105 protein-coding genes, 1 tRNA gene and 4 pseudogenes (1 of these 110 cut by a window edge) are annotated in these 110,974 nt (G+C 66.8%); 56 read left to right on the top strand and 54 right to left on the bottom strand.

Annotated features, from left to right (window positions below; translation table 11 throughout):
• Positions 1–993, top strand: the 3' end of a protein-coding gene (locus LCF40_RS08750; protein ID WP_224828168.1) for a DEAD/DEAH box helicase. 1,062 nt of this gene lie to the left of the window's left edge; only the last 993 of its 2,055 coding nucleotides appear in the window; the start codon falls outside the window, past its left edge; it ends in the stop codon at positions 991–993.
• 6 nt (positions 994–999) lie between these two features.
• On the opposite strand, the gene LCF40_RS08745 is transcribed toward LCF40_RS08750, so the two are convergent.
• Positions 1,000–1,257, bottom strand: a complete 258-nt coding sequence (locus LCF40_RS08745) for a pro-sigmaK processing inhibitor BofA family protein (RefSeq protein WP_114576565.1) — start codon at positions 1,255–1,257, stop codon at positions 1,000–1,002.
• A gap of 89 nt (positions 1,258–1,346) precedes the next feature.
• Here LCF40_RS08745 and LCF40_RS08740 point away from each other — a divergent pair.
• Positions 1,347–1,419: transfer RNA gene (locus LCF40_RS08740), tRNA-Pro, on the top strand.
• 262 nt (positions 1,420–1,681) lie between these two features.
• Here LCF40_RS08740 and LCF40_RS08735 read toward each other — a convergent pair.
• From LCF40_RS08735 to LCF40_RS08720, 4 genes are all read right to left on the bottom strand, one after another.
• Entirely contained in the window at positions 1,682–2,494 is an 813-nt protein-coding gene (locus LCF40_RS08735) for a manganese catalase family protein (protein WP_114576566.1), read from the bottom strand.
• A gap of 181 nt (positions 2,495–2,675) precedes the next feature.
• Positions 2,676–3,341, bottom strand: a complete 666-nt coding sequence (locus LCF40_RS08730; RefSeq protein ID WP_114576567.1) for a helix-turn-helix domain-containing protein — start codon at positions 3,339–3,341, stop codon at positions 2,676–2,678.
• Positions 3,342–3,476: 135 nt separating this feature from the next.
• Positions 3,477–4,091 (bottom strand): VOC family protein, encoded by a 615-nt coding sequence (locus LCF40_RS08725; RefSeq protein WP_224828167.1) that lies wholly within the window; start codon positions 4,089–4,091, stop codon positions 3,477–3,479.
• Positions 4,092–4,136: 45 nt separating this feature from the next.
• Positions 4,137–4,583, bottom strand: coding sequence for a DUF2391 family protein (locus LCF40_RS08720; RefSeq protein WP_114576569.1), 447 nt, complete (start codon positions 4,581–4,583; stop codon positions 4,137–4,139).
• 195 nt (positions 4,584–4,778) lie between these two features.
• Here LCF40_RS08720 and LCF40_RS08715 point away from each other — a divergent pair, with 195 nt between their 5' ends.
• Positions 4,779–5,522: an ABC transporter ATP-binding protein gene (locus tag LCF40_RS08715; RefSeq protein ID WP_224828166.1), complete on the top strand. Its 744-nt coding sequence runs from the start codon at positions 4,779–4,781 to the stop codon at positions 5,520–5,522.
• Positions 5,519–6,778 (top strand): ABC transporter permease, encoded by a 1,260-nt coding sequence (locus LCF40_RS08710; protein ID WP_224828165.1) that lies wholly within the window; start codon positions 5,519–5,521, stop codon positions 6,776–6,778. Before LCF40_RS08715 ends, LCF40_RS08710 begins: the two co-directional genes overlap by 4 nt.
• Positions 6,779–6,853: 75 nt before the next feature.
• Here the strand turns inward: LCF40_RS08710 and LCF40_RS08705 are convergent, their stop codons facing one another.
• The 3 genes from LCF40_RS08705 to LCF40_RS08695 form a co-directional block, all read right to left on the bottom strand.
• On the bottom strand, positions 6,854–7,402 hold the full coding sequence (locus LCF40_RS08705; protein WP_224828164.1) for an NUDIX domain-containing protein: 549 nt from the start codon (positions 7,400–7,402) through the stop codon (positions 6,854–6,856).
• A 104-nt stretch (positions 7,403–7,506) separates the two neighbouring features.
• A complete protein-coding gene (locus LCF40_RS08700) occupies positions 7,507–8,958 on the bottom strand; it encodes a right-handed parallel beta-helix repeat-containing protein (RefSeq protein WP_224828163.1) in 1,452 nt (483 codons plus the stop codon).
• A 404-nt stretch (positions 8,959–9,362) separates the two neighbouring features.
• The gene (locus LCF40_RS08695; RefSeq protein ID WP_224828162.1) at positions 9,363–10,715 is read right to left on the bottom strand and encodes a hypothetical protein; all 1,353 of its coding nucleotides are present in this window, start codon (positions 10,713–10,715) and stop codon (positions 9,363–9,365) included.
• Positions 10,716–11,015: 300 nt separating this feature from the next.
• Here LCF40_RS08695 and LCF40_RS08690 point away from each other — a divergent pair, with 300 nt between their 5' ends.
• The 4 genes from LCF40_RS08690 to LCF40_RS08675 all read left to right on the top strand — a co-directional run bounded on the left by LCF40_RS08690 (position 11,016) and on the right by LCF40_RS08675 (position 17,354).
• Positions 11,016–12,803 carry a DUF6541 family protein gene (locus LCF40_RS08690; protein ID WP_224828161.1) on the top strand — a complete coding sequence of 596 codons (1,788 nt, stop codon included), beginning with the start codon at positions 11,016–11,018 and terminating at the stop codon, positions 12,801–12,803.
• Positions 12,804–13,081: 278 nt separating this feature from the next.
• A complete protein-coding gene (locus LCF40_RS08685) occupies positions 13,082–14,005 on the top strand; it encodes a hypothetical protein (RefSeq protein ID WP_224828160.1) in 924 nt (307 codons plus the stop codon).
• A gap of 213 nt (positions 14,006–14,218) precedes the next feature.
• Positions 14,219–16,081, top strand: a complete 1,863-nt coding sequence (locus tag LCF40_RS08680; protein ID WP_224828159.1) for a hypothetical protein — start codon at positions 14,219–14,221, stop codon at positions 16,079–16,081.
• 148 nt (positions 16,082–16,229) lie between these two features.
• Positions 16,230–17,354, top strand: coding sequence for a Gfo/Idh/MocA family protein (locus LCF40_RS08675; protein WP_224828158.1), 1,125 nt, complete (start codon positions 16,230–16,232; stop codon positions 17,352–17,354).
• 382 nt (positions 17,355–17,736) lie between these two features.
• Here LCF40_RS08675 and LCF40_RS08670 read toward each other — a convergent pair whose 3' ends face one another.
• Positions 17,737–18,333 (bottom strand): DUF7344 domain-containing protein, encoded by a 597-nt coding sequence (locus LCF40_RS08670; RefSeq protein ID WP_224828157.1) that lies wholly within the window; start codon positions 18,331–18,333, stop codon positions 17,737–17,739.
• A 374-nt stretch (positions 18,334–18,707) separates the two neighbouring features.
• Between LCF40_RS08670 and LCF40_RS08665 the strand changes: the two genes are divergently transcribed.
• Positions 18,708–19,664: a transcription initiation factor IIB gene (locus LCF40_RS08665; protein ID WP_224828156.1), complete on the top strand. Its 957-nt coding sequence runs from the start codon at positions 18,708–18,710 to the stop codon at positions 19,662–19,664.
• Here the strand turns inward: LCF40_RS08665 and LCF40_RS08660 are convergent.
• Both LCF40_RS08660 and LCF40_RS08655 read right to left on the bottom strand, forming a co-directional pair.
• Entirely contained in the window at positions 19,657–19,833 is a 177-nt protein-coding gene (locus tag LCF40_RS08660) for a hypothetical protein (RefSeq protein ID WP_224828155.1), read from the bottom strand. The two genes, LCF40_RS08665 and LCF40_RS08660, sit on opposite strands and share 8 nt — an antisense overlap.
• 66 nt (positions 19,834–19,899) lie before the next feature.
• Positions 19,900–21,240 carry a metallophosphoesterase gene (locus LCF40_RS08655; RefSeq protein WP_114576581.1) on the bottom strand — a complete coding sequence of 447 codons (1,341 nt, stop codon included), beginning with the start codon at positions 21,238–21,240 and terminating at the stop codon, positions 19,900–19,902.
• A gap of 179 nt (positions 21,241–21,419) precedes the next feature.
• Between LCF40_RS08655 and LCF40_RS08650 the strand changes: the two genes are divergently transcribed.
• Both LCF40_RS08650 and LCF40_RS08645 read left to right on the top strand, forming a co-directional pair.
• Positions 21,420–22,502 (top strand): LLM class flavin-dependent oxidoreductase, encoded by a 1,083-nt coding sequence (locus tag LCF40_RS08650; protein ID WP_224828154.1) that lies wholly within the window; start codon positions 21,420–21,422, stop codon positions 22,500–22,502.
• A gap of 196 nt (positions 22,503–22,698) precedes the next feature.
• On the top strand, positions 22,699–22,842 hold the full coding sequence (locus LCF40_RS08645) for a rubrerythrin-like domain-containing protein (RefSeq protein ID WP_114576583.1): 144 nt from the start codon (positions 22,699–22,701) through the stop codon (positions 22,840–22,842).
• On the opposite strand, the gene LCF40_RS08640 is transcribed toward LCF40_RS08645, so the two are convergent.
• Entirely contained in the window at positions 22,843–23,322 is a 480-nt protein-coding gene (locus tag LCF40_RS08640) for a DUF7992 family protein (protein ID WP_114576584.1), read from the bottom strand. It abuts the gene before it with no gap.
• Positions 23,323–23,403: 81 nt separating this feature from the next.
• Between LCF40_RS08640 and LCF40_RS08635 the strand changes: the two genes are divergently transcribed.
• Positions 23,404–24,186: an HAD-IIA family hydrolase gene (locus LCF40_RS08635; RefSeq protein ID WP_224828153.1), complete on the top strand. Its 783-nt coding sequence runs from the start codon at positions 23,404–23,406 to the stop codon at positions 24,184–24,186.
• 55 nt (positions 24,187–24,241) lie between these two features.
• A complete protein-coding gene (locus tag LCF40_RS08630; protein ID WP_114576586.1) occupies positions 24,242–25,300 on the top strand; it encodes a S66 family peptidase in 1,059 nt (352 codons plus the stop codon).
• On the opposite strand, the gene LCF40_RS08625 is transcribed toward LCF40_RS08630, so the two are convergent.
• Positions 25,297–25,740, bottom strand: coding sequence for an acyl-CoA thioesterase (locus LCF40_RS08625; protein ID WP_224828152.1), 444 nt, complete (start codon positions 25,738–25,740; stop codon positions 25,297–25,299). The two genes, LCF40_RS08630 and LCF40_RS08625, sit on opposite strands and share 4 nt — an antisense overlap.
• Before the next feature lie 91 nt (positions 25,741–25,831).
• Between LCF40_RS08625 and LCF40_RS08620 the strand changes: the two genes are divergently transcribed.
• Complete coding sequence (locus LCF40_RS08620; RefSeq protein ID WP_224828151.1) at positions 25,832–27,586, top strand: TraB/GumN family protein; 1,755 nt, start codon at positions 25,832–25,834, stop codon at positions 27,584–27,586.
• A complete protein-coding gene (locus LCF40_RS08615) occupies positions 27,583–28,209 on the top strand; it encodes a zinc metalloprotease (protein ID WP_114576589.1) in 627 nt (208 codons plus the stop codon). Before LCF40_RS08620 ends, LCF40_RS08615 begins: the two co-directional genes overlap by 4 nt.
• A 1-nt stretch (position 28,210) precedes the next feature.
• Here LCF40_RS08615 and LCF40_RS08610 read toward each other — a convergent pair whose 3' ends face one another.
• Complete coding sequence (locus LCF40_RS08610; RefSeq protein ID WP_224828150.1) at positions 28,211–28,849, bottom strand: NAD(P)-dependent oxidoreductase; 639 nt, start codon at positions 28,847–28,849, stop codon at positions 28,211–28,213.
• A gap of 217 nt (positions 28,850–29,066) precedes the next feature.
• Between LCF40_RS08610 and LCF40_RS08605 the strand changes: the two genes are divergently transcribed.
• Positions 29,067–29,354, top strand: coding sequence for an amphi-Trp domain-containing protein (locus tag LCF40_RS08605; protein WP_224828149.1), 288 nt, complete (start codon positions 29,067–29,069; stop codon positions 29,352–29,354).
• Positions 29,355–29,483: 129 nt separating this feature from the next.
• On the opposite strand, the gene LCF40_RS08600 is transcribed toward LCF40_RS08605, so the two are convergent.
• The 6 genes from LCF40_RS08600 to LCF40_RS08575 form a co-directional block, all read right to left on the bottom strand.
• Positions 29,484–30,002, bottom strand: a complete 519-nt coding sequence (locus LCF40_RS08600; protein ID WP_224828148.1) for a DUF21 domain-containing protein — start codon at positions 30,000–30,002, stop codon at positions 29,484–29,486.
• A gap of 283 nt (positions 30,003–30,285) precedes the next feature.
• Positions 30,286–31,338 (bottom strand): ABC transporter permease, encoded by a 1,053-nt coding sequence (locus LCF40_RS08595; protein ID WP_224828147.1) that lies wholly within the window; start codon positions 31,336–31,338, stop codon positions 30,286–30,288.
• Positions 31,335–32,465, bottom strand: a complete 1,131-nt coding sequence (locus LCF40_RS08590; protein WP_224828146.1) for an ABC transporter permease — start codon at positions 32,463–32,465, stop codon at positions 31,335–31,337. The genes LCF40_RS08595 and LCF40_RS08590 overlap by 4 nt, the downstream gene beginning before the upstream one ends.
• Positions 32,462–34,042, bottom strand: coding sequence for an ABC transporter ATP-binding protein (locus tag LCF40_RS08585; protein WP_224828145.1), 1,581 nt, complete (start codon positions 34,040–34,042; stop codon positions 32,462–32,464). The genes LCF40_RS08590 and LCF40_RS08585 overlap by 4 nt, the downstream gene beginning before the upstream one ends.
• 4 nt (positions 34,043–34,046) lie before the next feature.
• A complete protein-coding gene (locus tag LCF40_RS08580; protein WP_224828144.1) occupies positions 34,047–35,201 on the bottom strand; it encodes a BMP family lipoprotein in 1,155 nt (384 codons plus the stop codon).
• Between the two features lie 646 nt (positions 35,202–35,847).
• Positions 35,848–36,153, bottom strand: coding sequence for a DUF6735 family protein (locus LCF40_RS08575; protein WP_318247896.1), 306 nt, complete (start codon positions 36,151–36,153; stop codon positions 35,848–35,850).
• Positions 36,154–36,231: 78 nt separating this feature from the next.
• On the opposite strand from LCF40_RS08575, the pseudogene LCF40_RS08570 reads away from it, so the two are divergent.
• Positions 36,232–36,883: pseudogene (locus LCF40_RS08570) on the top strand (HAD family hydrolase).
• Between the two features lie 24 nt (positions 36,884–36,907).
• Here LCF40_RS08570 and LCF40_RS08565 read toward each other — a convergent pair.
• Entirely contained in the window at positions 36,908–37,363 is a 456-nt protein-coding gene (locus LCF40_RS08565) for an SRPBCC domain-containing protein (RefSeq protein ID WP_224828142.1), read from the bottom strand.
• 85 nt (positions 37,364–37,448) lie between these two features.
• Between LCF40_RS08565 and LCF40_RS08560 the strand changes: the two genes are divergently transcribed.
• Both LCF40_RS08560 and LCF40_RS08555 read left to right on the top strand, forming a co-directional pair.
• On the top strand, positions 37,449–38,708 hold the full coding sequence (locus tag LCF40_RS08560) for a DUF7405 family protein (RefSeq protein WP_224828141.1): 1,260 nt from the start codon (positions 37,449–37,451) through the stop codon (positions 38,706–38,708).
• A gap of 54 nt (positions 38,709–38,762) precedes the next feature.
• A complete protein-coding gene (locus LCF40_RS08555; protein ID WP_224828140.1) occupies positions 38,763–39,530 on the top strand; it encodes an NAD-dependent epimerase/dehydratase family protein in 768 nt (255 codons plus the stop codon).
• Positions 39,531–39,551: 21 nt separating this feature from the next.
• On the opposite strand, the gene LCF40_RS08550 is transcribed toward LCF40_RS08555, so the two are convergent.
• Both LCF40_RS08550 and LCF40_RS08545 read right to left on the bottom strand, forming a co-directional pair.
• Positions 39,552–40,553, bottom strand: a complete 1,002-nt coding sequence (locus tag LCF40_RS08550) for a glutathione S-transferase family protein (RefSeq protein WP_224828139.1) — start codon at positions 40,551–40,553, stop codon at positions 39,552–39,554.
• Between the two features lie 61 nt (positions 40,554–40,614).
• On the bottom strand, positions 40,615–41,379 hold the full coding sequence (locus LCF40_RS08545; RefSeq protein WP_224828138.1) for a sodium:calcium antiporter: 765 nt from the start codon (positions 41,377–41,379) through the stop codon (positions 40,615–40,617).
• A 104-nt stretch (positions 41,380–41,483) separates the two neighbouring features.
• Between LCF40_RS08545 and LCF40_RS08540 the strand changes: the two genes are divergently transcribed.
• Complete coding sequence (locus LCF40_RS08540) at positions 41,484–43,157, top strand: thermonuclease family protein (protein WP_224828137.1); 1,674 nt, start codon at positions 41,484–41,486, stop codon at positions 43,155–43,157.
• Between the two features lie 265 nt (positions 43,158–43,422).
• On the opposite strand, the gene LCF40_RS08535 is transcribed toward LCF40_RS08540, so the two are convergent.
• Positions 43,423–43,821 carry a hypothetical protein gene (locus LCF40_RS08535; protein ID WP_224828136.1) on the bottom strand — a complete coding sequence of 133 codons (399 nt, stop codon included), beginning with the start codon at positions 43,819–43,821 and terminating at the stop codon, positions 43,423–43,425.
• Between the two features lie 176 nt (positions 43,822–43,997).
• On the opposite strand from LCF40_RS08535, the gene LCF40_RS08530 reads away from it, so the two are divergent.
• Positions 43,998–44,264, top strand: coding sequence for a HalOD1 output domain-containing protein (locus LCF40_RS08530; protein ID WP_224828135.1), 267 nt, complete (start codon positions 43,998–44,000; stop codon positions 44,262–44,264).
• 201 nt (positions 44,265–44,465) lie between these two features.
• On the opposite strand, the gene LCF40_RS08525 is transcribed toward LCF40_RS08530, so the two are convergent.
• On the bottom strand, positions 44,466–45,158 hold the full coding sequence (locus LCF40_RS08525; protein WP_224828134.1) for a hypothetical protein: 693 nt from the start codon (positions 45,156–45,158) through the stop codon (positions 44,466–44,468).
• A 1,167-nt stretch (positions 45,159–46,325) separates the two neighbouring features.
• Here LCF40_RS08525 and LCF40_RS08520 point away from each other — a divergent pair.
• The 3 genes from LCF40_RS08520 to LCF40_RS08510 all read left to right on the top strand — a co-directional run bounded on the left by LCF40_RS08520 (position 46,326) and on the right by LCF40_RS08510 (position 49,301).
• Positions 46,326–46,661, top strand: coding sequence for a DUF7344 domain-containing protein (locus tag LCF40_RS08520; protein ID WP_224828133.1), 336 nt, complete (start codon positions 46,326–46,328; stop codon positions 46,659–46,661).
• A 135-nt stretch (positions 46,662–46,796) separates the two neighbouring features.
• The gene (locus LCF40_RS08515) at positions 46,797–47,690 is read left to right on the top strand and encodes a S1 family peptidase (protein ID WP_224828132.1); all 894 of its coding nucleotides are present in this window, start codon (positions 46,797–46,799) and stop codon (positions 47,688–47,690) included.
• A 552-nt stretch (positions 47,691–48,242) separates the two neighbouring features.
• Positions 48,243–49,301: a DNA methyltransferase gene (locus LCF40_RS08510; RefSeq protein WP_224828131.1), complete on the top strand. Its 1,059-nt coding sequence runs from the start codon at positions 48,243–48,245 to the stop codon at positions 49,299–49,301.
• Between the two features lie 152 nt (positions 49,302–49,453).
• Here LCF40_RS08510 and LCF40_RS08505 read toward each other — a convergent pair whose 3' ends face one another.
• Together LCF40_RS08505 and LCF40_RS08500 are read right to left on the bottom strand one after the other, a co-directional pair.
• Entirely contained in the window at positions 49,454–50,110 is a 657-nt protein-coding gene (locus tag LCF40_RS08505; protein ID WP_114576605.1) for a potassium channel family protein, read from the bottom strand.
• A gap of 50 nt (positions 50,111–50,160) precedes the next feature.
• Positions 50,161–50,361 (bottom strand): hypothetical protein, encoded by a 201-nt coding sequence (locus tag LCF40_RS08500; RefSeq protein ID WP_114576606.1) that lies wholly within the window; start codon positions 50,359–50,361, stop codon positions 50,161–50,163.
• 82 nt (positions 50,362–50,443) lie between these two features.
• Between LCF40_RS08500 and LCF40_RS08495 the strand changes: the two genes are divergently transcribed.
• Positions 50,444–50,692 carry a hypothetical protein gene (locus LCF40_RS08495; protein ID WP_224828130.1) on the top strand — a complete coding sequence of 83 codons (249 nt, stop codon included), beginning with the start codon at positions 50,444–50,446 and terminating at the stop codon, positions 50,690–50,692.
• A 4-nt stretch (positions 50,693–50,696) separates the two neighbouring features.
• Here LCF40_RS08495 and LCF40_RS08490 read toward each other — a convergent pair whose 3' ends face one another.
• Positions 50,697–51,386, bottom strand: a complete 690-nt coding sequence (locus tag LCF40_RS08490) for a cupredoxin domain-containing protein (protein WP_224828129.1) — start codon at positions 51,384–51,386, stop codon at positions 50,697–50,699.
• 86 nt (positions 51,387–51,472) lie between these two features.
• Positions 51,473–53,695 carry a PQQ-dependent sugar dehydrogenase gene (locus LCF40_RS08485; RefSeq protein ID WP_224828128.1) on the bottom strand — a complete coding sequence of 741 codons (2,223 nt, stop codon included), beginning with the start codon at positions 53,693–53,695 and terminating at the stop codon, positions 51,473–51,475.
• Positions 53,696–54,368: 673 nt separating this feature from the next.
• Here LCF40_RS08485 and LCF40_RS08480 point away from each other — a divergent pair.
• A complete protein-coding gene (locus LCF40_RS08480) occupies positions 54,369–55,145 on the top strand; it encodes an SDR family NAD(P)-dependent oxidoreductase (RefSeq protein WP_224828127.1) in 777 nt (258 codons plus the stop codon).
• A 315-nt stretch (positions 55,146–55,460) separates the two neighbouring features.
• Here LCF40_RS08480 and LCF40_RS08475 read toward each other — a convergent pair whose 3' ends face one another.
• Positions 55,461–57,527: an IclR family transcriptional regulator domain-containing protein gene (locus tag LCF40_RS08475; protein ID WP_224828126.1), complete on the bottom strand. Its 2,067-nt coding sequence runs from the start codon at positions 57,525–57,527 to the stop codon at positions 55,461–55,463.
• A gap of 170 nt (positions 57,528–57,697) precedes the next feature.
• Here LCF40_RS08475 and LCF40_RS08470 point away from each other — a divergent pair, with 170 nt between their 5' ends.
• Entirely contained in the window at positions 57,698–59,191 is a 1,494-nt protein-coding gene (locus LCF40_RS08470; protein WP_224828125.1) for an alpha-N-arabinofuranosidase, read from the top strand.
• A 95-nt stretch (positions 59,192–59,286) separates the two neighbouring features.
• Here the strand turns inward: LCF40_RS08470 and LCF40_RS08465 are convergent, their stop codons facing one another.
• A complete protein-coding gene (locus LCF40_RS08465; protein ID WP_224828124.1) occupies positions 59,287–60,330 on the bottom strand; it encodes a zinc-dependent alcohol dehydrogenase in 1,044 nt (347 codons plus the stop codon).
• A gap of 103 nt (positions 60,331–60,433) precedes the next feature.
• Between LCF40_RS08465 and LCF40_RS08460 the strand changes: the two genes are divergently transcribed.
• From LCF40_RS08460 to LCF40_RS08420, 10 genes are all read left to right on the top strand, one after another.
• Positions 60,434–61,204 carry an SDR family NAD(P)-dependent oxidoreductase gene (locus tag LCF40_RS08460; protein ID WP_224828123.1) on the top strand — a complete coding sequence of 257 codons (771 nt, stop codon included), beginning with the start codon at positions 60,434–60,436 and terminating at the stop codon, positions 61,202–61,204.
• An 83-nt stretch (positions 61,205–61,287) separates the two neighbouring features.
• On the top strand, positions 61,288–62,595 hold the full coding sequence (locus LCF40_RS08455) for an extracellular solute-binding protein (RefSeq protein ID WP_224828122.1): 1,308 nt from the start codon (positions 61,288–61,290) through the stop codon (positions 62,593–62,595).
• Between the two features lie 2 nt (positions 62,596–62,597).
• Positions 62,598–63,503 carry a carbohydrate ABC transporter permease gene (locus tag LCF40_RS08450; RefSeq protein WP_114576617.1) on the top strand — a complete coding sequence of 302 codons (906 nt, stop codon included), beginning with the start codon at positions 62,598–62,600 and terminating at the stop codon, positions 63,501–63,503.
• The gene (locus LCF40_RS08445; RefSeq protein ID WP_224828121.1) at positions 63,500–64,369 is read left to right on the top strand and encodes a carbohydrate ABC transporter permease; all 870 of its coding nucleotides are present in this window, start codon (positions 63,500–63,502) and stop codon (positions 64,367–64,369) included. The genes LCF40_RS08450 and LCF40_RS08445 overlap by 4 nt, the downstream gene beginning before the upstream one ends.
• Positions 64,366–64,998, top strand: coding sequence for a hypothetical protein (locus LCF40_RS08440; protein ID WP_224828120.1), 633 nt, complete (start codon positions 64,366–64,368; stop codon positions 64,996–64,998). Before LCF40_RS08445 ends, LCF40_RS08440 begins: the two co-directional genes overlap by 4 nt.
• A gap of 88 nt (positions 64,999–65,086) precedes the next feature.
• Positions 65,087–66,229, top strand: a complete 1,143-nt coding sequence (locus tag LCF40_RS08435; protein ID WP_224828119.1) for an ABC transporter ATP-binding protein — start codon at positions 65,087–65,089, stop codon at positions 66,227–66,229.
• Between the two features lie 65 nt (positions 66,230–66,294).
• Positions 66,295–66,420: a hypothetical protein gene (locus tag LCF40_RS23150; protein WP_263623635.1), complete on the top strand. Its 126-nt coding sequence runs from the start codon at positions 66,295–66,297 to the stop codon at positions 66,418–66,420.
• Positions 66,421–66,481: 61 nt separating this feature from the next.
• Complete coding sequence (locus LCF40_RS08430) at positions 66,482–68,215, top strand: glycoside hydrolase family 127 protein (RefSeq protein WP_224828118.1); 1,734 nt, start codon at positions 66,482–66,484, stop codon at positions 68,213–68,215.
• A 32-nt stretch (positions 68,216–68,247) separates the two neighbouring features.
• Positions 68,248–70,914 carry a sugar-binding domain-containing protein gene (locus LCF40_RS08425; protein ID WP_224828117.1) on the top strand — a complete coding sequence of 889 codons (2,667 nt, stop codon included), beginning with the start codon at positions 68,248–68,250 and terminating at the stop codon, positions 70,912–70,914.
• Positions 70,915–70,956: 42 nt separating this feature from the next.
• Positions 70,957–73,599, top strand: a complete 2,643-nt coding sequence (locus LCF40_RS08420; RefSeq protein ID WP_224828116.1) for a glycoside hydrolase family 2 protein — start codon at positions 70,957–70,959, stop codon at positions 73,597–73,599.
• Between the two features lie 27 nt (positions 73,600–73,626).
• Here the strand turns inward: LCF40_RS08420 and melA are convergent, their stop codons facing one another.
• Together melA and LCF40_RS08410 are read right to left on the bottom strand one after the other, a co-directional pair.
• Positions 73,627–74,934, bottom strand: a complete 1,308-nt coding sequence (gene melA, locus LCF40_RS08415) for an alpha-glucosidase/alpha-galactosidase (protein WP_224828115.1) — start codon at positions 74,932–74,934, stop codon at positions 73,627–73,629.
• Between the two features lie 359 nt (positions 74,935–75,293).
• The gene (locus LCF40_RS08410) at positions 75,294–76,112 is read right to left on the bottom strand and encodes a nucleoside phosphorylase (protein WP_224828114.1); all 819 of its coding nucleotides are present in this window, start codon (positions 76,110–76,112) and stop codon (positions 75,294–75,296) included.
• Positions 76,113–76,218: 106 nt separating this feature from the next.
• On the opposite strand from LCF40_RS08410, the gene gcvT reads away from it, so the two are divergent.
• Complete coding sequence (gene gcvT, locus LCF40_RS08405) at positions 76,219–77,316, top strand: glycine cleavage system aminomethyltransferase GcvT (protein ID WP_224828113.1); 1,098 nt, start codon at positions 76,219–76,221, stop codon at positions 77,314–77,316.
• A complete protein-coding gene (gene gcvH, locus LCF40_RS08400; protein ID WP_114576626.1) occupies positions 77,313–77,696 on the top strand; it encodes a glycine cleavage system protein GcvH in 384 nt (127 codons plus the stop codon). Before gcvT ends, gcvH begins: the two co-directional genes overlap by 4 nt.
• Before the next feature lie 23 nt (positions 77,697–77,719).
• Here gcvH and LCF40_RS08395 read toward each other — a convergent pair whose 3' ends face one another.
• Positions 77,720–78,940, bottom strand: a complete 1,221-nt coding sequence (locus LCF40_RS08395) for an iron-containing alcohol dehydrogenase family protein (protein ID WP_224828112.1) — start codon at positions 78,938–78,940, stop codon at positions 77,720–77,722.
• A 158-nt stretch (positions 78,941–79,098) separates the two neighbouring features.
• On the opposite strand from LCF40_RS08395, the gene LCF40_RS08390 reads away from it, so the two are divergent.
• The 3 genes from LCF40_RS08390 to LCF40_RS08380 all read left to right on the top strand — a co-directional run bounded on the left by LCF40_RS08390 (position 79,099) and on the right by LCF40_RS08380 (position 81,313).
• On the top strand, positions 79,099–80,034 hold the full coding sequence (locus tag LCF40_RS08390) for a ring-cleaving dioxygenase (RefSeq protein WP_224828111.1): 936 nt from the start codon (positions 79,099–79,101) through the stop codon (positions 80,032–80,034).
• Positions 80,035–80,694, top strand: a complete 660-nt coding sequence (locus LCF40_RS08385; protein WP_224828110.1) for an alpha/beta hydrolase — start codon at positions 80,035–80,037, stop codon at positions 80,692–80,694.
• Between the two features lie 307 nt (positions 80,695–81,001).
• Positions 81,002–81,313 (top strand): hypothetical protein, encoded by a 312-nt coding sequence (locus tag LCF40_RS08380; RefSeq protein ID WP_224828109.1) that lies wholly within the window; start codon positions 81,002–81,004, stop codon positions 81,311–81,313.
• Between the two features lie 31 nt (positions 81,314–81,344).
• On the opposite strand, the gene LCF40_RS08375 is transcribed toward LCF40_RS08380, so the two are convergent.
• The 3 genes from LCF40_RS08375 to LCF40_RS08365 are packed head-to-tail and all read right to left on the bottom strand — an operon-like array spanning position 81,345 to position 84,153.
• Positions 81,345–82,364, bottom strand: coding sequence for an NADP-dependent oxidoreductase (locus LCF40_RS08375; protein WP_224828108.1), 1,020 nt, complete (start codon positions 82,362–82,364; stop codon positions 81,345–81,347).
• 37 nt (positions 82,365–82,401) lie between these two features.
• Positions 82,402–83,397: a hydroxyacid dehydrogenase gene (locus tag LCF40_RS08370; protein WP_224828107.1), complete on the bottom strand. Its 996-nt coding sequence runs from the start codon at positions 83,395–83,397 to the stop codon at positions 82,402–82,404.
• 45 nt (positions 83,398–83,442) lie between these two features.
• Positions 83,443–84,153, bottom strand: a complete 711-nt coding sequence (locus LCF40_RS08365; protein WP_114576633.1) for a helix-turn-helix domain-containing protein — start codon at positions 84,151–84,153, stop codon at positions 83,443–83,445.
• A gap of 81 nt (positions 84,154–84,234) precedes the next feature.
• Between LCF40_RS08365 and LCF40_RS08360 the strand changes: the two genes are divergently transcribed.
• From LCF40_RS08360 to LCF40_RS08340, 5 genes and pseudogenes are all read left to right on the top strand, one after another.
• Positions 84,235–84,753 carry a GNAT family N-acetyltransferase gene (locus tag LCF40_RS08360; RefSeq protein ID WP_224828106.1) on the top strand — a complete coding sequence of 173 codons (519 nt, stop codon included), beginning with the start codon at positions 84,235–84,237 and terminating at the stop codon, positions 84,751–84,753.
• Positions 84,754–84,814: 61 nt separating this feature from the next.
• On the top strand, positions 84,815–85,045 hold the full coding sequence (locus LCF40_RS08355) for an AbrB/MazE/SpoVT family DNA-binding domain-containing protein (RefSeq protein ID WP_224828105.1): 231 nt from the start codon (positions 84,815–84,817) through the stop codon (positions 85,043–85,045).
• Positions 85,046–85,419: pseudogene (locus LCF40_RS08350) on the top strand (PIN domain-containing protein). It begins immediately after the preceding gene.
• A gap of 43 nt (positions 85,420–85,462) precedes the next feature.
• Complete coding sequence (locus tag LCF40_RS08345; protein WP_224828104.1) at positions 85,463–86,941, top strand: replication factor C large subunit; 1,479 nt, start codon at positions 85,463–85,465, stop codon at positions 86,939–86,941.
• Between the two features lie 75 nt (positions 86,942–87,016).
• A complete protein-coding gene (locus LCF40_RS08340) occupies positions 87,017–87,190 on the top strand; it encodes a hypothetical protein (protein WP_224828103.1) in 174 nt (57 codons plus the stop codon).
• Positions 87,191–87,269: 79 nt separating this feature from the next.
• On the opposite strand, the gene LCF40_RS08335 is transcribed toward LCF40_RS08340, so the two are convergent.
• The 5 genes from LCF40_RS08335 to LCF40_RS08315 all read right to left on the bottom strand — a co-directional run bounded on the left by LCF40_RS08335 (position 87,270) and on the right by LCF40_RS08315 (position 92,044).
• Entirely contained in the window at positions 87,270–88,439 is a 1,170-nt protein-coding gene (locus tag LCF40_RS08335; RefSeq protein ID WP_224828102.1) for an aminotransferase class I/II-fold pyridoxal phosphate-dependent enzyme, read from the bottom strand.
• Between the two features lie 54 nt (positions 88,440–88,493).
• On the bottom strand, positions 88,494–89,414 hold the full coding sequence (locus tag LCF40_RS08330; RefSeq protein WP_224828101.1) for a TackOD1 domain-containing metal-binding protein: 921 nt from the start codon (positions 89,412–89,414) through the stop codon (positions 88,494–88,496).
• Positions 89,415–89,604: 190 nt separating this feature from the next.
• The gene (sucD, locus tag LCF40_RS08325; protein WP_114576640.1) at positions 89,605–90,474 is read right to left on the bottom strand and encodes a succinate--CoA ligase subunit alpha; all 870 of its coding nucleotides are present in this window, start codon (positions 90,472–90,474) and stop codon (positions 89,605–89,607) included.
• A complete protein-coding gene (gene sucC, locus LCF40_RS08320) occupies positions 90,471–91,619 on the bottom strand; it encodes an ADP-forming succinate--CoA ligase subunit beta (RefSeq protein WP_114576641.1) in 1,149 nt (382 codons plus the stop codon). The genes sucD and sucC overlap by 4 nt, the downstream gene beginning before the upstream one ends.
• 164 nt (positions 91,620–91,783) lie before the next feature.
• Positions 91,784–92,044 carry a hypothetical protein gene (locus tag LCF40_RS08315; RefSeq protein WP_114576642.1) on the bottom strand — a complete coding sequence of 87 codons (261 nt, stop codon included), beginning with the start codon at positions 92,042–92,044 and terminating at the stop codon, positions 91,784–91,786.
• Between LCF40_RS08315 and LCF40_RS08310 the strand changes: the two genes are divergently transcribed.
• A complete protein-coding gene (locus LCF40_RS08310; RefSeq protein WP_224828100.1) occupies positions 92,043–92,885 on the top strand; it encodes an aldo/keto reductase in 843 nt (280 codons plus the stop codon). The genes LCF40_RS08315 and LCF40_RS08310 overlap by 2 nt on opposite strands.
• A 109-nt stretch (positions 92,886–92,994) precedes the next feature.
• On the opposite strand, the gene LCF40_RS08305 is transcribed toward LCF40_RS08310, so the two are convergent.
• Positions 92,995–93,966: a phosphoadenosine phosphosulfate reductase family protein gene (locus LCF40_RS08305; RefSeq protein ID WP_114576644.1), complete on the bottom strand. Its 972-nt coding sequence runs from the start codon at positions 93,964–93,966 to the stop codon at positions 92,995–92,997.
• 162 nt (positions 93,967–94,128) lie between these two features.
• On the opposite strand from LCF40_RS08305, the gene LCF40_RS08300 reads away from it, so the two are divergent.
• The gene (locus LCF40_RS08300) at positions 94,129–95,487 is read left to right on the top strand and encodes a glycoside hydrolase family 68 protein (RefSeq protein ID WP_224828099.1); all 1,359 of its coding nucleotides are present in this window, start codon (positions 94,129–94,131) and stop codon (positions 95,485–95,487) included.
• Positions 95,488–95,506: 19 nt separating this feature from the next.
• On the opposite strand, the gene LCF40_RS08295 is transcribed toward LCF40_RS08300, so the two are convergent.
• A complete protein-coding gene (locus LCF40_RS08295) occupies positions 95,507–97,639 on the bottom strand; it encodes a GH32 C-terminal domain-containing protein (RefSeq protein WP_224828098.1) in 2,133 nt (710 codons plus the stop codon).
• A 61-nt stretch (positions 97,640–97,700) separates the two neighbouring features.
• Positions 97,701–97,895, bottom strand: a complete 195-nt coding sequence (locus tag LCF40_RS08290) for a DUF7550 family protein (protein ID WP_114576647.1) — start codon at positions 97,893–97,895, stop codon at positions 97,701–97,703.
• Positions 97,896–98,011: 116 nt separating this feature from the next.
• On the opposite strand from LCF40_RS08290, the gene hisF reads away from it, so the two are divergent.
• Together hisF and LCF40_RS08280 are read left to right on the top strand one after the other, a co-directional pair.
• The gene (gene hisF / locus LCF40_RS08285) at positions 98,012–98,827 is read left to right on the top strand and encodes an imidazole glycerol phosphate synthase subunit HisF (protein ID WP_114576648.1); all 816 of its coding nucleotides are present in this window, start codon (positions 98,012–98,014) and stop codon (positions 98,825–98,827) included.
• Between the two features lie 71 nt (positions 98,828–98,898).
• The gene (locus LCF40_RS08280; RefSeq protein ID WP_224828097.1) at positions 98,899–99,717 is read left to right on the top strand and encodes a hypothetical protein; all 819 of its coding nucleotides are present in this window, start codon (positions 98,899–98,901) and stop codon (positions 99,715–99,717) included.
• Positions 99,718–99,777: 60 nt separating this feature from the next.
• On the opposite strand, the gene LCF40_RS08275 is transcribed toward LCF40_RS08280, so the two are convergent.
• The gene (locus LCF40_RS08275) at positions 99,778–100,062 is read right to left on the bottom strand and encodes a DNA-directed RNA polymerase subunit L (protein WP_114576650.1); all 285 of its coding nucleotides are present in this window, start codon (positions 100,060–100,062) and stop codon (positions 99,778–99,780) included.
• 90 nt (positions 100,063–100,152) lie between these two features.
• On the opposite strand from LCF40_RS08275, the gene LCF40_RS08270 reads away from it, so the two are divergent.
• Positions 100,153–101,943: a rhomboid family intramembrane serine protease gene (locus LCF40_RS08270; protein WP_224828096.1), complete on the top strand. Its 1,791-nt coding sequence runs from the start codon at positions 100,153–100,155 to the stop codon at positions 101,941–101,943.
• Positions 101,944–102,018: 75 nt separating this feature from the next.
• Here the strand turns inward: LCF40_RS08270 and LCF40_RS08265 are convergent, their stop codons facing one another.
• Positions 102,019–102,663, bottom strand: coding sequence for an METTL5 family protein (locus tag LCF40_RS08265; protein ID WP_224828095.1), 645 nt, complete (start codon positions 102,661–102,663; stop codon positions 102,019–102,021).
• 2 nt (positions 102,664–102,665) lie between these two features.
• Positions 102,666–103,061 (bottom strand): DUF7961 family protein, encoded by a 396-nt coding sequence (locus tag LCF40_RS08260; RefSeq protein ID WP_114576653.1) that lies wholly within the window; start codon positions 103,059–103,061, stop codon positions 102,666–102,668.
• Between the two features lie 285 nt (positions 103,062–103,346).
• On the opposite strand from LCF40_RS08260, the gene LCF40_RS08255 reads away from it, so the two are divergent.
• On the top strand, positions 103,347–103,655 hold the full coding sequence (locus LCF40_RS08255; protein WP_114576654.1) for an amphi-Trp domain-containing protein: 309 nt from the start codon (positions 103,347–103,349) through the stop codon (positions 103,653–103,655).
• Positions 103,656–103,873: 218 nt separating this feature from the next.
• Here LCF40_RS08255 and LCF40_RS08250 read toward each other — a convergent pair whose 3' ends face one another.
• Positions 103,874–104,947 carry a DUF7972 family membrane protein gene (locus LCF40_RS08250; RefSeq protein WP_224828094.1) on the bottom strand — a complete coding sequence of 358 codons (1,074 nt, stop codon included), beginning with the start codon at positions 104,945–104,947 and terminating at the stop codon, positions 103,874–103,876.
• Positions 104,948–105,158: 211 nt separating this feature from the next.
• Here LCF40_RS08250 and LCF40_RS08245 point away from each other — a divergent pair, with 211 nt between their 5' ends.
• The 3 genes from LCF40_RS08245 (at position 105,159) to LCF40_RS23505 (ending at position 106,526) form a co-directional block, all read left to right on the top strand.
• Positions 105,159–105,548, top strand: a complete 390-nt coding sequence (locus LCF40_RS08245) for a hypothetical protein (RefSeq protein ID WP_224828093.1) — start codon at positions 105,159–105,161, stop codon at positions 105,546–105,548.
• Between the two features lie 92 nt (positions 105,549–105,640).
• The gene (locus tag LCF40_RS08240) at positions 105,641–105,838 is read left to right on the top strand and encodes a DUF4177 domain-containing protein (protein ID WP_114576657.1); all 198 of its coding nucleotides are present in this window, start codon (positions 105,641–105,643) and stop codon (positions 105,836–105,838) included.
• Positions 105,839–106,097: 259 nt separating this feature from the next.
• A complete protein-coding gene (locus LCF40_RS23505) occupies positions 106,098–106,526 on the top strand; it encodes a helix-turn-helix domain-containing protein (protein ID WP_224828092.1) in 429 nt (142 codons plus the stop codon).
• Here LCF40_RS23505 and LCF40_RS08230 read toward each other — a convergent pair.
• The 5 genes and pseudogenes from LCF40_RS08230 to LCF40_RS08205 all read right to left on the bottom strand — a co-directional run bounded on the left by LCF40_RS08230 (position 106,480) and on the right by LCF40_RS08205 (position 110,132).
• Positions 106,480–107,472 carry a transposase gene (locus LCF40_RS08230; protein ID WP_224828220.1) on the bottom strand — a complete coding sequence of 331 codons (993 nt, stop codon included), beginning with the start codon at positions 107,470–107,472 and terminating at the stop codon, positions 106,480–106,482. The two genes, LCF40_RS23505 and LCF40_RS08230, sit on opposite strands and share 47 nt — an antisense overlap.
• 499 nt (positions 107,473–107,971) lie before the next feature.
• Positions 107,972–108,527: pseudogene (locus tag LCF40_RS23500) on the bottom strand (DUF7983 family protein); the annotation flags it as partial.
• 126 nt (positions 108,528–108,653) lie between these two features.
• On the bottom strand, positions 108,654–109,442 hold the full coding sequence (locus tag LCF40_RS08215; RefSeq protein WP_224828091.1) for an HpcH/HpaI aldolase family protein: 789 nt from the start codon (positions 109,440–109,442) through the stop codon (positions 108,654–108,656).
• 36 nt (positions 109,443–109,478) lie between these two features.
• Positions 109,479–109,617: pseudogene (locus LCF40_RS08210) on the bottom strand (IS5/IS1182 family transposase); the annotation flags it as partial.
• A gap of 77 nt (positions 109,618–109,694) precedes the next feature.
• A complete protein-coding gene (locus tag LCF40_RS08205) occupies positions 109,695–110,132 on the bottom strand; it encodes a hypothetical protein (protein ID WP_224828090.1) in 438 nt (145 codons plus the stop codon).
• Between the last annotated feature and the right edge of the window lie 842 nt (positions 110,133–110,974).

Genomic DNA, 110,974 nt, shown 5'->3' with positions numbered 1-110,974 from the left:
CGGGGCCATCGCCTCGACGGACTCATCTCGCGGCTGAAGTACTACTGCGAGCAGCGGGCGGCGCGCGCCGAGGGCTACGGCGGTGCCCAGTGGATCTCCCTCTCGGCGACCGTCGGCAACCCGAAGCAACTCGCTGGAGCTCTGGAGGCCACCCTCATCGAGTTCGAGGAACGCCCGGTCCCCATCGAGCGCCACGTCACCTTCGCCGACGGCCAGGAGAAGGTGCGCGTCGAGAACAAACTCGTCAGACGCGAGTTCGACACCGAGTCCTCGAAGGGGTATCGCGGACAGACGATTATCTTTACCAACTCGCGGCGGCGCTGTCACGAGATCAGCCGGAAGCTCGAGTATGACGCGGCGCCGTACCACGCCGGGCTGGACTACAAGCGCCGCAAGACCGTCGAGCGGAAGTTCGGCGACCAGGAACTCGCGGCGGTCGTCACGACCGCGGCGCTGGCGGCGGGAGTCGACTTCCCGGCCTCGCAGGTGGTCTTCGACTCGCTGGCGATGGGCATCGAGTGGCTCTCGGTCCAGGAGTTCCACCAGATGCTCGGGCGAGCCGGTCGCCCGGACTATCACGACGAGGGCAAGGTGTACGTCCTCGTCGAACCCGACTGCTCGTATCACAACTCGATGGAGATGACCGAGGACGAGGTCGCCTTCAAACTCCTCAAGGGGGAGATGGAGTCGGTGATGACCCACTACGACGAGGCCGCCGCCATCGAGGAGACCCTGGCGAACGTCACGGTCGGGGGGAAGGCCACGAAACGGCTCAACGACCGGATGCTCGGCTCCGTGCCGACCAAACACGCCCTCGGAAAGCTCATCGAATACGGGTTCATCGAGGGGCTCGAGCCGACGCCGTTGGGCCGGGTCGTGACCGAACACTTCCTCTCGCCCTCGGAGAGCTTCGTCCTGCTCGACGGCATCCGGAAGGGATCCCACCCCTACGACCTCGTCGCCGACATCGAACTCCGCGAGGAGTACGAGTAGGTCGGCTCAGGGAACGAACGCGACCCCGAACGCCGAGAGCAGGAGTACGAGGACGGCGCCGGGGAACCCGCCGAGGGCGACGACGACGAGCGCGACCGGCGTCACCGCGACCGAGACGCCGAACACGGCCTGGGCGACGAGGATCGTCAGGAGTCCGACGACCGCGTTGACGATGAACGGTTTGACCGCCCGGATGATCGTTGCCGCACCGAGAAAGAAGGCGAGAACGAGCACCAACAGGCCGATCTCGAGGCCGGTAACCATATCCGAGATAGCGACGAGGCGGGCAAATGCGTTCGGGTTTCCCGGCCGGAGCGAAACGCTTTACCTACCGACGCGCGAACCCCGTGTACGGGACCGTGGGTTAGTCTGGTATACTTCGGGCCTTGGGTGCCCGTGACCGCGGTTCAAATCCGCGCGGTCCCACTGATTCTGCGACGAACGAACGTGAGGAGCGAATCAGTCACGACCCGCGGATTTGAATCAGGGACCAGTCTGCTGCGACCGTGGTTCAATATCCGCGCGGTCCCACGTACTCGCCGCAAGCAACTCCGCGAACGGCAAGTACGTGTCGAGCGCGGATTTGAGGGACCGAGGTTCCGCGAGCAAAGCGAACGGTTGTCGGACGTAGTTCAAGATCCGCGCGGTCTCCTCTCGCCGCGAGCACGTCCGCGACGAGTGGACGAGTCTAGTTCACCTCGTTGTGCATCTCCTCGATGACCGCCTCGAGGTCGGCCGTACCGCCGCCGGGCTGGTCGGTAAAGGAGAACTCGCCCTTACCGTCGGGGGACTCGCCCTGGGTCCAGGGCATCTCGGGGTCCTCGCGGTCGTCGCGGTGGGTGGACATGAACGCGTAGTTGAACTCCTGGTTTTCCTCCTCCTGGGGGAAGCTTCCGGGGATCGGCATGTGGTCCTCGAAGGCCTCCTCGAGGACGACCCGCCACTGGTTCTGGTGCATGGTGTCGCGGGCGATCAGGTAGGAAAGCATGTCCTTCATCCCGGGGTCGTCGGTCATCTCCCAGAGCCGCGAGGCGAGCAGCCGTCCGGTGGATTCGGCCATCACGTTCGCCTGCATGTCGGCCGCCAGGTTCCCGCTCGCGACGACGCAGTTGCCGTCGAAGGGGACGCCGTTGCTGTCGACGGGCATCGCGTGGAGTCCCGCCGAGAGGGCCTGTCTGGGCTGGCCGCTGTCCATCATCGCCGCGATGACGGGGTCCTCGCGTGCGCGCTCGCGGTCCGCCTCGGGGGCACCCTGGAGGTTCTTCGAGACGGCGGTCGCGAGCATCTCGATGTGGCCCAGCTCCTCGGCCGCGGTCTCCATCAACATCGTCCGGTACTCCCCTTTGTCCGCGGGGACGGCGAACGCCTGGAACATGTACTGGAGGGCGACGCGCATCTCGCCTTCGGCGCCGCCGATGGCCTGCTGGAGCAGCTTCGCGAACTCGGGGTCCGGTTCCTCGACGGTGACGTCGTACTGCAGTTCGTCGCTGTGATGGAACATCGTTGGTCTCTCCACTCCTATTCACCGGAGTGACACGAGTAGCCACCGTGCTTGCCAGCGAAGAGCCTATATTCGACCCCCCTCGAAAACGCCGATAAGGGGGTTCTACCCACCGTCTCACGGTTCCAAGGAGTGAGGAACGCGGAACGGGTGCCGTCGGTGAAACACCTCCGGCGACGGTTCAGGGCCCGTGGGCCTCCTCGCCGATGATGACGGTGTTCTCGACGAGGCTCCGGTGGGCCCGCCGGAGGCGTTCGGACAGCGCCTGGTGGGAGATGTCGAACTCGGCGGCGAGGTCCTCGAGATCGGCGTCCCGCGGGATCTCGTAGTACCCCCGCTCGTAGGCCGCCACCAGCACGTCCTGCTGGCCGTCGGTGAGGTCGAACCGGCCCTGGCGGCCGTCGTCGAGGCTGTAGATCGTCCGAATCTCGAGTCCGATCTCCTTCTCCCGGCAGTAGCTGTGGGTCCGCGAGACGGCCTCCCGCGTCGGAAAGAGCAGCCTGAGGCTCCACCCCTCGGCGTCGGCGCGTGCCGAGAGGACGGTCCCGTTCTCCTCGACCAGAATCCGGACGAGGGCGTCGATCCGGGCGACCCACTCCATCCGGTAGAGGCGCTCGGTGCCGAGGTCGGTGACGAGGGAGACCTCGTCTACGGTATCGTCCTCCTCGAAGACCTCGTCGAGCCCCTCCAGATCCGGCGCCTCGACCCAGAGAAACGGCATCACGCGGGCCTCGTCGTCGGCGACCAGCCGTTCGACCTCGCACTCGAGCCCCTCGATCGCCGTCAACGTGTGTTCGAGAGAGAGGTCCTCGAGTGCGAGCCCCACCTCGACGATCGTTCCGCTCATACGGGCGAGTGGAGACGGGGGAACTTCATCCTGCCGGCAAGTGCCGGGCGCGTCCCACACTACCGACTATACGTTCGTGAAGGTTCTGGGCGATACGGGATGCCGAGAACCTTCACGTAGTTACAGCCAGCAGTATCAGTCGACGCCGCCGACCCCGCTTGCGGCGTCGGGAAGGTCCGCGGGTTCGGCCTCGATCCCGAGCTCCTCGAGGGCGGCTTCCAGGTGCTCGTCCTTCGCGTAGTCGGCGCCGGCGTCCTCGCGGATGCGCTGGGTGGTCGCGAGCACCTCCCCGCGGCGGTCGTCGGGGATGGCGAACTTGTCGGTCGAGAGTTCGATCACGAGGCCGTTGTTGTCCTGGGTGTACAGCGACTGGAAGATCCCGCGGTCGAAGACGTTGTAGCCGTGGCCGGCCTCCTCTAAGGCCTCCATTACCGTGCGAAAGTCCTCGGGGGCAAACGAGAAGGCGAGGTGGTGGACCGCGCCGACGCCGCCGCGCTGGGGCCCCTGGTTCGACGGCCGATCGTCGCTCACGAAGAAGGTGATGATCCGGCCGTCGCCGGTGTCGAAGAAGAGGTGGGTCTGGGAGGGGTCGTCCAGGTTGGGCTGGCGGAGCACCAGGGGCATCCCCAGGAGGTCCCGATAGAACGCGATCGTGTCCTCGGCGTTCGATCCCCAGATGGTGACGTGGTCGGTGCCGGTCGTCCGGAACGGGCTGTCGGGCGCATCGCTCGTGACGGGTTCGTCTGCCATACCCGACGTAGGTCCGCGGGGCGGATATAGCTACCCCGTCGGAGTTCACTTCGAGAAGACGCTGTCGGCGGTCGCCGCGCCGACGACGCTGAAGACGGAGCCCACGCTCACCGCCTTGGCCGACGTCGCCAGTACGCTCTCGCCGGTCTCCGCCGGATCGAGGAACGTCCAGGGGGCGTCGAACAGCAGCGCGAGGATGATCACCGAGCCAAAGGAGACGCCCATGAGCGAGACGAACCTGAGCGGCACGCCGCTGACCTCCCGTTCGACGGTCGGGTCACGGCGCGAATCAGCGGTGTACAGCGTGGCGTAGCCGATGGCGAACACGATACCGACCGTCGCGGCCCCCTGCAACGAACTCATGCTCGCCGCGAGCACCCAGACCTCCTCGGTGACGACGAACGGCCCGGCGAGCAGGAACCCGCCAACGACCTGCTGGGCCGTGTCGGCGAGTCGAAAGCTCGGGGGGCGGCGGGGATGGGGAACCCTCATGCCTGTCGATATCGGCTCCGGGCAAAGAAGCAACCGATAGCTGATTCCCGCGGGCTCCCGATCCACGGGCTACCGAGAGACCGGTCCCGCGGGCTAACCGCCCTCACCACACCACGCTCGCTCCGATGGGGTGGGTCTCATCGGTCCCGAAAGCCCGCAACGAAGGCTTTTCGTCCGTGGTGTGGTAGGAACGCCATGCCGGGAACGCAGTCGGCGGTTTCCCTGACCGACGTCTCCAAGACCTACTACCGGGGCGAACCGGTCTACGCCCTGGACGGGGTCAGCCTCGAGATTCCCCGTGGTTCGTACACCGCCATCATGGGGCCCAGCGGCACCGGGAAGTCGACGCTGATGAACCTCGTCGGCTGTCTCGACACCCCGACGTCGGGACGGGTGAGCATCGACGGACGGGACGCCGGCGGGCTCTCGGACCGGGAACGCACCCGTCTCCGGGGGAGCGAGATCGGGTTCGTCTTCCAGACGTTCAACCTCATGCCCCGGCTGACCGCCCTGGAGAACGTTCGCCTGCCCCAGCTGTTTCAGGACGTACCACGGGGAGAACGCACGGACCGGGCGCGAACCCTGCTCGAGCGGGTCGGGCTCGCAGACCGGACGGAACACTTCCCGAACGAGCTCTCGGGCGGGCAACGCCAGCGGGTCGCGCTGGCTCGAGCGCTGGTGAACGACCCCGCCATCGTGCTCGCCGACGAACCGTCGGGCAACCTCGATACCGAGACCGAAGCCGAGGTACTCGATCTCTTCTCCGAGTTCCACGAGGCCGGCACGACCCTCGTCGTGGTCACCCACGAGCGCCACGTCGCGGAACGAGCCGACCGGATCGTCCACCTCCTCGACGGCGCCATCGAGCGCATCGAACGGCTCGACGCATCCGATTCGACCGACGGGGACCGGGATCGAAGTTCGGGGGCGGCGCCATGATGGTCCGCGAGAGCCTGCGGCTGTCCTGGCGTGCGATCACCGGACACAAGCTCCGCTCGGCCCTGACCATCGTGGGCATCGTCATCGGCATCGCAGCAGTGATCACATTCGTCACGCTCGGGGCGAGCCTCCAGGCGGGGATCATCGGGGACATCAGCCCGGACGACCAGCGCAGCCTCTACGGCTGGGCCGCGGACCCCGACGTCGAGGGCGGACCGGGAGCCGGCGCCCAGCCGATCTTCAGCGATAGCGATCTGGCGGCCGTCGCCGACCTCGAGGAGGTCGACGCCGCCTACGGCTACGCCCCGGTGGGGACCCGCTCGATCGCGTCCGGCGACCAGCGGCTCCCCCAGGGCGACGGCGTCATCGCGACCGGGCCGTCGTACGTTCGCGAGAGCACGCTCGCCGACGGACGCCAGTTCGAGACGGGGGCGCGCGAGGCGGTGCTCAACCCGGCCGCCGCGGGCCAGTTCGAGGAGAACGTCAGCGTCGGCGACGAACTCACGATAACGCTCCTCGGGGGAGGCCAAACCGACGTCGAGGTGGTCGGCATCACCGACAGCTCCGAGGGACTGAGCCCCTTCGAGGGGTTCGAGAACTCGCCGCGGGTGTACGTTCCCACGGACCCCTTCTACGCCGAACAGGTCGGAACGGAGGGCCAGGACACCGGTGACGGCGGGCTTCGGTTCGCCGCGATCGTGATCGAAGCACCCTCCGCCGACGACGGCGCCGTCGACGACGCTCGATCCGCGGCCGAAGCCTACTTCGAAAGCGACGACTCCGACGCCGGCGAGTTCCTGGGCGAGGATCTCGCGGTTTCCCTGGAGACGAGCACGGAACTGCTCCAGCAGCTCCAGGACGTCCTCGAGATCTTCCAGAGCTTCATCGTCGGGATCGCCGCCATCTCGCTGGTCGTCGCCTCGATCGGCATCGCGAACATCATGCTCGTCTCGGTGACAGAACGAACCCGCGAGATCGGCATCATGAAGGCCGTCGGGGCACAGAAACGGGACGTCCTTGGCTTGTTCCTGCTCGAGGCGGTCGTCCTGGGCCTCATCGGGGCCGTTCTGGGGACGGTTCTCGGACTCGTCGTCGGCTATCTCGGGGCCCAGTACATCGATCTCCCCGTCGTCTATCCCCTCGAGTACGTCGTTCTCGCCGTCGCCGTCGGGATCGTCGTCGGGATCGGGTCCGGGTTGTATCCGGCGTGGCGGGCCGCTCGAACGGACCCGATCGAGGCGCTTCGGTACGAGTAACTCGTCGAATCCGCTCTCGTCTTCCCCTTCTCGAAGCTATCGGGACCGCTCGAACACCTGGGGGACGAGCGACGGTCACGACCGGTCGTCCAGCAGATCGAGAAGGGTCTCCATCCCGATCGCACGGAGGTTGTTCTTCTCCGCGGGAAGATCGGCCCGGAGCGCGTCGCGCGTCCACCAGCGGGCGTCTGCCGCGTCGCTTCCCGCCTCGACGGTTCCGGCGGTCTCCGAGCGGAGAACCGCGTAGTTGACCGCGACGTCGCTCTCGCCGCCGTCGAACTCGAGGAAGCCGACGTTCACCGGCGTCAACGCTTCGGGGGCGGCTTCGAGCCCGGTTTCCTCCTCGAGTTCGCGGACGGCGGCCTCGCGCGGGGGTTCGCCGGCGTCGATGTAGCCGCCGGGAGTCGCCCATGCGCCGACGTCCCCCGCGGCGCCGCGCTCGATGAGGAGGACCCGGTCGGTGTCGACGACGGCCGTTCGGGCCATCACCCCCGAGTTGTGATAGGCCGTCGTCCGACAGTTCGCACAGTGGGGTCGTGGCCCGTCCTCGGTCGATTGCGTCTCGAGGGAGTCGCCACACTGCGGACAGAACTCGGGTTCGTCGGTGTGAAACGCCCAGACCATGGTCGGATCTTTCCGGGTTTCCGGAAAAGGATACCGACGGGACGAGTGCCTCGAAGATGGTCGGCGAGGGGTATCGAAGCGAGTGCGGGTCGGACCGGACGTGCTCAGAGGTCGGTCGGACAGACATCGTCGTCCGTGTCACTGGGCTGCCCGCTCTCGTCGCTCGAATACGGTTCGGTCGGTTCCTCCTCGCTCGAATCCGACTCCGGGGGATCGGACGGGATCGATTCGCCGTCCTCGACGCAGTAGACGCCGTCGTTCGAGCCGTCGATGACGGTCTCCTCGGTGACCCGGACGTGCGAGCAGGTGAGCGGGGCGCCCCCGGAGCCGCGAGCCCACAGCGGATATCCTCGGGGAACGTCGTGGAGGATCTCGGTGTCGGCGATCGTCGTCCGGCCGGCATCCGGCGAGATGACGATCCCGCTGTTGGGCCGGTCGCCGCTGATCTCGACGCGCGTTCCCTCGATCCGCGTGCCCGTAGAGCTGTTGAGGACCGCGATCGCGTGGCTGTTGGGCATCGGGGAGGTGATACGAACCGTCGCGTCCCGGATCGTGACGTTCCCGTTGCCGACCTGGATCCCCCGCTGGGAGACGTCCTGGGGACGGGTCTCGTCGACCTCGACGGTCACGGACCGGACTTCGCTGTCGGTCCCGCCGATCCGGAGCGAGACCGGGTTGCTGTTGCTGTAGTGGCCGCCCTCGACGACGATCCGACCCGGGCTGGTGGACGCGTACAGCCCGTGGTTCGGGAAGCCGCCGATCACGCAATCCTTGAATCGGAGAGTTCCTTCCGTCTGGTTCGCGAGCATTCCGTCCGGTCCGCGGGTCTCGCGTAGCCCGCCGGGTTCGGTGTGTGGCGTCTCGTCGATCCAGGCGCCGCCGTCGGGAGCGCGGACGTTCTCGACGAGGCCGGTCCCGTCGGAACCGAGTACGTTCGCCAGGAACGGCCCGAACGTGCCGCTGTCGTGGACGCCACGGACGCGGACGTCGGCGATGTCGAGGCGGTCGACGGCGTAGGCCTCGACGACCCGGATCCCCGTCTCGGGGGCGGTCTGGTCGACCTCGAACCCCTCGAACCTGATCCGACGGCCCGGGGTACTTGAGGTGCCGAGCCGGAAGAGCCGGTACTGGGGACCGTCGAACTCGTAGTAGGTCGCCGGGACGAGCGTTGCGTCCTCGCCGACGACGCCGACGTTCTCGAACCCGGTATACCGGAACTGGCTGTCCATGTAGTAGCGCCCGGGCGGGAAGTAAAGCAGCGTGTCGTCGCCCCGGACCGACTCGAGGACGGGCGTGATCGACTCGGTGCCCGTATCGTCGGCTCCCTCCTCGACCATGTCGATGACCGTTCCGTACTCGTCGGCTCGAGGAACCGCCGCCGCGGTCCTCGACACCACCGCGGGGAGTCCGGCCGCCGCGAGGCCGCCGATGGCCGCACGTCCGAGGAAGGTTCGCCGCGAGACGGGGGTTCGTTCCGGTCCGGTACTCGTAGACCGGTCGGATCCGCTCTCGGGGTCGTCGGTGCTGCTCTCCGAAGGGTCAGGTGTGGATCGCATAACGCGACTCCGACACCGGTCCGGCCGTATATTGCTAATCAGGCCCTGGAACGTGAGGAAATCAACACTACTCGGGAGGGGAGACATACGCGAATGACTAACGGTAATACGATGTTTCCGGAGCCCCCGATCCGCCTAAGGAAGAACGTCACTACCCGGGGGACCGTCACCCGCCACCGACCCTCGTATCCGGTGACGAAAGCCGATCGAGATCGAGTCCCGCGTCGCGTTCGCCCGGCAGAAACGGACCAGGCGAGTTCGGGAACGGGGCCGTACCGGTCGCGTTAGACGGGCCCTAAGATCCGCGCCGTAGCCGCCGACGCTCCCGACCGGACCGACGTCTCGCCCTCGCGTGCCAGCACCGCGGCGGGGTCCTCGAGTGCTCCGAGAGCCCGGAACGCGACCTACGCGAACCGCCGGTAAACCCCCTTCGCGGCGTCCCAGACGGGGTAGATCCGGGTGTAGACGCCCGTCGGGGTGTTTCGCGCGCCCGCACGGAGCGCGCGGTGGGAGAGCGGGGATCCCGACTCGTCGACGAGGCCGTCGAGGTCCGCCTCGAGGAGCCACTCGAAGAAGGCCCGTTCCGCGGGCGACTGCGGATCGGTCTCGTGGACCCGATCGCGGATGTCGGCCCACATGTAGCGTTCGTCCTCGCCCAGGATCCAGTCGCCGTTCTCGAGACCGCGCTGGATCGCGTCGTAGTCGAGGGCCTCCCGCGGGTAGCCGTGGTCGGTCGGGTCGAGTCCCGACAGCCGGAGGCCGACGGCAGTTCGGTAACACTTCTCGCAGCGGCCGCAGTTGTCCTCGATCCGGACGTTGCAGGTCTGGAGCGGGAGCTCCGGGGCTTCGGTCCGGACGTAGTCGGCGATGCGGTCGATGCGCTCCTGACGGGTGAGTTCGTAGGCGTCGTGGTGCGAGCGGGTGCCGGTCCACCGGACCCGGTCGTCGATGTCGGGCCGGGAGCCCCACTCGAGGTCGACTCCCTCCCAGTGGGTGGCCGCGACGTAGAGCTCGGAGAGCTCGCGGGCGGCCGCCAGCGGGGCACAGAGCCCGAGCAGGCCGAGGCCGTGGCCGACGGAGCTGTACCAGCCGCCGTCGACGTAGCGTTTGAAGTGTGCGAGCAACATCGGATGGTCGAGCATCGAGAGCGCGTTCGACTCGACGAAGGCGGTCTCGAGGCCCCGCTCGTCGGCGAAGGCCGACACCCGCGAACGCAGGCGGTCCCAGGTCTCGTCGTCGCTGGAATCCGTCGTCACCGTCCAACCCCGGATGCTGATCAGGGTCGGCTCTTCCTCGCGGTGGCGGACGTACGAACAGGTCGAGTCGACGCCGCCGGTAAAAAGGAGGCCAGTGTCCGTCGATCCCCTCCCGACCTCGAGAGTCGGTTCGGCGAACGCCCTGGCGTAGAGGTCGCCGCCCTCGATGAAGGGGTAGAGCGAGGCAAGGGTGGCCTCGACCTCGCCCAGCGCCGTCGCGAACGTCCGGTCGACCGTCGCGACGTAGACGTCGGCGCCCGCGGCCCACGCCACCGGACAGACCTGGGCGAGGACGGGGATCGCGAGGATCGCGTCGGGGACCGATTCGATGGGGACGTCGTACTCGGCGCGGAACGGCTCGCCGGTGAAAAACCGCCGGAGCGAAGCGGAGGGGGTCACCGAGCACTCGAGGGTCGTCCCCTCGGCCGCGATCCGGCCGATCCGGACCGCGGGGTCGGGCGGGGGCGTCTCCGGGGCTGGCTCGGTCCGCTGACCGGACATCTGCGGGGCGGATGGGGGCATCGGTGAGAGGTCGCCAGCGCCTGCCACAAAAGCACGGCCGACCGTTCACCCGGGGGCCATCGGGTAGGGGAATCGAAACCGATTCCCGACCGGCGGTACGGGTCCGCTACCCGCTCCGGTTCTCGAGGGGAGTTCGGTCGGCCGGAGGACGGAGAACCCCGTGGAGTTGCGTGATGGAGCGACCCGGAGTCGGAACCGGGGGGTAGGTTCCGGATAACAAACCGCAGTGTTGGGGTCCGAACGTTCGATGGACGGCATTCGCCCGCGGAGGGAGATCGGATGAGACGGTCGGTCGTCAACTGCGTCCTGGGGATCGGCTTTTTCGCCGTCGCGGCGGCGTTCCTCGTCGCGAGGGGGTCCCCGCCGACGGGGTACGAGGCCTCGATCTACGCCGGGACGCCGACGGCGACCTGGCTTGGACTGGGGGTCGCGATGGCCGTCGCGGTCGCCATCGCCCTCCTCGCGCGCGGGCTCGACCAGGCCGCCGGGATCGGGCTGGGAGGGCTCTCGGTGACCGCGATCGTCGCCCTTCCCGCCGTCAGGAACTACCACTTTTCGGGGATGGGCGACGCGCTCACCCACCTCGGCTGGACGCGGGACTTCCTCGAGGGCGCGATGTACCCCCACGAGCTGTTCTATCCCGGCGTTCACGGCATCGCCTCGGCGCTGCACCTCGCCGGCGGAATCCCCGTAGAGCGCGCGCTCTTGCTCGTCGTCGTCGCCCTCTTCGTCCCGTTCGTCGTCTTCGTTCCCCTTGTCGTCCGGGACATGACTGGCGACGGGGCGGCGGTCGGGTTCGCCGCGATCGCCGCCTGGCTCGTCCTCCCGATCAACAACGTCGCGACCCACATGGGCATCCACACCAACTCGAACGCCCTCTTTCTCGTGCCCGCCGTCTTCTTCGCGTTCGTCGCCTACAGCCGCCGCCGAGCCGACCTCGAGGCCCTCCCGTTCGGGATCTCGCCGTTCGGCCTGTTGCTTCTGGCCTCGAGCGTCGCGCTCCTCCTAGTCCACCCCCAGCAGATGGTCAACGTCGTCGTCGTTCTCGCGGCGATCTGTCTCGTCCAGTTCGTCTCCCGCCGGCGCTCGGGAAACCCCGCGATCGCGGGACATAGAACCGCCTACGCCCACACGCTCGCACTGGGCGGGCTGTTCGTCGCCTGGTCGCTCTCGAACGAGCGATTCCGGGACGCCCTCTCGGGGCTGTTCTACGGGCTTGCGACCGCCGGCGTCGGGGCGGGCTCGGAGGTCGGCCAGCGGGGCTCCTCGCTTTCGGAGGTCGGCGGGAGCCTGGGCGAGCTGTTCGTCAAGCTGTTCCTCGTGAGCGCCCTGATCGGCGGCGTCGTGGGTCTGTTCGTTCTCCTGACCTGGCTCGGCCGGACCCGGGTCGATAGCGAGAGCCGGGCGTTCGTCACCTACTTCGGGGCCGCCCTCGTCCCCCTGGGGGCGATCTTCCTGGTCTACTTCGTGGGGACGCCGACGATGGCGTTTCGCCAGGTCGGCTTCATCTTCGTCGTGATCACGGTGCTGGCGGGCGTCGCGCTCGCACGCGGCGTCGGCTGGCTCTCCGGGCTGGTCACCACGCCGGGCGCGACCGCCGTCGCCGCGGCCGCGCTGGGCGCCTGTCTCGTCCTCGCTCTGGCGACGCTGTTCGCGAGCCCGTTCATCTACACGCCGACCCAACACGTCACGGACGCACAGGTGAGCGGCTACGACTCGGCGTTCGAACACGGAAGCGAGGAGATCGCCTACGCGGGCTACGGCTTCGGCGTCACCCGCTACGGCCAGGGGCTGTACGGCGTCGAGCGCGACCAGGACCGGCGCTACCGGGCGACGATCGCGGGCACCGTCGAACCCGACCCGTTCGAGGCCGGCGCCTACGGCGAGGCCTACCCGCCCGACCGCTACTACCTCGTCGTCACGGAGTACGACCGCGTCCGCGAACACGAGGTCTACGACGAACTCCACCACAGCGAGGAGGGGCTGGCGGAGCTCGCGACCGACCCCGCGGCGAACGAACTCCTCTCGAACGGGGAGGTCACGCTGTACGCGGTCGAGGATCGCTGACCCCGCTTCGTCGTGACCCGAGCCTCGTGTACTCCCCGTTCACACGGCCGTTGGCCCGTCGCGCCCGCTCTCGACCCGCGATAATTGCCGATTGACGCCGGTAATCGGCTCGTTCCGTTCTTCGTCGGACGACTCTCCGGGATCGCTGTCGGTCTTTCCTTCGGTCGCGTCCGGAGAAACGATACCCGGCCCACAGTTCCTAACGAACCAAAGTCAGTAAAACTTAGAGTCCGTAATAAGGAAAAATTTATGCGGGTAACCCGGTGTTTCCCGGATGCATGCCACGAAAGCAGACGATTACCGAGAGCCGAAACGACGGATTAACGCGGCGTTCGTACGTGCGTTCGCTGGCCGCGGTCGCGGCGGCGACCACCGGCGCCGTCGGGACGGCCGCGGCCGCCGACGGCGCGGACGCCGAACGGATCGTCATCGACCCCGGCGAGGACCGGACTATCAAGGTCGGCGACGGCGAGACCTTCGAGAACCGGGTGATCGACTGCACCGCCGAGGGCGCACGCGTCACGGTAAGCGCGATGGGCACCGACTGGACGATCCGCAACGTCGCGGTCGAGGGCGAACTCGATGTCGGCGCGCCCGGCGCCGTCTTCGGGATCGCCGACACCGGCGGCGGCAGCTCCCGGCTCGAGAACGTCTATCTGGGCGACGGGAGCACCAACGCCGGCGGAGACACGGCCGAAACCGCGATCTGGGTCGCGCCCGATCACTCCGGCAAGCTCGACATCCAGGGGGTCAACGTCCAGCGGTTCCCGGACAACGCGATCTACGCCTCCGCGCCCGGCGGGAAAGGCGGCGGGACGGTCCACATCGACCGCTGTTTCGCGGCAAACTGCCGGGTCGCCCACTACCGGATCGGCTCGGCGGGAAGTACGGTGACGAACTCGAGCGTCCGCCTCGACGACGAGGGGTATGACGGCCGCGGTGTCTGGGTCTGGGCGCCGGGTCCCTGCGAGGTCAAGAACTGCCAGCTCGAGACCGGCGACAACCACTACGCGATCCGCGCGGGCGCGAACGGCAGCGCCTCGTCGGTCTCGGTCACCGACACCGCCTACGACGAGGGCTACCACGGCGGGATCAACGGGGAGGGAAGCGTCGACCTCGGCTCCGGCGTCGAGACCGGCGCCGAGGCGGTCGTTCCCGACGCCGTCCCCACCAGCCCCGGCGAGGCCGTCGGCGACGACTAGAGCAGTAATTCCCTTTTTCTCGCGGCGCTCCGGCTCGAAGTCCGGTCAACGACCGCTTTCGGAACGAAATCGGCCCGCTCGATCGTATAAACGTTCGTGATGGAACGTATAAGATCCTGTGTGAAGTCGATCAGATATTAGTTACTGTCTATAAATTTTAATCGTCGGACTAAGGAAAGATTTATGCGGGTAACGTGGCGTTACCCGGACGCAATGGCACGCGAACCTGCGGACGAGGAAGAGAGCGATAGCGATGGAACCACCCCCGAGGGCGTCCTCGGACGACGCTCGTACCTGAAGCTCACCGGCGCCGCGACGGCCGGCCTCGCCGGGAGCGCGCTGGCGACGACGGCGGCCGCGGCCGACTACGAGACGATCACCTTGGACCAGGGCGAGCGTCGGGTCATCCGGCTCGAGGACGGCGAGACGTTCGAGAACGTCCTCTTCGACCAGACCGCGCCCGGATCGGCGGCGACGATCGCGGCGACGAGCAGTGACTGGACGATCCGCAACGTCGCCTGGAAGGGCGAGTTCTCCCACCGGGACCGCGCGCTGGGCGTCGCCGACACCGGCAACGGCACCTCCCGGATCGAGAACGTCTATCTGGGCGACGGCGTCGACGGGAGCGTCGGCGGTCAGCGCCACCCCAAGTTCGGTCTCTGGGTCGATCCCGCACACAACGGCCACCTCCACGTCGAGAACGTCTACGTCGAGGGCGCCCACGACAACGCCTTCTACGGCTCGGCGCCGGGCTCGAACTCCAACGGCGGACGTGGGACGATCCACTACAAGGACTCCTACGCGAAGGACTCGTGGGTCTCGGGCTTCCGGATCGCCCGGGGCACCGTCGAGAACTGCACCGCCGTCAACACCGAGTCCGGCCGGAACGGCCGGCCGCTGTGGGTCTGGCCGACCGAGGCCCACGGCGACGCGGTCGAGGTCGTCGACTGTGACTTCGTTGCCGGCCCCTACCCCTACGCGCTCGACATCGGTCGTGACGGCAAGACGACGTCCGTCTCCATGGAGGGGACGAACTACAGCGGCGGCCTCCAGGAACGCGGGACGGTAAACCTTCAGGAGTCGAACAACGGAACCGACCCCGATCCCTCCGTCCCCGAGGGGACGCCGACCAGCCCCGAGGAGGTCTTTGCGGGCGCCACGACGGAGACCACGGAGGTCGCCTCGACGGTCGAGAGCGACGAGGGCGACCCGGCCGACAGCTCCGGGAGCGAGGGCTCCGGGAGCGAGGACGCCGAGTCCACGGAGGCCGAGAACGGGGAATCGGCGGACGCAGCCGGCGGCCTCGAGCACGTGATCCTTTTCGAGGGAAGCGAGGAGAGTGTCACCCGATACGAGTTCGCCGCCAGCGGCGAGGTCGAGGCGGCCAACTACGAGGGAGCGACGATCGACGACGAGGACGCCGTCGAGGACGGGGCCGTCCAGGGCGTCGTCGCGAACTGGCGCGACGCCTTCCGTTTCGAAGGAGAGATCGAACAGCTCACGGCCGACGGGCCGGCGACCGTCTCGATCGACGGCGAGGAGGTCGATCCCGCCGACTTCGGCACGGAGCTCCCGAAGACTCTGGAGATCGAGGGCCAGGGGACGCCCGCGAGCTTCGAGGCGACGATCGACGGCACGGTCGAGCAGGAAGGGGAGAAGGAGGACGTGACCATCGTCTCGGGGTCGACCATTCAGGGCTCGGTGACCGACGAGAGCCTCGGTTTCCGGTTCTCGGGCGCGCTCACCGACGTCACCTTCGTCGACGGCGAGGCCACGGTCTCGGTCGACGGCGAGGAAGTCGAGGACCCCGGCGGGGACCTGCTTCCCCACGCGCTCGTCGTCGACGGCACCGACGCCGACGCCCCCTCCGCGTACTCCTTCCGGGTGGACGGGACGGTCGAGCGCTCCGACCACCGCGGCGCCTCCATCGACGACGAGGACAGCGTCGACGGCGGGGCCGTACGCGGCATCGTCGCCAACTGGCTCGACGCCTACTGGTTCGAGGGCGACCTCACTGCCTGTCGCGTCCGCGGCGACGCCGACGTCTCGATCGAGTACAACGCCAGAGACCAGTAGCCGGCCCGGCCCCGGGCCGCCCGTTCGGCGACCCACGCCATGTCACCGATGCCGGCCGGTCGAACGCACCGCCTACCGTTTTTTCACGACCGACCGTTCTATGGGGTAAGAGGATCACAACTAAACGGACGTTCGGGGTGGCCGACCCATGGTCGTCCGAACCGCAGTCGTCGGCGCCGGAACGATCGCCCGAACCCATCTGGCGGGCGTAAGCGAGAACCCGCGAACCGGCCTCGTCGCGGTCTGTGACCTCGACCGCGAGCGCGCGGAGGCGATGGGGAGCGAGTTCGACACCGACGCGGAGACCGACCTGTCGGTCGTCCTCGCGGACGTCGACGCGATCCACGTCTGCACCCCCGTCCAGACCCACTTCGAGATCGCCTCGCGGGCGATCAAGGCGGGGGTCGCGGTCCTGATCGAGAAGCCCGCGACGCTCGACTCGGGGGAGATAGAGGAGCTCCAGCGCCAGGCCGAGTCCGCGGGGGTCCCGGCGACGGTGGTCCACAACCACCTGTTCGATCCCGCGCTCCGGCGGCTTCGAGAGCGGATCGACGACGGCGAGCTGGGCCGGATTCGGGGCGTCGACGTGATCTACGGCGGGCTCACGCCGCCGGACACGGAAAACCGCGGCTCGTGGGTGTTCGAGCTCCCCGGCGGCGAGTTCGAGGAGGGACTCCCCCATCCGATCTATGCCGCCCTCGGGCTCGGGGGCTATCCCGAGGACGAGTCGTCGATCGACGCCCGGACTGCGCTCTCCCGGGAGTACGACGGCGGCTTCAGCTACGACCGGGCGCGGATCCAGTACGTCTCCGAGGCGGGCGCGCTCTGTAGCGTTACCATGCTCTCGGGGGGACTCCCGCTCCGGCTCCACGTCGTCTCGGGCACCGAGCGGGCGGTCGTCGTCGACGAGTTGAACCAGTCGGTCTCGACGGTCGAAGAGGACTACACCCGGTCGACGCTCGCCCGCTCGAAGCGCGGCCTCGACGTCTCGATGGCCCAGCTCTCGAGTTCGGTCTCGAACGCGCGGCTGGTTGCGGCCGAACGCGCCGGCGGCTGGGAGGCCGCCGCCAGAGCGACCTCCCACTTCGCGCTGTTCGATCGGTTCGCCCGCGCGGTCACGGGCGACGGCGAGGTCCCGATCCCCCTGGAGCAATCCAAATGGACGATCAGAGCCCTCGAGGCGATCCGGGAGAGCGCCGCGCCCGACGGGCGGATCGTCACGAACTCCCCCGGAGCCGACGAGGTGACTGGGGAGCGGACGGAGCCGAGCTGATTCCGCGGGCGCTCACTCCCGATCCGGCCGAGGTCGGCGGGTGGACTATCAGGGTTTCGTGACACTGAATCCGGGTCAACGACCCTTTATCGGGGTTTATGCGACCGTTTTCGCATCCTCCCGGCGCCAACGGACCCATAAGTATAACCGTCGCTTCCCATCGGTCGGACGCGCTGGCACGCACCGGACGAGATCGGACCCGTGTCGGTAAGAGTCGATTACCGCGGTGAACCGTACCGCGGAGGACGGCGCCGTCGCTCGCGGGTTGGTATGGCTCCCGGCCAGGAACGGGTTGCTGGCACGCGAACCGTTCCGGACGAGGTACGGGCGTCGGGAGCCAGTGATAGCTACGGAGCCGATCGATAAAAGTCCTTCCCGCGGCTCACTCGACTCGAGAGAGCTTGTCGTCTACGGTCCGGCGCCGACGCCGGTTGACCACGCAGTGGGCCGCCGAGACGAACAGGAACGCGGCGACGACCAGCCCGGAGACGGCCGCGACCGGGGCGAGCGCGAGCGGCCCAACGCCGACGACGACCCCCGCGACGAGGACGGCGCCGACGACCGAAAGCGAGGCGTACCACCGGTCCCACCGGTCCCGGTAGTGGTTCTCGGTGTCGAGGTACATCACAAGGAGGTCGGCGTTGTCGGCGAGGGTGATCAGCCCGCGGTCCTGGTCGTAATCGACGATCCCCGCGTCGTCCATCTTCGGGAGGTGGGTCTGGTAGAGCGCGACGTAGACCCGCTTTCGCTGGTCGGAGCTCAGGGCGGCGACCTCGGTGTCGTTCTCCCAGGCGGCGATCCGTTCGGCGAGCTCGCCGAGCGTGACCGTCGCCTCGTTCTCGAGGAGATAGGCGAGTACCTGCCGCCGCCGTCGGTTCTTCAGCAGTTCGAAGATCACGTCCTTGGAGAGTCGGTCGGTGTCTCCCTCCTCGGTCACCGACCGGATCTCGTCGGGAATCGAGGTGTCGACCGAGGACATCAGGTTCCCCCCTCGGATCCACCCCGGAACGCGACGGGAGTCGATCGGCAAGGAGTATTCCATCGTTGGTCGAGTTGGATAGAGGTTGGCATCACAGCGGATTCACCACCTCCTACGCCAACGCTTTCGGTGATAAACGCGGGTACGTTTTGCAGGGGTTGCAAACCCACACGGACCGACGGCGACGAGCCGGCAGCGTCGGGGCCCCTCCCTGCGAAAGCCGAGCTTACGTCGCTGCCCGTCGGGAGCCAGATCCGGGTTCCGCGCTCGGAGATTACGGCGCTCGAACGGCCCGATGTCGGCCCGCAGAAAGGATCCCTTTCCCGCGAAACTATGTCGCCCGCTTACGGGGGGAGACGGCCTCTCCACCATCGATGACGCGGTCCATCACCACCCACGTCGACGACGAACGGGCCGAGACGACTACCGGCCGGTGTCCGGACTGTGAGACCGACACCGTCGTCAGCGATCCGGACCGCGGCGAACGGGTCTGTGCGGACTGCGGGCTCGTCGTCGACGACGAACCGATCGACTACGGCCCCGAGTGGCGGGCGTTCACCGCCAGAGAACACGAGGATCGCGCCCGCGTCGGCGCGCCCCTGACCGAGGCGATGCACGACCGGGGGCTGACCACCACGATCGACTGGCGCAATCGCGACGCCAACGGTCACTCGATGTCCGCCGAAAAGCAGGGACAGCTCCACCGCCTGCGGGTCTGGCAGGAGCGCATCCGGACGAAGAACGCCGGCGAGCGAAACCTGAAGTACGCCCTGAGCGAGATCGACCGGATGAGCAGCGCCTTGGGCCTCCCGCGCTCGGTCAAGGAGACCGCGAGCGTCATCTACCGGCGGGCCTTAGACCGGGATCTCATCCGCGGCCGGTCGATCGAGGGCGTCGCGACCTCGGCGCTGTATACGGCCTGCCGCGAGGAGGGCATTCCCCGAAGCTTGGAGGAGGTAACGGCCGTCGCGCGGGTCGACCAGCGCGAGATCGGACGCACCTACCGCTATATCGCCGACGAACTCGACATCAATCTGGAGCCGACGAACCCCCGCCAGTTCGTCCCGCGCTTTTGCTCGGAACTCGAGGTGAGCACCGAGGTCGAAACCCGAGCCGTCGAGATCATCGAGGAGACGACCGCGCTCGGACTCCACTCGGGGAAGTCGCCGACGGGGTACGCCGCCGCGGCGATCTACGCCGCGGGGCTGCTCTGTGAGGAGACGATCCCTCAGCGTGCGGTCGCCAAAACCGCGAACACGACCGTCGTCACCGTCAGGAACCGCTACCGGGAACAGCTCGAGGCGATCGACGCCGCGCCGCCGGCTACATGATCGAGCGCTCGTCGCTCTCGTAGGTCTCCTCGTCCAGGAGCGCGTGGAGGCTCGCGTAGGGGACGAACGCGACGAACCGGTCGTCGTCGTCGTACAGCTCGACGCCGTTCTCGTCGCGCTCGTAGCGCTCGCAGACGACCTGTCCCTCGGGGAGGATCGCGCGGTACATGGACGGGGATACGACGGCCGGAAAGATAGCCTTTCTCCCGAGGACGGGTCCCTCGACCGGGTTCGCTCACGTGGACTGTTCGGGAAGGCGTTCTCGAGGGATTTCCCGGCCAGATTGGACGACGTGGCGGTCGGGGAGGTCGGGTTCGGGCTCCCGGCCGACAGTGAAGAAGCGCTCCGTCCGGGTGAGTTCCTCGCTGGCGGGACTGGGTTTTGTGATCCGCTCGTACTCGACGGCAACCCCCTCCTCGACGGGCTCGATCCGGACGGCGGCGAGCTGGTAGGAGGGGTAGAAGACCGGGGGGAGGATCCCGATGACGCCGTCCCGGCGGTGGAGCCGTTTGAGCCAGGTGCCGGTGTTGACCAGTAGCCCGCCGGCGACCTCCCGGGTCCCCGGGCGGTGGGTGTGGCCGTAACAGAAGATCGTCGTCTCCCCGTCGGCGAAGGTCTCGCGGGCGGCCGCCTCGTAGGGCCGTTCGGGATCGACGGTGAGGTCGGTCTCGAAGACGCCGAAGCGGTCGATCGTCTTGCGGACGTCCCGCCGGATGAAGTACAGCGGGATCCCGACGAGCAGGATGAGGCCGGCGAGGGTCGCGTTGACCGCAAGGAAGAACCAGGCCGCGGTCCCGGCGCGGCCGAACTGCCCGAGGAAGGCGGTCGCGCCCTCGACGGGTGCAGACCAGATCCCGAGGAGGTCCAGTCCCGCCAGCACCGCCATGAGCGCGCTGACGTTGAACAGGAGGAGGAAGGGGACCAGCGAGTACCGGATGAGGGGGTTCATCTCCCGGTAGAAGTACTTCGAGAGCAGCCAGATCGGCATCCGCTCGGTCGGCGTCACGGCTTGGACGTCCTTCATCCAGTTGTACCGCCCGCGATCCGAGAGCTGGCCCGCCCGGCTCGTCACGAGGGTGTTGTAGTAGTAGCCAAGCGGCGTCGCGGAGGGGTTGCCCCAGTCCTCGATCCGGTTGTTCGGGTCCTGGCGGTGGCCGTGTTCGAAGTGGACGGTCTGGTCGCCGACCCGGCGGTCGATCGACTGCTCGCGGACGACGTCGACGTTGTACTCGGCGAAGCGCTCGACGTACTCGTCGTAGGCCGCGAGCTCGTGGTCGTGGTTGCCCGGCACCAGCGTGATCGGCACCGACTCGCCGGTCGCACGGAACTGGGAGAACAGTTCGGGGTAGGTCTCCTCGAGCAGATCGAACTTCTCGACTCCCTCGACGGTCGTGAACTCCCAGAGCCCGAAGGCGTCGCCGTTGATTATCAACTCGGCCTCCTCGTCGCTCGTCTCGAGGCGTTCCAGAAAGGAGAGCAACTCGTCTATGAACTCCACCTCCTCGAGCTGCTCGTCGCCGCCGATGTGGAGGTCGCTGATCACGTAGTAGACCCGGTCGTCGGCGTCGGCGGTCATCGACTCCTACCACCGGGCCCGTCTCAAAAGGCGTTGTCATCGCCGTCGGAACCTCGAGGCGATGGCCCTCGAACCCCGTCGACTCGACGCGTGGGCCGTGGTGGTCGTCTCGACGATTCGGGCCACCGGCGGCGGGTTCGGAGGGAAACGTTTAGTCGCCGGCCCCGAGACCACCCGCCATGAGCCGATCCAGTCACGACTCGATCGCCTTCGGCTGCCAAGTCGTCCGTTACGACGACGTCGAGGGCTCGATCGCCGACGCCGTCCGGGCCGAGGAGGCGGGGTTCGACGCCGTCACCGTTCCCGATCACCTCTTTCACCCGACGGGCTCCGAGGAGTTCCTGGTCGATCCGCCCTGGGAGGCGTTTACGGTTCTGGGCGCGATCGCCCAGCGCACCGACAGCGTCCGGCTGCTGCCCGGCGTCGCCGACTCCGTGCGCCGCCATCCCACCGAGATCGCCCACGCCACCGCCACGATAGACCGGATGAGCGGCGGGCGCGCGGGGCTGGGAATCGGCGCCGGCGAGGCCTTTACGTTCGCGCCGATCGAGGACGTCGACTGGTCGGACCCCTTCGGCCGGTTCGTCGAGACCGTCGAGATCGTCGAGGAGCTCTGGGACTCGACCGCCGAGGAGCCCCTCTCCTACGACGGGGAGTTCTTCGAACTGGCCGACGCCCACATGGGACTGAAGCCGACCCGGGAGTCGGGGCCGCCAATCTGGGTCGGCGGCTACGGCGACTCGATGCGCGGCTTCGCCGGCGCGGTCGCCGACGGCTGGTTCCCCTGGATCCACGCGCCCGAACAGTACGAGGCGGATCTCCAGCGGGTGCTCGACTCCGCTGAGGAGCGCGGGCGCGACCCCACAGAGATCGACCGGGCGGTGATGGTCCCGACGACCGTCTCCGCGGACGGCGACGCCGCCCGCGAGGCCGCCGTCGAGCGAAACCGGACGAGCCTCGCCCTGCGCCCGCCGCTGCTCGCGAAGATGGGCTACGAGGAGGTCGCCGAGGAGACGCCGATCATGTACGAGATGGCCTTCGAAGAGGAACAGGAGGAGCGCCTGCTCGCGGCCGCCGAGCGGATCCCCGACGAGGCCGTAGACCGGGTGACGGTCTCGGGGACGCCCGAGGAGGCGATCGCCGACGTCGAGCGGTTCGCGGAGGCAGGGGTCGATCACCTCGTCCTCATCCCCGTCGGCGACTTCGAGGAGACGATGGACCACTACGAGGAGACCATCATCCCCTACTTCCGGGAGCAGTAGCAGCCGGGAACGGGGGTCGTCCGCGTCGACCGCGAGCGATGCCTGCCGTACCCGCACAGAGACCAACCGACTGGCGTCGAACCGCCGATCATCACGCACCACGCCGGAGCGAGTGATAATACTCCACTAGTTCTGCGGCATCGTTTTAAGATCGTTAAGGAAAACGCCTATTCCCGTTCGATCCCCGGATCGTGGTATGGTACACCAAGACCCATACACGTCCGATCGGAGCTACTACGAGTGCCGGGACTGCGGGAGCCGGGCGACCGCCGAGCGTACCCCCGCCGCCTGTCCCGACTGCGGCGGCCGGGTCCGAAATATCGGCGTTCCCCGCGAGTAATCAGAAGTCGGGAAGGTCCTCGGGAGGTTCGTAGTCGGCCTCCCAGTCGACGTACTCCTCTTTGAGTACCACGGAAACGATCTGGCCGAACTCCGTGAGTTCGGCGTTGATCGCCGACACCGTCCCCCAGGAGTCGATGTCGGGATGGTACTCGCGCTCGCGCCAGTCCTCGGGAATCCCCGGCGCGTGATAGCCCACGCGGTCGGCGAAGTCGTCCCAGAAGAAGTCGAACTCGCCGAACATCCCCAGGTCGCGGGCGATCTCGTACTCCCGTTTCTCCAGGTCGGCATCGTCGGCCCACTCCGAGAAGGCCTCCTCCCAGGCGCCCTCCTCGAGAAAGGCCTGGAGGTCCTCCCTGTGGTAGTCGGCGTCGGTGGCGTCGACGCCGCTTCCCTCGCCGCCGATGGTCGCGTCCTCGTACTCGTTGGGATCGACGACCGACAGCTCGGGAGGGTCGGGCGTCTCGACGGAGAGTGCCATGGGCGGAGTTCGAGGGGTTCACCGATAAGGATTGCCCAGCGGACCCGAACACTCAACCCGCCGGCGACCCACCGTCCAGCGATGACGACACGGGCGGCCATCGTCGACGTCGACGGCACGATCGTCCGATCCGAGGAACTGATCCCCGGCGCGGTCGAGGGGCTTCGAGCGATCGAGGAACGCGGCCTCTCCCGGCTGTTGTTCTCGAACAACCCGACGCGTGCCGGGGACCACTACGTCGAACGGCTCGCGGCCCACGGCCTCGAGATCGACCCCGCCGACGTACTCACCTCGGGGACGGTGACCGCGGCCCATCTCGCCGAACACCACCCGGGAACGGCGGTCTACCTCGTCGGCGAGGATCGGTTGGAGAGGCTGCTCGAGGAAGCGGGCCTCCGGGTGACCGACGACCCCGAGCGGGCGGGGATCGTGGTCGGCTCGATCGACCGGGACCTCTCGTACGACACCCTGGCGGGGGCGATTCCGGCGCTCGAACGGGACCTGCCGTTCTACGGTACCGATCCCGACACCACGATCCCCGGCTCCGGGGGCCCGGTTCCCGGCTCGGGCGCGATCCTCGCCGCGATAGCGGCCGTCGCGGGCCGGGAACCCGACGCGGTCCTGGGAAAGCCCTCCGCGGTCGCCGCCGAGGCCGCCCTCGAGACCCTCGGCACTGACCCCGCCGAGACGGTCGTCGTCGGCGACCGCCTCGACACCGACGTCGCGCTGGGCGAGGCGGCGGGGATGCAAACGGCGCTCGTCCTGACGGGGATCACCGACCGGGACGACCTCGCCGAAAGCGACGTCGAGCCGGACTACGTCCTCGAGAGTCTGGGGGAGATCGAGCGGGTCCTCGAGGAGTGAGAGGCGTTCCCGGGGCGGGAGAACCTACTTGGGTGCGCTCGAAGACTTCACCCACATGGACGAGTTCGTCACCCCGCCACCCCTCGAACGGGGCGACCGGATCGCGATCGTCGCGCCCGCGTCGAACCCGAGGGAGGACGCGCCACACGTCTACGACCTCGGCATAGAGCGACTGCGAGAGGTTTTCGACCTCGAGCCGGTCGAGTTCCCGACGGCTGAGAAGAGCGCGGATTATCTCTACGACCACCCCGCGGAGCGCGCCCGCGATATCGAGGAGGCGTTCGCCGACCCCGAGATCCGCGGCGTGATCGCCGTCATCGGCGGCAACGATCAGGTCCGGATCCTCGACCATCTCGATCGGAAGGTCCTGCGGGAGAACCCGACGCGGTTCTACGGCTACAGCGACAACACCCACCTCGAACTGGCGCTGTGGAACCTTGGGATCGTCTCCTTCTACGGCCCGGCGGTGATGGTCGAACTCGCGATGGACCGCGAACTGTTCGACCATACCCGCGAGTACGTCGAGCGCGCGCTCTTTGCCGACTCGCTGGGCGAGGTCGAGCCCGCCGAGCGGTTCACCGACGAGCCCGGCGACTGGACCGATCCCGACTCCCTCGCGGAGCCCCGAGACACCGAGTCGAGCCCGGGGTGGACGTGGGCCGGCGGCGACCGCGCGGTCTCCGGGCGCGTCTGGGGTGGCTGCCTCGAAATCATCGACCAGCGCCTGCTCTCGGGGCTCGACCTCCCCGACGAGGAGCGCCTCGACGGTGCGGTGCTCGCCATTGAGACCTCCGAGGAGCTTCCCGATCCGGCGTGGGTCGCGGGCGTCCTGCGGGCGCTCGGCGAGCGCGGTCTCCTCGCGCGCTTTGCGGGCGTCCTCGTGGGGCGCCCACCCGCGCGCACCCACCTCGAGTCGAACCCCCCCGAGGCTCGGGAAGAGTATCGCAGGCGCCAGCGGGAGGCCGTGATCGAGGTGTTCGAGGAGTACAATCCCGATGCGCCCGTGGTCACCGGCCTCGAATTCGGCCACGCCTGGCCGACCGTCCCGATCCCGATCGGCGGTCGGGTTGAGATCGACCCCGAACAGGAACGGGTCGCGTTCCCCGGCGGTTAGTCGTCGTTCTCGCCCGCGATGGCCTCCTCGCGCAGGCGGCGTTCACGTTCGGTGGACGCGGTGAGTTCGGGGACGGGGGCCGGCTCGCGGTCGTCGTCGATGGCGACGAACGTGAAGTAGGCCTCGGTCGTCGGCTCCCGCTCGCCCGTTTGTAGCTCCTCGCTGTCGGCCCGCACCCGGACCCGAACGCTCGTCTCGCCGGCCGCGTAGACGTAGGCGGTGAGAAAGGCGGTCCGGCCGACCGGGATCGGCCGCTCGAACTCCATCCGGGAGACGCCGACGGTGACGCAGGTCTCGCCGGCGAAGCGCATCGCCGACAGCGAGGCGACCTCGTCCATCCATGCCATGAGGGGCCCGCCGCTGACCGTGCCGATCGTGTTCGCGTGATCAGGAAGGACCATTTCGCGGTTCTCGATGTAGGTGTCCGAGAGGGCAACCATCGACTGCGTTTGTCGGAGCGAGAAGAAGGGTCTTTCCAGTCCGTGACCCGCTTCGACACTGGTAAAAGCCATCGCCGACTTGTTCGCACCAATGACCGACGGCGGCGATCCGACCGTGCCCGAAGCCCCCGACACCGCGCCGCCGGAGGCCGAACAGGGCGAGGTCACCGTCCTCGGGACCGCCCACGTCTCCCACGCGAGCGTCGAGGACGTCCACGAGACCGTCGATCGGGAACGGCCGGACGTCGTCGCCGTCGAACTCGACGAGGGCCGCTATCGCCAGCTCCAGGGTGGCGCACCCGAGGACATCGAGGCGAGAGACCTCCTCTCGGGAAACACGGTCTTCCAGTTTCTGGCCTACTGGATGCTCTCCTACGTCCAGTCCAGGCTGGGCGAACGCTTCGACATCGAGCCCGGCGCGGACATGCGCGCAGCGATCGAGGCCGCCGGCCGAACCGGCGCCGGGGTCGCGCTCGTCGATCGGGACATCCAGGTGACGATGCAACGGTTCTGGACCCGTCTCTCGATGGCCGAGAAAGTGCGGATGGTCGGCGGGCTCGCAATGGGTGCGACCGACCCCCGGACGGTCGCTCCGGCGCTCGGCGCCGGGTTCGGCCTCGTCGCCGGGCTCGTCGCCGCGACCGTCCTCGCGCCGATGGTCGGCCTCGGGGACGCGCTGGCCCTGGGGGTCACCGATCCCGGCGTCCTCCAGTATGCCGGCGCCGTCGGCGTCGGCGTCCTCGGGGGCGTCTTCCTGGGCCTGCTCGTCGTCCCACCCCTCGGGCGGGGGCTGCTCGTCCAGGCGGCAAGCGGCGTCGCCGTCGGGATCGCGGCCTGTCTCGCCGTCGTCGCCACCGGGACCTTCGTCGGTCCGCTCTCGGCCGCGGCCTTAGAGAGCGCCGGCGCGCTCGCGGTCCGCGGGCTCGTCGGCGTCCTCGCGGGCGTCGGGCTCGGCGGCCTCGCGGGGGCCGTCCTCGGGGTCGTCCTCGCGGACTCGGCGAGCGACGTCGAGGAGCTAGACGAGATCGCTATCGAGGAGATGACCGACGGCGACGTCGTCGCCGCGATGATGGAGGAGTTCCGCCAGTTCAGCCCGCGGGGTGCCCAGGCCCTGATCGACGAGCGCGACGCCTACATCGCCCACAAGCTCCACGCGCTTCGCCAGCAGGGCGTCGACGTCGTCGCCGTCGTCGGCGTGGGCCACAAGGCGGGGATAGAAGCCCACCTCGCGAACCCCGAGGGGCTTCCTCCCCTCGAGTCGATCACGGGAACGGCCTCGGGCCGGCGCTTCTCGGTCCTGAAGGTGTTCGGCTACCTGATGGCGGTCGGTTTCGTCGCCTTCTTCGGCCTCCTGATCATGGCCGGGGTGCGCGACACCTTCCTCCTGCAGCTGTTCGCCGCGTGGTTCCTGTTCAACGGGATCTTCGCCTTTACCCTCGCGCGGCTCGCGGGTGCCCGGTGGGCGAGCGCGACCGTCGGGGGCGCCGTCGCCTGGCTCACGAGCATCAATCCGTTACTGGCGCCGGGCTGGTTCGCCGGCTACGTCGAACTCCGCTACCGGCCGATCAACGTCGGCGACATCGGCCGGTTGAACGAGATCATGGACGACACCGAACTCGCCCTGGAGGAGGCGTTCGCGGAGATGCTCGAGGTCCCCCTCTTCCGGCTGATCGTGATCGTCGCGCTGACGAACATCGGGAGCATGATCGCGTCCCTGCTGTTCGTGGTCGTCGTCCTCCCCTGGCTCGCGGGTCCGGAGTTCGGCGGGATCGACGCGCTCATGGGCGAACTCGTCGAGGGCGCCAGAAACAGCGCCGAGTTGATCGGCGGGGCGATCGGCGGATGAGCCAGAGCCACCGACGGCCCGCGGGCCTCTCCTTTTCGAACCGGGAGCTGTTCGACCTCGGGCTCGCCTGGCTCACGCTGAGCGTCGCCTTCGCGCTCCTGCTCCAGCCCCCCACCGTGGGCGCCTTCGAGCCCGGGGCGTTCGCCGCGATGATCGCGCTTTCGCTGCCGACGGTCGGCGTCGGCTTCCTGCTGCACGAACTCGCCCACAAGGTCGTCGCGATCCGGTTCGGCCAGATCGCGGAGTTCCGGGCGGACTACCAGATGCTCGCCCTCGCCGTCCTCTCGGCGCTCGTCGGCTTCCTGTTTGCCGCACCCGGCGCAGTCTACCACCGCGGCCGGATCACGGTCCGGGAGAACGGCCTGATCGCGCTCGCGGGGCCGCTGACCAACCACGCCCTCGCCGCCCTCTTCGCCCCCCTCCTCTTCGCGCCCGGCTTCCTCGGGACGATCGGCCACCTGGGCGTGCTCATCAACCTCTTTCTGGCCGCGTTCAACATGATTCCCTTCGGCCCCCTCGACGGCGCCTCCGTCAGGGAGTGGAGCACCCCGATCTTCCTCGTCGTCTTCGTCCCGAGCCTCCTGCTGGTCGTCGGCTTCCTGCTGACGTTCGGGCTCTGGTGAGCTAGTAGCCGACCCCGAGATAGGTGTAGAGGGCGTCGGCGTTCTCGAGTTCGTCGGCGAAGGCGACGGCGAAGTCCTCCATCGAGATATGGCTCTCGCCGTCGTCGTCGGCGACCAGCTCGCCGTCGGCAGTCCGGTACTCTCCGGTGCGCTCGCCGGGCTCGATCATCGCCGCGGGGGCGAGGTAGGTCCACTCGAGGTCGTCGGCCTCCCGGAGGACCTCGTAGGCGTCGATCGCGGCCCGCGCGAGGTCCTCCCAGTCGTCGGGGAACCCCTCGGTCTCGACGAGTTTCGTGCCGGGCGCGACCTCGAGGCCGCCCGCGCCGCCCGTCCAGACAAGCCGATCGACCGACGCGCGCCGCAGGCCTTCGATAGTGGCTCGCATCGTCTCCTCGAGCACGGCGGGCGAGTCGTCCTCGCCCGGCCCCAGCGCCGACCCGACGGCGTCGTGGCCGGCGGCGAGGCGGGCGATCTGGTCGGGGTCGGTCGCGTCGCCCGCGATCGCAGTGAACTGGGCGTGGTCGATCCCCTCGACGGTCCCGCTCCGGGAGACGCCCGTGACCGCGTGTCCCCGGTCGAGCAGTTCGGCCGCGATTCGCCGTCCGATCCGTCCGCTGGCGCCGAGCAGGAGGACGTCCATACCCAAGGATCGTCGAGCGATCACAAGAGGTTTTCCCGACGGGCGACGGCGGTCGCCGAACGCGCTCGTGAGCGGTCCGCGCCTGCGGAGCGGTACTAACGAGAGATCACTGGATGGTGGTGAGCGAACTGCTACGCTGGTGCGACATACAGGGGATGCAACAAAGAGATCTCAACAGAGGAGTGTAGTTATCAACATGGGCGGTGTATATCTCGATATGCCCGAAGAAGTGCTGTTCAAATCGGAAAGCGATCAGAGTCGAGAGGAGATCGCATCGTACCTTCACCGTGTAGCCGAGAAATTAGAAGATGGGGGCGATATCACGCTGAATTCGGGAGCCGATTCCGTAACGATGGAGCCTCCAGCTCGCCCGACGTTCGAGGTCAAAGCCGAACGTGAGGGACCAACGGACGGCCCCGGTGAAGTGAGTCTCGAGTTCGAACTCGAATGGGACGAGAACGATAGTAAAGAAGAGAGTGGGAGCGACCAGCTAGAAATCGAGTGATCGATTAGCGCTGTGGATTCGGCACGGCACGCGCACCCTCTGAATTTTCCAAGCTGGATACATCTGCGTTAGAGCTAGAAATATATCGGTTAGTATAGGAGGGCGAGAACCTGCGGAAAGTACGGCTGATCAGTCATCGAGATATGGGTTCTCGATGTGTTGATCGCCCCCGATGCGTGCCGTCAACCACCGAGTGACGATATCGAACATCGCAACGAGTGGACCCAATGCGCGTTCGATGTACGAGATCGGGCGGGCGACACGTAGACTCCACGACTCTGCATGGCCGAGACCGTAGGATTTCGGTACGATTTCTCCGAAGACGAGGATGAGAACGCTCACGCTGAGTGTTGCTATCACGACGGTGAACCCAGGGGGAACGACCCGGGCGACGAGAAGTGTGATGATGCTAGTAAGGGCGATGTTGACGAGGTTGTTTCCGACCAGCAGCGTGACGAGGAGCCGATGCGGGTTCGCACGGAGTTGTTGGAGTGTTCGGCTTTCGCTTGTCCCGTCTTCGGTAGCGCTCTGCATCCATTCATCCTGGAGCGAAAAGATTGCTGACTCACTGCTGGAAAAGAACGCACTTAATAACAATAGAACTACAACTGCGAGAAGCGACGAGACCAAGGTCAAGTATGTACTCATACGTGACTCGTACGCCGATAGGTGTATGAATACGGGTGGTTGATTTGCAGGCGCGATGTAACGCGAGAATCAGATCGGTCTCCATTGAAATCATCCGGTGTGGAGCGTCGAGAACTGATCTATAGAGGATACTCCCCGGAGCTCCAAAACACACGAGTCCGCGACAGATCCCTACTCGAGGACAGTACACGGCTTGCTGACGGAGAGGGATCGTATAGTCCGCTCGTTCACCGACGAAATCACGAGCGAGATGGGATCTCGCCGAAATCGGCGTGTCGTACCCCTAGTCCTCGCTCTCGTACGGTTCGCCGACCGAGGAGGGCATCCGGGTCTTCCCCCACGCCGAGAGGACGACGAGGACGGCGACGTACGGCAGGAGGTTGACCAGCCGCGAGGAGACCTCGATGCCGACGGTCTGGAACTGGACGTTCAGCATGTCGAGGGCGCCAAAGAGCAACGCGGCGGCGGCGGCCCCGACCGGGTTGTAGTTGCCAAAGAGGTAGGCGACGATGGCGATCCACCCGCGGCCGTCGGTCATCGTGTCGCCGGTGCCGACGAAGTTGCCGGCGTGAGCGAGCAGGACGGCGCCGCCCAGTCCCGCCATCGCCCCCGAGAAGATCACCGTCGCGTACCGTACGCGGTCGACGTCGATCCCCGCGGTGTCGAGGGCCTCGGGGTTCTCGCCGGCCGCCTGGATCCAGTAGCCGTAGCGGGTCCGATAGAGGACGACCCAGGCGACGGCGACGACGACGACGGTCAACAGGACGAGCGGCGACTGGTCGAAGACGATCGAGCCGACCACTGGAAGCTCTCTGAGGCCAGGGACCGCGACGTCGTCGACGCTCGCGAGCCCTGGACTGCTTCTGCTGTCCCAGATCATCGCCGCCACGAAGGGGGCGAAGCCGAGGCCGATGAACCACACCGCGAGACCGGCGACGATCTGGTCGGCCTTGTACCGGATCAACAGGGCCGCGAAGGCCACGGTCAGACAGGCGGTGATCGCCATCGAGCCGGCGATCGCGAGCCAGACGTGGGCCTGAGTCGGCGAGGTCCCGCCGAGCCCGTAGAGCAGCCCCGCTGCGGCGATCGCTCCGACGATCATGAACCCCTCGAGCCCGATGTTGAAGACGCCGCTCTTCTCGGCGTACAGCCCCCCGATCGCCGCCAGCGCGATCGGGGTCGCCATCTCCAGCGACCGGTTGACGAACCCGACCGTGATGAGCCGCTCGAGGGCGATATCGAACTGTGTGCTCGCCACCGCCCCGAGACCGATCACGACGACGGCGGCGACCGCGACCAGTCCGCCGAGGCGGAGGCGTCGGTCGGCGACGCTCATCGCCGGTCACCCCCGAGGCCGGTCCGGGCGGCGGCCATCCGGAACAGCTCCGGGGCCGCGACGAAGAGGACGACGAGCCCGACGACGCCGTCGATCAACTGGACGGGGACGTCGCTGTTGATCTGGATGTTTGACCCCCCCGACTCGAGCCCGCCGAAAAGCAGGCCCGCGGGGACGACTCCAAGGGGGTTGTTCGCCGCGAGCAGGCTGACGGCGATCGCGTCGAAGCCGTAGTTGCCGACCCCGGTCGGGTCGGTGTAGTAGCCCTGGATCATGATCGCGAACACCGCGCCCGCGAGCCCGGCGACCATCCCCGAGACGGTCATCGTCGAGACGATCATCCGTTTGGCGTCGACGCCCGAGTAGGTCGCGGCGGCCCCCTGGTGGCCGCTCGTCACCATGTCGTAGCCGAAACTCGTCCGGCTCATGAGAAGTGCGACGGCCGCGACGACCGCGAGCGTGGCGACCAGGCCGACGATCGAGAGGTTCGGGTCCGAAAAGATCACCGACGGAAGCTCGACGTTGTCGGGAAGCCGCCGGGTCCGCATCGCCGTCACCTCGGGGTCGCTGAAGCGTCCGGCGACGAGCCAGCCGACGAACCCCGTCGCGATGAAGTTCAGCATGATCGTGGTGATGATCTCGTTGGCTCCCCGGTAGGCCTTCAGTGCCCCCGGAAGCGCGGCGTACAGCCCGCCCGCGACGACCCCGGCGAGCGTGCCGACGACGATCAACAGCCAGCCGGCGGCCGTCCCCGCCGGCAGGTACGGCGCGAGCCCGACGATCGAGACGACGGTCGCGAACCCGCCGACGACGAACTGGCCCTGGACGCCGATGTTGAAGACGCCGGCACGGAAGGCGACCGCGACCGCGACCCCCGTGAGGACGAACAGCGTCGAGTACCGGAGCGTCCGCGAGATCGCCCGCTCGCCGCCGAACGAGCCGACGAGGAGCTGGTTCGCGAAGCGCACCGGGTCGTAGCCCGCCGCGGCGACGATGACCAGCCCGATACAGAGCGCGAGCAGCGTCGAGACAAGGGCGATGGCGATCCGCTCGACCATCGTCGCCTCGAGGGCCCGATCCGCGAGCCGATCGATCGCCGGCCGGAGCCCCGAGCGCGCGTCGCTCACTCGACGACACCCCCCTCGTCTTCGAGCTCACTTTCGTGGGGCCGGTCGTCCGCCCCCTCGAGTGTCCGGCCGGCCATCAACAGCCCGAGGTCCTCGTCGGTGACCTCGTCGGGGTCGACGACGCCGATGAACTCGCCTTCGTACATCACCGCGATCCGGTCCGCGAGCTTCCGGATCTCCTCGAGTTTCGAGGAGACGACGAGCACCGCGAGCCCGGCGTCCCGGAGCTCGATCAGCCGGTTGTGGATGAACTCGATCGAGCCGATGTCGACCCCTCTGGTCGGGTGGGAGGCGACCATCAACTCGGGGTCGTGGCCGATCTCCCGGCCGACGATGAACTTCTGTTGGTTCCCCCCCGACAGCGAGGCCGCCTCGGCGTCCGTCGCGGCCGGCTGGACGTCGAACTCCTCGACGACCGACTCGGCGTGGCCCTCGACGGCCCGCCAGTCGATGACGCCGCGGCTGGCGTAGGGCTCGACCGTCTGGTTGCCCAGCAACGCGTTCCGGACGAGGTCGTAGTCCTGGACGAGCCCCTCAGTCTGGCGGTTCTCGGGGATGTAGGCGATCCCGCGTTCGATCCGCTGGCGGCGGCTCTCGCCGGTGATCTCCTCGCCGTCGAGCCCGATCGTCCCCGACTCGACGCTCCGGAGCCCGACGATCGCCTCGGCGAGTTCGCGCTGGCCGTTGCCCTGGACGCCCGCGATCCCCAGGATCTCGCTCTCGCGGACGGTCAGATCGACGCCCGCGACCTGCTCGCGACCCCGATCTCCCCGAACGGAGAGGTCCTCGACGCCGAGGACCGTCTCGCCGGGGGACGTCTCCCGGTCGAGCCGGTCGAAGAGGACGTCCCGGCCGACCATCATGCGCGCCAGCTCTCCCTCGGTCGTCCCCGCCGCTGGGACGGTCCCGATCGCCTCGCCGTCCCGCAGGACCGTTATCCGGTCGGCGACGTCGAGGGCCTCGTCTAACTTGTGCGTGATGAAGATCAGCGACCGGCCGTCCGCCCGGAGGTCCCGCATGACGTCGATCAGGGCGTCGACCTCCTGGGGGGTGAGCACGGCCGTCGGCTCGTCTAAGATCAGGATCTCGGCGCCGCGATAGAGGCTCTTGACGATTTCGACGCGCTGTTGGGCGCCCAGATCGAGATCCTCGATCGGGGTATCGAGCGGGAGCTCGAAGCCGTAGCGCCCGCAGATCTCCCGGATCTTGCGTCTCGCGCTCTCGTCGTCGACCAGCCCCCCCTCGGTCGGCTCGTGGCCCAGGATGACGTTCTGGAGGACCGTCATCGGCTCGACGAGCTGGAAGTGCTGGTGGATCATCCCGACGCCGGCGTCCATCGCCGCCCGCGGCGAGTCGAACGTCCGGCGCTCGCCGTCGACGTAGATCTCGCCGTCGTCCTCGTCGTAGAGCCCGTAGAGGACGCTCATCAGCGTCGTCTTCCCCGACCCGTTCTCGCCCAGCAGCGCGTGGATCGATCCGGCCTCGAGCCGGAAGTCTACGTCGTCGTTCGCGACCACGTCGCCGAACCGCTTGGTGATCCCCTCGAGTCTGACCGCCGCGGTGTCGCGTTCGCCCATTCGCTCAGCAACTCGTCGGGCCACAGCTCAGCTCGATCTCGCCGTCGGCAAAGCCCTGTTTGGCGTTGTCGATCTCCTCTTGGACCCGGTCGGGGAGTTCGTCCTCGAACTCCTGGCCGATGACGAAGTCGATCCCCTCGTTTTCGAGGCTCAGGTTCTGCTCGCCGACCATCTCGTCGAACGTCCCCTCGACGACCGACTGGGCGACCTGATAGGTCGCCTCGTCTAAGGCCTTGACCGCCGACCCGATGATGATGTCGGCGTACTGCTCTTCGGTCACCGACTGGTCGACGTCGACGCCGATCCCGAACCGGCCGTTGTTCTGGGCGGCCGAGAACGCGCCCGCGCCCGCCGCCGAAGCGGCGTGCCAGACGATATCGGCCCCGTCGTCGATCTGGGAGGAAGCGACGTCCTCGACGCCGCTCGGGTCGTTGAAGCTGCCGCCGTAGCCGGTCAGCACCTCGACGTCCTCGTTGACCCACTCGGCGCCCTCGACGTAGGACTGCTCGAACGCCTGGATCAGGTCGTTTTCCTCGCCGCCGACGAAACCGACGGTCGCGCTCTCGGGATCGGTCGCGGCCGCGTCGGTCTCGAACTCCTCGCCGGTCATCACGCCGGCGACGACCCCCGCGAGAAACGACATCTCGTTGTTCATCTCGATCCATCCCGAGACGTTCCCGGTGTCGACGACGTTATTGATCAGCATCCAGTTCTGATCGGGGTAGTCCTCGGCGTTCGTCGTCAGCGCGTCCGTGTGGTTGTCGCTCACACAGACGATGAGGTCGTAGCCCTGGTCGGCGGCGTCGGCCTGGACTGACTCGTACTGGGCCTCCTCGGTCTCCTCGATCGTGTTGACCGCGAAGTCGAACTCGTCGGCGGCCTGCTCGAGTCCGTCAAGGGCGTTGTCGTTGAACGCGTTGTCGTCGAACCCAGCGGGACTCGAGATGATCGCCATCTCGTCGGCGCCACCGCCGCCGTTCCCGTTTCCGTTGCCGTTCCCGCTGTCGTTTCCGTTGCCGTTGCCGCCGTCGCCGCCGAGACAGCCCGCGAGCATCCCGCCCGCGATGACCGTCCCGCCCGTGGCGAGCACCGTTCGCCGGTCGATCGAATCCACGTTCCCCCCGTCGGACCCACCGTCTGCATGCGTCTGTCGTCGCATTACTCGGATGTGAGTGACCGATCACATTAAGTGTATCTTCTGACGCGTCGTCTCCGGTCGGGACAGACGGCCGGTCGTATCTGTGGCGACGCCCGGCAAGCGAGTCTCGCCGGAAGCGACCGAGACTGTATCGGCGCCCCTCGGTGGACGAATCGGGCGCCTGTAACTACACGGCATGTACGCGACATGGCTCTCACAACTACGACCTTTGGTCAAAAGCCAGGATAACTACGGACGAGAGGATCGCGAAGACCATCGTGACCACCCCGAAGAGATAGTATTGGTTTTCGAAATCGGGACTGGTGAGGAAGAGAAACAGTACGAACGACGACCCCATCAAACTGATTGCCGCTGCCCGGCTACTCGGGTCGTACGTAAAGTAGTCCCGAAAACCATTCAACATACAATCGTGTTACAGCCGTCATTTCATAATAATTGGGGTTTGCGAATCCAACCGGAACTGCGGATCCCGACCCATCGGACCACGATGGACATACACCGTAACGGTTGAACGACCCTACCCGAACGTATAGCCCCTAGCGGGGTACGCCACACGGAGCCGTCCTTCGAGGTACGACTGGGCCACGCGTTCGTCGAGCAAACCTGCATCGACACAATCGCCGAGGACCGATTTCGTCGCCCGGAATCAGGTCCGGAACTCGCAGTCGGCCGCAGGGTCTACGGCGACGACCGCGCCCCGAATCGGGGGCCGAACGCACCAGCCGAGCAGACGGACGCGATAGCCCGTGACTGCCGAGCGGACGACGAACAGCGCCTCGTAGCGCCAGGGATCCGCGTGGTCGGGGAGGACCCGCTCGCCGGGAACGTCCGCCGCGAGGGAATCGGTCGTCCCGGGATCGGGAAGCGCGAGGTCCTCGCCGCCCCACCGGCTCTCCCGGAGGTCGTACCGGTCGTCCCCGCGCGCGACGGCGACCAGTGCCCTGTGGCCCATCGGGAACGCTGGCCCCCTCATCGCATTTGAACCCCGGGTCGAAACGGTCAACTCCGTGGGGCGAGTATCCGAACTCCGATGCGATACGACGCAGTCGTCTTCGACAACGACGGCGTACTGACGACGCCGACCGACCACGGGGCGATCCGGCGGGCGATTGAGGACGCCTTCGCGGAGGTCGGTGTCGCGGACGCGACCGCCGAGGACGTCGAGACCCTGCTCGCACCGAAGGTCGAGGGCCTGGAGGGAGTCGCCGACGCCCGCGGCGTCGATCCGACCGCCCTCTGGGCGGCCCGCGAGCGGGCCGCGATCGACGTCCAGGCCGAGGCGATCCGGGCCGGTCGGAAGACCCTCTACGACGACGTTGCCGCCCTGGAGGGGCTGTCGGTCCCCCGCGCGATCGTGAGCAACAACCAACACGAGACGATCGGGACGATCGTCGATCACTTCGGCCTCGAGGAGTTTTCGCCCTGGTACGGCCGCGAGTCGACCATCGAGGGGATCGAGCGAAAGAAGCCCGGCCCCACTACGTCGAGCGGGCGATCGGGGACCTGGGGGCGGAGAACCCGCTGTACGTCGGCGACAGCCGGGTGGATATCGAGGCCGCGGCGGCCTGCGGAATCGACTCGGCGTTCGTCCGCCGGCCCCACCGCGAGGGGTATGCCCTCTCCCGGCACCGACCCACGAGATCGACTCGCTCGAGGCGATCCCGTCGCTTCTCTCCCGGTAGCCCGGGCGTCGGACGGGAGCCCCTTCAGACGGTGGCGGCGCGGGCCTCGGCGCGCTCGGCGAGCGCACGATTCATCGCCTCGAAGCCGGCGCCGACGCTGTCCTTGTCGAGGACGAAGGGGACCAGTACCCCGCGAAACGTCTCGCGCTGGAGAAAGCGCGTCCGGTCGGCCTCGCCGTCTCCGCCCTCGATCGGCTCGATGTGAAATTCGTGAAAACCGTCGAACACGAAGGGGACGAGAAGCCGGCCCCGCCACGCGAAGCGCTCGCCGGGATCGACCGCGACCACCGTCGGGGAGAACGTCATCGACCGCGAGTCCGGCGGCTCGATCCGCACCCGGAGCTCCTCGCCCTCGACCGGCCGACCCTCGATCTCGGTGACGAACGGGTTCCACTCCGGGTAGGCCTCGAACTCGAGGAGCATCTCCCAGACGGTTTCTGGCGGGGCTGCGATCTCCCGGAAGCGCTCGATCCGTTTCATGTGTATCTCTCCCACCCCTGGCCCCTTCGCCCTGCCGGTCGCCCCGACCACAACCCCCTTTAGCGCTCGGGCCCGACCACCGTCCATGCCCGCACGGTCCCCCGGGATCTCCCGGCGTGCGTTCGTGCGAAGCGCCGTCGCCATCGGCGGCGCGAGCGCGCTCGCGGCGTGTCTCGACCGCGCCAGCGAGGACCTCCCCCAGGCCTCGACCGACCCCGACGCCCTCCCCGAGCGCCAGCATGCCTGGAACGAGTACCTCCCGACCGACGAACACGGCAACGACGTCGGCCTCGAACACAACGTCCTGCTGGACCTCGAGTACGTCGGCGACGACATAGAGGGCGACCGCGAGGTCGTCGAGAGCGCCCTCCGAACGGTCGAACGGGCCTACGAGCGCGGCGAGGGCGGGATCGGCTTCACGCTCGGTTACTCCCCGTCGTACTTCGGGCGGTTCGACGACGCGCTCCCCGAGTCGGTCGACCTCCCCGCCCCCGAGCGGCTGGCCCCCTTCGAGGACCCCGCGCTCGACGACAGCGACGCCCTCCTCCACCTCGCGAGCAACCACGGCCACGCCCTGATGGGAGTCGAGGAGGCCCTGACGGGCGAACTCGACGACCTGAACGGCATCGCAGTCGAGGAGGACCTCTCGGGGGTCCTCGAGGTCGTCGGGCGCCGGTCGGGGTTCAACGGCGAGGGCCTCCCCGCCGACCACCAGGACGAGATCGCCGAAATCGCCAACCAGGAGCCGATCGACGACGACGCGCCGCTGTGGATGGGGTTCAAGTCCGGCTTCACGCACAACCAGGCGAGCGAGGATCGGGTGACGATCGAGGACGGACCGTTCGCCGGCGGGACGACCGAGCACCTCTCGAAGATCGACCTCAATCTCAGGCAGTGGTACCTCCAGGATAGCCGCGACCAGCGGGTGAGCAAGATGTTCTGTCCGGCCCACGCCGAGGAGGGCCGCGTCGAGGGCGCCGGCCAGAACCTGGGGGACTCGACGGGGATCGAGGACTGTCCGTCGGCCGAGGAGTCCGCCAGCGAGGGCGTCGTCGGCCACGCCCAGAAGGTCCACCGGGTCCGCGAGGGCGACGAACCACTCCTTCTCCGGCGGGACTTCTCCTCGAGCGACGGCGGGGAGGCCGCGACCCACTTCCTCTCGCTCCAGCGGTCGATCGCCGACTTCGTCGACACCCGCGCGGCGATGAACGGGACCGACCTCGACTCGGCGACGGGCATCCGGAACAACAACGGCATCCTCCAGTACGTCGACGTTCAGCGGCGGGCGAACTACCTCGTTCCCCCGCGGAGCCACCGTTCTCTCCCGCGACCGAACCCCGAGTAGCGAGCCGTCGCTCGCGCGCACGATTCCTTTCCGCGCGGCCGTCCCAGTTCGGCCGTGACCCGAATCGCGATCACTGGCGCGGCCGGCTCCGTCGGCCGGGAGGCGATCGAGGCGTTTCCCGACCACGACCTCGCCCTCTTCACCCACAGCGAGACCGACGACCTGGAGAGCGCCCTGTTGGAGATCGAAGACCGGGAGGCGTTCGCCGATGCGCTCTCGGACGCCGACGTCCTCGTCCATCTCGCGGCCAACCCCTCGCCCGACGCTGAGTGGGACGAGCTCGCGGGCCCGAACGTCGAGGGAGTTTACAACGCCTTCGAGGCCGCCCGCGAGAACGGTCTCGACCGGGTCGTCTTCGCCTCCTCGAACCACGCGGTCAACATGGAAAACGTCGCCTCGCCCGACCGGTCGGAGTCCACCGAGCAGCGCCCGAAAGCGGTCCGGCCCGACGACCCGACCGCTCCCGACACCTACTACGGCGTCACGAAGGTCGCGGGGGAGGCGATGGGCAGCTACTACGCCGCCCACCACGGCCTCGAGGTCGTCTCCCTGCGGATCGGCTGGCTGCTCACTCCCGAGGAGTTGGCCGACAGAGTCGAGGAGAGCGACGATCCCGGCGGACGCTACGCCCGCGCGATGTGGCTCAGTCCCGCCGACTGCCGGGCCGCGATCAACGCCGCGGCGACCGCGACCCTCGAGTCGAACCCCGTCACCGCCCACGCCGTCTCGGCCAACGAGGGGCGATTCCTCTCGCTGACGGAGACGACCCTCGAACTCGGCTACCACCCCGAGGACGACGCGGCGGCGGTACTCGACGGCTGAGACGCAGTCGGGAAAGGGAGTTCAGTCGTCCGCCGGAGCCAGCGCCGACGGCGGCCCGCCCGCGAGTTCGTCGCGGCCGTGGGGCGCCTCGAACTCGAGGTCCGGACCCCGCGCGACGATCCGGTTGGGAGTGATGTCGGGGTGGGTCGTGTAGTAGTGTTCCTTGATGTGGTCCATGTTCACGGTTTCGGCGATACCCGGGGTCTGGTACAGATCCCGGAGGTACGGCCAGAGGGTGTCGTAGTCCCGAATCTGGTTGACGTTACACATGAAGTGCGTGTGATACACCTGGTCGAACCGCACCAGGGTCGTGAACATGCAGACGTCCGCCTCGGTGAGGCGGTCGCCCGCGAGGTAACGCTGATTCTCGAGGACCGAATCCCAGCGATCCAGGGCCGAAAAGAGGTCGTCGATCGCCTCGTCGTACGGTTCCTGTTCGGTTGCAAAGCCCGCGCGGTAGACGCCGTTGTTGATCGGGTCGTAGATCGCCTCGATGATCTCGTCTACGTCCTCGCGGTTGCCCTCGGGGTAGAGATCGACGTCCTGCTCGGCGACGTCGCCGAACTCGGTGTCGAGCATCCGGAGCACCTCCTCGGATTCGTTGTTGACGATGGTGTCCTCCTTCCGGTCCCACAGCACGGGTACCGTCACCCGGCAGGTCGCGTCGGGGTCGGCCCGGACGTAGAGTTCCCGAAGGTAGTCGGCGCCGTGGATCGGGTCCTCGGTACAGCCCTCCTTCTCGGGGGAAAACTGCCAGCCGTCGTCGGCCCGGAAGGGATCGACGACGGAGACCGAGATCGCGTCCTCGAGACCGAGCAGCCGGCGGGCGATCAGGGTCCGGTGGGCCCACGGGCAGGCGTAGGAGACGTAGAGGTGGTAGCGCCCAGCCTCGGCCTGGAATCGTGCGTCGGGCTCGTCCCGGATCTTGTCGCGGAAGGTGGTCTCCCCGCGCTGGAACGAGCCGTCGTCGTCGGTCGTCTCGTGGGCGTCGGTCCGCCACTCGCCATCGACGAGCATGTTCATAGCTTCCCTCGGGGCTTGAGCCATAAGACCTCCCGGTAACGACGGCGTCACCCGGTGGCGCTTACCCGTAGAGAGCGTCGAAGAGCCAGTAGGCGACGGCGACGAGGACGAGCGCCCCGCCCTCGGGACGGGTGAGCCGCCGCCCGGTCGCGAGCAGGGCGGTCGCGACGGCGGTCAGGACGACGAGTGCTGCCAGCCCGGGACGGAGGTCGGCCGCCACGGAGAGGGGATGGATCGCGGCAGCGACCCCCAGGACCCCGGGGAGGTTGAAGACGTTCGAGCCGACGACGTTGCCCGCGGCGATCGCGACCTCGCCCCGACGGGCGGCGACGACCGAGGTCGCGAGTTCGGGGACCGACGTGCCCGCAGCGACGACGGTGACGCCGATGGCCCACTCCGAGAGCCCGGCCGCACGCGCGAGGCCGACGGCGGTCCCGACCAGGAGGTGCCCGCCGGCGACGACGAGGGCGATCCCGGCGATCAGCCGGGCGAGATCGAGCGGGTCGGTCCCGGCGTCACCGCCTGCGGGGAGCTCCGGGAGTTCCGCCGGCGTCCGGCCGGCGGCGACCAACCAGCCGAGGTACGCGAGAAGCCCCGCGAGGAGGACGATGCCGTCCCGACGGCCAACGGACCCGTCGGCGACGACGGCGACCCGCGAGAGCACGGTCTTCCCGACACCAGAGGGACCCGTGAGAAGGACGTCCTCGGTGCGGGCACCGTCGACGGCGGGTTGAAGCGTCCGGGAGAGATGATCGGCCTCGGCATCCCGGTGGCGAAGTTGCCGGGGAAGATGATCCTCGTCGAAGACGATGGGACCGGTTATCATACGTCGCAATAGGATGAACGGCATATATAAAGAGTGGTGAGAGTTCCGGCAGGCATCATCTGAGCAGATCGTGTCAAAATATTCTTCCAACGCATAGGATATTCATGTTTTCCGGAACAGTAATATACAGGAAAGTGTACTACCAGGTTATGTCTTTCGCAGAGAAGGTGCCGGGGATGAAACCGGGGGCAACAGCGCGGAACGGGATTCTGGTGGTGGCGTATCTCTTCGCGGCGATGTTTGTTATCGCTCTCCTCCCGATTGTCGTGGGAGCGGTCGTCGGGACGAACTACCGAGGGTCTGCTGATCGGCTCGCGGCGATCCCTGGCATCGAGCAGGGAGGAGGGCTCAAAACAGGTGCTGTGGCTGGTGTAATCGGGCTTGTCATCTGGGGAGTAATGCTCGGGGCTGGTGGCAGTACGGATGACACGGGCAACGAATCGGAGCCGACCCAAGCCAGCGGCGAGCTCGAGGATGCTGGCAACGACACAGCAGCCGACAACGAAACAGGCAACAACAGTAACGGGGAATCCGCGGCTAACGGTGGAGAGAGTGACTCCGACGACGGATCCTATAATTTGACTGTGACCGTCCTCAATCAGTCAGACGAGCCAATACAGGATGCAGACGTCGAACTTACACACGACGACGCAATTATCTTCCGCACGGTTGAGGACCTCCCAACCGATGCAGATGGGCAGGTGACGTTCTCTGTTGAGGAAGGGACACACGATATCGAGGTGAGTGCCGACGGCTACGAATCCGAAGACGCGAGCATCAGTATTGATAGCGACGATGAGCTCACGCTTCGACTCCCTCAAATCGAAGAGGAGGAGACTGCGACCGAATCTGAATCCCAGGCGGGAGCAGACGACGGAACCGAGTCTGGGGACGATACTGATCCCGAAACCGAGTCTGAAACTGAGGAAGACGAAACCGAGACTGCAACGGAAGAATCCACGGCGACTGAAACGGAGACACAAACTGAAGAGGAGACGGAAACGGAGACTCCCACTGAAACGGAGACCGAAACGGCAACACCATCCGAACCATCCGTCGCAGTCCCGGCGGAGGTGTCGGGCGGGGAAGCCCGAGAAGCCACCGTCACCCGGGTGATCGATGGCGACACCGTCGAGGTCCAGTTCGCTGACGGTGAAACGGATACGGTTCGACTGATCGGCGTCGACACACCCGAGACGACACTCAGTGACGTCAGCCCTGGAGAGTACGAGGGGTTCCCGGATACGCAGGGATCCCGCGATCACCTCTATAACTGGGGCCAAGAAGCAAGCCAGTATGCGACCAACGAGCTCGAAGGACAGGAGGTGCGGGTTGTCACTGACGGCGACAGTGATCGCCGAGGGAGTTTCGGACGCCTGCTCGCGTACATCTACACTGGCGAGACGAACTTCAACCTCGCACTGCTCGAGGGCGGCTATGCCCGTGTGTATGATTCGACGTTCAGTCTTCGGAGTGATTTTGACAACGCCGAGGAGAACGCACGTCAGAACGGCGTCGGGCTCTGGGACTTCGAAGCTGAAGCAACGCCGACTGCAACACCAACGCCGACACCGACGCCAACGCCGACGGAAACACCCGAATCCGGCAATGGTGGTAGTGGGGAGGTGGAACTACCCCCGCTGCCAGATGATGGTGATTACAACTGTGGCGACTTCGACACGTACGAACAGGCGAAATACGTTCTCGAGCGCGAGGATGGCGACCCGCATGGGCTTGATGCAGATGGTGATGGCATCCCGTGCGAATCTCTACAGTAAATAAAATCTGCGACAACTCTCAGGGCCTGATTGGTCGCGGGCACCAACACCCGCAGTCAAGCACGCGATCGACGCCATCGCCGACCCACAAAATGAATCCTAGTCCCGAAACCGTAGAACAGCGTGAATAGGCATGGATTCGGGCCTCTCCTTCCCCAAATCAGCGAGCGACAGCGCTGCTGAAACCTTGTGCAACACGCGCCTTTCGAGACGACGACGATGTTGCACAAGGCGAGAGGAAAAAGGGAGCCCGCTCAGGCCCATGCTACTCGTCGTCCAACTCCCGCTCTTCTTCGAGGTGGTGACACCCAACCACGATACTGTCTGGAAAGTCGTTCGTGGATGAAAATAGCGCATCAAACACCGCTTCGACCTCTTCGAACCTGGGGCCGCGCGACGCCCGAAGTGGACCCTCGTCCCAGACGGCAAACTCCCGATCAGCTAATTTGGGGAGATGGACGTGCTTGAGCTCCATCCGAAGGTGCTCAGCGTCTGGAGGTGCGCTTGGATTAGCAGCACTTTCGGGAAGCGGGACCGATTCACCGGGGTCAACGTCCATTAACGAGTGGAGCAGTTGGCGACGGGGGTCGGCCGATAACGCCTCATAAATACGGTCCCAGGTTTCAATCACGCGAACTGCATTGTCATATCTTCTGTTCACCATGTTAACACCCACCTGGTAAGTCTATATTTGTGTTAAAACGTGATAAATCCCGACCCGTCTTGTCCACTGTCGACACCAGAAAATCGGAATGGGTAGTACAAATCTGACAGTTATTGGTAATATTTTATAACTTATGGAGTGAAAGATACTTGAGGTTTGGGAACTATAGGCAGACTGTGAAGGACACCAGGACACAGCTTTACCGAGCCCACTTGTCCCGATCCGACCCTATCCCAGGGATTGTTGACTCGCTTGCCGAGGTAGAGCACACGTCCCCGTCCGAGTTGCCGACCGAACTTGGCGGCCCGTTATACGATTATATCGATCCAACAGCGCTCGAGAACATCATGGCCCGCACCGAGAACCTCACTATTTCGTTCGCCGTCGAGTCCTATCAGCTCGAAATCGATGGGGACGAGCTAGCCATCTACGAGCATTCCTGATTTCGCGCCGGTTCAGGTGCTGATGGAGAACGCAGGCGTTGAGGGCCCGGTCAGCGGCGGACTCCGTTTCCTACGGTCGAGAACGCGATCGGGATTGGATGCTGATCCAGCCCCGTCACTGGATTCTATGGATGGGGATCGTCTTCGGGGATGACCTCGATGAACATCTCCCCATCACAGACGCGACATTCATCCGGTTTCTCAAGCCCTGCGTACACGAGGTCGCAGAACTCGCACGCGAAGAACGTCCGTCGGTCGTACTCTGGCTGACTCATGGAACGGAATACACTGCCCCAGATCGTTTAGTCCTGTGCTTGGATATTCGCCTTGATATCGGACTCGATCCAAAGAAGAGGTGTGACGCCGCTCAGGGCCCGGTCGGCGGCGGGCCCCCGCGATCGAGAGGTTCGTGTTCTCGACGCGCTCGTCGATCCAGAAGCGCCCCCAGCCCGCGTCGTAGCCCTGGTCGGGATCGACGACGAGGATGAGGTCCTGGAGCGAAAGCGTCGAGAAGGCACCGCCGGCCGTACGCCCGAACCAGCCGAACGACCCGACACTCTCGTCGGCGACGACGATCTCCGCACCGTTGCCCTGGACGACGAGCTCGTGATGCTCTTGGTCGGGGTCCGTCAGCCGGGGTTCGGTCTTGATCGGGTACTCGCCCCCGGACTCGAGGATCGGATGGGTGTTCGGGTGGTCGATAATCCACTGGCCCAGGTCGTCACACTCCTCCTGCGAGAGGTTGACCGTGGGCCCGGAAGGCTCGACGGGACCGCGATCGAGGGCGGCCTGGAGGCCGTCGACGTCCTCGCGAAGCGTATCCGTATCCTTGCGAAGCGTCTCGAGTTGATCGTCGATCTGTGCGCCCGGTCGGAGGGTATCGAAGATACTCATGGCTGTAGTCGTCGGTCGGATTGAAGACAGCGGTTGCAGCCGCTATCTGTCAGAACGTCGGCCGGGATTAGCCCCTAAAAGGCCTCCCGGCAACTCCTCGCTCTGCTTTTATTACAATCAGTGACTGTCTTTCATTTGTCGACCCCACCGTTGGTCGACACACCACCACCGTTCCCACCACTGATCTGGTATGACCCTGCCGCCATCCCTGTTTCTGATCCAGGGAGCGGCATTCACTCTTCCCCCTTTCCGCGACTCACATGACCAGAACCTACGAGCTTCGTCCAACAGTTGTCTGACGTAGCTTTATTACCGTTGGTAACGATAGTTTAGGTGTCGACCTCGCCGTGGGTCGGCGCCACTGTTGCACACTCGCGTCGCACAGCCGCCCCCAGAATAAGCCACTCGGGGGCGGCGTCTTCTCCCCTTGAACTCGACTGCGTCCAATCTATCCGGGCGGTAGTGCCGGGTTCGATGTGCCTTTTTGTGTATAGCAACGATCTTTGGTTGTCGGTCCGGGGAACCATCACCATGTTTGGGCCGACTACACGAGATCACCGCCCCGATCCCCCACCCTGGGCGGTGATTTTCAGACAGGTGAGCGGTATCTGGGGTTAGATCCAGGTCAGGCTGAAACGAGAACGTCGTTGTCTCCCTGTCGCGTCCGAGCCACTGGGTTGTAGCAGTTCGGGCATTGGTATAGAGTACTCCCGTACTTGTCTGTCGAGACCAGCTGTTGGCTCCGAGAGTAACCGCGTCCACAGTCAGGACAGCCAAAGATCACGGCCATGGACATCAGTACGTTCCTGGCTCTACTATAGTCCTTTCACTGAGATAAGCCGGCGGCTCAAGAATTATGCAAACCGTTTGTGACGAATAGCGCGTTACATTGAGTCTCAAACCACTCGCTTCTCGTTCGACGACGTCCGGCGATAATGTTATTACCATTGGTGTCAAAGTATGCGTGTCGGCCTATTGGGTGGCCGGCATACTGTACCCCCACCAACTCGGACCCACCGCCCCGATCCCCCACCATGGGGCGGTGATTCTCTGACGGATGTGACGAATGAGCGGTATCTGGCGTTACAGAACAAGAGCGTTCTGCCGAGAACTGCATAGGCCTGTGAAAGCAGAGCTAATATCTTGCTGAGTCCATAGTGATAAATCATGCCCGATAAGATTCCGAGGGTCTTATCGAACCCTCTCCGGCGGCGCGTCCTTCGGACCGTTGCTGACCACGCCGAGCCGATCGAGCTGGATGCACTCGGCGCAGAGACGATTATGGACGCCGAGAAGTGGGAGGACCACCAGATCGAACTGTATCACATCCACCTTCCCAAATTAGCCGATCACGGACTGATCGAGTGGGATCAAGAAGATCGGACGATCGAGAAAGGGGACCAATTCGAGGAGGCCCGTCCGCTGCTCGACTCGCTTGGCCCCGATGAGAGCAACGGATTCTCGCCGATGATGGGGATAATGCTGACCCGTGCTCTAGTATAGCGGCACACCAGCTCCTACGGATGCTGCGTATGAGCATCGCGTTACATCCAGGTCAAGATCGCTCACTCCAGTTTAGGCCTGACATGACTATGAGGTTAGGGAAGGTATATTCTAATACAAATCTTTTTGGTGATTATGAGGGGTATTGATCCTGTATTTGGTACTGTCACACCAATCAGGTATCGTGGGGTAGAGGGTGGCGGGACTGGTTTTTTCCTGAATCATAATGGACAGACCTTCATCATAACAAATCGTCATGTTGTGTATCCAGATTCTGGTGATGAAAATCCTACGGAGGCGTACGTATGGTTTAGAGATGCCACAAACCCAGGTCAAGCTCACCGCAGCACTATTCGTCTAATGAAAGATGGAAAACCAAAATGGTATGAATATCCTGAAATTCCTACTGAGATAGATCTTGCAGCGATTCCTCTTCATCCTCAACTCAGCAGTTTGGACGCGCTGGAGGATGAAGACCAAAGTCCAAATTCAGGAAGTTTAGCCTATACTTTTGACCATTTCATTCACGAGAATGTACAACCCGACCAACGTGTTTCTGTTATCGGATACCCTGCTGACTTTGTGGATAGATCCACTTGGTTCCCTGTCCGACGGAACGCGTTAATTTCCAGTCCATATGGGCACCCCTTCGAAGATAGACCCTTCTTCGTGACTGATGCGCGTATGCATCCTGGCACAAGTGGCAGCCCGGTAGTCATGGAATCAAAAAACATGATGTCGTTACGGGGAGAGGTCCCAGACAACCGTTCTAAATCCATATTTCTCCTAGGAGTTCATTCCGCGACGTTTTATGCAACGCCATTTGAGGAGGATGAAGGAGTTGAAGAAGATGAATCGGAGAAAGGAAAGGAAGACATTAAACTTGGAGTCACCGACCCCACCCTACTCGCGTCCTTCGGACGCTCGCTGAGGGTGGGGCTTGCATGGCGGACGTTGGAGGCTTTGTGGCGTCCTTCGCCCTTGTGTGCCGGTGCGGTCGGCCGGCAGCGGCAATGTAATTGGACGTGACCTCGGGTTCTATCCCCAAAGCGGGGAACGGAGAGGCTCGTGGCATCACGTTCACCGTCGTCGGTCCGTCCTTCACGGACCGGACGGAGTGATTAGCGCAATGGATGAATACGCATCACAGGCTCCGGCTCAAAGCGCTTCTCACCACGAGTGGATTTCCCGATTAAACAAGCCTCCGAGCGTCGCTGAGAACTAGATCGCCACGTTCCTTCTGGATATTCAGGTGTTGCAGTGACCACTCAGTCCGGTCCGCTGGGCACGGTGACCGGTGCCCGCCACCGCCGAGATAACCCGTCCTTGGCCGCACCGAAACGTGGCCGGGCACCCCTTGCGGGGCTGTCTGTAGCCCGTCGGTGGCTATGTGGTAACACGGATTATGGCGGCCTAAGTCTTGCGTTTTCGGTGTATGTGCCCAGCTATACGAACGCGCTCCTCCCCGCCCTACTCGCTCCCGTCGGTCGCACCTTGAAGACGGGGACTCCGCGCTACCGCCCCAGTTGACTCCTGGCGCTTAGTAGCACCACTTTTGTCGTCGGGAGCGAGAGACCGACCATGAGCGAGGAGGGTATCGACGATGGCGGCATCGAGGGGGGAGGTGACGACGACGACGGCGAGAGCTACCGCCAGAGCCGCCTGGTCACCGACAGCGAGGGCGGCTTCGACACAGACCGGGCCCGCGCTCGGTCCCTGCCCGTCGAAGACGGCGAACTCGTCGATACCGACGACCTGGCCGACCACCAGCGATACGTCGAGGGCCGCGGGATCTACGACGAGCGCAACGCCGTCAACGACCTCACCGGCCGGGAGTGGAAGTACGCGACGAAGTCCGTACTCGCGGAAGGGTATCCTCCGGACCTCCAGCACGACCTGCGGAGCGAACACGGCGGCCAGAAACCGCCCCGCCTCTGTGCGGAGCTGATCGGCCGGTTCTCGAAAGCCGACGACCTCGTCCTCGATCCCTTCGCCGGCGTCGGGGGCACCTTGCTGGGCGCGAGCCTCTGTGAACACGAGGGAAGCGGCCTCCGGGAGGCGATCGGGTTCGAGCGCGTCGAGCGCTGGATCGAGCTCTACGGGGAAGTTCTAGAGCGCGAGAACGCCGACCGTCGCGCCCGCGGGGAGCCGCCGCTGGCCGACCAGGAGCTACGTCACGGCGACTGCCTCGAGCTCGTCGCGGAGGTCGACCGGGAGGTAGACCTCCTGCTCACGGACGTCCCCTACTGGGACATGGACGAGCGCGAGCAGACCCGGAACGAACGCGAGACCCGCGAGAGCAAGCTGGGTGCGTTCGCCGCCGAGGGAGGTCCGGAGGAGGGGTCCGCAACGACGAAAGAAGAGTGGCTCGAGACGATGGCCGACGCCTTCGCGGCCTTCGAGGACGTCCTCGCGCCGGGCGCCCACGCGGTCGTCTTCATCGGGGACATGTACCGGGGGAGTTCCTACGAGTTCCTCTCGGCGGAGCTCGCCGAAGCGATCGACGGCGGGACGGACCTGTCGCTCGCGGCGGATCTGATCTGGTACGACCCCTCGAAGGACCTCCACGTCTACGGCTATCCCCACGCGTTCGTCCCCTCGATGGTCCACCAACACGTCCTCGTCTTCCGGGCCGGCTGACCGCGTCGCAGTCGGCGACCCGTCTCTCGGGCGCCCGAAGGCGCGTGACGGCCGTCAGCGCCCCGTCTGACGCACTTTTATGATCTCCCCGGCCCGACCTCTTGGCGGGCGCGCACCGTACTTCTCTCCCATCCTTCCCTGCGCGCCTTCCCTTACCCCGCGAGCAGCGCCGCCCGGACGTCGCCGACGCGGTCGGTCTCGGCGATGACCGCGACCTCGTCGCCGGCGTCGAGTTCGGTCCCCGGAAGCGGGATCGTCAGCGGCTCGTGGGCCCGCCCGTGGGCGTAGATCCGGGCGCTCTCGGGGAGGTCGAGTTCGCTCATCCGCCGGCCGACCGCCGGCGAGCCGTCGTCGATCTCGATCACCGTCAACTGGAGGTTCGCCGCGAGGTCGGCGACGACGTTGAAATCGCCGCCGAGCATCGCGGTCTTGGCGCCCGCAGCACCGAGGCGTTCGGGGTAGATGACCTCGTCTACGTCCCGGGCGTACTGCTCGTAGATGTCCTCGCGGTAGTCCTCGTCGATCCGGAGGACTGTCCGACAGCCGTGGTGGGTCCCGACCATGCAGGCCGCGAAGTTGACGTTCAGGTCGGGGGTGAACGCGCCGATCCCGTCGGCCGTCTCGATCCCCGCCGCGAGCAGGGTGTCCTCGTCGTCCCCCCCGCCTTGGACGGTCGCGAAGCCGTCGCCCTCCGCGCGCTCGATCCGGCCGTGGTCATTGTCGACGACGACGACCCCATGGCCCTCCCCCTCTAAGATGCGTGCCGTCCGCGATCCGACCCGCCCGTAGCCCACGATAACGAACTCCATGCCAACGGCTACGAGGTGGGGGGTGAAATACGTTGGTCCCCGCGAGGGGACTACTCGTTGCGAACGTCGATCAGGCCGTCAGCGCCCGCGCGGACCTCGCCGACGGTCGCGCCGGCCAGCGCGCCGACGGCGCCGCCGGTGCTCGCGGCCGATCGGCCGAACAGCCCGCCGACGGCGGCGCCCGCCGCCGCGCCGATGGCTGCGTAACGTGCTCGGGTCAACGCACGGTCGAGTCGGAGTCTGGCTTCCATACCTCCCCATCGCCGCTCGGACGGATAAACGTGGCTTTCGGGATCGACACTGTCACCTTTCCCGACGTCTTACTCGTCCCCGATGGGCGTCATCGACCGGATCGAAGAAGAGTACGTCGACGTGTCGACGAGCCGCCGGAGCCTGTGGGAGGTACTCGAGCTCGTCGCCGGCGCGGTCGTCCTCGTCGTCGTCGGCGGAGCGCTCGCGGGCTACCTGCTCGGCCGAGGAGCGGGGATCGCGGTCGGGGGCCTCCTCGCGGCGATCCTCGCCGTCACGGTCGTCTCCCAGGCCTACTGGGCGGCGACCGGGCGGGCGGACTACCGGGAGTAGCGGATCAGCCGTCGTCGTCGATCTCGATCGGTCCGACCATGGTCGTCGGGTGGACGATACAGACGTACTCGGCCATCTCCGCCGTGGCCTCGATCGTGAGCGTCTGCGTCTCGCCTTCTTCCTCGACGATCTCGGTGCTGTAGTCGTCGACGATCTCCCCGTCGCCGTCGTGGATCTCGATGTTGTGGGGCTGGCCGTCGGCGTTCTCCCAGACGAGGTCGTACTCGACTCCCTCGGTCAAGACGAGCGCCGGGTTCGTCTCCCCCTCGATCGCCGCGGGCTCGACACCCTCCCAGCCGGCGGTGAAGCCGTCGAGGACGATCTCGTCTCCCTCGGTCCACTCGCCGGTTGCGGCGCCGTCCCCGGTGCCGTCGTCCCCGTCTGCACCGTCTTCTCCCCCCTCACTGGCTCCCTCTTCGTCTTCATTGCCACCTTCCTCACCACCTTCACCGCCACCGTCGGTCTCTTGCTGTTCCGTTTCGTCTTCGCTCTCCCCGTCCTCCTCGGTCGGCGTCTCCCGCTCCTCGTCCGCTCCCGGCTCTTCGTCGTCTCCCGGCTCCTCCCCCTCCTCGGGACCGGCCCCGTCACCATCGTCTCCACTCTCGGGGGCTCCACAGCCGGCGAGGACGGCGGCGCCCGACCCCGCGATCAGCCGGAGTGCGTTCCGTCGCGATCGGCGTGTCGGTCGAGTCATTGATCCTCGAGTCGATTGCCCGTTGACGGCGTTCGATCTCCCGTTCCCGAACACGGTTCGGGGGCTCTCGCCCCCTTCTCGGGGAATCAGAACCCGTCGTCTCCGTCGTCGGTCTCGTTTTCGGTTTCGTTGGCCGTCTCGTTCCCGGTCTCGCTGCTGCCGATGGTCTCGTTGCCGGTGTCGTTCCCGACCGTCTCGTTGTCGGTTCCGTCAGTCGTCTCGTTTTCGGTTTCGTTGACAGTCTCGTTCGCGGTCTCGTTACCGATCTCCTCCGTCTCGTTGGCCGTTTCCTCCTCGTCGTCCGTTTCCTCGGCCTGGGGCGTGATCGGGTTCTCTGGGGCGCCGATCTCCTCGCCCTCGTCGGCGGGGACGATCCGGAACACCTCGCCGGTCTCGCCGTCGCTGTAGCGGGCAGTCGTCAGGACGTAGAGCTCGCCGTCGTTGTCCTGTCCAAAGGTGAGCACGAATCGGCTGAGTTCCTCGCCGGGCGCGTTCGCGACCGAGAGTCGGTTGATGTCCCAGAGTTCGTCCTCGGTGCGGCCCGCGATCGGCTCGTACTCCTCGACGGGCGAGTGAAACAGGTTCCCCGAAGGGGCCCCGAAGGAGTCGCTCCAGTCGCCGAAGACGTAGGTGCCCTGGAGTTCGGGGATCGTGTCGTTCTCGTAGACGTAGCCGCCGGTGATCGAGATCCCGATCGTCTCGTCGCCGACCTGGTGGGGGTACTGGATGACCGGATCGATCAGGGGCTCGCCGCCGCGGACGTCCGCCGGCGTCTCCGTGGGACACTCCTCGGAGGGGTCGTTCGGCGACTCGGTGCTGAAACACTCGATGCCCTCCCGAACGTTCCAGCCGTAGTTGCCGCCCGACTCGACGACATCGACCTCCTCGAAGAGGTTCTGGCCGACGTCGGCGACGAACAGCCGTCCGTCGCCGTCGAACGACGCCCGCCAGGGGTTGCGAAGCCCCCAGGCGAAGTACTCGTCCAGCCCCTCGTCGCTGCCGACGAAGGGGTTGTCCTCGGGGATCGCGTAAGGTTCGCCGTCGTCGCCCTCGCTATCGACGTCGATCCGGTGGATCCCGCCCAGGAGGTTCTCGGTCGTGTCCTGGCCGTTCCCGCCCGCGTTCTCCGCATACCAGTCCTCGACGTGGCCGAACTCGTCGTCGTTGGCGCCGCCGCCGTCGCCGAGCGCCCAGTAGAGGTAGCCGTCTGGCCCGAAGAGGACGGGACCGCCGTTGTGATTGAACTGGGGCTCGGGCACCTCCAGCAGCGTCCGCTCGGAGTCCGGATCGGCGCAGTTGAAGTTCCCGGTCGCCTCGAACTCGGCGAGGACCGCGGTGTGGTTGTACCCTTCCTCTCCGTCGCCTTCCCCGCCGTCGTCGCCCTCCTCGGTCGTCCCATTGTCGGTTTCGTTATCGACCGTCTCGTTGTCGTCGTCCTCCTCAAGGAGGTCATCGCCGGCGTCGATTCCCGTCCCATCACGGAGCGGCGCACTGTAGTAGACGAACAGGCGCCGGTTGTCCCGGTACTCCGGATGGAACGCCATCCCCAGCAGTCCCCGCTCGTCGAACCCGCCGCCCGTCGCGGCGCCGACGTCAACCATCCGGTCCGAGAGATCGAGGAAGAGCTCGCTGGTCCCGTCCTCGACGACGTAGATCTGGCCCGGTTGATCCAGGACGTAGTAGCGGTCGTCCTCGCCGGGCGCGACCTCGAAGCCGACCGGCGAGACGAACCCCTCGGCGACGCGCTCGAGCCCGACCGTCGGCCCCTCGCCGATGATCTCCGTCGCGTCCTCCGCGACGTCCTCCCCGTCCGTCTCGTTGGTTTCGTTGGTTTCGTTGGTTTCGTTCGCGGCCCCATTGTTGGCGTCGTCCTCGCCGATCTCGATCGAACCGCGCATCGTCGTCGGATGGACCGAGCAGTAGTACTCGGCCATCTCCGGCGTGGCCTCGAACTCAAGGCTCAACGTCTCGCCCTCTGCGTCCATGATCTCGGTCCCGACGATCTCCTCGCCCGCATCGTCGAGGATCACGAGGTCGTGGGGGAGGCCGTCGACGTTCTCCCACGTGATCGTATACGTCTCCCCGGAGGAAAGCGAGAGCGTCGGGTTCGTCTCGCCCGCGATGTCCTCGGGCGACCGGCCCTCCCAGCCGGCGGTGAGACCGCCGAGTTCGATCTCGCCTCCTTCGAGCTCCTGGGCGGTCCCGGTGGCGGCCAGTCCCGCGGCGATCCCGGTGCCGGCGGTCGCCTTCAGGAAGGTCCGGCGCGACGGTCGGCCGATCGACGGCGGCGTGCGGTGGTTCGCTGTCATGTCTCCGATCCGTCCTCGTCGCTGGGCGGCATAACTCGTGGTCGCCGTTTCGGGCGGTAACGGGACTTTGGGGCTCGAGACGGTCGGATACGACCGATTACTCGAGGGCCGTCCTCGGGGTGCCCCGACGACCGCCGCGCTCCGGCCCGACGCGGCTCGCCGGTCTCAGCGATCCTATCGAATTTGAATACAAAGATGAATTCGAATAGTTCTGCCCAGTTTCATCGAAGAAACCGCGCTCGAGGGGCGCCGGCCTCGAAGGGTCGGGTCGTCTCTCGACCGGTGACGGTCCGCGCCGGATCGAACCGTTCCGGAACCCCGAATGCTTTCGATTTCGAACCCGAATTCAGACTCGGGACGCGCACCCTTCGACGGTCGATTCCCACGATCCGGGTCCCGAACGGCGTTCGAGCATGTTGTTCGGAGGAGGTTGGCGTAGTACATCAGTAAGTATATACTAATTCAATAAAGTCATATTTCTGATAACCGGTCGCTGTCGGCGTGGCGTGTTCGCCGGTCGAGCGGTCGCGTTCCTTGCGGACCAGAACGGGCCGACGGGTATCTGGCCGGTCGTCGGGCCGCTTGCCCACACGCGAGGGATACCGGACGGGCGGACAGGCCGAACCACTACCTCAGGGAAAACGACTATCCCGACGGGTGTTGAACGCCCGCCATGGACACCGATCTCTCCGATCGCGTCGCGCTCGTGACCGGCGCCGGACGCGGCAACGGACGGGCGATCGCGCGCTCGCTGGCCGACCACGGCGCCAGCGTCGCGGTCAACGATCTCGAGGACGGATCCGCCGAGGAGACGGTCGAACTGATCTCCGAGACGGGCGGCACCGCCGCGGCGTTCGTCGCCGACGTGAGCGAGGCCGACGCCGTCTATTCGATGGTCGAGGACGTCCGCGAGGAGTTGGGACCGGTCGATATCCTCGTCAACAACGCCGGGATCGGGGCGGCAGGGCCGTTCCTCGAGAACGACGACACCTCGCTGTTCGGGGAGAACCTCGACGTCCATCTCTGGGGGTCGATCAACTGCATCGACGCCGTCGCCGACGAGATGGCCGAGGCGGGCTACGGCAAGATCGTGAACGTGACGTCGATCCACACGAAAAACGCCGTCGGGATGTCCCCCGAGTACGACGTCGGGAAGTACAGCCTGCTCGGACTGACGAAGTCACTGGCCCTCGAGCTGGGCCGGGAGGGCGTCCGGGTCAACGCCGTCGCGCCGGGCTGGGTGAACACGCGGATGACCGACGACTTCACCGAGGAGACCCACGAACAGATCCGGGAACTGAATCCCCTCAATCGGTACGCCGAACCCGAGGAGATCGCCGACGCGGTCACGTTCCTCTCCTCGCCGGCCAGCGACTACGTCAACGGCCACGAGCTCCGCGTCGACGGCGGCCAGGTCCCGATCGACAGCTGGAAGCACGACAACCGGTAGCCGGCACCGGGAGTGTCGACCGCTTCCGGCCGGGAGGGCGCCGGTAGCGGGTTCCTCGAGACCACTGTTATACCGACGACGAGCGACGGGTCTTCCCCCGCCGGGCCACCGGTGGGACCCCTTCCGAGGTGATCCGCGTCCGTGGTCGCCCGACGTGCCGGAAGTCGTTTCTCAATGAGGGACGGAACGACGAACGCGAGCGATATTACAGCCGTATGGGCGTCACGTAGCCGTCGGTCACGTCGGAGAGACGCCGACGGATCCGGGAAAGCCGTCGGTATCGGGGTGTTTCTCAATGAGATACGAGCCGATAGATCACCGATTCAGGAGGTCGATCTCGATCGACTTGCCGGTCGAGACCAGCAGCGGAACGACGTCCTCCTCGAGGCGCCGCGAGTCGACGCCGAACTCGGGGCCGGCGACCTCGATCGCGGCGATCGCGCGGTCCTCGCCGTCCCGGATCGGGACGGCGACCCGGCGGAGGCGTTCGTCGACACGCTGTTGGCCCGTGCCGTGGCGCGTTCCCTCGAGCATCCCCGCGCTGTACTCCAGGCGGTTCGTCGTCTTCCGGTCGACGACGACCCGGTTGTCCCGGGCTCGCTCCAGTTCGGTCCGGAGGCTCCGGCGATCGACCTCGGCGCCGGCCGCCTCGAGGATCCCCTCGACGCGGTCGTCGGGCAGGTACGAGAGGATGGCCTTGCCGCCGGTCGAGAGGTGGACCGGGAGCCGGTGGCCCGGCTCGATCCCGCCGGGGCCGCCCTCGCCCGTCGTCTGGAGGTAGACGGCGTCACCCGCCTCGCAGACGAGCAGCGACACCGTCTCGCCGATCCGTTCGGCGAGGGTCTCGATGCGCGGGCGGGCGATCTCGTTGATCTCGTACCGCGAGAGGACCCGCTGTCCGAACCGAAAGAATCGAAGCGACGTCGCGTACTGCCCGTCCTCGTTCGTCACGAACCCGAGGTGGCGGAGCGTGTCGAGGTACTTGTAGACCGAGCTCTTTCCGATCCCCGTCCGGCCGGCGAGTTCGGTGACGCCGATCGGCCCCTCCCGTTCGACGGCCTCGAGCAGTTCGAAGGTCTTCACGATCGACTTGACGTGGTGTGGTTCCGCGTCCTCGTCGGAGGGTGGCTCCGGGAACCCCCTCCCCTCGCGGTCGGGCCGACTGGCGGGGCCGCTCGCGCCGGACGATCGCTCCTCGCCGGCGATGTCGGCGGGTTCGAAGAGCGTCTCTAGGGGTGTCCGGGCGTACCTGATCTCGGTCTTGCCGTGGGCTGCGTACGTCGAGGTACACTGGAAGAGATGGTCGCCGACGGGAACGAGTGGCGTCGTCCAGGCGACCGACCGATGGCCGGTCTCGAGTTCGTCGGCGAACGAGAGCGGGGCCCGAACGGGTGTCCAGGGCCCCTCGCCCGAGAGGTCGTCGGTCGCGAGCAGGACCCCCCCGCTCCCTTCGACGGCGTTCCGGTGGCGGTTCCGGAGGGTCTTTCCCGCGGCGACCAGCCGGCCGCCGGCGCCGTCGGGCACCCACGTCACGTACGGCCCCTCGTTGAGCTGGAGCCCGTCGTCGGTTCTGACCGGGGCACCGAGGTCGTCGGGTTCGCCCCAATCGCGTCCGTTAGGCGAGGTCTTCAGGAAGACGCCGCCGCCGTGGGTCGGGCCGTCGACGTGGAACGCGAGGACGTACCCTCCGGTCGGCAGCCGTTCGACGACCGGCCGTCCGGGCCGGGACTCGCCGTCGTCGATCGCCGCGTCGATGGACTGAGGGCCCCAGCTCCGGCCGCCGTCCTCGCTGACGCGATGGCCGACGAGCTGGTCGTAGCCCTTCCCCGAGTGGCGCTCGTCCGAGAAGTAACAGACGAGGTTTCCGTCGGCGTCGACCCCCAGTTCGGGGTCCCAGACCGGCGACTCCCCGCGACCCGGCACGGCCCGCCCGCCGGCAGCGACCGTACTGACGTAGGTCCAGCTCCGGCCGCCGTCCTCGCTCGCGTAGAGATCGATACTCGTCTCCGAGCGGTCGGCCGGAATCGCGTTGCCCGCCGCGAGGACGGTTCCGGTCTCCCAGGCCTCCAGGCGCTCGGGAACTTCGAACAGCACCGGCTGGTATCGAAGCCCCCAACCGTGCTGGGTGTCGCGGAGCTCTGCGAACTCGTTCCAGGTCCGGCCGCCGTCGGTGCTCCGGTAGATCGGGAAGAACGGCTCCTCGGTCCCGTCGCTCCCGGTCGTCTCGTAGCACTCGAAGGTGGCAAGGAGCGTCTCCGGGTCGAGGCCGAGCCGGACGACCGTCGGGTACATCGCGCCGGGGACCGGCGCCCACTCCGGCGGGCCGTACAACACCTCGCCCTCGCGGTCGGGACGGTCGCCAGCGTCCGTCCCCTCGCTCATCGCCCTCCCGTCCGGGGCCGATCGGTCGAGTACCTCGGGGACCGCCGTCGGGCGTCCCGGTTCGTGCGTGCGTGGGCCATGGCCTCGGTTCGAGGCCGACGGCCTTATCCTTGCGGCTCGCCCGCCGGAACCCGACCATTTATGATCGGTGTGGGGAAACGGTAGTCCACATGTCGGACGCAGAGTTCACGGTGCATACCGACGCGACGATCGGACGGATCGACCCCGAGACCCACGGCCACTTCTCGGAGCACCTCGGGCGGTGTATCTACGAGGGGATCTGGGAGGCCGACGAGGCCGACGGCGAGGGCGTCCGCGAGGACGTCAAGGAACTGCTCGCCGACCTCGAGATCCCCGTCCTCCGGTGGCCCGGGGGCTGTTTCGCCGACGACTACCACTGGGAGGACGGCGTCGGACCCAAAGACGAGCGCCCGCGCCGGCGCAACCTCTTCTGGGCGCAGGGTCCCGAGGAGCTTCCCGAAGAATCGAACGCCTTCGGCACCGACGAGTTCCTCCAGTTCTGCGAGGACGTCGGCACCGAACCCTATCTGGCGGCGAACGTCGGCTCGGGCGATCCCCAGGAAGCGGCGAACTGGGTCGAGTACTGCAACTACGACGGCGACACCGAACTCGCCGACCGCCGGCGCGAGAACGGCCACGACGACCCCTACGAGGTGAAGTACTGGGGCCTGGGCAACGAGAACTGGGGCTGTGGCGGCCGGATGAGTCCCGAGCAGTACGCCCGCGAGTACCGCCGCTTTGCGACCTACGTCGGCACCCAGTCGGGGCTCATGTTGGATCACGACCTCGAGCTCATCGCGTGTGGGTTCGAGGACCACGAGTGGAACCGTCGGTTCTTGGAGGAGGTCTCGAAGTCCGCGTGGGGTGCGGACTTCCCGCTCGATCACCTCACCTTCCATCACTACTACGGGCGGACGATGAGCGTCGCCGAAGCCGACGAGGACGATTTCGACTCGTTCCTCGCGGGCGCCCTCGAGATGGACGACCACATCACCCGGATCGCGGGCGCGATCAACGCGGTCGCGACGACGCGGGACATCGGCGTGATCATCGACGAGTGGGGCGCCTGGCACACGGAAGCCATCTCCGAGAACGGCCTCGAACAGCCCGGCACCGCACTCGACGCCCTGTCGGCGGCGGTGGTCCTCGACGTGTTCAACGATCACAGCGACGTCGTGACAATGACGAACATTGCCCAGACGATCAACGTCCTCCAGTGTCTCGTCGAGACCGACGCCGAGGAGGCGTGGGCCCGCCCGACCTACCACGTCTTCGACGCCTACGCCCCCCACAAGGGCAACGAGGGTGTCCGTACGACCGTCGACACCCCCTCGCGCGAACTCGAGGACGACGAGGAACTCCCGCTGGTCGGCGGGTCGGCCTCGACCGGCGACGACGACACGTTCGTCACCCTCACCAACCGCGACTGCCGGGAGGACCACACGGTGACGGTCTCTCTCGAGGGAACCGATCCCGAAGCCGTCGACGGCCAACTCCTCTTCGGCGACCAGGACCCCAAGGCGGAGGTCAGCAAGGACAACGCCGCCGAGTTCGAACCCGCGGATCTCGACGCCGACCTCAACGGAGGTACCGTAACGGTCGAGCTGCCGGCAGCGTCGGTCGCGACGCTCTCGCTGTCGTAATCCCATCGTTTCCGTTTCGTGTTCACGCCCGCCAGCGATCGCTGTGTCGGAGGCGGCGTTTCCGTGTGAGAAGAACCGGAGAACGGACGGACCGATCAGGCGTGAAGTTCGGAGACGTCGAAGCGAGGTTTGCACGTTTGGCCGGCGACGAACGCCTCGAAGGCGTCGTCGGCCTCCAGAAGCGAGAAGCGGTCGTCGACGAAGCTGTCGGTGTCGACGGTGCCCGAATCGATCATGCGAAGCGAGCGCTCGAAGTCCTCGTACATCGAGGCGTACGAACATTGGAGGTCGATCTCTCCCCGCACGAGCGGTGAGTAGGGCATGGTAGTCTCGCCGGTCTGGCCGACGAGGACGATCTGGCCACCCTTGCGGACCTCGTCGACGGCCATCGTCAGCCCCGAGGGATGACCCGTCGTGTCGAAGACGACGTCGTAGCCGACGCCGTCGGTGCGCTCCTCGCGAATCGCGTCGAGGTCTGCCTCCTCGACGTTGATCGTGTCGAAGCCCAACTCCTCTGCGAGGGGAAGCCGATAGTCGGCGTCCTGGCCGACGCCGGCGACGGCGACGTCGCCGCCCTGTGCGCGGGCGATCTGGGCGGTGAGCTGGCCGATCGGTCCGGGGCCGGCGACGAGCACGCGGTCGCCGGGACTCGTCCGGGAGTTCTGGATGACCGCACGGGCACCGATACTCGTGGGCTCGACGATGGCGGCGTCCGCGAGCGCGAGGCCGTCGGGGATCGGATGGAGCGCGCCTTCGGGAACGGCGACGAACTGGGTGTACGCGCCGTGGTGATCGACGCCGGTGATGGTCGAGTTCCGACAGACGTTCTCCTCGCCGATCCGACACTGGTAACACTCCCCACAGCCCCGGATCGGGCGTTCGACGACGCGGTCGCCGACCTCGTACTCGGCCACGTCGGTGCCGGTTTCGACGATCGTTCCCGCGTACTCGTGGCCGATGATCGTCGGCAGTTCCATCCGTTCGAAGGCCGATTCGAACTCGTAGATGCCGGCGTCGCTGCCACAGAGGCCGGCGTAGGCGACCTCGACGAGCGCCTCGCCCGGTCCGGGCTCGGGACGGTCGACGTCGATCAGTTCCATCGCGCCCTCGGTGCGGTCGGTCTTGGCGAGTCCGCGCATGTGCTCCGGTCCGTACGCGAGGGTTATAGCTTCGGTGGATCCCCCATCGTCGTGACCCGCGGAGGACCCGAACGTTCTTTTCGACCCCGATGAATGCCCGCGTATGGAGGACTATACTCACACGCCGGTGTCGGTCGCGGGAAAGCGAATCGTGGTCGTCGGCGGCACGAGCGGGCTCGGACGGGCGATGTCGGTCGGCTTCGCTGCGGATGGCGCCGACGTGATCGCCTCAAGCCGGGGCGCGGACGCAGTCGAGGAGACCGCCGACCTCATCGAGGACCACGGCGCCGACACCGCACGCGTGACCTGTGACGTCACCGACGGCGACTCCCTAGAGGCTCTCCGGGAGGTCGTCGAGGACGAACTCGGCGGGGTCGACGCCGTCGTCGCCTCCCAGGGGGCGATCAGCCGGAAATCGCTTCTGGATATCGAGGACGACGACTGGGAGTTCGTCACGAGCGTCGCCCTCGACGGCGTCCGGCGGGTGACCCAGACGTTCGCGCCCGCGATGGAGGAAGGGGCCATCATCAACATCTCGTCGCTGACCGCGCGGCTCGCGATGGCCGACCTCCCGGCCTACACCGCGGCGAAAGGCGGCGTCGAGGCGCTGACCCGCGCGTCGGCGAAGGAACTCGCGCCCGAGATCCGGGTGAACGCGATCGCGCCCGGCTTCTTCATCACGCCCCAGAACGAGGACACGTACGCCGAGGGAACCGAGAAACGGCGGACGATCGACGAGCGGACGCCGCTGGGCCGGGTCGGCGACCGCGAGGAGCTGGTCGGGGCGGCGATGTACCTCGCCAGCGACGCCGCCTCGTTCGTCACGGGAGAGGTGCTGACCGTCGATGGCGGGTTCGCCGACAGCGCGCTCTGAGCCGGCGCGAATCCTGTGACGTGTTCGCGTGGGACGTGTTCCATCGCAACGTATATACGTTCATGTTTAATTGGTGTGCTCGTATGCCACCGGACGAGATCGGGGAGCGGATCGGGCTTCCCCCAGACACGACCGATCGCTGCCGGGTGAGCCGCCGCGGACTCCTTCAGGCCGGCGGCGCCGCCGGCCTCGCCGGCCTCGCCGGCTGTACGGGGTACGTCGGCAGCGCCCAGGAGGGAATCGAGTACTGGACGCTGTTCGGCGGCGGCGACGGCGCAACCATGGAGTCGATGGTGGACGGGATAAACGAAAGCGGCGAGTACGACCTCCAGGTCAACCGCCAGCGGGTCCCGTGGGACGAACACTACAGCCGGCTCTACACCTCGATGGTCGGCGGCAATCCCCCCGACGTCGCGGTGATGCACTCCCGAATGATGATGGTGTATCAGGACAGTCTCGTCCCCGTGACCGACGAAATCGGGACCGACCCCTACCTCGAGGAGCTCGCCCAGGGCGGGGTCGTCGACGGCGAACAGCTCGCCGTCCCCCTCGATACGCACCCGTTCGGACTCTACTACAACAAGGAGATCTTCGAGGAGGTCGGGCTCGATCCGGAGGAGCCGCCGAACACGCCCGAACGCTTCGCCGAGGCCGCACGCACCATCGCCGAGAACACCGACTACTGGGCCTTTGACTACCCGGGGGGAGTAAACGGCGCCGAGACGATGCGGATGATGGTACACGGGCTCGGCGGCCAGCTCATCACCGAGGAGTACGAGCCCGCCATCGACACCGAAAGCGGGAGGGCCGTCGTCCAGGAGATGTACGACTGGGTCCACGAACACGAGTGGGCACCCACCGATCCCGACACCGGCTGGAACGCCTGGAACCGGGGCGAGGTCGGGATGAAGATCGAGGGCACGTGGCACATCAGCGTCGTCCGCGAGGCCGGGTTCGAGTTCGGCATGGCCGAGCCGTTCGTCATGCCCGGCGCCGACGACCCCGTGACGGTCGGGGACAGCCACATGCTGATCATCCCCGAGAGCGAGGAACGCGGCCAGGAAGGACTCGAGGACGCGATCGAGTTCATCCGGCTGCTCACCCAGGAGTTCAACGCCAGGTGGGGGTACGACGCCGGCCACCTCCCGGCGAGCCAGGCGGCCATCGAGAGCGACCAACTCCGCGACTCGGACACCTGGGATAAGACCCTCGAGACGTTCTACGGGATGGTCGACTCCGGACAGTACATCCGTCCGCCCGCGACGCCGAACGTCCAGGAGTACATGGAGGCGATCTACCAGCCCTTAGACGACATGCGAACGGGCAACATCACGCCCGAGGAGGCCATCGAGACGGCCACGACGGGCGTCAGGAGGACGTTCGATCAGTAACTATGGCAGGATCAACCCAATCGAACGAGGAGTCGGGACGCATCGACCTCACCCGGTCTGCGACCCGGGAGTGGATCGCGGGAACGACGTTCGCGATCCCGTATCTGGTGACCGCGCTCCTGTTCCTGTTCGGTCCGCTCGCGATTGCACTCTACATGAGCGTCCACGACTGGAACGCCCTCGCCCCGGCCCAGTCGCAGTTCGTCGGCCTCGAGAACTACCGGACGCTGGTCGGGGACCCCGACTTCTGGACGGCGCTGCGAAACACCGTCTACTTCGTCGTGCTCACGGTGCCGCCGATCATTGTCGGCTCCCTGCTTCTGGCCCTCGGGGTCAACCGCGACGTGCGGGGCAAGTGGCTGTTGCGGACGATCTTCTTCAGCCCGTACGTGCTGACGGTCGCCGTCGTCGGCCTGCTCTGGACGGAGATCTTCAACGCCTCGGGGCTCGTCGCCTACTACATCGGCGGCGGCAACTGGCTGACCTCCTACGATCTCGCGATGCCCGCGATCGCCATCGCGACGGTCTGGTGGCAACTCGCCTTCAACTTCATCATCCTGCTGGCCGCACGCCAGAACGTCTCCGACCGGCTGTACGAGGCGGCGAAACTCGACGGCGCGAGCACCTGGCGGATGATGCGCGACATCACGATCCCGCAGATGCGAAATCCGTTAGTGTTCGTCGTGATCGTGACGTTCGTCGGCTCCTTTCAGGTGTTCGGCCAGCCCTACATCATGACCGACGGGGGCCCCTCCAGCTCGACGACGACGGTCGTCCTCTACCTGTACGAGACGGCCTTTACCAGCCGGCAGTTCGGCTACGCCGCCGCCGTCGGCTACGTCCTCTTCATGATCCTGATCGCCATCTCGGCGACCAACTACTACTTCCTCGCGGGTGATAGACGATGAGTACCGATACACGCGGCGGCCTGCTCGACGGCGTCTCGCTTACGAACACCCGGCTGCGGACGATCGCGCTGTACGTCGGTCTATACGGAACGGCCGCGCTGTTCTTGATCCCCTACTGGTACATGTTCGCGACGTCCTTTATGACTCGCGAGCTGGTCTACTCGGAAACGCCCTACCTGATCCCCTGGGAGGTGACGACCTACTGGTACCAGTACCTGATCGACAACTCCCTGATCGGGATGTGGACGGTCAACACGCTCATCCTGGCGGGGATCACGACGCTGTTCGTCATCGTCGTCGACGCGATGATCGCCTACTCGCTGACCCGCCTCGAGTGGCCCGGCCGCCGGGTCATCTTCGGGGTCATCGTGGCCAGCTTCATGGTGCCGGGGATCATCAACCTCGTCCCGGTCTACATCATCGCGAGCGAACTCGGGCTGGTCAACTCGGTGTGGGGCGTGGTGCTTCCCAGCGCCGCCAACCCGCTGGGGGTCTTCATGCTCGTCCAGTTCTTCAAGGACATCCCCGAGGAACTCGAGGAGGCAGCACGCCTCGACGGGTTCTCGCGTCTGCGGGTGTTCAGCCACATCGTCCTGCCGCTGATGCGTTCGCCGCTTGCGGCACTCGGGCTGTTCATCTTCATCTGGACGTGGAACTCCTTCGTCTGGCCGCTGCTGATCTTCCAGCGCGAGACGATGTACACGCTCCCGATCGGGCTGGTGACCCTCCAGGACAACCTCGGGGTCACCGAGCCCGGCGTCATCATGACCTCGGCGGTCATCGCGTCGGTACCGTTGCTCCTGGTCTTTCTGGTGATGCAAAAACAGCTCGTCCAGGCGGTCGAAATGCAGGGGACGACCAAATGACGGGGGCGGAACTCGACCCGATGTACGCCTCCCTCCGGCGGACGACCCGCCTGACCTGGGAGAACCTCCCCGCGGTGGTCGCGATCAGCGTCGGCTGGTTCCTCGCGGTCCTCCCGGTCGTCACGATCGGCCCGGCGACGGTCGGCGCCTACCGCGCCGTCCTATCGCTTCGCGAGAACGGCCGCGTCGACCGGTCGACGGTCCTCGCGACCGTCCGGAGCCAGTTCGTCCACGCGACGCTGCTGGGACTCGTCCCGGTCGTGTTGGTCGCGCTCGCGGCGAACTACGCGCTCGCCTACCTCGCGAGCGGGACGGTCGCGGCGGGCCTGCTCGCGCTCGGCTGTGGCTACGTCGGGCTCTACGCCTGGCTCGTCTCGATCCCGACGCTGCTCGGACTGGCCGAAGGAAAGTCGCCGACCGTCGCCGTCCGGGAGGGCTACCTCTGGACGGCCCGGCACGCGGTCGGCGCGGCCGCACTCGGCACCGTAACCGTCGCGCTGTTCGCGTTCACGTCGGTCCTGATGGTCGCCGTGGCCCTGCTGTTCGCGGGCGTTGCCGGCGCGCTCCACGTCGAGTTCGTCGCGACGGTCTCCGGGACCGACTCCCTCGAGGGAGGTGTCCGACAGTGACCGGCGATCGGACGAGCGGCCACGCATGGACTCCCCGAACGCGGGCGAACCAGCGCCAGTGCAGGCGGAATCAGACGGAGACACGACAATGAGCAACAGTACCAACGAGACGGCGTCCGTAACGTTCGAGAACGTCCGGAAGGTCTACAGCGACGACTTCGTCGCGATCGACGGCTTCGACGCCTACATCGAGGACGGCGAGTTAATCACCATCGTCGGCCCCTCGGGATCGGGGAAGTCGACGCTGTTGCGGATGGTCGCCGGCCTCGAGTCGATCACCGGCGGCGACATCCGGATCGGCGATCGGAGCATCAAGGGGGTCGAACCCCAGGACCGGGGGATCGCGATGGTGTTCCAGAACTACGCGCTCTACCCCCACATGAGCGTCCGGAAGAACATGTCCTACGGCCTGAAGCTGACGACCGACATGTCCGACGACGAGATCGACCGGAGCGTCGAGGAGACCGCTGAGATGATGGGGATCGGCGACCAGTTAGACAGCAAGCCGAGCGAGCTCTCGGGGGGCCAACAACAGCGCGTCGCGACCGGGCGGGCGATCGTCCGGGACCCGAAGATCTTCCTGATGGACGAACCCCTCTCGAACCTCGACGCGAAGCTCAAGGTCCACATGCGCACGGAGCTCCAACGGCTCCAGGAGGAGTTGGGGACGACGACGATCTACGTCACCCACGACCAACACGAGGCGCTGACGATGAGCGACCGGATCGTCGTGCTGAACGCGGGCGAACTCCAGCAGTTCGCGACCCCCGAGGAGATCTACGACAACCCGGCAAACCGGTTCGTCGCCGACTTCATCGGGAGCCCCTCGATGAACTTCTTCGACGTCAGTCTCGAGGGCTCCCGGCTCGTCGGCGACGGCTTCACTTACGGGCTCCCGGCCTCGATCGCGGAGACGGCTCGCGGGGCCGACGACCTCGAACTCGGGATCCGTCCCGAGGACATCACCCTCGGGGGCGGCGAGAACGCGATCGCCGCGACCGTCGACGTCGTCGAGGTCGCGGGCAGCGACAACTTCGTCTACCTCGACATCGAGGGTCAGGAGTGTTGTGTCAGGGTGAGCGGCGCGATCAAGCCGTCGGTCGGCGACCGGGTCGAGATCACGTTCGCCCCCGACGACATCCACCTCTTCGACCGCCGGACCGGCGAGAACCTGCTGGTCGAGCGCGAACGCGAACGCGAGGCTGCCCCACGGACCGAGGAAGCCACCTGATCCGCCCCACCTGAACCGGGCGTTCGTCGCGAAGAGCTTTAGGCCCGCGGACGGTTTCTCCGACGATGGCAGACGCTTCCGGACCGACGGTGCCGGCGCTCCCGGCCGTGACGATCGACGATCCGTTCTGGACCCCCCGTCTCGAGACCAATCGCGAGCGGACCATCAGTACCAGTACGACCAGCTCGTAGAGACGGGTTGTCTCGAGAACTTCCGGCGGGCGGCCGCCGGCGAAGCGGGCGGGTTCGAGGGATGTGGTTCGCCGACTCGGACCTCTACAAGTGGATCGAAGCCGCGAGCTACGTCCTGGCGAGCGAGGACGACCCCGACCTAGCGCGACGGGTCGAGGACTGTGTCGGGCTGGTCGCCGACGCCCAGGACGACGACGGCTACCTGAACACCTACTTCGCCCTGGAAGTCCCTGACAAGCGGTGGACCAACCTCAACACGATGCACGAGCTCTACTGTGCGGGCCACCTGATCGAGGCTGCGGTCGCCCACCACCGCGCGACGGGCTCCCGGGAGTTCCTGGCGGTCGCGATACGGCTCGCCGACCACGTCGATTCGACGTTCGGCGACGAGGTCGAGGGGCCGCCTGGCCACGAGGGAATCGAACTCGCGCTCGTCTCCCTTGCCCGGGTCACGGGCGAGCAGCGGTACGTCGACCTCTCTGAGTACTTCGTCGAGCAACGAGGCCGCGGGCGGTTCGAGGAGGAGTTCGAGACCATCGAGGAGATCGCGGGCTACGAGGCGGGGATCGCGACCGACGCGCGGGACGTGTTCTACGAGGACGGCGCCTACGACGGCAGCTACGCCCAGGCCCACGCCCCGTTCCTAGACCAGGTGGCCGTCGAGGGCCACGCGGTCCGCGCGACGTACTTCCTCACGGAGGTCGCCGACGTGGTCGCAGAAACCGGGAACGAGGAGTATCTCGCCCATCTCGAGGCACTCTGGGAGAACATGGCCCACAAACGCACCTACGTCACGGGCGGGATCGGCTCCAGCCGGGAGGGTGAGCGCTTTACCGACGACTACGACCTGCCGAACGACACGGCCTACGCCGAGACCTGTGCGGCGATCGGGAGCGTCTTCTGGAACCACCGACTGTTCGAACTGACGGGCGAGGCGAAGTATCAGGATCTGATCGAGCGGACGCTGTACAACGCCGTCCTCGCGGGGATCTCGCTCGACGGCACCGAGTTCTTCTACGACAACCGCCTCGAGAGCGCGGGTGACCACCACCGCGAGGGGTGGTTCGAGTGTGCCTGCTGTCCGCCGAACCTCGCGCGGCTGTTTGGCTCCCTCGAGGACTACCTCTACGCGACCGCCGACCGGACGGTGTACGTCAACCAGTTCGTCGGCAGCGAACTCGAGACCGACATCGGGGGACGCGACGTGACCGTGACTCAGCGAACGAACTACCCCTGGGAGGACGAGGTGACCCTGGCGGTGGAGACGGCCGAACCGACCGCCTTCACCCTCGCCGTCCGGGTCCCCGGCTGGTGTCGGGAGGTCGAGGTCGCGGTCGACGGCGAGCCCGTGGGAGTCGAGGGGACGGGCTACGCCGAGATCGACCGGGAGTGGTCCGGAGAGACCGTCGAAATCGTCTTCGATCAGCCCGTTCGCCGGCTTGAGGCCCACCCCGCGGTCGAAGCGGACGCCGGCCGGGTCGCGCTCGCCCGCGGGCCGCTGGTCTACTGTCTCGAGGGCGCGGACCACGACCGGCCGCTCTCGCAGTACGTCCTCGACGGAGAGACGACGTTCGACCCCGACTACCGGCCCGACCTCCTCGGCGGCGTCGTGGCCGTCGAGGCCGACGCGAGCGTGCCGGAGATGGGGGGATGGGAGGGCGAACTCTACCGCGAGGCGCCGACCGAGCGGGTCCGGAAGCCGATCACCGCGGTCCCCTACTACGCGTGGGACGAGCGCGAACCCGGCGAGATGGCCGTCTGGCTCCGGACGACGAGTCCGCGCACCGGGGAGTGAACACTTAACCGTCCCGGGCCGGAGGATGTCGTATGCGAGAGGACGGTGATCCCCGACGGTCGCGATCGCTCGACGGGGAGTGGCTGTTCGACGTCGACCCCGACGCAGTCGGGATGTCCGCGGGATGGGGAACCGAGCCCGCGATCTGGGTGACCGAGGCCAATCCCGTGGACGTTCCCCACGTCTGGCAGGAGACAGACGACCTGCGGGGGTACGCGGGGACCGCGTGGTACCACCGTTCGTTCGACCTCGAGGAGGGCGCCCTCGACTCCCGTCGGGCGTTCCTCGAGTTCGGCGCGGTCGACTACTGGGCGACGGTCTGGGTCGACGGCGAGCGGGTCGGCGACCACCGCGGCGGCTACCTCCCCTTCGAGTTCGAGGTGACCGAGGTGCTTGGAGCCGGCGAGAACACCGTCACCGTCGCCGTCCACGACCCCGAGGACCTACGCGAGATCCCCCACGGGAACCAGGGCGAGCCGTGGTACACCCGCGTCAGCGGGATCTGGCAGTCGGTCTCGCTCTCGCTCCGTCCCGAGAGCCACGTCGTCGACGCCCGGGTCACGCCCGACCTCGAGAGCGACACGGCGACCGTCTCCCTCGACATCGATCCCGGAGGACGCGACGGGGAGGACCTTCGGGCGATCGTCCGGGCGACCCGGGGGGGATCGGTCGCGGCCCTGGCGAGCGCCGGCGCGGAGGGGAGCGTGACGCTCGAGTTCGACGACCCCGACTACTGGTCGCCCGACGCGCCCGCGCTCTACGACCTCGAGGTCACGCTGCGGGCCGGGAGAGCGGTCGTCGACCGCTACGCCGACACGTTCGGGATGCGGGCGCTCGAGCGCGACGGTGCGGGCGTACTCCTCCTCAACGGCGAGCCGATCCGGCTTCGAGGGGTCGTCGACCGGGGCTACTACCCGGAGACGCTCTACCGGCCGCCGGCGGGGTGGAGTGCAGAGCGCGAGGTCGAGCGGATCCGGGACCTCGGCTTCAATCTCGTCCGGACACAGGGAAAGCCGGGCCGTCCCGATTTTCTGGAGGCCGCAGACCGTCAGGGGCTGCTCGTCTGGGCCGAACCCGCGGGCCCGACGCGGTACACCGACCGGTCGCGGGAGGCCACGGAAGAAGAGCTGTTCGGGCTGATCGGCCGGGACTACAACCGCCCCAGCGTCGTGCTCTGGGGAGTCTACGACGAGGAGCGAGGGATCGGCCACGACCCCGCCGAGGAGCCTCTCTGGACCGACGAGGCAAAGCAGGCGGCCCTCGCCTCGACCGTCGAGGCCGTCCGGGAGCGTGACCCGACGCGGCTGGTCTGCGATAACTCCGGATGGGCCCACGTCGACACCGACCTCAACGACTACCATCGCTACGTCGCGAGCCCCGACCGGGCGACCGAGTGGAGCGGGGCCTTAGAACATCTGCTCCACCACCGCGGGGACAACTACGCGACCCGCCGGTGGGCCGAGCCCGACGCCCCGGTCGTGATCTCGGAGTTCGGGTGCTGGGCCCTGCCCGACGTCGAGGCGCTCGCAGAGCACTACGGCCGGGAGCCGCCCTGGTTCGCCGGTGAGTTCCCCGCCGAAGCGAGGAAACGACCCAGCGACGTCGAGGCCTGCTTCGAGCGGACCGGCCTCGAAAGCGTCTTCGGCTCGCTCGACGCGCTGCGGAAGGCCTGGGAGCGCCGTGCGCTCGACTCGCTTTCACACGCCATCGGCGAGTTCCGCCAGCGCGAGGACGTCTCGGGGTACGTCCTGACCCAGCTTACCGACGTCGAGTGGGAGGCAAACGGGCTCCTCGACTACCGCCGGGAGCCAAAGGGGTTCACCGACCGCCTCGCCGCGATCAACCGCGAGGTCGCCCTCGTGGCGACCGTCGACTCCCACGTCGCCTGGGGCGGGAGGAGCCGCCGACTCGAGCTCGCGCTCGTCAACGACACGGACAGCGAGGTCGCCCGCGAGTTCGAGTGGCGGTTCGGCGAAGCCGAAGGAACCTGTCGGCTGACGGCACCCGCCCACTCGGTCGCCGAGAGCGATCCGATCGCCCTCCCGGTTCCCGCTCTCGAGGAGCCCCGGACCGAGCCGGTCGTCGTCGAGGACGGAGCGGGCGGGGACCTCGCCTGCGAGGAGCCGATCACGGTCGTCCCCTCGTCGCTTCCGGTCCCCCGGGAGCCTGTCGTCTACGCCGAGGGGGGGCTCGCGGCCGCGCTCTCGCGGGCAGGGGTTTCGGTCACCCACCGGCTCGAGGGGGCCGACGTCGCGTTCACGAGCGACGCCGGCGAGGTGAGGGAGTTCGTCGAACGCGGCGGGGCCGCCATCCAAATCCCCCAGGACGACGGTGGAATGGCCGACAGCGACTGCTTCGAGTTCCGGGAGCTGGCCCGGACGGATGGCCGGGCCAGCACGGCCTCCTTTTTCTACCAGGACTCGCCGCTGCTCGACGGGCTCTCTCCGGAGGCCCGTCTGGGCTGGGAGTTCGAGGACGCGTACCCCTACGCGGTCGTCTCGGAGCCGGACCCCGACGAGGACGTTGTCCACGCGGGCCACGTCCGGGGGTGGCTGGCCGACTGGGGCGGGTCGCTGGTCGAACGGCCGGTCGGCGACGGCCGGCTCATCGCCTGTACGTTCCGCGGCGAGGTCGGCACCCACCCGGTCGTGACGGCGCTTACCCTCGGACTGATTTCCCACCTCGCCGGGGCTGACTGATCGGGACCTTCTTTGGGGACCCCGTACAACCGACGGTCGTTCATGAGCAACCACCGGCGGGAGACGCCGCTTACCGGGAGCTGGGAGTTCGTCACCGATCCCGACGACGAGGGCCGCACGGCAGGCTGGTCGGAGCCGGGGGCCGACTGGCCCGACCGCGCGACGACCGTCGAGGTTCCCCACGCCTGGCAGGAACTGGACGCCTATCGGGAGTACACCGGGCGGGCCTGGTATCGCCGGACGTTCGCGGCCGACCCCGGAGCGGGCGAGCGCGTGCTCCTCCGGTTCGGCGCGGTCGACTACGAGGCGACGGTCCGGGTCAACGGCAAGGAGGTCGGCTCGAACCGCGGGGGGTACCTCCCGTTCGCCGTCGACGCCACCGACGCCGCGACCGCCGGGGAGAACGAGCTCGTCGTCGAGGTGGTCGACCCCGATGACCTGAGCGAGATCCCCCACGGGAAACAGGGCGAACCCTGGTACACCCGCGTCAGCGGGATCTGGCAGCCGGTCTCCCTCGAGGTCGTCCCGGCACTGCGGGTCGCCGGTCTCCGGGCGACGCCCGACCTCGCGGACGACTCGGTTTCGGTCGCCGTCGACGTGATCGGGTCCGGAACGACGGGGACGACCGCGCTGTCGGCGGCGATCGAACTCCGCCGGGAGGGGGACGTCGTCGCGAGCGCCGACGCGCCGATCGAGCGGGGCCAGGGCTCGACGACGATCGCGCTTGCAGACCCCGACTACTGGTCGCCCGAGGAGCCCGCACTGTACGACGTCGGCGTCGCCCTCGAGCGCGAGGGAGAGGTCGTCGACTGCTACGAGGACTACTTCGGGATGCGAAGCGTCGACGTGGACGACGGCCAGGTCCACCTGAACGGCGAGCCCTACCCGATCCGGGGTGCTCTGGACCAGGGCTACTATCCCGAAACCTTCTACCGGCCGTTCGAGCCCGACCTCTTCGCCCGCGAGGTCGAGATCGCGAAGGACCTCGGCTTCAACCTGTTGCGAAAGCACATCAAGCCGGCCCACCCCGACTTTCTGGAGGCCGCAGACCGCCAGGGACTGCTCGTCTGGGAGGAGCCCGCGAACCCGACGGTCCACACCGAGCGCTCGCGCCGGGAGGTTCGAGATCAACTGTTCGGAATGATGGACAGAGACTACAACCACCCGAGCGTCGTCGTCTGGAGCCTCTACAACGAGGAGTGGGGGATCGGCAACCCCCAGGGACTCGACGACGAGACCTCGCTATGGGACGACGAGGACAAACAGGAGTACCTCGTGGACCTCTACGAGGAGACCCGCGAGTGCGATCCGACGCGGCTGGTCTGCGATAATTCCGGCTGGGCCCACGTCGCGACCGACGTCAACGACTACCACGAGTACTTCGTCAGTCCCGATCGAGCGGGCGCGTGGGACGACCGCCTTGAGGCGCTCGCGACCTCGCCCGAGGAGAACTACGCGGCGACCGAGACCGATCCCGCCGCGGCCCCCCTGATCGTCTCCGAGTTCGGCACCTGGGGGATGTGCGACGCGCCCGCGATCGAGGAGTTCTATGGAGGACGGCCGCCGTGGTACGACCACGAGTTCCTGGACGGGCTCAAACGGCCCGCGGGCTACCGTGGCCGCTTCGAGGCGTCGCCGCTTCCCGACGTCTTCGACGACTGGTCGGATCTCGCGACGGCCTGGCAGTACCGGGAGTACCGCTCGATCAAGGACGTCATCGAGCGGATGCGGGTCCACTCCGGGGTCGACGGCTACGTCATCACCGAGTTCTCGGACATCGAGTGGGAGTTCAACGGGCTCCTGGACTACCGCCGCGAACCGAAGGCCTTCGCCGAGGAGTTCGCCCGGATCAATAGTCCGAGACTGCTCCGGATCGATCCGGCCTCCCACGCCATCGAGGCCGGCGGGGAGCTACGGGCGGATCTCGTCGTCGTCAACGACTCCGCGGACCCCATCGAGGGCGACGTCGAGTGGTCGGTCTTCGAGAAGTCGGGAACGATCCCGGTCGAAGTCCCGGCGTTCGCCACCGAGCGGATCGAGGGTGCGGTTTCGGCTCCGGTTCCGTCGTCGGAAACGCCGCTGGGTGACGAGGTTCGCGTCTCCCATCCGAGGGCGCCGGACAACGACGAGCCGATCACCGTCGTCCCCGAGCCGGCGCCCGGGAACGATCTCACGGTCTACGCCGACGGGGAGGCCCTCGCCTCGCGGGTCGCCGCCCTCGGCTTCGAGACGGCCGACGCGCTCGAGGCGGCCGACGCCGCCGCCGTCGTCGATCCCGACGAGTCGGTCAGGGCGTACGCCGAGAGCGGCGGACGGGTCGTCGTCGTCCCCGACGCCGACGGCTCGATGGCCGACGACGAGTTCTTCGCCTACCGGGAGCTGCCCGAAACCGAGAGCTGGAACCTGGTGGCCTCGCTTCTCTACGCCGTCGACCTCCCCGAGTACGTCGACCGGGTCCCGGGCTGGGAGCTCAAGGGCTGCTATCCGTACGCGGTGGCGATGGAGGTCGACGGCGACGAGGTTCGCCTCGGCTATCTCGAGGGCTGGCTCTCGAACCGGGCGGCGGCGGTCTCTACCCGTGAGGTCGGCGACGGAACGGTGACGGCGTGTACGCTCCGGGTCGGTTCGGGGGACCAGCCGGTCGGACGGGCGTTGCTCGCGGACCTCCTCGAAGGCCTCCCTTAGTCCGCATCGGTCCCCCGGCGCCCTCGTTCAGTCCAGCTCCGGCAGGTACGCCGCGTTCGCCTCGAGCAGCTCCTCGGTCATTTCGTGGATCTCACCCAAGGACAGCTCGGCGGCGGTCAGCGGGTCGAGCTTGACCGCCCGGTGGACCGCATTGCGGTCGTTCTCGACGGCACCCTGGATCGCGAGTTGCTGGACGTTGACGTTCGTCCGGTCCAGTGCGGCGAGTTCGGTCGGGAGGTCGCCAACTGAGCAGGGGTGGACGCCGGTCCCGTCCACGAGGCAGGGGACCTCGACACAGGCGTCGTCGGGGAGGTTCGAAATCGCGTCCGTCCGGTTGGAGACGTTCAGGTTCAGCCGGCGGGTGGTGTCGGTCTCGAGCGAATGGATCATCCGGGAGGCGTACTCCTCGGAGCGTTCGATCCCGATGTCCTCCGTATCGACGTCGGCGAGGGCACCGTCCCGGTCGTCTGAGCGTTCCTTCCAGCCCTCGAGGTAGGTCGCGGTCTCCATGCGTCCGGCGTAGTCGGTCCCCGTCATCGCCTCGATCGTGTCGGGATCGGTCCGGAAGTAGGGGACGTACTCGCTCATGTGGTGACTCGACTCGGTGACGAACGCGCCGAAGTGTTTCAGCATCTCGAAGCGGACGGTGTCGCGCTCGTAGATCTCGTCGTCGGCCATCGCCTCCCGGAGTCGGGGATAGAGGTCCTCGCCGTCGTGCTCGAGGGTGAGAAACCACGCCATGTGGTTGATGCCGGCGACCCAGTAGTCGAGTTCCTCCTGGGCCACCCCGAGATAGTCGGCGATCGCTTCGGCCGTGTGGGGAACGCTGTGACAGAGGCCGACGGTCTCGACGTCGGTCGCCTCGTGGATCGCTCCACAGCAGATCGCCATCGGGTTCGTGTAGTTCAGGAGGAGGGCGTCGGGACAGAGCTCCTCCATGTCCGCCGCGATGCCGAGCATCGTCGGGATCGTCCGCAGACCACGGAAGATCCCGCCCGGCCCTAACGTGTCGCCGATCGCCTGCTCGACGCCGTATTTTTCGGGGATGCGGATCTCGTTTTCGAACGGCTCGGTGCCGCCGACGTTGATCATATTGAGGACGTAATCGGCACCCTCCAGAGCCTCCCGGCGGTCGGTCGTCGCCTCGATCGTCGCCCCGACGTCGCCGTTGTCGACCATCGCGCGGGCGACGCGGGCCGTCTGCTCGAGTCGGTGCTCGTCGACGTCCATCAGGACGATCTCGCTGTCGGCGAGTTCCGGAAACGAGAGGAGATCGCCGACGAGCGTCTTCGCGAACACCATGCTTCCGGCCCCGACGAACGCGATCCGTGGCATGTGGGTTCCCTCCGAGGTGGCGTTCATAAATCTATCGTCGTTGTCCGTCTCGACCGGCGTTTCGGGACGGGTGGTCGAAAGCGATCCACCCCATAACTACCAGTATAGGTTAATAGATGGCCTAAGTATGTCTCTGGTTCCGTATGGGATCGATCCTGCTTCGGATACAGAGCATTATGGAGCGTCAGTGGGTACATACTGCCGTATCGAGGCCAATATTCGTCTGTTTCGGTCTAGGCTCGATATCGACTGCCTTCTCGCCGTATGCGTCCGTATCTCGGGAGAACGGAATCAGGCCACCCGGACGAACGAAGTATACGAGATCAGAATGGAATTGGGAATAGTCCGATTTTCGTATCTCAGACCGAGAGGCCGGCGTGCCATCGATCGACGCCGGCCTCTCGTTTCACTTCGTCCATCCGGGCCAGAAGGGTAACCGCCAGCGAGGCGGTTTCTGCGGCCCGGAGTTCGCCTTCCGTCCGGAACTCGCCGGTCTCGCGGTTGGCGTAGACGCTACAGACCGCGCCGGCCCGCAGACCGTAGATCGACGCGAGCGTGAGGATGGCGCTGGCCTCCATCTCGATGTTGGTGACGTTGGCCTCCCGGAGATCGGAGACGAGGTCGTCGCTTCCGGCGGCCGAAAAGCCCTCGAAGCCAGGTCGTCCCTGGCCCGGATAAAAGGAGTCGGCGCTCATCGTGATCCCGGTGTGGTAGTCGTATCCCAGCCGTTCGGCGGCGGCGACGAGCGCCGAGACGACCTCGTAATCGGCGCTCGCGGGGTAGTCCTCGCGGACGTACTCCTCGCTGGTTCCCTCCTGGCGGACCGCGCCGGTGGTGATCACGAGGTCGCCGACCGACGCCTCCTCGCGGATCGATCCACAGGAGCCGACCCGGATGAGCGTGTCGACGCCGACCCGGGCGAGCTCCTCGACGGCGATCGCCGCCGACGGGCTGCCGATCCCCGTCGAGGTGACCGAGATCGGCGTTCCCTCGTGGCTGCCGGTGACGGTGCGGTACTCCCGGTGGTGAGCCCGTTCCTCGCCGTCGTCCCAGCAGCCGGCGATCTTTTCGACGCGCTCGGGGTTGCCCGGCAGGAGGACGCTATCGGCGACGTCCTCGGGGCCGACCTCGAGATGGTACTGTACCTCCGCGTTCGGGTCCTCGCTGTCGCCTGGCATGGAGATGACTTGCGGCGGCGGCGGCATATACGTGCGGGACATCGAGCCGCGGGGCGGATCGCTCCCGACGAAAAGACATTACTACCCCGAGGGAGTGGGAGGGGGTATGCCGCTTCAGACGCCGCCGTTGCGCGGGCTCCACGCCGAGCGGGGCGCGAAGTTCACGGAGTTCGGCGGCTGGGACATGCCGGTCGAGTTCGACTCGATCCGCGCCGAACACGAGGCGGTACGGGAGCAAGCAGGGATCTTCGACGTCTCCCACATGGGCGAGATCCACGTCACGGGACCGGACGCGACTCGGCTGATGAACCGGCTGACGACCAACGACGTGACGGTCCTCGAGGTCGGCGACGCCCAGTACACGACGATCACCGACGAGGAGGGGCTCCTGATCGACGACACCGTCGTCTACCGCTTCCCCGACGAGGACGGCGAGGCGGCGTATCTGTTCGTCCCTAACGCGGGCAACGACGAGGCGACCCACGAGCGCTGGATCGACCACCGAAACGAGTGGGAGCTCGACGCGACGATCGACAACCGGACCGACGAGTACGCCATGTTCGCGGTCCAGGGGCCCGACGCCCCCGTCCTCGTCGGCGAGGTCACGACGGGATCGGTCGCCGACATCGGCCGGTTCGAGGCCAGGGAGGTCGAGATCGAAGGGATCGAGTGCTGGCTCGCCCGCACCGGCTACACCGGCGAGGACGGCTTCGAGATCCTCGCGCCCTGGCGGGAGGCGACGACGGTCTGGGGCGCGTTCGACTGCCAGCCCTGCGGCCTGGGCGCCCGCGACACCCTTCGCCTGGAGGCCGGCCTCGTGCTCGCGGGCCAGGACTTCGACCACGAGTCGAATCCCCGAACGCCCTACGAGGCCGGCCTCGGATTCACGGTAAAACTCGACACCGAGTTCGTCGGCCGGGACGCCTTGGAGCGAGCCAAAGAGGAGGGCGTCGAGGAGGAACTCGCCGGCTTCCGGCTGGTCGATCGGGGCGTCCCGCGCCACGGCTACGACATCACGAACACCGACGGACGCGTGATCGGCGCGGTCACGAGCGGGACGATGAGTCCCACCCTTGAGGCCGCCATCGGGCTGGGTTACGTCCCCGTCGAGTACGCCGACCCCGGCACGACGCTCCGGGTCGTCGTCCGGGGTCAGTCGAAGAAAGCACGCGTCGAACCGCTGCCCTTTATCGAGACACAATGAGCTTCGAACCACCAACCGACAGACGGTATCTGGAATCGCACGAGTGGGCCGCGCCCGCCGAGGCCGACGGACGCGTCCGGATCGGAATCACGGACTTCGCCCAGGACGAACTCGGCGACGTCGTCTTCGTCGAACTCCCCGACGAGGGAGAGACGATCGAGGCCGGCGAGGAGTTCGGCGTCATCGAGTCGATCAAGGCCGTCTCCGATCTCTACGCGCCGGTTTCCGGCGAGGTCGTGGCCGTCAACGAAACGCTGTTCGACTCGCCGGAACTCGTCAACGACGACCCCTTCGGGGAGGGCTGGATGCTCGAGGTCGAGACCGAAGCGGAGTCCGACGACCTCCTCTCGGCCGAGGAGTACGAGAAACAGATCGCCTGACTCCGGGAACCGGTCTCGGCCGGTTACCACGCCCGCTCGAGGACCTCCTCTACCCCCCCGGCCGTCGGCTCCAGGCCCGGCGGCGCGTTCGCCATGAACCGGTCCTCGAGGGTCGCCCGCGCGATCCCGGGAAACGTCTCCCGGGAGACGCCTTCGAGGTCCCGGAGCCGACTCGGTAACCCGAGCGCGTCCCGGACGCTCGCGACCCGATCGACGACTTCCTCCGCGATCGCCTCCTCCGAACGTCCTTCCCGGGGGACGCCGAGAGCCTCCGCGAGCAGGTCCCGGCGGGCGTGGGTATGCTCGAAGAGGTACGCGAGGGCGTGGGGGACGACGACCGCGTGGGCGACGCCCTGCTGGACGTTCCCGTGATCGCGCAGCGCGTGGCCGAAGGCGTGGACGACCGACAGCGTCGAGCCGCCGGGTCGGGAGATCCCGTACTGAACCAGGAGAGCACCCTCGAGGGCCGCCGCGACCGCTTCGATCGGCGGGTTCTCGGCCTCGCCGATCCCCTCGAGGCCCTCCCGGAACCGCGAGAGCCCCCGCATGGCGGTCGCGTCGGTGATCGGGGTCCGGTCGGGGGCGTACAGCGTCTCGATCCCCTTGTCGAAGCCGTTCATCGCCGATCCCGCGAGCACTCTCCTGGGGGTGGTCGCCACCAGTTCGGGATCGTAGACCGCCGCCGCGGGCATCAGTCGGGGGTCGGAGACGCCGCCAGTTGCGGAGCCGTCGTCGGTCTCGACGGTGATTCCCGCTCCCTGGGAGAGGTCGGCGCCGGCGAGCGTCGTCGGAACGGAGACGATCGGGAGGAGGTCGCCGTCGGGGACTGTAATCGTTCCGCGCTCTTCGAGCTCGTCGGCGACCGTCTCGAACGGACGGTCGTCGGCCGCGAGGACGCTCGCGAGTTTCGCGACGTCGAGGCTGCTCCCGCCGCCCAGCCCGACGAGGACGTCGGCGCCGACCTCGCTGACGGCCTCGGCCGCCGCGGCGGCAGTCGAGAGGCGCTTCTCGGGGGTAGTCTCGGCGAAGACGCCCGCGAGCCGGTCGCCCAGGCCCTCCCGAACGGGGCCGATCACCGCCTCCGTCTCGCCGACGGTCGAGCCACAGACCACGAGCGCACGCCCGAGATCCTGCTCTCGGAGTTCCTCGGCCAGATCGTCGGCGGAGCCCCTGCCGAAGCGGATCGCGGGCGGGTCGTAGGCGAACCGGCCGGCCCGCGGACGGGCGTCGGTGCTGTCGTCCATGTCCCGTCCTTGGCCGTTCGAAGTGAAGTATGCGGCGGCGAGTAACCCCGGCGTCAGCGGGTAACCGTTTCGTCAGGAAGACATAACCGACGGTGGAGCCTACCCGGTAACACGATGATATCGACAGCGACAGCCGGCGGACCCGCAGGGAGGGGACGATGAGCGACGCCGTCCCCGGGATCCACCACGTCACCTTCGTCGCGGGCGACCCCGAACGGAACCTCGACTTTTACACCGAGGTCCTCGGCCTGCGGCTGGTCAAGAAGACGGTCAACTTCGACGATCCCTCGACGTACCACCTCTACTACGGCGACGAGGTCGGCTCTCCTGGGACGATCCTCACCTTCTTCCCCTTCGGCGAGGGACGGTCGGGACGCTCCGGGAGGGGACAGGCGACCGCGACCCGGCTCGCGGTCCCCGAGGGAAGCCTCGCGTACTGGCGCGAGCACCTCGCCGACCGTGGGGTCGATCACGAGCCCCTCGACGGTCGGGACGGCCTCGCCGTCTACGACCCCGACGGCCAGCGCCTCGAGCTCGTCGCCGGTTCCAACGACGGAATCGAGCCCTGGGACGGGGGATCGGTGCCGGCCGAACACGCGATCCGGGGCGTCGAGAGCGTCACCCTTCACCCCACGGACCCCGAAGCCACGGAGGAGGTCCTCGAGGAACTGGGCTACGAGCGCCGCGAGGACGACGGCGACCGGATCCGGTTCGAGGCACCCGGCGACCGCTCGACCGGAATCGAGGTGCGGACCGACGACGCTCCCGCCGGAACCGGGGGACCGGGCACCGTCCACCACGTCGCCTTTCGAACTGCTGACGACGAGAGTCAGGACGACTGGCGCGAGCGCCTCACGACGATGGGCCAGCGGGTCACCCCACGGAAGGACCGCCAGTACTTCCGGTCGATCTACTTCCGGGAGCCCGGCGGGATCCTCTTCGAGATCGCGACCGACGGGCCGGGGTTCGACCGGGACGAGCCCGTCGACGCGCTGGGCGAGGAACTCAAACTCCCCGACTGGCTCGAGGACGACCGCGAGCGAATCGAACGGAGCCTCGCGCCCCTCGAAGACGGGCCCGCGGAGGTGCGGTAGATGGCCCGCGCCCATTCCGGCGAGGACCCCCACGGCGACCAGCCGCTCGTGACTGCGGGCGCGGACCTCGCCGACGCCGAAGCCGCCGTCGTCATGGTCCACGGCCGCGGTGCGAGTGCCAAGAGCATCCTCGGGATGGGCGGCGAGTTCGACGTCCAGGGTGTTGCGTATCTCGCACCCCAGGCCGCGGGAAACACCTGGTACCCCAACTCCTTTCTCGAGCCCATGGAGACCAACCAGCCGGGCCTCGACTCCGGGCTGGCCGCGGTCGGCGCGGCCATCGAGGCGGCGACCGACGCCGGCATCGCCCGCGAGCGGATCATGTTACTGGGGTTCTCCCAGGGCGCCTGTCTCGCAAGCGAGTTCGTCGCGCGAAACGCGACCCGCTACGGCGGCCTGGCCGTCCTCTCGGGTGGACTAATCGGTCCCGAGGGCACCCCTCGGGAGTACGACGGCTCGCTCGAGGACACCCCCGTCTTCGTCGGCTGCAGCAATCGGGATCCACACATTCCCCTGGAGCGGGTAAAGGAGACGACGTCCGTCCTCGAAGACCTGGGAGGGGAGGTGACCGAACGGATCTACGAGGGGATGGGCCACGGGGTCAACGACGACGAGATGGAGTTCGTCTCGGGGATGGTCCGGTCGCTCGCCGGGGACTAATCGGCCACGCGGCGTGGGGCAAACGTCGTTTCCGTCGATGGAAACCATCGCCGGGTATCGTGACGAGCACGATGCCGGAGAGCGGATCGGACCCCGCGTTCGCGGCGGTCGCGTCGCAGTACACCGATATAGTACGTTTTCGGAGTGCGTAGTCGAACATATGAGTGGCCACTCCTTTCCTCGTCGCTCGCCCAGTGGTCGGCATGATCCACGGCATCGACGGGTCGATACCCATCGGAGGACCGACGACCGCCGCCGGCACGGACGAGGCGCTCGAAAGCGGGGAACACCCCTCCCGTCGCGAGAGATGAGTCGGGACCTGCCGTCGTCCTCGCGCGAGGAACTCGACGGGGCCCTCGGGGCGCTCGCGAACGCCTCCCGCCGGGAGGTCCTCCGATCGCTTTCGGTCCCCGATGAGCCCCCGCTCGCCCAGGACGACCTCGTCGGAGCGGCCGACCGGGGGGACGCGATCGAGTTGGTTCACCTCCATCTCCCGAAACTCGAGGACGAGGGCTTGCTCGAGTGGGACCGCGAGGGCGGCGAACTGAGACCCGGCCCCGGGTTCGAGAACGTCAGACCGCTCCTGGAGGCGGTCCGCGACCACGATCGTCCGGACTGAACCCGCCGATCGGCTTTCGCCTGCTGGCGGATCAGCGCTCCCGCTCGCCGACCCGGACGAGCTGTTTGCCGACGTTCTCGCCCGAGAACAGCCCCAGGAAGGCATCGGGAGCGTTCTCGATGTCCTCGACGACCGTCTCGCGATACTGGAGGACGCCCGACTCGACCCACGCCGAGATGGTTCGGGTGGCCTCCTCGAACCGGGGCTGGAAGTCGCTTACGAGAAAGCCCTCGACGCTGGCGCGTTTCTCGATCAGTGTCCCGAGTTTGCGGGGTCCCGTCGGAGCCTCCTCGGCGTTGTACTGGGAGATCTGGCCGCAGACGGCGACTCTGGCGTCGAGGGCCAGCCGCGAGAAGACGGCGTCGGTGATGGGACCGCCGACGTTGTCGAAGTAGACGTCCACGCCGTCGGGCGCGACCTCGTCTATGGCACCGGCGTAGTCGTCGGTCGTCGCGTAGTTGATCCCCGCGTCGAAGCCGAACTCCTCCTCGACTACCTCGACTTTCCGGTCGCTGCCCGCGAAGCCGACGACGTTTGCGCCCTGGAGGGCCGCGATCTGGCCCGCCGCGGAGCCGACGGCGCCGGCCGCGCCCGTGACGACGACGGTGTCACCCGCCCGGGGTTTCGCGATCTCGCGGACGCCGAAGTAAGCGGTCCGGCCGGGCATCCCGAGGACGCCCAGGGAAGTCGAGATCGGCGCCACATCGGGATCGACGGGCTGGAGTCGATGTCCGGAAACGGCCACGTACTCGGCCCACTCGCCGGGGCCGGCCACGACCGCGCCTTCCTCGAGTCCGGTGCCGGATTCGGCGACGACCTCGCCGACGACCGCTCCCTGGAGGGGCTCGCCGACCGCCCAGGGGTCGGCGTAGGACTCGCCGGCGTCCATCCGGCCGCGCATGTAGGGATCGACCGAGAGGAAGAGCGTCCGGACGACGGCCTCGCCGGGGCCCGGATCGGGGACCTCGCGTTCGATCAGGTCGAAGTCATCGCGGTCGGGTTCGCCCTCGGGGCGGTCAGAGAGCAGGAACGCGTGGTTGGTTTCGTTCACACGAACTGGTAGGGCGACGCGGCCCAAGTATTCGGGGTTATCGCGTCATCAGTTCCCACTGCTCGCGGGGGATCTCGTGGGCGAGAGGGTCGCCCGCGAGGTAGTTCTCGGCGTCGTCGAGGACGGCCTCGGTCAGCGGCGGGCGGATCCGCGAGCCGCCGACGTGCGGGGTCAAGAGGACGTTGTCCATCCCTCGGAGTTCGTGGTCTACGGGGAGGGGTTCCTCGTGGAAGACGTCGAGAGCCGCGGAGATTCGCCCCGACCGGAGTTCGGCGAGCAGCGCCTCCTCGACGACGAGTTCCGCCCGGGCGGTGTTGACCAGCAGGGTGTCGTCGTCGAGCGTCGCGAGCCGTTCGGAATCGAGCATCTCGACGGTCTCGGGCGTCCGGGAGGCGTGGATCGAGACGACGTCGGACCCCGAGAGAACCGTCTCGAGATCGGTTCGTTCGGCGAACCCGTACTCTGCGAGGGTACCCTCGGCGAGGTAGGGGTCGTAGATCGTAACCGAGACGTCGAACGACCGGAGGTGAGCGAGGAGGTGCCGGCCGATCGAGCCGAGTCCGACGAGACCGATCTCGGCGCCGATGAGGCTCTCGACGGGGATCGAATCGGTCCCTTTGCCTTCTTTCATCGCCCGATCGAACTCGGGGAGCCGGCGGCGGGCGGCGAGCATCGTCCCGAGGACGTGTTCGGCGACGAACTCCGCCATCGGGTCGTTCGCGCTGACGACCCGGATTCCGGCGTCGTAGGCCGCAGGGGAGGCGATGGTCGCGACGCTGCCGCCGGTGTGGGCGATCAGTTCGAGCGAGTCCGCCCGCTCGACGACCTCGCTCGTGACCTGCGGACTCCCCCAGCCGGTGACACAGACGTCCACCCCCTCGACCCGCTCGCGGAGGTCGACCTCCGTGAGCTCCTCGCTGGCCCACTCGATCTCGCCGATTCCCTCGAGGCGTTCGCGAAGCTCGGGCGGGAAGAAGCTCTCCCTGAGGGTGCCTTCGGATATCGTCACCAGGATCGTGGGATCGGGTTCCATGGCCCTCCCTGATCCCCGTGGATCATCAATCCCTCGACGGGCGAATCACTCGAGGGCGGCGAGTTCTTCGAGAACGTCATCTAGGGGGCGGTTCGTCACCGCGAGCGAGTAGCCGTCGATCCGCGCTAAGTCCTCTGCGTGCTCCCAGAGTTCGTCCTCGGCGATTCCGTGGAGGACGACGGCGTTGGGCGTCGGATTCAGGACTCGCAGAGCGATGCCGACGCCCTCGCCGCGGGTGACGTTCGTAAAGACCAGCGCACGGTTCGTGCTCTGGCCGTAGAGCCGGAAGAACTCCTCGCTGGAGAGCCGAGTGATCGCCTCGATGCTGTCGATGACGGTGTGGCCGCTCACCCGGTCGTCGGTGCCCGAGACGATCTCGGTCGCGTCGATCGCCCCGTGGAGCCGGGAGAGGGGGACCGATCCCGAGTACTCCCGGAGGTCGTAGACGACGTCGCTTTCGAACCCCGCCGAGAGCACCCGGCCGTACTGGCGGATCCGATCACCTCCGCGGCGTTCGTCGATCGCGAGCAGACCGGAGACCAGCCGGGCGACGACGGCGATCCCCGGGCTCTCGCGTCGCCCGCTCTCGTAGTCCGAGATCACCGATGAGGAAACCTCGAGTTCGTCCGCGAGATCCGTCTGGGAGACGTCGAAGTCCGTGCGCCACTTGCGGAGCGTCGCACCGGGGTCGTCGCTCAGGGTGATCTCGCCGGCGATCTTCTCCGCGAGTTCCGCCTTGGCTCCGCGCCCGCTCATGTCTCTTCTCTCGGCGAGTCCGCCCAAGTAGCTACCGAACCCGACCGACAGGCTCAGGGCGGGGGGTTTCGAAGCCCGCCCATGACCACGTCCCCGGAGTCGCCGGAGATCCGTCCCTACGACCCCGAAACCGACCCCGAGGAGCTATGGGATCTCAAGCAGGCCTTCGAGCGCGCCCTCGGGACGGGCACCGGCGGCGCGGAAAAAGAACGGACGTACGAGGACAAACTCACTACCGACTACCGTGAGGGCTACCTCGAGTGGGTCGCTCGCTGTCTCGACGCGGAGCCGGAGGCGGTCATCGTCGCCGCCGGGGAGGAGGGACTGGTCGGCTACGTCTTCGTGCTCCCCGACTCGTTTTCATATGTGTGGGACGCAGCAGTACTAAACGAGTTCTTCGTTGCCGAACCCGAACGCGGAACGGGCCTCGCGGATCGATTGATGGAGCGGGCGGTCGCCGTCGTCGAGAGTCAGGACCTTCCTCTCGAGCGCCTCGTCCTCGACGTCGATCCCGACAACGAACGAGCAGGGGCGTTCTACGAGCGCCACGGCTTCGAGCCCTGGGGGGAGTTGGTCGCGCGTCCGATCGGCGAGGAGTGAACGATGGGTTAGATCGAGATCGCGGGGAAGATTCTTGTCCGTTCCCACTATACTCTGAAACATGTCCGACGTGACGCTGGATGCCCGCGGCCGTCTCACGCTTCCGAAGGACGTACGCGAGCGCCACGGGGATCGGTATCACGTCGTCGAGCTCCACGACGGGATCAAGCTGGTGCCGATCGCCGACGATCCCCTCGAAGCCCTTCGAGAGGAGTTCGAGGGCGTCGAGAAGTCGGCGGACGAACTCCGCGAGGAGGCACGAGAGATGGCACTCGACGAGGCCGGACGGTAGATGTACGCGGAAACGGATTTCCTGCTCGCGCTCGTCAAGGACGACGACTGGCTCGGCGATGCTGCCGTGTCCGTCTATCGGGAGCACAGCGAGGAGCTGTGGACGCCCAGTTCACGCTCATCGAACTCCTCTTAGTCGCCTACCGAGAGGACCGCGACGCCGAACGGGTCGTAACGAATGCCGCCTCTCTCGTCGATGTCCGCGGCGACGTGGAGACGGTCGTCGCCGCAGCGTCGTACGTCGAGGATCGAGGGTTCACGCCGTTCGATGCGCTCCACCTCGTCGAATCGGACGGCGACACGATCGTCTCGAGCGACGGGGCACACGACGATATCGCTCCTCGGCTCGACCTCCGAACCGCGCGCGAGGAGTGACCCTTCGCAACCACTAAACGCGGGAGGGCCCTATCGATTTTCGATGGCCGACTGGACCGAAACGTACCGTCCGACGACCCTCTCGGAGGTCCGGGGCAACGACAAGGCCCGCGACGAACTCGAGGAGTGGGCGGAAACCTGGAGTGACCACCGGAAGGCGGTGATCGTCCATGGTAGCCCGGGGATCGGAAAGACCTCCGCGGCCCACGCGCTCGCAAACGACATGGGCTGGCCCGTGATGGAACTCAACGCGAGCGACGACCGGGGCGCCGACGTCGTCGAGCGGATCGCGGGCGAGGCCGCAAAAACCGGGACGCTCGCCGCGGGCGGCGCGGGACGGCGCCTCGTGATTCTGGACGAGGCCGACAACTTCCACGGCAACGCCGACTACGGTGGCGCGCGGGAGGTCACCCGGGTCGTCAAGGAGGCCAACCAGCCGATCGTTCTCGTCGGCAACGAGTTCTACGACATGAGCCAGGGTCTCAGAAACGCCTGCGAGACGATCGAGTTCCGGGACGTCTCCGCGCGCTCGATCGTCCCCGTCCTCCGGGACATCTGCCGCAAGGAGGGCGTCGAGTTCGAAGAGGACGCCCTCAGGGAGATCGCCGACTCGACGAGCGGCGACCTCAGGTCCGCGATCAACGACCTCCAGGCGGTCGCCGAGAAGGCCGAGACCCTCACCGCCGAGGACGTCGTCACGAGCGAGCGCGACCGCACGGAGGGGATCTTCGACTTTCTGGATACCGTCATCAAGGAGGCGAGCGCCGAGGAGGCCCTGCGGGCCTCCTACGACGTCGATGAGACGCCCGACGACATGATCAACTGGCTCGAGGATAACGTTCCCAAAGACTACGCGGGAGCCGAACTCGCCGACGCCTACGAGTTTCTCTCCAACGCAGACCGGTGGCTCGGACGGGTCCGGGCGACCCAGAACTACTCCTACTGGCGGTACGCGACCGACAACATGACGGCGGGGATCGCGGCCTCCCGCCGCGAACCCAAAGGGGGGTGGACCCGCTACGGCCCGCCGAGTTACTGGTCGAAGCTCGGACGCACCAGTGGCAAACGCGACACCCGGGACTCGATCTCCCGCCGGATCGCCGAACGCGAGGGGACGAGCCTGGCGACCGCCCGCCGGGAGCTCCTTCCGTACCTGAAGACGGTGACCCACCACTGCTCAAACCGCGAGCTGACGGTTCGGATGGCCGCGGCCTACGAGTTAGACGCCGCCGAGGTGTCCTTCATCACGGGCAGCGGCGAGGACACGAACAAGGTCGCCGCGATCGTCGAAGACGCCGAGGAGCGCGTCGGCGACCGGGTTCTCGAGAGCGGCGGCGACGCCTTCGTCGCCCGGGAGAACGACGGGGAGAAGCCGACCGAAGCGACCGACGCCGGCGGTGGCGCGGACGGGAACGGTGAGAGCGGGAACGACGGGGACGGCGAGCGAGCCGACGACGCCGACGGCGCGGCCGAACAGGACGCCGAGGGGGACGACCAGTCGGGACTGAGCGACTTCATGTAGCGAGAGACACGTCGGAACTCCGACCGTCGGTACCGTTAGGGAGGTGGGCGTGGACTCCCCGCGCGGTGATCGAGGATGGGCCCGACCCACGACTGTCTGCTCTGTACCGATAGCTACGACGACCGGGACCGGCTTCGCGTCCACCTCGAGGTCGAACACCGCAAGTCCGAACTCGCGGTCTACGCCGTCGAACACGCCGACCGCGAGCGCTCGACTGACCCCGACGGTCGGTCGCCGCGCTCGCCGTGATGGGAGCGGCGGATCCGTTCTATCGGTGGACGGCGGTATGGTGATGCGATCGAACGGTACATCGTCGTGCTCCTCCGAATCAGACGAGACCGAGGTGGTCGCCGACGGCCCGGAACGCCTCCAGGCAGTCGATCACGTCCTCCTGGTCGTGGGTCGCCATCGGCGCGAGCCCGACCCGCCCCTCTCCGTCGGGAGGCGATCGAACGGCGGCGGCGACGACGCCGCGGTCGTAGAGCTCCTCCCGGAGTTCCCGCGCCCGGGCGGGCTCGTCGATGGCGACCGGCAGGAGCTGTGAGTCGCCTAATACCTCGTACCCCATCGTCCGGAGGCCGTCCCGGAGGTGGGCGACGGTCTCCCAGAGACGGTCTCGGGCGTCGCCGTGACGGGAGACGTGAAGCGCCTCGCTCGCGGCGGCCGCCGCCGGCGGGGCGAGGCCCGCACAGTGGGCGAACTGTGGCGCTCCCTCGACGAGCCGATCGATCAGCGGCCCGCTCCCGGCGACGTACCCCCCCTGGCTCGCGAGCGCCGCCGAAAGGCTTCCGACCTGGACCCGGACGCGGTCCTCGAGGCCCGCGGCTTGGACGACCCCGCCCCCGCCCGCGTAGAGGCCGACGGCGTCGGATTCGTCGACCATCACCCACGCACCGGTCTCCTCGGCGGCGTCGCAGATCCCCTCGATGGGCGCGACGGTTCCGTCGGCGGCGAACGTCGACTCGGTGACGACCAGCCGGGACTCGCCGTCGCGCTTTTCGAGGGTCGCCCGCAGGTCCGACGCCGAGCGGTGGTCGTACTCAAGGTGGGTCGTGCCCGCGAGCCGGCAGCCATCGGCGACTCCGGGGCCGTTCCTGGCATCGGAGACGACGACGTCGGGCCGGAGGGCGGCGATCGTTCCGACGACTGCGGCGTACCTTGAGGGGAAAGCGAGCGCGCGCTCGGTGCCGAGGGTCTCGGCCAGCGCCCTTTCGAGGTCATGGTGGACCATCGTGTCGCCCGTCTCGAGCCGACTCGCGCCCGCGCCGGTGCCGACGGCGGCCGCCGCCTGCCGTGCGGCGTTCTGGACGCGGTCGTCGGCAGTCAGTCCCAGGTAGTTGTTCGAGGCGAACACCAGCCGCTCCTCGCCGTCGAGTACCGGGAGCTCCCCCGCGACCGGGCCGGCGAAGTATCCCCGTTCGGCGACGCGATCGACCGGCCGTAACCCGCCGCCTTCGGACCGCTCTCCCCTCCCGATGTCGAATCCGCGCTCTGCCATCCGGCTGGAGGGACTCGCTCCCCCGGTTTGACTGTCACGGTTCGCCGCCGGGAGCTACTGGGAGACCGCCGACGTAAAGCGCTGGATGAGCGTCGGCTTCGAGGAGCCCTCCGAAACGTCGAACTCCGAGCGGAGGCTCCCGTCCTGGCCCGTGCTCAGGATCTTGATCCCGTGATCGCGCGCGAAGTTCGCGATCGGCTCGTCGACCGAGCCGGAGGTCGTCACGAGGATCGCACTCCCCGTCCCGCGGGCGGTCTGGAGTCGCTCGATGTCCTCTAGGGTCGTCAGGTCGTGGACGTCGACGACGACCGACCGATCCAGCAGCGGGTCCTCGCCGTAGACGTGGATGGTCGTGGTCTCCCCGCCGGCCTCGACGCGCTCGTCGGTTCGAGTCTCGAAGCCGCGGGAGGCGAGTGCCTCCTGGATCGTCTCGCGGGCCTCGAGCTGGGAGACGAGCCACTCGTAGCCCGTCTGGTTCAACCCGTACCGACAGAGCACGCGCTCGGTGCCGTTCTCCAGGAGGGTGATCCGGTCGCAGTCCCGACACCAGAGCCGGTGTTCGGGCGAGGTCGCACACTCCTCGCAGTCGTGACAGGCGTAGCCCTCGGACTCGTAGACGTTGTCCTCGGTCAGCGAGGCATTACAACTCGGACACTCGAGTTGATCGCGCTCGTAGAACTCGTCTCTGGGCCGTTTGGTCTTGCACTCCCGGCACTCGAGCAGTTCGGCCTCGACGGCGTAGGGCGACTCACAGAACGGACAGACCGTCGTGTACTGCATCCCCTCCGTATCACACGACGGACAGATGTAGACCTTCTCCTCGAACTCCTGATAGAGGAGGTCCCGGTCGGCCAGCCCCTCTAGGACCGCGTTGGCCTCCTCGCCGACGGTGCTCTCCGCGTTCGGGTAGGATACCTGGCCCGACTCGTCCACGTCGGGGATGTACTCCTCGACGACGCCATCGGAAAGATCCACGAGCAGTTGAAGTCTATCTGGTGCAACCATATCGCTTCCTGAGCCCCGTTTCTCACGCCCGGATTATACCCGTTTCTCATGTAAAACAGACAATTCTGAAAGACAGAAAATTTGATGTCTTCGAGACCGGCGTCCCGGCGCTAGGGGCGATACCTGACGCCACGGCGAAAACGGGAGTGGATCGACGGCGCTACAGCAGGTCCTCGACGTGGTCGGCGACCTCCTCGGGGGTGTCGCCGACGGGGACGCCCGCGTCGTTCAGGGCGTCGATCTTGCTCTCTGCAGTGCCGGTGCCCGACCCGGAGACGATGGCGCCGGCGTGGCCCATCCGCTTTCCAGGGGGTGCCGTCCGGCCGGCGATGAAGCCCGCGACGGGCGTCTCGACGTTGTCCGCGATGAACGCCGCCGCTTCCTCCTCGTCCTCGCCGCCGATCTCGCCGCACATCACGATCGCTTCGGTCTCGGGATCGTCCTCGAACAGCGAGAGGGCGTCGACGAAGTCGGTCCCGATGATCGGGTCGCCGCCGATCCCGATCGCGGTCGACTGGCCGATCCCGCGGTTCGTGAGGTTGTCGACGACCTGGTAGGTCAAGGTCCCGGAACGGGAGACCAATCCGACGTTGCCCTCCGCGAAGATGTTCCCGGGGAGGATGCCGAGTTTCGCTTCTCCAGGAGTGATGAGCCCGGGGCAGTTCGGACCCAGAAGACGCGTGTCGGTCTCGGTGAGGCGCTTGTTGACTTTCGCCATGTCCTGGGTCGGGACGCCCTCGGTGATCGCGACCGCGAGGTCGAGTTCCGTATCGAGGGCCTCGAAGATGGCGTCGCCCGCGAACGCGGGCGGGACGAAGATCACCGAGGCGTCCGCGTCCTCCTCGCGGACGGCCTGGTCTACGGTGTCGTAGACCGGGACGCCGTGGACCTCCTGGCCGCCCTTTCCGGGAACGGCACCGGCGACCACGTTGGTGCCGTACTCGATCATCTGGCCGGCGTGGAACTCCCCCTCGCCGCCGGTGATCCCCTGTACCACGACGCGGGTATCGTCGTCGACTAGTACGCTCATGCTTGTCCCTCCTCAGCGTACTCGACGGCACGCTGAACCGCGCTCTCGAGAGTCCCCTCGACCGTCACGAGGTCCTCGTTCAAGATTTCCATGCCCTCCTCCCAGTTGGTTCCCGCGAGCCGGACGACCACCGGCTTGGGGATCTCGTCGAACGCCTCCAGGGCCTCGTTGATCCCCCGGGCGACCTCGTCGCCGCGAGTGATCCCCCCGAAGATGTTGAACACCACGGACTCGACGTTGTCGTCCGAAAACACCATGTCCAGGGCGTTCGTGATTCGTTCTGCCTTCGCGCCGCCGCCGACGTCCAGGAAGTTCGCGGGCTCGCCGCCGTAGTGATCGACCAGGTCCAGCGTGGTCATCACGAGGCCGGCGCCGTTGCCGATGATGCCGACGTCGCCCTCGAGGCGGACGTAGTCGAAGTCGTACTCGTCGGCCTTCTGCTCTAGCTCGTCGCCGCTTGCGGCCTCCTCTTGCATCTCCGCGATCTCGGGTTGTCGAAAGAGGGCGTCCTCGTCGACGTTCATCACGGCGTCGGCCGCGATCACTTCGTCGTCGTCGGTGACCATCAGCGGGTTGATCTCGGCGTCGGCGCCGTCGCGGTCGTCCCAGAGCTCGTAGAGGGTGGTAAGCACCGAGGCGACGTCGCGGGCGACCTCGCGGTCGACGCCGGCGTCGTAGACGGCCTTCCGGGCCTGGTAGGGGTGCATCCCGAAGGCGGGATCGACGTGTTCGCGGACGATGGCGTCGGGGGTCTCCTCTGCGACCGCCTCGATGTCGACGCCGCCTTTCGTCGAGACCATCGCGACGGGCTTGCCCTCACCGCGGTCCATCGTGACCCCGACGTAGAGTTCGTTGACGAAGTCGACTGCGCCCTCGACCAACACGCGATCGACGTGAATTCCCTTCAGGTCCATCCCGAGGATCGAGTCGGCGGCCTCGCGGGCCTCCTCGTCGTCGGAGACGAGTTCGATCCCGCCGGCTTTCCCCCGGCCACCGACCTGTACCTGCGCTTTGATCGCGACCGGGTAGCCAATCTCTCCGGCTGCCGACAGGACGCCATCGACGTCCTCGGCCAGTTGTGAGGGAGGCGTCGGGATCCCGGCGTCGGCGAAGACCTGCTTCGCCTGATATTCGTGGAGTTTCATCAATGACTCGTGCGTGGGTCGGTCGCAGACGGTGTTATAATCAACGGATTCCCCGCGTCCGACGGTCGGGTCCGACTCGCAAACGACACCGATCGCTGCCGAACGACCGAACGGACGGGACTGCTCGCGAGTGAGATCGTGCCTCCGGATCGTCGGGACCGGTCCTACACTGACTGGAGCAGTCGCTTCACCAGTCGCAGCGGAAGCGTCACGACGAAGATCACGAAGTTGACGATCCTGAGCAGCAGCGATCGAACGGTGGCGACGATTCCGGCCATACCCCGATGTACGAGGCCGGCGAGGTAGCGACCGTGCATGCCATTGCCGGGTCGTCGCCGGAGTTCGCTTTCTTTCGTCGGGCTTTCCGACCCGCCGGCCCCCGCAACCCCAACCCCTTTTTCGGTCCCGTCCGTCGATTCTCCCATGGCAACAGACGATGCCGAGGAGATCGCAGCCGGTACCTGTCCGACCGCCAGCGGGATGCCGATGCTCGGGCTCGGAACCTGGCAGAACACCGATCCCGACCAGTGTGCAGAGAGCATCGAGACCGCCCTCGAGATGGGGTATCGCCACATCGACACGGCCCAGGCCTACGACAACGAGGAGGCCGTCGGCGAGGGAATCGCCGCCGCGGACGTCCCCCGCGAGGACGTCTTCCTCGCGACGAAGGTCAGCACCTCGAACCTGGCGAGCGAGGACGTCCTCGAGACGGCCCACGAGAGTGCAGACCGGCTGGGCGTCGAGACGATCGACCTGCTGTACGTCCACTGGCCGAAGGGGAGCTACGACGCCGAGGACACCCTCTCCGCGTTCGACGAACTGTACGACAAGGGACTGATCGAGAACGTCGGCGTCTCGAACTTCGAACCCCGACACATCGAGGAGGCGATGGACATACTCGACGCGCCCGTCTTCGCGAACCAGGTCGAACTCCATCCCCTCCTTCCCCAGGAGCACATCCGGGAGGCCTGCGAGAATTACGACGTCGAAGTTGTCGCCTACTCGCCGATCGCCCGCGGCGAGGTCTTCGACGTCGAGGAGCTCCGGGAGATCGCCGCAAACCACGACACGAGCGAGGCCGCGGTCGCGCTCGCCTGGGCCCGCGAGAAGGGCGTGACGACGATTCCGAAGGCGACCGGTCGGGATCACATCGCGGACAACTGGGAGTCGCTGTCGATCGATCTCGACAGCGACGAGGTGAACATGATCGACTCGATCGACCGGATCAACCGCGAGGTCGATCCCGACGACGCGCCCTGGAACTGACGACGGGTCTCGAGCGAGTTCGAACGAGCGTTCTCGATCCGATCCCGGAACGACCGATCTCGAACACTGAAAAAGGCGAGTCGATAAGGCGTTGCGTTGATTCAGCCGATCACATGTAGCCGAGGTCGCGCAGGCGCTCCATCAGGTCCTCCTTGTCCTGGGCGCGGCCCGCGCGCTCGGTCGTCGAGTCCAGATCCTGGAGCCAGGCGGGCTCCTCGGCGGCCTTGTCGGTGGAGACCTCGCTTCCCAGCGACCGGAAGCCGGCGAAGTACTTCGGCGAGACGGGGACGTCCTCTTTCTCGACGCCCTCGGGGAGGTCGTCGGCGCCCTGGGGGACGTAGCCCTCCTCGGGGAACGCCTCGACGGTGTCGGGGACGACGAAGTTCCAGAAGGCCTCCCAGACGGCGGCCTCGTCGAACTGGAGGATGGTCTGGATGCGGTCGTGGGGCGGGTAGATGTCCGGGTCGTGACGCGGCGAGAAGAACGTCTCGTCCGCGCGGGACTCCTGTTCGTCCCAGCGGATGCCTGAGATGATGCCGTCGACGTCGTACTCCTCGATGGCGTCGTTGAGCGCGACGGTCTTGAGCAGGTGGTTGCCGACGTAGGTGTCGAGCAGGAACGGGAACGTGTCCTCCTCGTACTCGAGGATCTCGCGGACGTGGTGCTGGTTGTGTTCGGAGAGCTCCTCGATGGGGATGTCGTCGCCGGGCTCGAGCCCGTTTTCGTCGACGTAGTCGCCGACGTCGGTGTTGCGCGCCCAGATGACCTCGAGGTCCCACTCGTCGGCCCAGTGCTCGACGAAGTCGATCAGTTCGTCGAAGTGCTGGTAGTGGTCGATGAAGACGACCGGGGGCACCTCGAGGTCGTACTGCTCTGCGACCTCCTTGACGAAGTACAGCGTGAGCGTCGAGTCCTTCCCGCCGGTCCACATCACGACCGGGTTCTCGTACTCCTCTAAGCCCTCGCGGGTGACCTCGATGGCCTTCTCGATCTTGTCGTTGACGTGTGGGTAGTCTGCGGGATCCTCGCCCTCGCCGTCGGTGTAATCGACATCGATGTAGTCGGGGAAGTCGTCGGTCATGGCGTAATTAGATATAATTACCTGCGTTAAATCGTTTGTGGAGTCCCTTCCGTTCGCGGGTGAATCACTCTCACGGGACCGGTTCCGGGACCGATCGAACGGTCGGGCTCACAGGGTAGCCGAGAGTGAAGGGTTTTATCGACCGTAGGGCAAACGCCCCACATGGGACACGACGAGGACGGGAGCCGCCGGGAGGGGCCACCGTGGTCGCGGTGGACTGAGGGGCAGGCCGCGGGCATCGGGCGGACCGCCGACACCGTAGTTCCGAAGATTGAGCCGCCGGAACCCGACCCGGCCGACGGCCTCCACGTCTGGGACACCTGGCTCCTGCGGACGCGGACCGGCGAGGTCGCGACCGTCGGGGACTATCGCGTGCTCTTCTCGCTGACGGCACCCGCCGACCTGCTTCCCGGCACGCGCCACGACGTCGCCGAGATCCGGTACTTCTACTCGCGGGACGGCCGCGAGTGGACCGACGGGGGACCCGTCTTCGCTGACGCCCTCGGCCAGCGCCAGTGGGCCGGCTCCGCGCTCGTAGACGACGGCGACCTCTACGTCTACTACACGGCCGCCGGCGAGGCCGACGCCCCCGAACTGAGCTACACCCAGCGCCCGGCGGTCGGGCACGGGGGACGTTTCTCGGCGTCGGAAGACGGTCTCGCCCTCGAAAGTACCTGGTCCCACGAGGTCCTGTTCAAACCCGACGGCGAACACTACGAGACGGCCGACCAATCCGAGGGGATGATCTACACCTTCCGGGACCCGTGGTTCTTCGAGGACCCCGAGACGGGCCGGACCTGTCTGCTGTTCGAGGCCAACACGCCCGTTCGCGAGGACGACCGCTGTGACGGCGATCCGGCCCGCCGGGAGTTCAACGGCTGCGTCGGGCTGGCGGTCTCGCCCTCGGGAGATCCTACCGAGTGGGAGCTCCGGCCCCCGATTCTGGACGCCGTCTGCGTCAACCAGGAGCTCGAACGCCCCCACGTCGTCCACCGCGACGGACGCTACTACCTGTTCGTCTCGAGTCACATGCACACGTTCGCGCCGGGCCTCGAGGGCTACGACGGCCTCTACGGCTTCGTCGCGGACTCCCTGGACGGGGAGTACCGCCCGCTGAACGGCTCGGGGTTGGTCCTCGCGAACCCCGCGACAGCGCCGTTCCAGGCTTACTCGTGGATGGCCTACCCCCACCGCGAGGAGATTCTCGTCGTCGGCTTCTTCAACTACTTCGACTTCGCGGGCGACTCGCTGGACGCGATCTCTGAGCTGTCGCTTCCCGAACAGCGCCGCCGGTTCGGCGGGACGCTCGCGCCGACGGTTCGGCTGGGAATCGAGCGCGACCGAACGCGGATCCTCGGAACGCTCGCCCACTGGGAGGTCCCGACGCCCGCGGAGCCCCTCCCGGAGCCGGCGACGCGGCCGCCCCTCGACCTGGACGCGCTCGCCGATGGCGACGAGCCCGCCGGACCCCAAGGCTATCCGTTCGGCGGGTACGCCGGCCGGGACACCGTAGAAGAATAGGGCCGACCTCCTCGGGAGATCACCGGGTGGTCGCCCGCTCGTCGTCCCGCCCGGGGCCGACCGCTCGCTCCATCGTCCAGGCCGACAGCGAGCGGACGCTCGCCCGTCCGCCCTCGGCGCGCGCCGAGACTCCCGTGGCGTCCTCGCTCGGGTAGACCCGGCTCGTCAGACAGTGGCGCTCGTTGGCGTACAGCTCGAGAACGCTGCCGTCGACGAACGCACGCATGGAGAGCGGTTCGTCGTACGGCGGGACGGCCATTCGCTGTGTGGTCGGCTCCGGCGGGTGGTCCGCGCTCGCCCCCCGATCGACGACCACCTCCTCGCCCGTGTACCGGATCGCGGTCCGTTCGTCCCGACCGACCTCGAGGACCGAGAGCTCGAACGCCTCGGCGTCCTCGAGGGCGACCTCCAGGTCGATCTCGAGGGAACGTCCGGCGGCCGACAGCGGGCGGCGCTCGCCGGCCGACAGCGAGAACGATTCCCCGTCGGCGACCCGCCGGTCGCGGAGGCGCTCGACCGCTTCGGCCGGGCGCTGTCGGAGCCGGCCGTCGGGCCCGACCGAGAGGACGCGGGGCAGGGAGAGCGCGCCCGACCAGCCCGCGTCCCACTGGGCGCCGACGTCCCTGGCCTCGGGGAGCCAGCCGAAGGTAACGTGGCGGTCGCCGTCCTGCATGGACTGTGGCGCGTAGAAGTCGCCGCCGTCGAGGACGCCCCGGCGTTCGATCTCGAACCGGCCGTCCCGGGCCTCGCCGATGAAATAGACGACCTCGTCGTAGTTCGAGACGTGCAGCAGTTTGTAGTCGCCGAAGTCGAGCAGTTCGGGACACTCCCAGACGGTTCCCTCGCTGCCCCCCTCGTCGACCAGGAACGGCCCCTCGTAGCGCCACTCCCGGAGGTTCTCGGAGCTGTAGCGAAGCACCGCGCCGCCGCCGTCGGCGAGGCCGGTACCGATGAGCTGGTGCCAGCGGTCGCCCTCGCGCCAGACGCAGTGGTCGCGAAACTCGGCCTCCCAGTGGTCGGTCTCGAGGAGCGCGAGGTCCTCGGGGGGTTCGGCGATCACGGGGTTGCCGTCGTACTTCTCCCACCGGCGCAGGTCGGGGTCGGTCGTCGTCGCCAGACAGGGAAGCTGTTTGCGCCCGCGGCCGCCCGTGTAGAGCAGCGTCGGCGTCCCGCCGTCGTCGATCGCACAGCCCGACCAGCAGCCGTCGCGGTCGGGGCCCTCCGGAGACGGCGAGAGCGCGACCGGCTCGTCGTCCCAGTAGAGGAGGTCGTCGCTGGTCGCGTGGCCCCAGTGGATGGTGTCGTGGAACGGTCCCGCCGGGTTGTACTGGTAGAAGGCGTGGTAGCGGCCGTTCCACGCGATCAGCCCGTTGGGATCGTTCAGCCAGTTCGCGGGCGGGGTGAAATGGTAGTCGGGTCGGTGGGCGTCGTCGCCGGCCCGCTCGCGGAGCGCCCGCATCTCCCCCGCGGAGCGTGGGGGCCGCGGCTGACCGTCGTCCCCCGCGAGTGATTCGAGACAGCCGGCGATCAGCCGATCGCGGTTCGCCGCGAGGTCCTCGGGGAGCGGTTCATCGAAGGGAACCGGCGCGCCGACGCCCAGCACGGAGCCCGCTCCCGCGTTCCAGCCGACGACGGTCATCTCCCCGGGGACCTCCCGGTCGCCCCGGACCGTCGAGGCGAGCACCTCGCCCGCCGCGGGGAGGACGGAGTCGTAGCGGGCGACCCCGACGGAGCCGCGGTCGCAGGTCGGGAGCCGAAGCGAGTCCGCCCCCGCCACGGCGGGGTGGTCCTCGTACAGCGACCGCCAGAGGACGCCGGTCGGTTCGGCCACGCCCTCGCCGACCGTCTCGGGCGGCACCGACTCGACGCCGAGGGCGTCGACGGCGGCCATCGCCCGGAGCGTCAGGAGCAGGCCGCCGCCGTCCTCCAGAAAGGCGTCGATCGTCGGCGCTCGCTCGGCCAGCGGCTCGCCCTCGACGGGCGTCGAGCGATGGTACCAGAGGACGTCGAACCGCTCGACCGGAGTCTCGAGAGCGGAAAACGACACCGCCTCCGCCGGAAGGCGCTCCTCGAGCCAGGCGAGGGCGGCGTCCTGTTCGTCGGAGAGGGGACCGTCTTGGAGGACTCCGACGCGGGTCGGCGAGTGGGTCATGGCGAGCCTACCGGACAGCGGATGAAAACCGTGGCGGATCGCCGCGGGAGCCGCGGCCCGCTTACAGCGTGAGGACGATCGGGAGGGCGAAGGCGACGAGCAGGCCGACGGCGAGGACGGCGAAGCCGATCCCGACGTCGTCGGTCGTGTACGCACTCATCGGTGCCGTCGTCCGCCCCTCGGGGTCGTGGCCGACGTCGGCGCCCGAGTCATGGTCGTGGGCTGGGTCGGTCGCGTGGTCGGCGTCTGCGGTCATACCCGGCCGTATCCGGCACTCGTACTTAAACGCTCGTCTCTCGGTCGGGCCCGTCGGCGGTGATCGCGGCGACCCGGACCGCTTTATTACCCTCGGCACCAACTCGTGGCCAACGAATGGTCCTGACGAAACGCGTCATCCCCTGTATCGACGTCGACGTCGACGACGACGGGAACCCCGCGGTCTACACGGGCGTCCACTTCGAGGACCTCCAGTACACCGGTGACCCCGTCGAGATGGCCAAGGCCTACAACCGCGCGGGCGCAGACGAGTTCGTCTTCCTCGACATCACCGCGAGCGCCCACGGCCGCGAGACGATGCTCGACGTCGTCTCCCGGGTCGCAGACGAGGTCTTCATCCCGCTGACGGTGGGCGGGGGCATCCGAACCACCGAGGACATCCGGGAGACCCTCCGTGCGGGCGCCGACAAGGTCTCGATCACGACCGGGGCTCTGGAGCGCCCCGGCCTCATCGACGAGGGCGCCGCCGCCTTCGGCAGCCAGTGTATCGTGATCAGCGTCGACGCCCGCCGACGGTTCGACGGCGAGGGCGACCACTACGTCGAGATCGACGGCGAGTCCTGCTGGTTTGAGTGCACGAAGAAGGGCGGCCGCGAGGGGACGGGGATCGACGTGATCGAGTGGGCCCACGAGGCCGAGGAGCGGGGCGCCGGCGAACTGTTCGTCAACTCGATCGACAAGGACGGGACCAAGGACGGCTACGACGTGCCGCTGACGCGGGCGGTCTGTGACGCGGTCGATACCCCCGTCATCGCCTCCTCGGGCTGTGGCGGCCCCGAGGACATGTACGAGGTCTTTACGGAGGCAAACGCCGACGCGGGACTCGCGGCCTCGATCTTCCACTTCGAGGAGTACACGATCGAGGAGACCAAGGAGTACCTCGCCGAGCGGGGCGTCCCGGTCCGGCTGTAGCCCGCGCCGAGAGGTCCGATTCCACCGCCCCGTCCCGGCACCCTTTTGGCTCGCCGCTCCAACCTCCGACAGTGAAGTGGCGGTGTACGCGGTGTGGCAAGCCCCACGACTCCGACGAGCCGCCGTGTGATTCCTGTGGCCACGGCGAGTTCGAGAGGGTGCCCGACTCGGAGTTCGAGACCGTCGACACCGGGACCCAGTACCTCTGGGTCTGTTCGAACTGTGGCTGCCAGCACGTCAAGAACAACCCTCCGTGTTCGCGGTGTGGCAACCACGAACTCGAGAAGGTCGAACAGACCTACGACGGGTTAGAGGACGAACTCGCGGTCCCGACCTGGCTCGAGGTCGCCCGTCCCTACCTCCCGATCCTCGCTATCGCGCTCGTGGTCCTCGCGCTCTTTGCGACGGGGATCCTCCCGCTTTCCCTGCTCTTTCCCGGGACGGGGACTCCCTCCCCGCCCGAGGCTCCCGGCGAGGCCGAGACCGCCGCCGGGATCGACCTCGAGAGCGTCGAGCATGGGGTCGACGACCGCCTCGAAACCGAACGCGAGGCCGGGGGCGTCGAGAGCCGCGAGTACGACGGGGGACTGGCGGGAATCGCCGAGTATCGAAACCGTCAGACGGTCCTCGAGCGCAGCGGAGAGGAGCCCCCCGATAACCCCGACTGGAGCGCGTTCGATCCCGACTGCGAGGGCGACGGGTTCCTCGTCGGATCGGTCGAACTCGAGTCGATCGACGACCACGCCGACCCCGGGGGCCTCGCGGACGCGGTCGCCGACCGGCTCGTCGCCGACCACGCGGACCTCGTCCTCGCCGACCGGCCGTCCGAGGGGATGGACGTCCACGTCGGCCCCGAGGGAACGGTGTTCGTCACCTACGCAGTCTGTTGACGGATCGTTCCCGTCAGTAGTCGAGCAAACCGCCACACGAAAAGAGCACTCGCCGGGAGATCAGGCGGCGGCCTCGAAGGACTCGCGGAACGACGTCGTCTTCTCGCGGACGGTGCCCGCAGCCTCCTCTAGGGCTTCGAGGGGATCGACGCCCTCGCGGGTCTTGATCGTCAGGATCGGCTCGGTCTGGCCCCCCGACTGCTCGGGGTTCATGTCGTAGGTCGCCGTCGTGACGTCGTCGCTCTCGAGGAGGGCGCCCTTGAGGACGTTCATGAACGTGTGGTCCTCGCCCCCGATCTCGATCGAGAGCTCGGTGTCGGCGCTCTCGGTGACCCGTAGTTCCATGGCCGTTCGTGGGGCCGTCGGCCGCTTGTACCTTTCGAAGCCCTCTCCGGGCCACAAACCACTATACGTCGCCGGCCCTAGCCAGCGTACATGGTTTCGATCGGGGGAACGCTGGCGCTCCTCGTCGTGGTCGCGCTGATGGCGTCGGTCGCGGTCGTCGGGCGGCTGGATCGCGAGCGGGCGGCGCGGGTCGGCGACGCCGTCCGGGCGCGGCTGGTGATGGGAGTTCCCTGGGGAACGCTGGTCGTAATGGGGTTCGTACTCGCGGTCTACCTGTTCGTCCAGGACGGGATTACCGACTGGCACGACCCCGTCGTCCTCCCCTACCGGGCGTGGTCGTACTTCTACCCGCTGGGGATGCTCACCGGCTCGTTCTCTCACGCCGACGCGGGCCACCTGACGGGCAACCTCGTCGGGACCCTCGCCGCCGCCCCGATCGCCGAGTACGCCTGGGGGCACTACCCCCGAAAGCGGGGGTCGGAAGCGTTCTCGACGTGGAAGACGAACCCCTGGCTCCGGGCGCTCGTGGTCTTCCCGGGGGTCGTGATCGCCGTCGGGCTCGCGACGAGTCTCTTCGCGGTCGGGCCCGTCATCGGCTTCTCGGGGGTCGTCTACGCCTTCGCCGGCTTCGCGGTCGTCCGGTACCCGCTCGCGACGCTGCTCTCGACGACGGTCCTCCAGAGCGCGCTGTTTACGATCTACCGAGGGGTCTGGACGCCGGTCCTCGAGGTCACCGCCCAGCCGAGCCCGCCCTCGGCGCCCTCGTGGGCGACGGTCGCGATCCAGGGCCACGCGGTCGGGCTGTTGATCGGCTTCCTGCTCGGCCTCTGGCTGTTTCGCCGGCGGGGGGAGCTCCCCTCGCCGGGCCGGCTCTGGATCGGCCTGTTGCTCTTTGGCTTCGCGCGGTCGTTCTGGGCGATCTACTGGTTTCGCGGGGGCGAGACCTACGTCCTCTACCGGGGACTGGGCGTCGTCGTCGTCGCCTGGCTCGCGATCGTCCTCGCGGTCGCCGCGGTCGGCCCCGAACGGCCCCTGCTGGGGCGGTGGTCGCCCGGCGACTCCGCGGGCCAGGTCGCGGCCTCCTCGGCCGACGGCGGACGCGACCGCTCGCGGAGCGCGAGCGAGCGGCTGCGCGAGGCGATCGCGGGACGCGGACCCGACGGCTCGCTCCGGGGGACGATTGCATCGGCGAGCCCACGGGGAGCGGCCCTGGTCGTCGTCCTCGTCCTCCTGGGGGCGATGGCCGGCCCCGCGATCCCAGTCAACGCCTTCGTCGTCTCGGGGGACACCGGGGACGCGGGCGAGGAGGGGACCCTCGCGGTCGAGGACTACTCGATCACCTACGCCGAGGGCGTCGAGAACCGGCTCGTCGGCGCGGTCGATATCGGTCCCCTCGAGTCGGCGACCACCGTCGAGACGGGCGGCGTCATCGTCTCGAGCAGCGAGCGCCAAATCTGGACCGACGCGGTCCCGGCCGGAGAGCTGGCCTTCGCGGGCCGGTCGACCGTCGTCGTCGGCGGGCCGGGCTGGCGGGAGTCGGTGACGGCGACCCGGGCGGGCTGGACCGCGACCGGCGGGGAGACCGCCTACCAGGTCTGGCTCGCACCCGCCGGCGGCGAGCCCCAGCACGCCTTCGCCTCGGGTCCTGCCCGGGCCGCGCTCACGCTCGCCGGCCACGACGTCTCGATCGTGCCTGAAGGCGGCGAGTTCCGCGTCGCGATCGAGGGGGAGGTAAACGCCACCGCCGAACTGCCCGACCCCGGCGAGAGCGTCACGCTCGGCCCCGTCACGTTCGAACGCGAGGGAAGCGGGCTCTACGGCGCCGTCGAGGGCACCCGCGTCCAGGTCGCGAGCGCCGAGACGTACGGCGAGCTCGAGTGATCCCGTCGGCGGCTCGCGTGAGCGTTCCCGGTATCGACACCGGGAATCGTGACCGGCGTCGATCGACGGGGTCCGTCACCACTCGATCCGGAAGACCTCGACCGCGAGCTCGCGGCGCTCCTCGTCGTGGAAGGGAAACCGATTGTCGACGGGAAACGCCGCCCGGAACGCCTCCGTGACCGTGCCGCCCCGTTCGCCGGCGAAGCGCTCGACGAACTCCCGACTCCCCTCGTTGTGGATCGAAAGGGAGACGGCGGCGAGTTCGCTCGCGGCCTCGAGGAACGGTCGGTCTGCGTGGCGGGCGCCCCGCTGGGCGCCGAAAGGGGGGTTCGCAAGAACGGTGGTCCGCCGCGGCGCCCGCAGGGGGTGGCGGCGGACGTCGCCGCGGAGCCAGTCGATCGGGGTCGGCTCGCGGCCGCCCTCGACCGGCTCGCCTGCGACGCGGCGCTCGTTCTCGCGAGCCAGGGCGAGCGCGCCGGGGTCGACGTCGATCCCGACGACCCGCTCGGGCGAAAAGAGCGCGGCGCCGACCGCGAGGGTTCCCGTCCCGGTTCCGAGGTCGACGACCGTCTCGCCGGTCAGGTCGCCCCGGAGGGCGGCGACCTGGAGGAGGTTGGCCGCGAGTTCGGGTGGCGTCAGGTACTGCTCGAGCTCGATGGAGGGGTCGGCGAAGTCGGCGACGGACTCGAGGCGCCGTTCGATAGCCTGCCGGGAGGCCACGCCTACGCGAGGTCGAGCCCGTCGACCTCGAAGGCGATCCCCTCGCGGTCGGCGCGTTCGGCACACGCTTCGAGGGCGGGGCGGACCTTCTCCGGGTTCGCGACGGAGTCACAGGACACAGTTACCCGGTCGACGCCGAGGAAGGTACCCGCCCGGACGAGCTCCCGGAGGCGGTCGGCCTCGCTCTGGGTCCGGAGCGAGCAGTCGGCCTCGAAGCGGGCCTCGACGGCGAGTTCGGCGGGGGAGAGTCCCTCGCCGGCGAACTCGCCTTTCAGCTCGCGGAGGTAGTCGGGGGCGGTCGATTCCAGGGCGTCGGCCTCCAGACGGACGGGGGTGACGTCCGCGGGTCGACAGCGGTCGATCGGTGCTTCGACGTCGGGGGCGGGATGGACGCTCATTGAACCGAGATACACAGCCTGCATACAAAAATCTTCGTAAATGCTCAGTAGTAATTCCACGGTCCGAGAGGAGCGGGTCCCACCGGGAGCGCCGTTATCGCCGCGTCGGGCACCCCCCGTACGGGATGACTGACTCGCCCGGACCGACAGGCCGGGAACACCGCGCTCTCGGCGATGGCTCCCCGGAATCCGACGAGGGCCGGGACGAGGATCCGGAGCGATCACCGAGCGGGCTCGCAGTTTCCGGCGATCGTTTTAGGTGGTCCCCCCGCGTACCCCGATGGGATGTCCGAAGACGAATCCGACGTCGAGGTCGAAAGCGAGGACGACGAGATCGAAGCGGAAGTCGAGCGGGAGGACGTCTCGCGCGAGGAGGTCGCCGACCACCTGGAGGCGTTCGCCGGAACCCTCCGGGAGGGAGGTCCCTTCGACGTCGAAATCGACGGCGAGTCGGTAACGATCGCGCCGCCGGACTCCCTCGAATTCGAGGTCGAGATCGAGGACGAGCGGGAGGACGACGGCGTCGAACGCTCGATCGAGTTCGAACTCGAGTGGGATCGAAGCGACGACGAGGACCCCCTGCTCGAGGAGTAGGTGGGTTCGAAAGCGAAGCCGTTCCGGCCGGAGATCCCGCGCGGGCGGTTCCCGACGGCCTGCTGATCGCACTCACGGTCGTCATCGGCCCGCTACTGGGGGTGCTCCCGGGGATCACTGCATCGACCCGCCGCGATCGGGGGGCGAAACCGGTGGCCGTTCGCTCCTCGCGGTGCTCGGAAGCGGTTGGACCAGGATCGGGTGTGAGGGTGGCCCGATCAGCGCTGTGAATCGCGGAGGATGAACGGGCCGATGGCGAGCGTCCGCTTCGCGATCGTCGCGATCCGGGCGATGTAGGAGATCAGCAACAAGAACGGGAGCGACGTCACGGCGAACGCCGCCGCCGTGATCCAGATAAGGTTCGGCACGCCGAGGGTCACGCCGGGGAGCGACGACCCGCCGATGTACGTCGTCATGAAGCCGGCGACGATGAGCGCCGGGACCGACAGGTAGAGGATGTTCTGTGAGAGGCTGATGAGTTCCCACTCGAAGTACAGCGTCTTGATGTGCTCGCGGGCGGGACCGAACATCGACAGCGCCGTCTTCAGGTCGTCGAGGATCACGCGCGTCTCCTCCGTGAGGGCATCGCTGTGGTCGTCGGTGATGCGTTCGACCTGGAAGATCTTCCAGCCGTAGTTGTAGTCGAGCGCCGCCGAGACGACAGTGTAGGAGCCGAACTTCCGACCTTCGAGTTTGTCCGCCGCTGCCTCCGCGTTGCCGACGAGGCTGTTCGTGAACTCGTCGACCTCCCCCCGGAGGTCCTCGCTCTCGTTGTCGTGAACCGATTCGCGGAGCCTCTCGGCGTACTCCTTGCTCTCCAAGATCAACGCGCGGAGAAACGCCGACGGATCCGCGGGCGTCGGCGTTCCGGTGATCTCCTTCGTGTACTCCCGGAACTCCATCGTGCCGTTCATGCGGTCGCGCTGGTCGCCCAGCGGACCGTTCTCCTGGGAGATGACGATCTGGCTGATGGTCAACACCAGGGTGACGCCGGTGATGATGGCACTGATCATCGTCGAGAACACCGTCTCGACGGTGTCGGCGGTCTGTGCGTCGGTGAGGTAGTACTGGTAGAAGAACGTCCCCCCGAAGACGAACACGCCGAAGATGAGCAACGCGAGCAGGCCCGCGACGACGAGGCGGTGGCCGTCGAGAGTCAGCCAGACCTTGAGTTTGGTCTCGCCGCCTCGCTCGCGCATCGTGTTCGCCGTTCCGATGTCGTCGACGTCGGACGCGTCGAGGTTCGGGTCCTCCTCGCGGCTGTCGACGTTTTCGGTGGTGTCGTCGCTCATGGCCTCGGTCCCTCGTGGGTCCCGCCCGGTCTCGAGACCGGCGAGCGAGAGCCCGCACCCTCGTACACGGCGCGCGTCATTTACTGGTTCCGTCGAGACGGAGGACTCACTTGAGCCCTCCGTTCTCCCGGCAGGATCACCGCATTCGGGGGGTTTCCGAGCGGACTGCCATCCGTGGAGTAATAAGGCTCGCTCGCGGACGGACCCCCACATGGATACGACGCGGAACGCCTCGACTGCGGTCTTCGTTGTCGCCGCCCTGGTCGTCATGGGCGGCTGTCTCACCGTCTCTCCGACCGTCGAAACCGGCGACTCGGACACCTTCCGAAACGTTACGACCGACAACCAGTGGGGGACGTCGTCGGTCCAGGCGACCGTCACGTTCTCGTCCTCGGCGACGACGGCCGACGGGGTGAGCCGGGTGAACGTCATCACGGAGAGCGGCGGCTCCTTTTACTCGACGACCCTCGACGCCGGACAGACGACGGTCTCGCTTCCGCTGCCGACCGGAGCGCCCGCGACGCTGTACGCGGTCAACACCACCAGCGGGAGCGTCGTGGCCACACAGAACGTGACGGTCGAGGGCTCGACGGTCCCGTAGCCCTCCCGTCGCTCGAGGGACGATCCGTGCGACGACCGCGACCGACGGAGATCGGAAGCAGTTATACGACTCCCCGCTCCGTATTTCATCGAATGAGTGAACGAACCGACGACCACTGGGAGTACGAGACCTTGCGAGTCCCTCGCGGCGAGGTGAAAAAGGAGTCCGTAGACCCCAAAGCGGAGATCAACGACCTGGCGAGCGACGGCTGGCGACTCGTCGAGACGGTCGACTACACGGGCGGGGGAACGAAGTTCCTGATCTTCGAACGCCCGGTTGGAGACGCATGATGAATGTCTCGAGAAAGCCTGCGTCCTGTCTAAGAAGGAGTGAAAACGATGAGCAGTGGATCACCGGTGCATCCTGAAGTGCTGGCTATCGGCTTTTCGAGAGAGTGAGCGTCGTCTGTCGCCAATCCTCTTCCTGATGATTCCCGAGACCAAGGAAACTGTATGAGTGTAATTGCCGAGTTCACCGTCAAGGCGGATGACTTCGCTCTCCACCACGCGCTGACCAGTGCGCCGGATATGATCGTCGAAATGGAACGAGATGGTTACAACCGTACTGGATCTACTCACGGTAGAAGAAAGTACGATCACTTCTGCACACGCAACCAGTGGAGGATGGACGCTGCGCTTGCTCTTCCCAACTCGTGAAGCAGTCTCACAGACCCATGACCACTACCAAGACCACGGAATCGGCTTTGAGATACACAGGGTATATGCCATCAAGGAGGATCGAAACGGACGGTTCGGCCTAATAGAAAACCAGTACGAGATGATGATTGCCGCGTTCGACGGTGGATATTACGACATTCCTCGCGGGGCTGCTCTGGAAGAGTTAGCAAACGAGTTTGACGTCTCCCACCAAGCAGCTTCTGAGTGTTTACGCCGCGCCCATACCAGCCTTGGAGCGTGTCATAGAATGCATCTCATAGCTTCTCGCAGCCCGGATCGTTTCCTCGCTCGTAGTTGGTGATTGCAACGACTACTCGGAGGCAGAGCGCAACGTACACTTCTGTTCGTGCGTGGACGCGGCCTCGGGCGCGAACGTGCCCGAGGCCGCAGCCCTTGACTGCATCGTTGGTTCGTTCGACGCCTGTCCGGTGGTTGTACGTCTCGTCCAAGATAGATTGGTTCAGCTGAACGTCCTCACTGTGTTCGGCGATGCGGTTTTCGACCCTGTACTCGATATCGAGTGGATCGTCGGTGTTTCGCGGGTTGTACGGAGCGATTGGCACGACCCCTGCGGCCAGCAGGTGGTCGTGCCAATCAAGGATATCGTACGCGCTGTCTCCAAGCATCCAGATCGGTGTGTCGACGGCGAGCGCGTCACGCGTGACGCGCATCGCCGTCTCTTGATCCGCTTGTTTGGTTTGTGTGAATTCCGCTGCTATCGGGATCTTTTCGCCAGTTGAGACGATCGTACAGCCGAAGCCGTAGTAGTGCTCCTCGGCTGTTGGATCGTAATTCCATGAGGCAGCGTCGTTGTATTGGATCGCTTCGACATGGGTCGAATCGATCGAGTACGTGGAGTCGAGCAGGCCGCGGGCGGCGGCCTGCTCGACGAGCCTGTCGAAGACAGTGTCAACAACGTGTTCGAGGTCGGTGAGAAAGCGGTCAATGGTGTCTCTGGATGGCGGTTTGTCGAGTCCGCAGTAGTACCAGACGAGGCTGTGCTGGAGTTCGCGTGTAACCAGGCGTGTACCGTAGATATTCTTGTAGTAGCAGTGTAGAAAGCCGCGAAAGAGATCTGGCGGGTGATGAACTCGTGTTCGCCCCCGGCGAGCGGGGGCGAACACGTCGTACTCCAGGAGAAACTCGAACTCAAGGTGTTCGAACAGCGGCACTGTTTCGGTAGCCGCCGCATTCAAGAAGTCGTCTACCGATGCTGCGTCCTGTAGGGCGTTGGTACTGCTGGACACAGTTTCCAAGCCCTGCAGCCTCCCTTGGGAGGCTTTCTATGACACGCTCGCCTTGTGGAAAATACGATCGCTCTTCCGTAGGAGATTGTTGAGACAGTTCGGTTCGTCACTGGCTGCATCGAGATCGGGGTGTAGAGCAGTTCATAATCCATAGCTCAACTCTTAACCTCAACACGCGGCTGCCAGTACTCGAGGATTACTGCCTCGTGCGGAAGATCGGGACAGCAGAACGCTCGGGACTGTACGAAGTCACTTCGGCAGGAAAGTTACTCTGATCTATCAAGATCAGTACGGCGAGGTCGCGATTTCAACACACTCCTCAATGGTCCGACCCCAGAACAGGACCAGTCCAGTGCGTCGGCAGAGACCGCGCTCGTTCGCGGAGACGGTGACGACCCTGAACCCGACGACGAGTAACTCCGTTTACAGCGTTGGCCCCAGTGGAGCCCGGAATTCTTGACTTGATATCAGTACGTGAAGTGCGTACAATGGGCGAGGGTTACGAGCGTGTGCCGACCTCGTTCCCCGGACTGAACTCGATTAGTTCCTCGATCCGGTCCTCGAGTTCGTCGACTTCCTCACGGAAATCCTTGGCTTCAGGCTCGTCGCTCAACGCAAGCTGATCTTTGAGTCCCTGGGCCGGGTTTCTTTGGTCTCCTCGTCGACGTCGGCTTTGCGGACGTACTCACTCTCTCCGATCTCGTAGACCGCCGAGTCGGCGAGTTCGGTCACATCGAGTGCGTCTTCGACTTTCTCGCGATCGACGGCCATGACACGTTCACGGGGGATGCCCTCGTCTTCGAGCCCGCGGAGGACTTCGTCGTCGTTTTTGAGCGATTGATTCCGGCGGGTCGTCCGCTGGACCGCGCCGTACTGTCTATGGACCGACTGGTCGTGGTGAAGGCGGTCGAGAAGTACTTCACGGACTCCCGTTGAAGATCGCCCACACTCTGTTGGATATCTGAGAGCAGTGTGTAGAGGTTGATGAGTACGGGTGTCTCCCATTCGTCGAACACAGTGGGATCACAACGCTCGAACGTATCGATCGACAAGAGCATACTTCTCGAAATCAGCTTCAGCTGTCGGAGCTGAAGTGAGAACCTGATGAATTCACCAGCCGGTCGCCATGGAGAGATCTGAGACCGGGCGGAAGCGGGGGATACGCGGCGGTACCAACTCGTCTACGCCTCTTCGTAGTCGTCCAGCCACGATCGCACGACGCTCTGCAGTGCGCCGGTCGTACTCCCTAGATTCAGTATCTGGTACCCCGCGTTCGCCTTCTCGTTGACGTCGTCCATCCCAAAGCCGAGACCGCCGAGGGGAACGTCGGCCTTGAGCGCGGCCTCCCGGATCTCTTCGACGTGTTCCTCGACCTCGTCGTGGGTCGGCTCACCGGGGTGGCCGAGCGACACCGCAAGATCGAGTGGGCCGGCGAAAACGAACCCCAGTTCGGGGACAGCGAGGATCTCCGCTATATTCGCTACGGCGGTCGGGTTCTCGATCGTCACGCCGAGGACGACCTCCTCGTCCTCGGTGCCAGCGTAGTCGTCGGTCGTCCCCCAGCGGCTCGCTCGCGGGCTCGCGAAGCCGCGTTTACCGGGCTCCCCGTCGTATTCGAATCGCGAGGCCTCGACCGCTCGCCGCACCTCGTCGGCGGACTCGATCCGCGAGACGAACAGGTTTCTGACGCCTGCGTCCAGAGCTTTCCGAATCGTGCCGGGATCGGGTTCGGGCAGCCGAACGAGCAGTTCAGTCCCCCCAACGTCGGCAGCCCGGAGCAGGTCTTCCATGCGGTGGCCGTTCCACGGACTCGGCCCTGCGTGCTCGAGGTCGATCCAGACGAAATCGAGGCCGAGTTCGCCGTAGAACTCGACCAGGCTCGGATCGTACGCGTTCTCGAGGATGCCGAGCGCGACGGCGTCGTCCGCGAGTATCCGTTGGAGATCGTTAGTACGTGGTGACGTCGCCATGAGGGAGAGACCACTGGAAAGTGAATAAAGGTTCGCTCGATACCAGCTTCGCGCACGTACGGCGTCACCGAGCGTGCGCTTGATCACCGAGAAGAACGTATCAGACAACGCTCTTTGACCAGAGAGCTCCCTCAATCCGCGCGTTATGCGCGTGATTGATGGGACGGAGAATGCGAGTGCGGCGAGTTGTGCCGAAACAGGCGCCGTGGGTGCTGCTACCGGAACGTGCGGCGGCGCTGGCGGCGTCTGACGCTACAGGCGGCCACTTCCGATGTAGGCGAGTCCGAGACTCCCTCCAATTATCAGAATACTAAAAGCAGAGCTTGGAAGTGATAGAAACTCTTCCCCGAAGCTCCCCACCACTAGTACTGCGACAGCGAGAAGCGTCATCAGCGGATGTGCAGCCAGTTGCTGAACAAAGACTCGAAATGTCCAGTAAACCATCTCCGCCTTGGGTTTGACCGCGTCCCCCAAGGGACGGTTTCCATCCGGATTCTCGGCTGAATCAAATCCGTTGAGGTCGTCGTATCTGACTGTTATGATTTCCCCGGTATTGACCCGTTGACCGTCGGCGTCCCCGACTCTGAGGAGCGTTACACCTTCTTCGCTAATGCCAACCACTCGGTAAACCCCATCCACAGAATCAGTGTCAGTCGAAGAGTAATGATCGTACACTGATGGAGAGGGCATTGTTAAGCGATTGTGTTACTCCATGAATATAACTTCTGAGTCCGGAGACGACACCGCTCACTCAATCGTTGCTGGAGTGTACTAATGAAGATCATCAATAGTGTCGGTAACGACACTTGCGCTCAGGTTCCCCTGATCCCGGTCAAAGTCGCTGTATTTGATGGATGTCACATACTTACTATGGCAGAATAAAACAGTCTGACGCTCGCCGGAGTGTGAAAAAGGCTGACAATATTTATACCACAACAGGATAAAAACTCGATATGACCGAATGGGGGAAGCATCCGTCTGAAATGACCAATAGACGACTGTTATTCTGGATCGGGATCGGACTATTCGGTATGCTCTCCCCACTAGTGCAACTGTGAGAGACCAATAGCATTTCATGGGTTTTACTCGGGGTGGGGATGTTCACGTCAGTAGTCGTATTCAGCGAGTATGCCTCCAGCACTAAACTGGGCCAAATAGTCGATGATTGGTGGGACCGAATCGGCATTGGTGGCCGATTCCTCGTGCTAGTCACGGTTACAGCGATCGTATGGGGAGTCATCTGGGTGTTCAGGCCACCGACCGTCCCCATCCATAGCTTCGCACTGGGGATGTTTGTCGGATTGACTGCCAAGGTCGGATTTGTCCTCCTAAAGCGGACAGCAATCAACGGCCAGCAGGCAGACGGTGGATGCTGAAGAAGGTTCGAGAAGCGTTCGAGGGAACTTCAGTCGATCACATCAGTGACCGCACGAATGCATTGAGAACATGCTGAACCGGTCTGATCCGTGCTCGGATAGTGTCGGAGGAGTGGCGGAGACGGTGATCAGCACTGGACAGTCGCTGTCGGCGGC

This window comes from Saliphagus infecundisoli (assembly GCF_020177375.1).
Taxonomy (GTDB): Archaea; Halobacteriota; Halobacteria; order Halobacteriales; family Natrialbaceae; genus Saliphagus; species Saliphagus infecundisoli.
The sequence above is the reverse complement of the archived record's forward strand: the minus strand, read 5'-3'. Positions and strand labels throughout refer to the sequence as shown.

What these genes read in the sequence shown, in the direction of transcription:
- LCF40_RS08745 (WP_114576565.1), bottom strand. Translation starts at nt 1,257, where the DNA reads ATGGTTACCGGCCTCGAGATCGGCCTGTTGGTGCTCGTTCTCGCCTTC.
- LCF40_RS08735 (WP_114576566.1), bottom strand. Translation starts at nt 2,494, where the DNA reads ATGTTCCATCACAGCGACGAACTGCAGTACGACGTCACCGTCGAGGAA.
- LCF40_RS08730 (WP_114576567.1), bottom strand. Translation starts at nt 3,341, where the DNA reads ATGAGCGGAACGATCGTCGAGGTGGGGCTCGCACTCGAGGACCTCTCT.
- LCF40_RS08725 (WP_224828167.1), bottom strand. Translation starts at nt 4,091, where the DNA reads ATGGCAGACGAACCCGTCACGAGCGATGCGCCCGACAGCCCGTTCCGG.
- LCF40_RS08720 (WP_114576569.1), bottom strand. Translation starts at nt 4,583, where the DNA reads ATGAGGGTTCCCCATCCCCGCCGCCCCCCGAGCTTTCGACTCGCCGAC.
- LCF40_RS08715 (WP_224828166.1), top strand. Translation starts at nt 4,779, where the DNA reads ATGCCGGGAACGCAGTCGGCGGTTTCCCTGACCGACGTCTCCAAGACC.
- LCF40_RS08710 (WP_224828165.1), top strand. Translation starts at nt 5,519, where the DNA reads ATGATGGTCCGCGAGAGCCTGCGGCTGTCCTGGCGTGCGATCACCGGA.
- LCF40_RS08705 (WP_224828164.1), bottom strand. Translation starts at nt 7,402, where the DNA reads ATGGTCTGGGCGTTTCACACCGACGAACCCGAGTTCTGTCCGCAGTGT.
- LCF40_RS08700 (WP_224828163.1), bottom strand. Translation starts at nt 8,958, where the DNA reads ATGCGATCCACACCTGACCCTTCGGAGAGCAGCACCGACGACCCCGAG.
- LCF40_RS08695 (WP_224828162.1), bottom strand. Translation starts at nt 10,715, where the DNA reads ATGTCCGGTCAGCGGACCGAGCCAGCCCCGGAGACGCCCCCGCCCGAC.
- LCF40_RS08690 (WP_224828161.1), top strand. Translation starts at nt 11,016, where the DNA reads ATGAGACGGTCGGTCGTCAACTGCGTCCTGGGGATCGGCTTTTTCGCC.
- LCF40_RS08685 (WP_224828160.1), top strand. Translation starts at nt 13,082, where the DNA reads ATGCCACGAAAGCAGACGATTACCGAGAGCCGAAACGACGGATTAACG.
- LCF40_RS08680 (WP_224828159.1), top strand. Translation starts at nt 14,219, where the DNA reads ATGGCACGCGAACCTGCGGACGAGGAAGAGAGCGATAGCGATGGAACC.
- LCF40_RS08675 (WP_224828158.1), top strand. Translation starts at nt 16,230, where the DNA reads ATGGTCGTCCGAACCGCAGTCGTCGGCGCCGGAACGATCGCCCGAACC.
- LCF40_RS08670 (WP_224828157.1), bottom strand. Translation starts at nt 18,333, where the DNA reads ATGTCCTCGGTCGACACCTCGATTCCCGACGAGATCCGGTCGGTGACC.
- LCF40_RS08665 (WP_224828156.1), top strand. Translation starts at nt 18,708, where the DNA reads ATGACGCGGTCCATCACCACCCACGTCGACGACGAACGGGCCGAGACG.
- LCF40_RS08660 (WP_224828155.1), bottom strand. Translation starts at nt 19,833, where the DNA reads ATGTACCGCGCGATCCTCCCCGAGGGACAGGTCGTCTGCGAGCGCTAC.
- LCF40_RS08655 (WP_114576581.1), bottom strand. Translation starts at nt 21,240, where the DNA reads ATGACCGCCGACGCCGACGACCGGGTCTACTACGTGATCAGCGACCTC.
- LCF40_RS08650 (WP_224828154.1), top strand. Translation starts at nt 21,420, where the DNA reads ATGAGCCGATCCAGTCACGACTCGATCGCCTTCGGCTGCCAAGTCGTC.
- LCF40_RS08645 (WP_114576583.1), top strand. Translation starts at nt 22,699, where the DNA reads ATGGTACACCAAGACCCATACACGTCCGATCGGAGCTACTACGAGTGC.
- LCF40_RS08640 (WP_114576584.1), bottom strand. Translation starts at nt 23,322, where the DNA reads ATGGCACTCTCCGTCGAGACGCCCGACCCTCCCGAGCTGTCGGTCGTC.
- LCF40_RS08635 (WP_224828153.1), top strand. Translation starts at nt 23,404, where the DNA reads ATGACGACACGGGCGGCCATCGTCGACGTCGACGGCACGATCGTCCGA.
- LCF40_RS08630 (WP_114576586.1), top strand. Translation starts at nt 24,242, where the DNA reads ATGGACGAGTTCGTCACCCCGCCACCCCTCGAACGGGGCGACCGGATC.
- LCF40_RS08625 (WP_224828152.1), bottom strand. Translation starts at nt 25,740, where the DNA reads ATGGTTGCCCTCTCGGACACCTACATCGAGAACCGCGAAATGGTCCTT.
- LCF40_RS08620 (WP_224828151.1), top strand. Translation starts at nt 25,832, where the DNA reads ATGACCGACGGCGGCGATCCGACCGTGCCCGAAGCCCCCGACACCGCG.
- LCF40_RS08615 (WP_114576589.1), top strand. Translation starts at nt 27,583, where the DNA reads ATGAGCCAGAGCCACCGACGGCCCGCGGGCCTCTCCTTTTCGAACCGG.
- LCF40_RS08610 (WP_224828150.1), bottom strand. Translation starts at nt 28,849, where the DNA reads ATGGACGTCCTCCTGCTCGGCGCCAGCGGACGGATCGGACGGCGAATC.
- LCF40_RS08605 (WP_224828149.1), top strand. Translation starts at nt 29,067, where the DNA reads ATGCCCGAAGAAGTGCTGTTCAAATCGGAAAGCGATCAGAGTCGAGAG.
- LCF40_RS08600 (WP_224828148.1), bottom strand. Translation starts at nt 30,002, where the DNA reads ATGAGTACATACTTGACCTTGGTCTCGTCGCTTCTCGCAGTTGTAGTT.
- LCF40_RS08595 (WP_224828147.1), bottom strand. Translation starts at nt 31,338, where the DNA reads ATGAGCGTCGCCGACCGACGCCTCCGCCTCGGCGGACTGGTCGCGGTC.
- LCF40_RS08585 (WP_224828145.1), bottom strand. Translation starts at nt 34,042, where the DNA reads ATGGGCGAACGCGACACCGCGGCGGTCAGACTCGAGGGGATCACCAAG.
- LCF40_RS08580 (WP_224828144.1), bottom strand. Translation starts at nt 35,201, where the DNA reads ATGCGACGACAGACGCATGCAGACGGTGGGTCCGACGGGGGGAACGTG.
- LCF40_RS08575 (WP_318247896.1), bottom strand. Translation starts at nt 36,153, where the DNA reads ATGGGCCACAGGGCACTGGTCGCCGTCGCGCGCGGGGACGACCGGTAC.
- LCF40_RS08565 (WP_224828142.1), bottom strand. Translation starts at nt 37,363, where the DNA reads ATGAAACGGATCGAGCGCTTCCGGGAGATCGCAGCCCCGCCAGAAACC.
- LCF40_RS08560 (WP_224828141.1), top strand. Translation starts at nt 37,449, where the DNA reads ATGCCCGCACGGTCCCCCGGGATCTCCCGGCGTGCGTTCGTGCGAAGC.
- LCF40_RS08550 (WP_224828139.1), bottom strand. Translation starts at nt 40,553, where the DNA reads ATGAACATGCTCGTCGATGGCGAGTGGCGGACCGACGCCCACGAGACG.
- LCF40_RS08545 (WP_224828138.1), bottom strand. Translation starts at nt 41,379, where the DNA reads ATGATAACCGGTCCCATCGTCTTCGACGAGGATCATCTTCCCCGGCAA.
- LCF40_RS08540 (WP_224828137.1), top strand. Translation starts at nt 41,484, where the DNA reads ATGTTTTCCGGAACAGTAATATACAGGAAAGTGTACTACCAGGTTATG.
- LCF40_RS08535 (WP_224828136.1), bottom strand. Translation starts at nt 43,821, where the DNA reads ATGGTGAACAGAAGATATGACAATGCAGTTCGCGTGATTGAAACCTGG.
- LCF40_RS08525 (WP_224828134.1), bottom strand. Translation starts at nt 45,158, where the DNA reads ATGAGTATCTTCGATACCCTCCGACCGGGCGCACAGATCGACGATCAA.
- LCF40_RS08520 (WP_224828133.1), top strand. Translation starts at nt 46,326, where the DNA reads ATGCCCGATAAGATTCCGAGGGTCTTATCGAACCCTCTCCGGCGGCGC.
- LCF40_RS08515 (WP_224828132.1), top strand. Translation starts at nt 46,797, where the DNA reads ATGAGGGGTATTGATCCTGTATTTGGTACTGTCACACCAATCAGGTAT.
- LCF40_RS08510 (WP_224828131.1), top strand. Translation starts at nt 48,243, where the DNA reads ATGAGCGAGGAGGGTATCGACGATGGCGGCATCGAGGGGGGAGGTGAC.
- LCF40_RS08505 (WP_114576605.1), bottom strand. Translation starts at nt 50,110, where the DNA reads ATGGAGTTCGTTATCGTGGGCTACGGGCGGGTCGGATCGCGGACGGCA.
- LCF40_RS08500 (WP_114576606.1), bottom strand. Translation starts at nt 50,361, where the DNA reads ATGGAAGCCAGACTCCGACTCGACCGTGCGTTGACCCGAGCACGTTAC.
- LCF40_RS08495 (WP_224828130.1), top strand. Translation starts at nt 50,444, where the DNA reads ATGGGCGTCATCGACCGGATCGAAGAAGAGTACGTCGACGTGTCGACG.
- LCF40_RS08490 (WP_224828129.1), bottom strand. Translation starts at nt 51,386, where the DNA reads ATGACTCGACCGACACGCCGATCGCGACGGAACGCACTCCGGCTGATC.
- LCF40_RS08485 (WP_224828128.1), bottom strand. Translation starts at nt 53,695, where the DNA reads ATGACAGCGAACCACCGCACGCCGCCGTCGATCGGCCGACCGTCGCGC.
- LCF40_RS08480 (WP_224828127.1), top strand. Translation starts at nt 54,369, where the DNA reads ATGGACACCGATCTCTCCGATCGCGTCGCGCTCGTGACCGGCGCCGGA.
- LCF40_RS08475 (WP_224828126.1), bottom strand. Translation starts at nt 57,527, where the DNA reads ATGAGCGAGGGGACGGACGCTGGCGACCGTCCCGACCGCGAGGGCGAG.
- LCF40_RS08470 (WP_224828125.1), top strand. Translation starts at nt 57,698, where the DNA reads ATGTCGGACGCAGAGTTCACGGTGCATACCGACGCGACGATCGGACGG.
- LCF40_RS08465 (WP_224828124.1), bottom strand. Translation starts at nt 60,330, where the DNA reads ATGCGCGGACTCGCCAAGACCGACCGCACCGAGGGCGCGATGGAACTG.
- LCF40_RS08460 (WP_224828123.1), top strand. Translation starts at nt 60,434, where the DNA reads ATGGAGGACTATACTCACACGCCGGTGTCGGTCGCGGGAAAGCGAATC.
- LCF40_RS08455 (WP_224828122.1), top strand. Translation starts at nt 61,288, where the DNA reads ATGCCACCGGACGAGATCGGGGAGCGGATCGGGCTTCCCCCAGACACG.
- LCF40_RS08450 (WP_114576617.1), top strand. Translation starts at nt 62,598, where the DNA reads ATGGCAGGATCAACCCAATCGAACGAGGAGTCGGGACGCATCGACCTC.
- LCF40_RS08445 (WP_224828121.1), top strand. Translation starts at nt 63,500, where the DNA reads ATGAGTACCGATACACGCGGCGGCCTGCTCGACGGCGTCTCGCTTACG.
- LCF40_RS08440 (WP_224828120.1), top strand. Translation starts at nt 64,366, where the DNA reads ATGACGGGGGCGGAACTCGACCCGATGTACGCCTCCCTCCGGCGGACG.
- LCF40_RS08435 (WP_224828119.1), top strand. Translation starts at nt 65,087, where the DNA reads ATGAGCAACAGTACCAACGAGACGGCGTCCGTAACGTTCGAGAACGTC.
- LCF40_RS23150 (WP_263623635.1), top strand. Translation starts at nt 66,295, where the DNA reads ATGGCAGACGCTTCCGGACCGACGGTGCCGGCGCTCCCGGCCGTGACG.
- LCF40_RS08430 (WP_224828118.1), top strand. Translation starts at nt 66,482, where the DNA reads ATGTGGTTCGCCGACTCGGACCTCTACAAGTGGATCGAAGCCGCGAGC.
- LCF40_RS08425 (WP_224828117.1), top strand. Translation starts at nt 68,248, where the DNA reads ATGCGAGAGGACGGTGATCCCCGACGGTCGCGATCGCTCGACGGGGAG.
- LCF40_RS08420 (WP_224828116.1), top strand. Translation starts at nt 70,957, where the DNA reads ATGAGCAACCACCGGCGGGAGACGCCGCTTACCGGGAGCTGGGAGTTC.
- melA (WP_224828115.1), bottom strand. Translation starts at nt 74,934, where the DNA reads ATGCCACGGATCGCGTTCGTCGGGGCCGGAAGCATGGTGTTCGCGAAG.
- LCF40_RS08410 (WP_224828114.1), bottom strand. Translation starts at nt 76,112, where the DNA reads ATGCCAGGCGACAGCGAGGACCCGAACGCGGAGGTACAGTACCATCTC.
- gcvT (WP_224828113.1), top strand. Translation starts at nt 76,219, where the DNA reads ATGCCGCTTCAGACGCCGCCGTTGCGCGGGCTCCACGCCGAGCGGGGC.
- gcvH (WP_114576626.1), top strand. Translation starts at nt 77,313, where the DNA reads ATGAGCTTCGAACCACCAACCGACAGACGGTATCTGGAATCGCACGAG.
- LCF40_RS08395 (WP_224828112.1), bottom strand. Translation starts at nt 78,940, where the DNA reads ATGGACGACAGCACCGACGCCCGTCCGCGGGCCGGCCGGTTCGCCTAC.
- LCF40_RS08390 (WP_224828111.1), top strand. Translation starts at nt 79,099, where the DNA reads ATGAGCGACGCCGTCCCCGGGATCCACCACGTCACCTTCGTCGCGGGC.
- LCF40_RS08385 (WP_224828110.1), top strand. Translation starts at nt 80,035, where the DNA reads ATGGCCCGCGCCCATTCCGGCGAGGACCCCCACGGCGACCAGCCGCTC.
- LCF40_RS08380 (WP_224828109.1), top strand. Translation starts at nt 81,002, where the DNA reads ATGAGTCGGGACCTGCCGTCGTCCTCGCGCGAGGAACTCGACGGGGCC.
- LCF40_RS08370 (WP_224828107.1), bottom strand. Translation starts at nt 83,397, where the DNA reads ATGGAACCCGATCCCACGATCCTGGTGACGATATCCGAAGGCACCCTC.
- LCF40_RS08365 (WP_114576633.1), bottom strand. Translation starts at nt 84,153, where the DNA reads ATGAGCGGGCGCGGAGCCAAGGCGGAACTCGCGGAGAAGATCGCCGGC.
- LCF40_RS08360 (WP_224828106.1), top strand. Translation starts at nt 84,235, where the DNA reads ATGACCACGTCCCCGGAGTCGCCGGAGATCCGTCCCTACGACCCCGAA.
- LCF40_RS08355 (WP_224828105.1), top strand. Translation starts at nt 84,815, where the DNA reads ATGTCCGACGTGACGCTGGATGCCCGCGGCCGTCTCACGCTTCCGAAG.
- LCF40_RS08345 (WP_224828104.1), top strand. Translation starts at nt 85,463, where the DNA reads ATGGCCGACTGGACCGAAACGTACCGTCCGACGACCCTCTCGGAGGTC.
- LCF40_RS08340 (WP_224828103.1), top strand. Translation starts at nt 87,017, where the DNA reads ATGGGCCCGACCCACGACTGTCTGCTCTGTACCGATAGCTACGACGAC.
- LCF40_RS08335 (WP_224828102.1), bottom strand. Translation starts at nt 88,439, where the DNA reads ATGGCAGAGCGCGGATTCGACATCGGGAGGGGAGAGCGGTCCGAAGGC.
- sucD (WP_114576640.1), bottom strand. Translation starts at nt 90,474, where the DNA reads ATGAGCGTACTAGTCGACGACGATACCCGCGTCGTGGTACAGGGGATC.
- sucC (WP_114576641.1), bottom strand. Translation starts at nt 91,619, where the DNA reads ATGAAACTCCACGAATATCAGGCGAAGCAGGTCTTCGCCGACGCCGGG.
- LCF40_RS08310 (WP_224828100.1), top strand. Translation starts at nt 92,043, where the DNA reads ATGGCAACAGACGATGCCGAGGAGATCGCAGCCGGTACCTGTCCGACC.
- LCF40_RS08315 (WP_114576642.1), bottom strand. Translation starts at nt 92,044, where the DNA reads ATGGGAGAATCGACGGACGGGACCGAAAAAGGGGTTGGGGTTGCGGGG.
- LCF40_RS08305 (WP_114576644.1), bottom strand. Translation starts at nt 93,966, where the DNA reads ATGACCGACGACTTCCCCGACTACATCGATGTCGATTACACCGACGGC.
- LCF40_RS08300 (WP_224828099.1), top strand. Translation starts at nt 94,129, where the DNA reads ATGGGACACGACGAGGACGGGAGCCGCCGGGAGGGGCCACCGTGGTCG.
- LCF40_RS08295 (WP_224828098.1), bottom strand. Translation starts at nt 97,639, where the DNA reads ATGACCCACTCGCCGACCCGCGTCGGAGTCCTCCAAGACGGTCCCCTC.
- LCF40_RS08290 (WP_114576647.1), bottom strand. Translation starts at nt 97,895, where the DNA reads ATGACCGCAGACGCCGACCACGCGACCGACCCAGCCCACGACCATGAC.
- hisF (WP_114576648.1), top strand. Translation starts at nt 98,012, where the DNA reads ATGGTCCTGACGAAACGCGTCATCCCCTGTATCGACGTCGACGTCGAC.
- LCF40_RS08275 (WP_114576650.1), bottom strand. Translation starts at nt 100,062, where the DNA reads ATGGAACTACGGGTCACCGAGAGCGCCGACACCGAGCTCTCGATCGAG.
- LCF40_RS08270 (WP_224828096.1), top strand. Translation starts at nt 100,153, where the DNA reads ATGGTTTCGATCGGGGGAACGCTGGCGCTCCTCGTCGTGGTCGCGCTG.
- LCF40_RS08260 (WP_114576653.1), bottom strand. Translation starts at nt 103,061, where the DNA reads ATGAGCGTCCATCCCGCCCCCGACGTCGAAGCACCGATCGACCGCTGT.
- LCF40_RS08255 (WP_114576654.1), top strand. Translation starts at nt 103,347, where the DNA reads ATGTCCGAAGACGAATCCGACGTCGAGGTCGAAAGCGAGGACGACGAG.
- LCF40_RS08250 (WP_224828094.1), bottom strand. Translation starts at nt 104,947, where the DNA reads ATGAGCGACGACACCACCGAAAACGTCGACAGCCGCGAGGAGGACCCG.
- LCF40_RS08245 (WP_224828093.1), top strand. Translation starts at nt 105,159, where the DNA reads ATGGATACGACGCGGAACGCCTCGACTGCGGTCTTCGTTGTCGCCGCC.
- LCF40_RS08240 (WP_114576657.1), top strand. Translation starts at nt 105,641, where the DNA reads ATGAGTGAACGAACCGACGACCACTGGGAGTACGAGACCTTGCGAGTC.
- LCF40_RS23505 (WP_224828092.1), top strand. Translation starts at nt 106,098, where the DNA reads ATGGTTACAACCGTACTGGATCTACTCACGGTAGAAGAAAGTACGATC.
- LCF40_RS08215 (WP_224828091.1), bottom strand. Translation starts at nt 109,442, where the DNA reads ATGGCGACGTCACCACGTACTAACGATCTCCAACGGATACTCGCGGAC.
- LCF40_RS08205 (WP_224828090.1), bottom strand. Translation starts at nt 110,132, where the DNA reads ATGCCCTCTCCATCAGTGTACGATCATTACTCTTCGACTGACACTGAT.